Annotated in this window: 109 protein-coding genes and 1 pseudogene (2 of these 110 cut by a window edge); 57 read left to right on the top strand and 53 right to left on the bottom strand. The window is 71.0% G+C overall.

Going from position 1 to position 112,370, the window contains the following annotated elements:
• A protein-coding gene (locus J7E87_RS17510) for an alpha/beta hydrolase (RefSeq protein WP_215094935.1) crosses the window boundary here: on the top strand, positions 1-63 show its end. It extends 1,449 nt beyond the left edge of the window; the window shows 63 of its 1,512 coding nt (coding positions 1,450-1,512); the start codon falls outside the window, past its left edge; its stop codon occupies positions 61-63.
• On the opposite strand, the gene J7E87_RS17505 is transcribed toward J7E87_RS17510, so the two are convergent.
• Positions 60-269 carry a DUF397 domain-containing protein gene (locus tag J7E87_RS17505; protein ID WP_215094933.1) on the bottom strand — a complete coding sequence of 70 codons (210 nt, stop codon included), beginning with the start codon at positions 267-269 and terminating at the stop codon, positions 60-62. The two genes, J7E87_RS17510 and J7E87_RS17505, sit on opposite strands and share 4 nt — an antisense overlap.
• A complete protein-coding gene (locus J7E87_RS17500) occupies positions 250-1,092 on the bottom strand; it encodes a helix-turn-helix transcriptional regulator (RefSeq protein WP_215094931.1) in 843 nt (280 codons plus the stop codon). Before J7E87_RS17500 ends, J7E87_RS17505 begins: the two co-directional genes overlap by 20 nt.
• A gap of 113 nt (positions 1,093-1,205) precedes the next feature.
• On the opposite strand from J7E87_RS17500, the gene J7E87_RS17495 reads away from it, so the two are divergent.
• Together J7E87_RS17495 and J7E87_RS17490 are read left to right on the top strand one after the other, a co-directional pair.
• A complete protein-coding gene (locus J7E87_RS17495; protein WP_215094929.1) occupies positions 1,206-1,424 on the top strand; it encodes a hypothetical protein in 219 nt (72 codons plus the stop codon).
• Entirely contained in the window at positions 1,421-1,624 is a 204-nt protein-coding gene (locus tag J7E87_RS17490) for a hypothetical protein (RefSeq protein ID WP_215094927.1), read from the top strand. Before J7E87_RS17495 ends, J7E87_RS17490 begins: the two co-directional genes overlap by 4 nt.
• 89 nt (positions 1,625-1,713) lie before the next feature.
• Here J7E87_RS17490 and J7E87_RS17485 read toward each other — a convergent pair whose 3' ends face one another.
• Positions 1,714-2,049 (bottom strand): helix-turn-helix domain-containing protein, encoded by a 336-nt coding sequence (locus J7E87_RS17485; protein ID WP_215094925.1) that lies wholly within the window; start codon positions 2,047-2,049, stop codon positions 1,714-1,716.
• Positions 2,050-2,103: 54 nt separating this feature from the next.
• Between J7E87_RS17485 and J7E87_RS17480 the strand changes: the two genes are divergently transcribed.
• The 3 genes from J7E87_RS17480 to J7E87_RS17470 all read left to right on the top strand — a co-directional run bounded on the left by J7E87_RS17480 (position 2,104) and on the right by J7E87_RS17470 (position 4,625).
• Positions 2,104-2,322, top strand: a complete 219-nt coding sequence (locus J7E87_RS17480; RefSeq protein ID WP_215094923.1) for a hypothetical protein — start codon at positions 2,104-2,106, stop codon at positions 2,320-2,322.
• A 107-nt stretch (positions 2,323-2,429) separates the two neighbouring features.
• Positions 2,430-3,893 carry an ABC transporter permease gene (locus J7E87_RS17475; RefSeq protein ID WP_215094921.1) on the top strand — a complete coding sequence of 488 codons (1,464 nt, stop codon included), beginning with the start codon at positions 2,430-2,432 and terminating at the stop codon, positions 3,891-3,893.
• A 42-nt stretch (positions 3,894-3,935) separates the two neighbouring features.
• Positions 3,936-4,625: an ABC transporter ATP-binding protein gene (locus J7E87_RS17470; protein ID WP_215094919.1), complete on the top strand. Its 690-nt coding sequence runs from the start codon at positions 3,936-3,938 to the stop codon at positions 4,623-4,625.
• A 97-nt stretch (positions 4,626-4,722) separates the two neighbouring features.
• On the opposite strand, the gene J7E87_RS17465 is transcribed toward J7E87_RS17470, so the two are convergent.
• Genes J7E87_RS17465 through J7E87_RS17455 form a run of 3 tightly spaced genes read right to left on the bottom strand, consistent with a single transcriptional unit; the run spans position 4,723 to position 8,175 of the window.
• Complete coding sequence (locus J7E87_RS17465; protein ID WP_215094917.1) at positions 4,723-6,234, bottom strand: PTS transporter subunit EIIC; 1,512 nt, start codon at positions 6,232-6,234, stop codon at positions 4,723-4,725.
• Positions 6,235-6,276: 42 nt separating this feature from the next.
• Positions 6,277-7,215 (bottom strand): N-acetylmuramic acid 6-phosphate etherase, encoded by a 939-nt coding sequence (gene murQ / locus J7E87_RS17460; protein ID WP_215094915.1) that lies wholly within the window; start codon positions 7,213-7,215, stop codon positions 6,277-6,279.
• Positions 7,216-7,257: 42 nt separating this feature from the next.
• Complete coding sequence (locus J7E87_RS17455; RefSeq protein ID WP_215094913.1) at positions 7,258-8,175, bottom strand: MurR/RpiR family transcriptional regulator; 918 nt, start codon at positions 8,173-8,175, stop codon at positions 7,258-7,260.
• 80 nt (positions 8,176-8,255) lie between these two features.
• Between J7E87_RS17455 and J7E87_RS17450 the strand changes: the two genes are divergently transcribed.
• Entirely contained in the window at positions 8,256-8,612 is a 357-nt protein-coding gene (locus J7E87_RS17450; RefSeq protein ID WP_215094911.1) for a hypothetical protein, read from the top strand.
• Entirely contained in the window at positions 8,609-8,875 is a 267-nt protein-coding gene (locus tag J7E87_RS17445; RefSeq protein WP_215094909.1) for a DUF4031 domain-containing protein, read from the top strand. The genes J7E87_RS17450 and J7E87_RS17445 overlap by 4 nt, the downstream gene beginning before the upstream one ends.
• 23 nt (positions 8,876-8,898) lie before the next feature.
• Here J7E87_RS17445 and J7E87_RS17440 read toward each other — a convergent pair whose 3' ends face one another.
• On the bottom strand, positions 8,899-9,546 hold the full coding sequence (locus tag J7E87_RS17440; protein WP_215094907.1) for a hypothetical protein: 648 nt from the start codon (positions 9,544-9,546) through the stop codon (positions 8,899-8,901).
• A 141-nt stretch (positions 9,547-9,687) separates the two neighbouring features.
• Here J7E87_RS17440 and J7E87_RS17435 point away from each other — a divergent pair, with 141 nt between their 5' ends.
• Together J7E87_RS17435 and J7E87_RS17430 are read left to right on the top strand one after the other, a co-directional pair.
• Complete coding sequence (locus J7E87_RS17435; RefSeq protein WP_215094905.1) at positions 9,688-10,383, top strand: copper homeostasis protein CutC; 696 nt, start codon at positions 9,688-9,690, stop codon at positions 10,381-10,383.
• A gap of 314 nt (positions 10,384-10,697) precedes the next feature.
• Positions 10,698-11,435, top strand: a complete 738-nt coding sequence (locus J7E87_RS17430; protein ID WP_215094903.1) for a hypothetical protein — start codon at positions 10,698-10,700, stop codon at positions 11,433-11,435.
• A 158-nt stretch (positions 11,436-11,593) separates the two neighbouring features.
• Here J7E87_RS17430 and J7E87_RS17425 read toward each other — a convergent pair whose 3' ends face one another.
• The gene (locus J7E87_RS17425) at positions 11,594-13,684 is read right to left on the bottom strand and encodes a UvrD-helicase domain-containing protein (protein WP_308312962.1); all 2,091 of its coding nucleotides are present in this window, start codon (positions 13,682-13,684) and stop codon (positions 11,594-11,596) included.
• Positions 13,685-13,947: 263 nt separating this feature from the next.
• Here J7E87_RS17425 and J7E87_RS17420 point away from each other — a divergent pair, with 263 nt between their 5' ends.
• Genes J7E87_RS17420 through J7E87_RS17410 form a run of 3 tightly spaced genes read left to right on the top strand, consistent with a single transcriptional unit; the run spans position 13,948 to position 15,762 of the window.
• Positions 13,948-14,142 carry a hypothetical protein gene (locus tag J7E87_RS17420; protein WP_215094901.1) on the top strand — a complete coding sequence of 65 codons (195 nt, stop codon included), beginning with the start codon at positions 13,948-13,950 and terminating at the stop codon, positions 14,140-14,142.
• A gap of 36 nt (positions 14,143-14,178) precedes the next feature.
• Positions 14,179-15,378, top strand: coding sequence for a glycosyltransferase 87 family protein (locus J7E87_RS17415; protein ID WP_374195187.1), 1,200 nt, complete (start codon positions 14,179-14,181; stop codon positions 15,376-15,378).
• Positions 15,379-15,426: 48 nt separating this feature from the next.
• Positions 15,427-15,762: a hypothetical protein gene (locus J7E87_RS17410; protein WP_215094899.1), complete on the top strand. Its 336-nt coding sequence runs from the start codon at positions 15,427-15,429 to the stop codon at positions 15,760-15,762.
• A 45-nt stretch (positions 15,763-15,807) separates the two neighbouring features.
• Here the strand turns inward: J7E87_RS17410 and J7E87_RS17405 are convergent, their stop codons facing one another.
• On the bottom strand, positions 15,808-17,451 hold the full coding sequence (locus J7E87_RS17405; protein ID WP_215094897.1) for a DNA repair helicase XPB: 1,644 nt from the start codon (positions 17,449-17,451) through the stop codon (positions 15,808-15,810).
• Between the two features lie 165 nt (positions 17,452-17,616).
• Between J7E87_RS17405 and J7E87_RS17400 the strand changes: the two genes are divergently transcribed.
• Complete coding sequence (locus J7E87_RS17400) at positions 17,617-18,240, top strand: VanZ family protein (RefSeq protein WP_374195186.1); 624 nt, start codon at positions 17,617-17,619, stop codon at positions 18,238-18,240.
• Here J7E87_RS17400 and J7E87_RS17395 read toward each other — a convergent pair.
• Positions 18,203-20,914 carry a helicase C-terminal domain-containing protein gene (locus J7E87_RS17395; protein WP_251017576.1) on the bottom strand — a complete coding sequence of 904 codons (2,712 nt, stop codon included), beginning with the start codon at positions 20,912-20,914 and terminating at the stop codon, positions 18,203-18,205. The two genes, J7E87_RS17400 and J7E87_RS17395, sit on opposite strands and share 38 nt — an antisense overlap.
• 93 nt (positions 20,915-21,007) lie before the next feature.
• Here J7E87_RS17395 and J7E87_RS17390 point away from each other — a divergent pair, with 93 nt between their 5' ends.
• Positions 21,008-22,030: a hypothetical protein gene (locus J7E87_RS17390; RefSeq protein WP_215094892.1), complete on the top strand. Its 1,023-nt coding sequence runs from the start codon at positions 21,008-21,010 to the stop codon at positions 22,028-22,030.
• Between the two features lie 4 nt (positions 22,031-22,034).
• Here J7E87_RS17390 and J7E87_RS17385 read toward each other — a convergent pair whose 3' ends face one another.
• From J7E87_RS17385 to J7E87_RS17370, 4 genes are all read right to left on the bottom strand, one after another.
• Entirely contained in the window at positions 22,035-23,027 is a 993-nt protein-coding gene (locus J7E87_RS17385; RefSeq protein WP_215094890.1) for an ABC transporter substrate-binding protein, read from the bottom strand.
• Positions 23,024-23,884 (bottom strand): ABC transporter ATP-binding protein, encoded by an 861-nt coding sequence (locus J7E87_RS17380; RefSeq protein ID WP_215094888.1) that lies wholly within the window; start codon positions 23,882-23,884, stop codon positions 23,024-23,026. Before J7E87_RS17380 ends, J7E87_RS17385 begins: the two co-directional genes overlap by 4 nt.
• Positions 23,881-24,945: an iron chelate uptake ABC transporter family permease subunit gene (locus J7E87_RS17375; RefSeq protein WP_215094886.1), complete on the bottom strand. Its 1,065-nt coding sequence runs from the start codon at positions 24,943-24,945 to the stop codon at positions 23,881-23,883. Before J7E87_RS17375 ends, J7E87_RS17380 begins: the two co-directional genes overlap by 4 nt.
• A gap of 147 nt (positions 24,946-25,092) precedes the next feature.
• Entirely contained in the window at positions 25,093-26,100 is a 1,008-nt protein-coding gene (locus tag J7E87_RS17370) for an iron ABC transporter permease (RefSeq protein ID WP_215094884.1), read from the bottom strand.
• Between the two features lie 119 nt (positions 26,101-26,219).
• Between J7E87_RS17370 and J7E87_RS17365 the strand changes: the two genes are divergently transcribed.
• Positions 26,220-26,852, top strand: coding sequence for an HAD family hydrolase (locus tag J7E87_RS17365; protein ID WP_215094882.1), 633 nt, complete (start codon positions 26,220-26,222; stop codon positions 26,850-26,852).
• On the opposite strand, the gene J7E87_RS17360 is transcribed toward J7E87_RS17365, so the two are convergent.
• A complete protein-coding gene (locus J7E87_RS17360) occupies positions 26,831-27,067 on the bottom strand; it encodes a hypothetical protein (protein ID WP_215094880.1) in 237 nt (78 codons plus the stop codon). The genes J7E87_RS17365 and J7E87_RS17360 overlap by 22 nt on opposite strands.
• Before the next feature lie 180 nt (positions 27,068-27,247).
• Between J7E87_RS17360 and J7E87_RS35890 the strand changes: the two genes are divergently transcribed.
• Positions 27,248-27,631: a cold-shock protein gene (locus J7E87_RS35890; protein WP_215094878.1), complete on the top strand. Its 384-nt coding sequence runs from the start codon at positions 27,248-27,250 to the stop codon at positions 27,629-27,631.
• Between the two features lie 65 nt (positions 27,632-27,696).
• Here J7E87_RS35890 and J7E87_RS17350 read toward each other — a convergent pair whose 3' ends face one another.
• From J7E87_RS17350 to J7E87_RS17335, 4 genes are all read right to left on the bottom strand, one after another.
• On the bottom strand, positions 27,697-28,581 hold the full coding sequence (locus J7E87_RS17350) for a 1,4-dihydroxy-6-naphthoate synthase (RefSeq protein WP_215094876.1): 885 nt from the start codon (positions 28,579-28,581) through the stop codon (positions 27,697-27,699).
• Positions 28,574-29,266, bottom strand: a complete 693-nt coding sequence (locus J7E87_RS17345) for a futalosine hydrolase (protein WP_215094874.1) — start codon at positions 29,264-29,266, stop codon at positions 28,574-28,576. The genes J7E87_RS17350 and J7E87_RS17345 overlap by 8 nt, the downstream gene beginning before the upstream one ends.
• Positions 29,267-29,282: 16 nt before the next feature.
• The gene (locus J7E87_RS17340; RefSeq protein WP_215094872.1) at positions 29,283-29,762 is read right to left on the bottom strand and encodes a DUF2771 domain-containing protein; all 480 of its coding nucleotides are present in this window, start codon (positions 29,760-29,762) and stop codon (positions 29,283-29,285) included.
• 344 nt (positions 29,763-30,106) lie between these two features.
• On the bottom strand, positions 30,107-31,474 hold the full coding sequence (locus J7E87_RS17335; protein WP_251017575.1) for an MFS transporter: 1,368 nt from the start codon (positions 31,472-31,474) through the stop codon (positions 30,107-30,109).
• Between the two features lie 284 nt (positions 31,475-31,758).
• Between J7E87_RS17335 and J7E87_RS17330 the strand changes: the two genes are divergently transcribed.
• Both J7E87_RS17330 and J7E87_RS17325 read left to right on the top strand, forming a co-directional pair.
• Positions 31,759-32,697 carry a DUF3027 domain-containing protein gene (locus J7E87_RS17330; RefSeq protein WP_215094868.1) on the top strand — a complete coding sequence of 313 codons (939 nt, stop codon included), beginning with the start codon at positions 31,759-31,761 and terminating at the stop codon, positions 32,695-32,697.
• A 224-nt stretch (positions 32,698-32,921) separates the two neighbouring features.
• The gene (locus J7E87_RS17325) at positions 32,922-36,077 is read left to right on the top strand and encodes a sacsin N-terminal ATP-binding-like domain-containing protein (protein WP_215094866.1); all 3,156 of its coding nucleotides are present in this window, start codon (positions 32,922-32,924) and stop codon (positions 36,075-36,077) included.
• A 236-nt stretch (positions 36,078-36,313) separates the two neighbouring features.
• Here the strand turns inward: J7E87_RS17325 and J7E87_RS17320 are convergent, their stop codons facing one another.
• From J7E87_RS17320 to J7E87_RS17310, 3 genes and pseudogenes are all read right to left on the bottom strand, one after another.
• Positions 36,314-36,664 carry a hypothetical protein gene (locus J7E87_RS17320; RefSeq protein ID WP_251017601.1) on the bottom strand — a complete coding sequence of 117 codons (351 nt, stop codon included), beginning with the start codon at positions 36,662-36,664 and terminating at the stop codon, positions 36,314-36,316.
• Between the two features lie 43 nt (positions 36,665-36,707).
• Positions 36,708-36,818 (bottom strand): annotated as a pseudogene (locus J7E87_RS35110) (DUF433 domain-containing protein); the annotation flags it as partial.
• A gap of 469 nt (positions 36,819-37,287) precedes the next feature.
• Positions 37,288-38,097 carry a recombinase family protein gene (locus tag J7E87_RS17310; protein ID WP_308312961.1) on the bottom strand — a complete coding sequence of 270 codons (810 nt, stop codon included), beginning with the start codon at positions 38,095-38,097 and terminating at the stop codon, positions 37,288-37,290.
• A 368-nt stretch (positions 38,098-38,465) separates the two neighbouring features.
• Here J7E87_RS17310 and J7E87_RS17305 point away from each other — a divergent pair, with 368 nt between their 5' ends.
• The 3 genes from J7E87_RS17305 to J7E87_RS17295 are packed head-to-tail and all read left to right on the top strand — an operon-like array spanning position 38,466 to position 40,107.
• Entirely contained in the window at positions 38,466-39,041 is a 576-nt protein-coding gene (locus J7E87_RS17305; RefSeq protein WP_215094864.1) for a TetR/AcrR family transcriptional regulator, read from the top strand.
• A gap of 16 nt (positions 39,042-39,057) precedes the next feature.
• Positions 39,058-39,468, top strand: a complete 411-nt coding sequence (locus tag J7E87_RS17300; RefSeq protein WP_215094862.1) for a cupin domain-containing protein — start codon at positions 39,058-39,060, stop codon at positions 39,466-39,468.
• 24 nt (positions 39,469-39,492) lie between these two features.
• Positions 39,493-40,107: a DUF4865 family protein gene (locus J7E87_RS17295; RefSeq protein ID WP_215094860.1), complete on the top strand. Its 615-nt coding sequence runs from the start codon at positions 39,493-39,495 to the stop codon at positions 40,105-40,107.
• A 57-nt stretch (positions 40,108-40,164) separates the two neighbouring features.
• Here J7E87_RS17295 and J7E87_RS17290 read toward each other — a convergent pair whose 3' ends face one another.
• The 5 genes from J7E87_RS17290 to J7E87_RS17275 all read right to left on the bottom strand — a co-directional run bounded on the left by J7E87_RS17290 (position 40,165) and on the right by J7E87_RS17275 (position 43,138).
• The gene (locus tag J7E87_RS17290; RefSeq protein ID WP_215095220.1) at positions 40,165-40,620 is read right to left on the bottom strand and encodes a Tn3 family transposase; all 456 of its coding nucleotides are present in this window, start codon (positions 40,618-40,620) and stop codon (positions 40,165-40,167) included.
• A gap of 14 nt (positions 40,621-40,634) precedes the next feature.
• Entirely contained in the window at positions 40,635-40,790 is a 156-nt protein-coding gene (locus J7E87_RS17285; protein ID WP_215095218.1) for a hypothetical protein, read from the bottom strand.
• An 80-nt stretch (positions 40,791-40,870) separates the two neighbouring features.
• A complete protein-coding gene (locus J7E87_RS17280) occupies positions 40,871-41,857 on the bottom strand; it encodes a hypothetical protein (protein ID WP_251017573.1) in 987 nt (328 codons plus the stop codon).
• Between the two features lie 275 nt (positions 41,858-42,132).
• Positions 42,133-42,261: a DUF397 domain-containing protein gene (locus J7E87_RS35105; RefSeq protein ID WP_308312967.1), complete on the bottom strand. Its 129-nt coding sequence runs from the start codon at positions 42,259-42,261 to the stop codon at positions 42,133-42,135.
• Complete coding sequence (locus tag J7E87_RS17275; RefSeq protein ID WP_215095192.1) at positions 42,224-43,138, bottom strand: Scr1 family TA system antitoxin-like transcriptional regulator; 915 nt, start codon at positions 43,136-43,138, stop codon at positions 42,224-42,226. The genes J7E87_RS35105 and J7E87_RS17275 overlap by 38 nt, the downstream gene beginning before the upstream one ends.
• A 176-nt stretch (positions 43,139-43,314) precedes the next feature.
• Between J7E87_RS17275 and J7E87_RS17270 the strand changes: the two genes are divergently transcribed.
• The 4 genes from J7E87_RS17270 to J7E87_RS17255 all read left to right on the top strand — a co-directional run bounded on the left by J7E87_RS17270 (position 43,315) and on the right by J7E87_RS17255 (position 48,377).
• Positions 43,315-43,902 carry an ATP-binding protein gene (locus tag J7E87_RS17270; RefSeq protein WP_308312960.1) on the top strand — a complete coding sequence of 196 codons (588 nt, stop codon included), beginning with the start codon at positions 43,315-43,317 and terminating at the stop codon, positions 43,900-43,902.
• 306 nt (positions 43,903-44,208) lie between these two features.
• Positions 44,209-47,697, top strand: a complete 3,489-nt coding sequence (locus J7E87_RS17265) for an ATP-binding domain-containing protein (protein ID WP_215094858.1) — start codon at positions 44,209-44,211, stop codon at positions 47,695-47,697.
• Between the two features lie 153 nt (positions 47,698-47,850).
• Entirely contained in the window at positions 47,851-48,183 is a 333-nt protein-coding gene (locus J7E87_RS17260) for a hypothetical protein (protein ID WP_215094856.1), read from the top strand.
• Positions 48,180-48,377 (top strand): YcxB family protein, encoded by a 198-nt coding sequence (locus tag J7E87_RS17255; RefSeq protein WP_215094854.1) that lies wholly within the window; start codon positions 48,180-48,182, stop codon positions 48,375-48,377. The genes J7E87_RS17260 and J7E87_RS17255 overlap by 4 nt, the downstream gene beginning before the upstream one ends.
• Before the next feature lie 112 nt (positions 48,378-48,489).
• On the opposite strand, the gene J7E87_RS17250 is transcribed toward J7E87_RS17255, so the two are convergent.
• Positions 48,490-50,943, bottom strand: a complete 2,454-nt coding sequence (locus J7E87_RS17250) for an HAD-IC family P-type ATPase (protein ID WP_215094852.1) — start codon at positions 50,941-50,943, stop codon at positions 48,490-48,492.
• Between the two features lie 105 nt (positions 50,944-51,048).
• Positions 51,049-51,408 (bottom strand): DUF2530 domain-containing protein, encoded by a 360-nt coding sequence (locus tag J7E87_RS17245; protein ID WP_215094850.1) that lies wholly within the window; start codon positions 51,406-51,408, stop codon positions 51,049-51,051.
• Positions 51,409-51,581: 173 nt separating this feature from the next.
• Here J7E87_RS17245 and J7E87_RS17240 point away from each other — a divergent pair, with 173 nt between their 5' ends.
• Entirely contained in the window at positions 51,582-53,036 is a 1,455-nt protein-coding gene (locus J7E87_RS17240; protein WP_215094848.1) for an NCS2 family permease, read from the top strand.
• A 37-nt stretch (positions 53,037-53,073) separates the two neighbouring features.
• Here J7E87_RS17240 and J7E87_RS17235 read toward each other — a convergent pair whose 3' ends face one another.
• Positions 53,074-53,256 (bottom strand): ribbon-helix-helix protein, CopG family, encoded by a 183-nt coding sequence (locus J7E87_RS17235; protein WP_175257654.1) that lies wholly within the window; start codon positions 53,254-53,256, stop codon positions 53,074-53,076.
• Positions 53,257-53,396: 140 nt separating this feature from the next.
• Between J7E87_RS17235 and J7E87_RS17230 the strand changes: the two genes are divergently transcribed.
• The 3 genes from J7E87_RS17230 to thpR all read left to right on the top strand — a co-directional run bounded on the left by J7E87_RS17230 (position 53,397) and on the right by thpR (position 55,962).
• Complete coding sequence (locus tag J7E87_RS17230; protein ID WP_215094846.1) at positions 53,397-53,840, top strand: MarR family winged helix-turn-helix transcriptional regulator; 444 nt, start codon at positions 53,397-53,399, stop codon at positions 53,838-53,840.
• Between the two features lie 28 nt (positions 53,841-53,868).
• Complete coding sequence (locus J7E87_RS17225; protein ID WP_215094844.1) at positions 53,869-55,185, top strand: MFS transporter; 1,317 nt, start codon at positions 53,869-53,871, stop codon at positions 55,183-55,185.
• A 207-nt stretch (positions 55,186-55,392) separates the two neighbouring features.
• Positions 55,393-55,962, top strand: a complete 570-nt coding sequence (gene thpR, locus J7E87_RS17220) for an RNA 2',3'-cyclic phosphodiesterase (protein ID WP_215094842.1) — start codon at positions 55,393-55,395, stop codon at positions 55,960-55,962.
• Positions 55,963-56,116: 154 nt separating this feature from the next.
• Here the strand turns inward: thpR and J7E87_RS17215 are convergent, their stop codons facing one another.
• The 3 genes from J7E87_RS17215 to J7E87_RS17205 all read right to left on the bottom strand — a co-directional run bounded on the left by J7E87_RS17215 (position 56,117) and on the right by J7E87_RS17205 (position 58,354).
• A complete protein-coding gene (locus J7E87_RS17215; RefSeq protein ID WP_215094840.1) occupies positions 56,117-57,106 on the bottom strand; it encodes an aldo/keto reductase in 990 nt (329 codons plus the stop codon).
• Between the two features lie 50 nt (positions 57,107-57,156).
• The gene (locus J7E87_RS17210) at positions 57,157-57,747 is read right to left on the bottom strand and encodes a Uma2 family endonuclease (protein WP_215094838.1); all 591 of its coding nucleotides are present in this window, start codon (positions 57,745-57,747) and stop codon (positions 57,157-57,159) included.
• 91 nt (positions 57,748-57,838) lie between these two features.
• Positions 57,839-58,354 carry a MarR family winged helix-turn-helix transcriptional regulator gene (locus J7E87_RS17205; RefSeq protein WP_215094836.1) on the bottom strand — a complete coding sequence of 172 codons (516 nt, stop codon included), beginning with the start codon at positions 58,352-58,354 and terminating at the stop codon, positions 57,839-57,841.
• 24 nt (positions 58,355-58,378) lie between these two features.
• Between J7E87_RS17205 and J7E87_RS17200 the strand changes: the two genes are divergently transcribed.
• Complete coding sequence (locus J7E87_RS17200) at positions 58,379-58,891, top strand: carboxymuconolactone decarboxylase family protein (protein ID WP_251017572.1); 513 nt, start codon at positions 58,379-58,381, stop codon at positions 58,889-58,891.
• A 229-nt stretch (positions 58,892-59,120) separates the two neighbouring features.
• Positions 59,121-59,588 carry a hypothetical protein gene (locus J7E87_RS17195; RefSeq protein WP_215094834.1) on the top strand — a complete coding sequence of 156 codons (468 nt, stop codon included), beginning with the start codon at positions 59,121-59,123 and terminating at the stop codon, positions 59,586-59,588.
• A gap of 27 nt (positions 59,589-59,615) precedes the next feature.
• Here the strand turns inward: J7E87_RS17195 and J7E87_RS17190 are convergent, their stop codons facing one another.
• Positions 59,616-60,314, bottom strand: coding sequence for a GDSL-type esterase/lipase family protein (locus J7E87_RS17190; RefSeq protein ID WP_215094832.1), 699 nt, complete (start codon positions 60,312-60,314; stop codon positions 59,616-59,618).
• Positions 60,315-60,421: 107 nt separating this feature from the next.
• Here J7E87_RS17190 and J7E87_RS17185 point away from each other — a divergent pair, with 107 nt between their 5' ends.
• Positions 60,422-61,387: a WD40 repeat domain-containing protein gene (locus J7E87_RS17185; RefSeq protein ID WP_215094830.1), complete on the top strand. Its 966-nt coding sequence runs from the start codon at positions 60,422-60,424 to the stop codon at positions 61,385-61,387.
• 167 nt (positions 61,388-61,554) lie between these two features.
• Here J7E87_RS17185 and serC read toward each other — a convergent pair whose 3' ends face one another.
• Positions 61,555-62,673 carry a phosphoserine transaminase gene (gene serC, locus J7E87_RS17180; RefSeq protein WP_215094828.1) on the bottom strand — a complete coding sequence of 373 codons (1,119 nt, stop codon included), beginning with the start codon at positions 62,671-62,673 and terminating at the stop codon, positions 61,555-61,557.
• Between the two features lie 82 nt (positions 62,674-62,755).
• Positions 62,756-63,292, bottom strand: coding sequence for an ATP/GTP-binding protein (locus J7E87_RS17175; protein WP_374195189.1), 537 nt, complete (start codon positions 63,290-63,292; stop codon positions 62,756-62,758).
• 334 nt (positions 63,293-63,626) lie between these two features.
• Here J7E87_RS17175 and J7E87_RS17170 point away from each other — a divergent pair, with 334 nt between their 5' ends.
• Positions 63,627-66,476 (top strand): FAD-binding and (Fe-S)-binding domain-containing protein, encoded by a 2,850-nt coding sequence (locus J7E87_RS17170; RefSeq protein WP_215094823.1) that lies wholly within the window; start codon positions 63,627-63,629, stop codon positions 66,474-66,476.
• On the opposite strand, the gene J7E87_RS17165 is transcribed toward J7E87_RS17170, so the two are convergent.
• The 3 genes from J7E87_RS17165 to J7E87_RS17155 form a co-directional block, all read right to left on the bottom strand.
• Positions 66,463-66,897 (bottom strand): pyridoxamine 5'-phosphate oxidase family protein, encoded by a 435-nt coding sequence (locus tag J7E87_RS17165; RefSeq protein ID WP_215094821.1) that lies wholly within the window; start codon positions 66,895-66,897, stop codon positions 66,463-66,465. The genes J7E87_RS17170 and J7E87_RS17165 overlap by 14 nt on opposite strands.
• The gene (locus tag J7E87_RS17160; RefSeq protein WP_215094819.1) at positions 66,894-67,157 is read right to left on the bottom strand and encodes a hypothetical protein; all 264 of its coding nucleotides are present in this window, start codon (positions 67,155-67,157) and stop codon (positions 66,894-66,896) included. The genes J7E87_RS17165 and J7E87_RS17160 overlap by 4 nt, the downstream gene beginning before the upstream one ends.
• 137 nt (positions 67,158-67,294) lie before the next feature.
• A complete protein-coding gene (locus J7E87_RS17155; RefSeq protein ID WP_215094817.1) occupies positions 67,295-68,182 on the bottom strand; it encodes a LysR substrate-binding domain-containing protein in 888 nt (295 codons plus the stop codon).
• 98 nt (positions 68,183-68,280) lie between these two features.
• On the opposite strand from J7E87_RS17155, the gene J7E87_RS17150 reads away from it, so the two are divergent.
• The 12 genes from J7E87_RS17150 to J7E87_RS17095 all read left to right on the top strand — a co-directional run bounded on the left by J7E87_RS17150 (position 68,281) and on the right by J7E87_RS17095 (position 81,418).
• Complete coding sequence (locus J7E87_RS17150) at positions 68,281-69,210, top strand: DMT family transporter (protein ID WP_374195185.1); 930 nt, start codon at positions 68,281-68,283, stop codon at positions 69,208-69,210.
• 106 nt (positions 69,211-69,316) lie between these two features.
• Positions 69,317-70,111 carry a TIGR03084 family metal-binding protein gene (locus J7E87_RS17145; RefSeq protein ID WP_215094816.1) on the top strand — a complete coding sequence of 265 codons (795 nt, stop codon included), beginning with the start codon at positions 69,317-69,319 and terminating at the stop codon, positions 70,109-70,111.
• Positions 70,108-71,790, top strand: a complete 1,683-nt coding sequence (locus J7E87_RS17140) for an acyclic terpene utilization AtuA family protein (RefSeq protein ID WP_215094814.1) — start codon at positions 70,108-70,110, stop codon at positions 71,788-71,790. The genes J7E87_RS17145 and J7E87_RS17140 overlap by 4 nt, the downstream gene beginning before the upstream one ends.
• Entirely contained in the window at positions 71,787-73,385 is a 1,599-nt protein-coding gene (locus J7E87_RS17135) for an acyl-CoA carboxylase subunit beta (protein WP_215094812.1), read from the top strand. Before J7E87_RS17140 ends, J7E87_RS17135 begins: the two co-directional genes overlap by 4 nt.
• 10 nt (positions 73,386-73,395) lie before the next feature.
• The gene (locus J7E87_RS17130) at positions 73,396-75,396 is read left to right on the top strand and encodes a biotin carboxylase N-terminal domain-containing protein (RefSeq protein WP_215094810.1); all 2,001 of its coding nucleotides are present in this window, start codon (positions 73,396-73,398) and stop codon (positions 75,394-75,396) included.
• On the top strand, positions 75,393-76,523 hold the full coding sequence (locus tag J7E87_RS17125; protein ID WP_215094808.1) for an acyl-CoA dehydrogenase family protein: 1,131 nt from the start codon (positions 75,393-75,395) through the stop codon (positions 76,521-76,523). The genes J7E87_RS17130 and J7E87_RS17125 overlap by 4 nt, the downstream gene beginning before the upstream one ends.
• 40 nt (positions 76,524-76,563) lie before the next feature.
• Positions 76,564-78,156 carry a 4-coumarate--CoA ligase family protein gene (locus tag J7E87_RS17120; protein ID WP_215094806.1) on the top strand — a complete coding sequence of 531 codons (1,593 nt, stop codon included), beginning with the start codon at positions 76,564-76,566 and terminating at the stop codon, positions 78,154-78,156.
• Positions 78,153-78,899, top strand: coding sequence for an enoyl-CoA hydratase family protein (locus tag J7E87_RS17115; protein WP_308312959.1), 747 nt, complete (start codon positions 78,153-78,155; stop codon positions 78,897-78,899). Before J7E87_RS17120 ends, J7E87_RS17115 begins: the two co-directional genes overlap by 4 nt.
• Positions 78,887-79,465 carry a TetR/AcrR family transcriptional regulator gene (locus tag J7E87_RS17110; protein WP_215094804.1) on the top strand — a complete coding sequence of 193 codons (579 nt, stop codon included), beginning with the start codon at positions 78,887-78,889 and terminating at the stop codon, positions 79,463-79,465. Before J7E87_RS17115 ends, J7E87_RS17110 begins: the two co-directional genes overlap by 13 nt.
• Before the next feature lie 33 nt (positions 79,466-79,498).
• The gene (locus J7E87_RS17105; protein ID WP_215094802.1) at positions 79,499-79,750 is read left to right on the top strand and encodes a type II toxin-antitoxin system CcdA family antitoxin; all 252 of its coding nucleotides are present in this window, start codon (positions 79,499-79,501) and stop codon (positions 79,748-79,750) included.
• Positions 79,747-80,145, top strand: coding sequence for a PIN domain-containing protein (locus tag J7E87_RS17100; protein WP_215094800.1), 399 nt, complete (start codon positions 79,747-79,749; stop codon positions 80,143-80,145). The genes J7E87_RS17105 and J7E87_RS17100 overlap by 4 nt, the downstream gene beginning before the upstream one ends.
• A gap of 265 nt (positions 80,146-80,410) precedes the next feature.
• Entirely contained in the window at positions 80,411-81,418 is a 1,008-nt protein-coding gene (locus J7E87_RS17095; RefSeq protein WP_215094798.1) for an isopenicillin N synthase family oxygenase, read from the top strand.
• A gap of 72 nt (positions 81,419-81,490) precedes the next feature.
• Here the strand turns inward: J7E87_RS17095 and J7E87_RS17090 are convergent, their stop codons facing one another.
• Positions 81,491-82,591, bottom strand: a complete 1,101-nt coding sequence (locus tag J7E87_RS17090; protein ID WP_215094796.1) for a citrate synthase 2 — start codon at positions 82,589-82,591, stop codon at positions 81,491-81,493.
• Positions 82,592-83,114: 523 nt separating this feature from the next.
• Between J7E87_RS17090 and pdxH the strand changes: the two genes are divergently transcribed.
• Both pdxH and J7E87_RS17080 read left to right on the top strand, forming a co-directional pair.
• Positions 83,115-83,738, top strand: coding sequence for a pyridoxamine 5'-phosphate oxidase (pdxH, locus tag J7E87_RS17085; protein ID WP_251017592.1), 624 nt, complete (start codon positions 83,115-83,117; stop codon positions 83,736-83,738).
• A gap of 480 nt (positions 83,739-84,218) precedes the next feature.
• Positions 84,219-85,604 carry a PAS domain-containing protein gene (locus J7E87_RS17080; protein WP_215094792.1) on the top strand — a complete coding sequence of 462 codons (1,386 nt, stop codon included), beginning with the start codon at positions 84,219-84,221 and terminating at the stop codon, positions 85,602-85,604.
• Positions 85,605-86,120: 516 nt separating this feature from the next.
• Here J7E87_RS17080 and J7E87_RS17075 read toward each other — a convergent pair.
• The gene (locus J7E87_RS17075; protein WP_215094790.1) at positions 86,121-86,876 is read right to left on the bottom strand and encodes an SIS domain-containing protein; all 756 of its coding nucleotides are present in this window, start codon (positions 86,874-86,876) and stop codon (positions 86,121-86,123) included.
• A gap of 225 nt (positions 86,877-87,101) precedes the next feature.
• On the opposite strand from J7E87_RS17075, the gene J7E87_RS17070 reads away from it, so the two are divergent.
• Positions 87,102-87,794, top strand: coding sequence for a metal-dependent transcriptional regulator (locus J7E87_RS17070; protein WP_215094788.1), 693 nt, complete (start codon positions 87,102-87,104; stop codon positions 87,792-87,794).
• A gap of 631 nt (positions 87,795-88,425) precedes the next feature.
• Complete coding sequence (locus J7E87_RS17065; protein ID WP_215094786.1) at positions 88,426-89,295, top strand: alpha/beta fold hydrolase; 870 nt, start codon at positions 88,426-88,428, stop codon at positions 89,293-89,295.
• Between the two features lie 471 nt (positions 89,296-89,766).
• On the opposite strand, the gene J7E87_RS17060 is transcribed toward J7E87_RS17065, so the two are convergent.
• The 5 genes from J7E87_RS17060 to J7E87_RS17040 all read right to left on the bottom strand — a co-directional run bounded on the left by J7E87_RS17060 (position 89,767) and on the right by J7E87_RS17040 (position 94,830).
• The gene (locus tag J7E87_RS17060; RefSeq protein WP_215094784.1) at positions 89,767-90,231 is read right to left on the bottom strand and encodes a subtilase-type protease inhibitor; all 465 of its coding nucleotides are present in this window, start codon (positions 90,229-90,231) and stop codon (positions 89,767-89,769) included.
• A 556-nt stretch (positions 90,232-90,787) separates the two neighbouring features.
• Complete coding sequence (locus tag J7E87_RS17055) at positions 90,788-91,630, bottom strand: hypothetical protein (protein ID WP_215094782.1); 843 nt, start codon at positions 91,628-91,630, stop codon at positions 90,788-90,790.
• A gap of 63 nt (positions 91,631-91,693) precedes the next feature.
• Positions 91,694-93,295 carry a transporter gene (locus tag J7E87_RS17050; protein WP_308312958.1) on the bottom strand — a complete coding sequence of 534 codons (1,602 nt, stop codon included), beginning with the start codon at positions 93,293-93,295 and terminating at the stop codon, positions 91,694-91,696.
• Positions 93,292-94,113 carry an ABC transporter ATP-binding protein gene (locus tag J7E87_RS17045; protein WP_215094780.1) on the bottom strand — a complete coding sequence of 274 codons (822 nt, stop codon included), beginning with the start codon at positions 94,111-94,113 and terminating at the stop codon, positions 93,292-93,294. The genes J7E87_RS17050 and J7E87_RS17045 overlap by 4 nt, the downstream gene beginning before the upstream one ends.
• A 60-nt stretch (positions 94,114-94,173) precedes the next feature.
• Positions 94,174-94,830: a bifunctional DNA primase/polymerase gene (locus J7E87_RS17040; protein ID WP_215095179.1), complete on the bottom strand. Its 657-nt coding sequence runs from the start codon at positions 94,828-94,830 to the stop codon at positions 94,174-94,176.
• Positions 94,831-95,109: 279 nt separating this feature from the next.
• On the opposite strand from J7E87_RS17040, the gene J7E87_RS17035 reads away from it, so the two are divergent.
• Positions 95,110-96,492 (top strand): transcriptional regulator, encoded by a 1,383-nt coding sequence (locus tag J7E87_RS17035; RefSeq protein WP_215094778.1) that lies wholly within the window; start codon positions 95,110-95,112, stop codon positions 96,490-96,492.
• A gap of 255 nt (positions 96,493-96,747) precedes the next feature.
• Positions 96,748-98,547: a hypothetical protein gene (locus J7E87_RS17030; RefSeq protein WP_215094776.1), complete on the top strand. Its 1,800-nt coding sequence runs from the start codon at positions 96,748-96,750 to the stop codon at positions 98,545-98,547.
• 102 nt (positions 98,548-98,649) lie between these two features.
• Here the strand turns inward: J7E87_RS17030 and J7E87_RS17025 are convergent, their stop codons facing one another.
• Positions 98,650-100,032 (bottom strand): ABC transporter substrate-binding protein, encoded by a 1,383-nt coding sequence (locus J7E87_RS17025; protein ID WP_215094774.1) that lies wholly within the window; start codon positions 100,030-100,032, stop codon positions 98,650-98,652.
• 173 nt (positions 100,033-100,205) lie between these two features.
• Here J7E87_RS17025 and J7E87_RS17020 point away from each other — a divergent pair, with 173 nt between their 5' ends.
• Both J7E87_RS17020 and purU read left to right on the top strand, forming a co-directional pair.
• A complete protein-coding gene (locus tag J7E87_RS17020; RefSeq protein ID WP_215095177.1) occupies positions 100,206-100,652 on the top strand; it encodes a hypothetical protein in 447 nt (148 codons plus the stop codon).
• A 96-nt stretch (positions 100,653-100,748) separates the two neighbouring features.
• On the top strand, positions 100,749-101,600 hold the full coding sequence (gene purU, locus J7E87_RS17015) for a formyltetrahydrofolate deformylase (RefSeq protein WP_215094772.1): 852 nt from the start codon (positions 100,749-100,751) through the stop codon (positions 101,598-101,600).
• Between the two features lie 13 nt (positions 101,601-101,613).
• Here purU and J7E87_RS17010 read toward each other — a convergent pair whose 3' ends face one another.
• From J7E87_RS17010 to J7E87_RS17000, 3 genes are read right to left on the bottom strand one after another with little or no spacing between them, the layout of a single operon-like run.
• A complete protein-coding gene (locus J7E87_RS17010; protein WP_215094770.1) occupies positions 101,614-102,924 on the bottom strand; it encodes an extracellular solute-binding protein in 1,311 nt (436 codons plus the stop codon).
• Entirely contained in the window at positions 102,921-104,084 is a 1,164-nt protein-coding gene (locus tag J7E87_RS17005; protein WP_215094769.1) for a hypothetical protein, read from the bottom strand. The genes J7E87_RS17010 and J7E87_RS17005 overlap by 4 nt, the downstream gene beginning before the upstream one ends.
• Before the next feature lie 56 nt (positions 104,085-104,140).
• Complete coding sequence (locus tag J7E87_RS17000; protein WP_215094767.1) at positions 104,141-107,914, bottom strand: tetratricopeptide repeat protein; 3,774 nt, start codon at positions 107,912-107,914, stop codon at positions 104,141-104,143.
• A 36-nt stretch (positions 107,915-107,950) separates the two neighbouring features.
• On the opposite strand from J7E87_RS17000, the gene J7E87_RS16995 reads away from it, so the two are divergent.
• Positions 107,951-108,256, top strand: a complete 306-nt coding sequence (locus J7E87_RS16995) for a trypco2 family protein (protein ID WP_215094765.1) — start codon at positions 107,951-107,953, stop codon at positions 108,254-108,256.
• A 105-nt stretch (positions 108,257-108,361) separates the two neighbouring features.
• On the opposite strand, the gene J7E87_RS16990 is transcribed toward J7E87_RS16995, so the two are convergent.
• On the bottom strand, positions 108,362-109,633 hold the full coding sequence (locus J7E87_RS16990) for a maleylpyruvate isomerase N-terminal domain-containing protein (protein ID WP_215095175.1): 1,272 nt from the start codon (positions 109,631-109,633) through the stop codon (positions 108,362-108,364).
• A gap of 47 nt (positions 109,634-109,680) precedes the next feature.
• Complete coding sequence (locus J7E87_RS16985) at positions 109,681-110,262, bottom strand: sigma-70 family RNA polymerase sigma factor (protein ID WP_215094763.1); 582 nt, start codon at positions 110,260-110,262, stop codon at positions 109,681-109,683.
• Positions 110,263-110,496: 234 nt separating this feature from the next.
• Here J7E87_RS16985 and J7E87_RS16980 point away from each other — a divergent pair, with 234 nt between their 5' ends.
• Positions 110,497-110,871 carry an STAS domain-containing protein gene (locus J7E87_RS16980; RefSeq protein WP_215094761.1) on the top strand — a complete coding sequence of 125 codons (375 nt, stop codon included), beginning with the start codon at positions 110,497-110,499 and terminating at the stop codon, positions 110,869-110,871.
• A gap of 113 nt (positions 110,872-110,984) precedes the next feature.
• Positions 110,985-111,497 (top strand): EF-hand domain-containing protein, encoded by a 513-nt coding sequence (locus tag J7E87_RS16975; protein ID WP_215094759.1) that lies wholly within the window; start codon positions 110,985-110,987, stop codon positions 111,495-111,497.
• Positions 111,498-111,689: 192 nt separating this feature from the next.
• Here J7E87_RS16975 and J7E87_RS16970 read toward each other — a convergent pair whose 3' ends face one another.
• Positions 111,690-112,370 carry the final stretch of a class I adenylate-forming enzyme family protein gene (locus J7E87_RS16970; protein ID WP_215094757.1) on the bottom strand. Its footprint extends 831 nt past the window's final position, so only the last 681 of its 1,512 coding nucleotides appear in the window; the start codon falls outside the window, past its right edge; it ends in the stop codon at positions 111,690-111,692.

The raw sequence follows: 112,370 nt of genomic DNA, 5'->3' as shown, positions 1-112,370 counted from the left end.
GACGAGGCCGTGACCGACTTCCTGCTCACCGGCGAGCGCCCGGCCCGCGACACGTCCTGCTAGTCGCGCTTCAGGCCGGTGACGAAGGCGGACCAGACGGCGGCCCGGAACACGAGCTTCGGGCCGTCGGGGTTCTTGGAGTCGCGTACGGGCACGATGCCGGGGTGGATGTCGGTGACTTCAAGGCAGTCGCCGCCGCTTGCGCCGCTGTAGCTGGACTTGCGCCACATCGCCGTAGTGAGGTCGTGCTCAGGGCTGCTGATCTTCATGAGCGTAATCCTCCGCCACTGATGAGATCAGGGCCAAGGAAGTTTCTGGTGACAGTGCGCTGGCCCCGACCAGATCGTAAGCCAGTTCGTGGCGGGAGACTGTGGCCGGATCGTCCTGCAACTGGCCCGTTCCCAGACTCTGGACATAGGCGAGGGGAGGGGCGTCGGTGAAGGACATCAGCTTGAGCGAGCCTTCAAGTGCCATATGCGCCCCTGCCTCGAACGGCAGCACCTGAACAATGATCCGGTGCCTCCTGGCGAGCGCCGCCACATGCTCCAGCGCCTCCGTCATCACCCCCGCCCCGCCGACCTTCCTGCGTAACACCGCCTCATCCAGAACCGCCCACAACAAAGGCTTTGTTGGATCGCTCAGGAGGTGCGCGCGATCGAGACGGGCTTCGACCAGTTCATCGATGGCATCTTCTCTTGCCGTGGGCAGGCCTCCGCGGAACACCGCCCGCGCATACGCCTCCGTCTGCAACAGGCCCGGCACCAGCAGCGGCGCGTACTCCTTGATCGTCGTCGCGGCTGCCTCCGCCTCCGCCGCCTCGGCGAAGTGGTCGGGATAGCGCGACTTGTTGGACACCTCGCAGTTGCGGGCGAAGAAGCCGTTCGTACCGAGGATCTCGTCTATCTGGTGTGCGTACTCGGGCAGCATCCGGCGGGTGCCCGCCTCCATCTGGCCGATGTACGAGCCGCTGACGAACAGGGGCCGCCCCAACTCGTCCTGGGTGAGGTTCGCCTGATCGCGCGCGTGGCGCAGTTCCGCGCCCAGCAGGGCGCGAGGGGAGGTGGAGGGATCGAGGTCCTTGGGTCCGGGCAAGGCAACTCCCTGATTGACAGGACGGGTTGTTGGGCTGCCGCCACTGTTCAGGCTAGCCCGACCCGGACACGCTGGGTGAGGAAAGAGAACACTCAGTGTGGAGGTGCCTGGTCATGGTGGTGCGATCGGCGGAGCGGCTGCGGGCTGCCGAAGAGGTGGTGGCTCAACTCCGGGACGGGCTAGGCGTGGTGGCCGTGACGCTGCCGTCGTTGCGGGTCGACGTGGTGTCGCTCGCGAGCGAGGCGCCCTATCCGCTGGTGGACCTGGGGTGCTGCAACCTGGACACGGCGCTGCGGCTCGCGGCCGTGCTCCACGGACTGGACAGCGCGTGAGGCCCGGGACGTACGCCGTCGACGTACGCAGCGGACGGGTCGGGCAGGTCATGGGGCGCGAAGGCGGATACGTACAGCTGAGACCGCCGGGCGGGGGCAAGGAGTGGGACTGCCCAGCCGAGGACGTGCGGCCGGCTCCGCCGGGCGAAGTGCTGCGGGCAAAGGTGCGGGAGATCAACGCGGAGGGGCGATTGCCATGACGTGCGTCAGCTGCTGTTGATGGCTGGCGAGGGCGGACCTCGGCTGGGGTACAGCGTGGCCGATCCGGTGCGGTTTATGCGTAACGGCGTCACGCCGCCGGGTGGGCGGTGAAGGTGACCTCTTCGTGGTCGCTGTCGAGGGCGATGTTCAGCGAGGCGTCGAGCGCCTGAGCCAGGCGGCGCAGCAGGGGGAGCATAGGGATAGTGTCGGCGCCTTCGATGCGGGAGACTTTCGCCTGGGTGAGACCGGTGCGCTCGGCGACCTCGGCCTGGGACAGCCCGAGCTCTTTGCGGCGGTCGTACACGGCTTTGGCGAAGGCCATCGCCAGCCGGGCCTCCGCGCGCTCCGTCGTAACCTCCGGCGATTCGGCGTACCCCTCAGTGAGCGTCCGCTCGCGGGTCGGCCTCCAACGCGTGTGGCTCATTGTGTATCCCCTTTCTCGCAGCGGCTGTACGTGGTGTGGGCCGGTTTGTGCTCGATGTCGCACACCATACGGGCGCTCACCGCGGGCGACCTGAGCTGTCTCCCGCATCCTGGTCTTGCGGAAGACCGTCAGGAGCACGATGCGACCCTCTGGTGCGAACCAGTACGTGATCCTCGTGTCGTCTCCGTCCACCGCATGAACGACCTGCACGTCATCGAGCTGGAGCCTGAGGTGCGCATACCCGTCTTCGTCGCGGTGCGCCTCTTCGAGTGAAGTCGACCTGCCGGGTTGACCGCCTCACACTCGGGCCGCGTCGGGTTCTCATCCGGCTCTCACGGCGGCCTTAACCAGCCATCACATGGCGTGCCTACGTTCGCGCCATGTTCTTCACCTACCTCCGGCGCGAATTGCGCCGCCGCAGGAAAGCGGCGCTCGTCGTCGCCTCGGGGCTCGCCCTCGGGATTGCGCTGGTTATCGTCGTCAACTCGGTTTCGTCCGGGATGAATCGCGCCCAGGACAAGGTCCTGGAGTCGCTGTACGGGCTCGGCACCGACATGACCGTGACCAAGGCCGCCACGCCCCCCGGTGCGGGGGACACCTCGCGGCGGCCCCGATTCGAGTTCGACGCCAAGGACAGCGACGACGACTCCGAGCAGAGCAGCGACTTGGTGATGGTCGAGGGGTTCGAGACCCTCGCCTTCTCGACCGTCGCGCAGGTCGGCAAGCAGGACGGCGTCGCGGACGCGGTCGGCGGGCTGAGTGTGCGCGTGATGAAGGTCAACGGGCAGTTCAAGCAGGGGGAGATCGAGCCGGGGCAGAAGCCCGGGCAGGGCGGTCCCGGGGGCGGGACCGACGGGGGCGGTGCCGTGCGTGGCGGTGGGGCTGCCTTCGATGTCGACTCGTACACCGTGTACGGAACGGACGTCGCCCATCAAGGACTTGGGCCGCTGACCTCCTCGAAGATCACCTCGGGGCGCACCTTCAAGACGACCGAGACCAGCGCCAAGGTCGCCGTCGTCGACAGTGCCTACGCCAAGGAGAAGAGCCTCACCGTCGGCAAGACCCTCACCATCTCGGGCGCCAAGTACACCGTCGTCGGGGTCGCGACGGCCGACAGTGGGGACGCCGCCGCCAACGTCTATCTTCCGCTGGCCCAGGCGCAGACGCTCGCCGGCGCCAAGGACAAGGTCACCACCGTCTACGTCCAGGCAACCGATTCGCAGCGGATCGACGGCGTCAAGCAGGCCATTCAGAGGAACATCTCCGGCACTACCGTGACCACCTCCGCCGATCTCGCGGACACGGTCTCCGGTTCGCTGTCCACCGCCTCCGACCTCGCCGCGGGCGTTGGCAAGTGGCTTTCGTACGTGGTGCTCGCGGCCGCGTTCCTGGTTGCCGGGCTGCTTACGTCGGCCGCGGTGAGCCGGCGGGTACGGGAGTTCGGCACGCTCAAGGCGCTGGGGTGGCGCAGCGGCCGGGTGACCCGGCAGGTGGCCGGTGAGGCACTGGTCAACGGGCTGGTCGGCGGGGTGCTCGGGATCGGGATCGGGTTGGCCGGGGCGTGGGTCATCACCGCGTTCAGCCCCACGCTCACCGCCCAGTTGGGCGGGTCCGGTGGCGGTGCGGGTGGCGGCCGGGTGCTCGGCGCGGGCGGCGGCGAGGGCGGTCCCGCCCGGCAGGCCGCGTCCCGGGCGCTGGACATCGCGCTCACCGCGCCGGTCTCGCTGACCACCATCGGCCTGGCCGTGGCGCTCGCCGTGGCGGGCGGGCTCGTGGCGGGCGGCTTCGGTGGCTGGCGCGCGTCCCGGCTGCGGCCGGCCGACGCCCTGCGCCGTGTCGAGTAGTCGATAAGCCCGAACGCACCTACGCACAGGAGGAGTTGAACCATGTACCAGCTCAGTGGCGTCACCAAGCGCTACCGGCGCGGCAAGGACACCGTCCAGGCCCTCGACGGGGTGGACCTGACCATCGAGGACGGCGGGCGGCTGGTGATCCAGGGACCCACCGGTGGCGGCAAGTCCACACTGCTGCAGATGCTCGGCGGCCTGGACCGGCCGACGGAGGGCAGCGTGGTCCTCGACGGCACCGACCTCGCGACCCTGCCGGAGGCGAGGCTCACCCGGGTACGGGCCGAGGAGATCGGCTTCGTCTTCCAGAGCTTCAACCTCATCCCCACGCTCACCGCCCAGGAGAACGTGGAGACCGCGCTCGTACCGCTCGGCCTGAAGGCGGCCGAGCGCCGGGAGAGGGCCGCGGACGCGCTGGCCTCGGTCGGGCTCGGGGAGCGGCACGGCCATCTGCCCGGTGAGCTGTCCGGCGGACAGCAGCAGCGGGTGGCGATCGCGCGTGCGCTGGTGAAGCGGCCGGCGGTGCTGCTGGCCGACGAACCCACCGGCAATCTCGACGAGTCGATGCGTGACGAGATCATGGAGCTGCTGGAGGGTCTGTGGCAGGAGCACACTCTGACGTTTGTGATGGTCACGCACGATTCGGCGCTGGCGCGGCGGGCGCCGAGGTTGGCGGTGATCCGCAAGGGGCGGGTGACGATAACGGAGCGGGCGGCGGGGGCGGCGTAGGCGGAGGCGGTGCGGGGGGTTACGGCCTTCGGGCGTGTCCTCAATCTGGACGAAGTCCGGGGGAGATTGAGGCGCGGGGTCTCGGGCGGGGCCCCGGTTAGGGGGAGACCGGGGTCGGTTCCTTCGTCGGCGGGGTGGGGTCCTTCGCGGTCGCGGTCGCGTTGAGCTCCTCCAGCATCGGCTTCGTAAAGCCGAACCAGTACGTTGCGAGGAAGCCCGCTCCGTAACCGACCAGCAGACCGCCCGCATAGACAGCGATCGTCTCGCCCAAGCCCCTGTTCCCGTTGAGGAGCGGGAACAGGGCCCAGCCCGAAGGGCCGATGGCCGTCGAGCCGACCTTGTCGCCCAGCATGTTGAACAGGCCGACGAAGCCGCCGCCGAACGCCCCGCCGACGCAGGCCGTGACGAACGGGCGGCCCAGCGGGAGCGAGACGCCGTAGATCAGCGGCTCGCCCACACCCAGAAAACCGGCCGGGAGCGCGGACTTGATGGTGCTGCGGATCGAGGCGTTGTGCGGGAGCCGCAGATAGACCGCGGCCGCCGCGCCGACCTGGCCCGCGCCCGCCATCGCGAGGATCGGCAGCAGGACCGTGAATCCCTGCTGCTCGATCAGCGTGGTGTGGATCGGGATCAACGCCTGGTGCAGGCCGAGCATGACCAGCGGGAGGAAGAGGCCGCCGAGTACGAAGCCCGCGCCCGCGCCCCCGTTGGCCAGCAGCCAGTCGGCGAAGTCGCCGATCGCTGTGGAGACCGCACCGGCGACGAACATCAGGCCGAAGATGGTGACCAGGCCGGAGACGAGGACCGTGAGGGTGGGGGTGACAAGGACGTCCAATGACTGAGGCACCCTTCCCCAGCGCTTCGCCCGGGAGGTACCCCCACGGCACCACTTCTCCACGTACACCGCCAGCACCGCCGCGGCCAGCGCGCCGAGCACGCCGCCCTGGCCCGGGGAGAGCTTCTGGCCGAAGGCCTCGATGTTCGCGACTCCCGGGAAGACGATGATCGCGGCGACCGCGCCGCCCAGGATCGGCGTACCGCCGAACTCCTTCGCGGTGTTGTAGCCGACGAAGACGGCGATCAGCGACATGAAGCCGGACGCCATCGCGGTGAGCGCGGGGACCACGGTCGGCAGCATGCCGAGGTTGGTCAGCAGCCCGCCCAGACCGGCGATGATGCCGCAGCCGATGAGGGCCGGGATCAGCGGCACGAAGATGTTCGCGATACGGCGCAGGAAGAGTTTGAAGGGCGTTGAGTTCTTTGCCTTCCGGGCCGCCTTGATGGCGGCGCCGTGGGCCGCCAGTTCCTCGGCGGCCGCGGGCGAGGACCCGGGGGCGCTCCCGGCCGCCGCCACCAGCGCCTCGAACTCCGGGGTGACGCGGGCGACCGTGCCCGGACCCAGCACGATCTGGTACGTGTCGTCGTCGACCACGCCCATGACTGCCGGGAGGGCCTTGAGGGCCTCGTCCTGGACGAGGGATCGGTCGCGCAGTCCGAGGCGGAGGCGGGTCATGCAGTGGGCGACTGAGGAGATGTTCCCGGCGCCGCCCACCAGGGGCAGGATCGCGGCGGCGGTGGCGCTGTTCTTGTCTGCGGAGTCGGTTGCCATGGGTGGGGGGCGCCTTGCTGTGGGGGGAAGTTCAGGGGGAGTTCAATGCGTACGGGCCGATTGCAGCGCCGCGCGGAGGTGGCCGTGAGACTTGGTGAGGAGGTCGGCCGCCGTGGGGCCGTCGACCGAGCCGAGAATGGTCAGGATCGCGTTCTTCACCTCACCGCCGGTGGCGGCGAGAGCGGCTTCGATCTCCTCGTCCGACGCGCCGGTGGCGAGCGCGACGATCCGCCGCGAGCGGGCGCGCAGCTTCTCGTTGGAGGCGCGGACGTCGACCATCAGGTTTCCGTATGTCTTGCCGAGCCGGATCATCGTGATCGTCGAGATCATGTTGAGGACCAGCTTCTGCGCCGTACCGGCCTTCAACCGCGTTGATCCGGTGAGCAGTTCGGGTCCGACGACGACCTCGATGCCGTGGTCTGCGGCCGCGCCGAGCGCGCTGTCCGTGTTGCAGGACAGGCCGATGGTGAGCGCGCCCCGGGCGCGGGCGTGCTCGACCGCGCCGATGGCGTAGGGCGTGCGGCCCGACGCGGAGATCCCGACCACCGTGTCGTCCGCGGTCAGCTCCAGGGCGTCCAGGTCGGCGGCGGCCAGCTCCTTGCTGTCCTCCGCGCCCTCGACCGACTTGACCATGGCGGACGGGCCGCCCGCTATCAGGCCCACGACCTCGTCCGGATCGGTGTTGAAGGTGGGCGGGCACTCGCTCGCGTCCAGTACGCCGAGCCGCCCCGCCGTGCCCGCGCCGGCGTATATCAGCCGGCCGCCGCGGGACATCCGCTCGGCGGTGCCGTCGATCGCGGCGGCGATCCGCGGCAGCTGCGCGGCGACGGCGGCGGGGACGGTCTCGTCCTCGCCGTTCATGATCCGGGCGATCTCGAGGGTGGGGAACTGGTCGATCTCGGCGAGCTCGGGCCGGAACGCCTCGGTGGTGAGGGTGGCCAGCTGAGCGCGCAGCTCGGAAAGGTCATGGGTGGAGGTCATGAAAAGCGCTCTGCTTTCTCGGTCCGTGGGGGGTCGGGGCGCTTAGCGGGTGCGGGGGCTGTGCCGGTGGGCGAGGGCCTCGTACGAAGCGGCGAGGGCAGGGGCCGCCGTCTCGTACGTACGTTGCGCGATGCCTATGAACAGGCAGTCGACGACGAGGAGTTGGCTGGTGCGGGACGACATGGCGGCCGGGCGCAGCTCGCTCTCCCGTGCGGTGGAGGTGGTCAGCACATGGTCGGCGTACTGCGACACCGGGCCGCCCGGGCGGCCGGTGATCGCTATCGTCGTCGCGCCGCGGTCGAAGGCCACGCGCAGTGGCTCGATCACGTCGCCCGTCGAACCGGAGTGGGTGATGGCGATGGCCACGTCGCCGGAGCGGAGCTGCACCGCGTTGGTGACGGCGAGGTGGGGGTCGGCGTGGGCGTGTGCGATCAGGCCGATGCGCAGCAGCTTCTGGGCGAGGTCCATGCCGACGAGACAGGACGCGCCGACGCCGTAGATGTCGATGCGGCGGGCGGTCGAGGCGGCGGCGACGGCCGCGCCCAGCTGTATGGTGTCGAGCCCCGCGGCCGTGTCGGCCAGGGTCTGCTGCTCGTCGTACGCCAGCTTGGCGACCACGTCGGCGATGGGGTCGTCGACGGCGATGTCGGCGGTGACGGCCGGGGCCCGGCCGGACTGCTGGTGAGCGGCGAGCCCGGCGAGCGCGAGGCGCAGATCGCGGTAGCCGGGATAGCCGAGGAGTCGGGCGGTGCGGACCACGGTCGCCTCGCTGGTGCCGGTGAGCTCGGCCAGACCGGTGACCGTGAGGGCCGCGCAGCCGGCCGGATCGTCGGCGACGGCTTCGGCGACCCGCTGCATGGAGCGGGTCATGGACGGCGCGAGGGTGCGCACCTTGGCCGCGAGGGCGGCGGGGGCGGGCGGGGCGTCGCCGCTGAAAATTTCCTTCACTGGATTGGTCACCCTTGAAAGATATTTTCGCCCTTCGTTCATCGTCAACCCCCACAGGACCCAGCCCTGGCGCGTGGGGTGACAATTGCTCTATGGACGACGCGATTCCGCTGGAGCAGGCGCTGCACGCGGCGCGCGCCCTGGTCCTCGCCGATCTGGCCGCCCGCGATGTGGCGGACGCCGGGGTCGTGTCGCTGGTCGAGGAGGCGGTGGCGCACCGACGCTGGTGGGTCGAGCAGTGGCCGGAGGGCGTCGAGTACATCGCGGGCCTGGTCGCCCAGGACGTCCAGGACGCGCTGCTGGAGCGGTACGGCCGGTGGCCGCTGTGCCCGGTCTGCGACGCCGGCGACCCGCACGCCCTGGACGTCGAGCCGGAGCTGGGCCCGGACCCGCACTGGGTCTGTTCGAAGGCGGGCGTCGTGGTGGCCCGCGTCGGTGGCCTTTCGTGACTGTCTACATCGACCCGCCGACCTGGCCGGGCCATGGCCGGATGTGGTCGCACCTGGTCAGCGATGTCTCGTACGAGGAACTGCACGCGTTCGCGGCGTCGATCGGCTGCCCGCCGCGCGCCTTCGAGCGGGACCACTACGACGTGCCGTCACACCGGTACGCGGACGCGGTGGCGGCGGGTGCCGTGCAGGTGTCGAGCCGCGAGGTGGTCGAGCTGCTGACGAAGGCGGGGCTGCGCAGACGTAAAGGGGGGTCCGCCTAAGGCCCGTGCCGTCCCGCGTCCGGTCAGCCTGAGAGCAACTCCAGTTCCAGCGACATGTTCTGACGGGCGGCCGACTCCCACTCGCGCTCCCCGTACGGCGTGTGGAACAGCCGTGGCAGGTCGAGCAGTTGGCGCAGCACCGCCGCGCGGCCCTCGCGGAAGGCCGCGTCCGGGACGAAGTCGTACTCCGCCCGTACCGCCGCCGCGTACGCCGCATAACCCTCTGGGCCCGACGCCAGGATCGCCAGGTCCGCGTCGCAGAGGACCTGGCCGTTGGCGTCGTCCGGACCGGGTGCGTGGGTGGTCGTGAGGCGGACCAGGCGTGCGACTTCCGCGGTACGCGCGGGGGACAGGCCCGCCTCGGGGAGGGCGCGTTCGGCCAGGCGGGCGGAGCGTTCCTCGTTCTCGGAGCGGTCGGGTTGGTAGACCGCGTCGTGGAACCAGGCCGCGAGGCGGACCAGGTCCGGGGCGGTGGCGTACTCCCCCAGTACGTCGATGTGGGTCAGGACCGCCGCGAGGTGGTCGACCGTGTGGTAGCGGCGCTGCGGCTCCGACCAGCGGGCCAGCAGGTTCTCGGCGTACGGCAGCGGGTCCGGCCCGCTCGCGCCGTCACGGGCGGCGAGCAGCGCCTGGGACCAGCGGGAGCGCAGGTCCACGGAGTCGTCGGTCATGCGGCTGACTTTATGAGCTGCTCCGGGCGGAGGGCAGGGCGGGAGCGGTCGCACTGATGCCTTCGCGGTACATGCGTATTAGGCTGACTATTGGACTAGACCTGTAAGGCCGTAGTCGTCTTCCGGAAGGAATGGGGTCCCATGAGCAACCGTGCAGCCCTGGAGGTGATCGCTCTGGACGCGCAGGACGCGGTCGCGGCCGAGTCCGGAGGGGCGGACCGACTCGAGCTGGTCACCGACATGGCGGCGGACGGGCTGACACCGTCCAGGGAGACATTCGCCCGGATCCGGGAGGCCGTCGACATCCCGCTGCGCGTGATGCTGCGCCTGTCCGACGGGTTCGCGGCGGGGGACGCGGGCGACGTCGACGCGCTGGTGCGGGCGGCGGGGGAGCTGCGGGCGGAGGGTGCTGACGAATTCGTACTCGGCTTTCTGGACGAGGACGGGAACCCGGATCTGGTGACGGTGGAACGGGTCGTGGCGGCGCTCGGGGGATGCCGGTGGACGTTCCACCGGGCGATCGACCGGGCGGCGGACCGCGATGCGCTGCGCAAGGGGCTCGCGGACCTGCCGGGCCTGGACGCGTATCTGACCGCCGGTTCCGCACAGGGTGTGGACGACGGCCTGCCCACGTTGCTGGCCGAGGCCGCGCGGCGGGACGAGCCCGGCTACGGCCCGCGGATTCTGGTGGGTGGCGGACTCCGCCTCGACCACCTGCCGGTGCTCCGGGCCGCGGGCATCGACGGGTTCCACATCGGTGGGGCGGCCCGCCCGGACGGCTGGGACGGTCCGGTGGACCCGGCCGCGGTGGCGCAATGGCGCGAGGCGCTCGCCTGACGCGGCTGGTTGTCGGGCGGTCGGTCCGTCGCCCTGGCGACGACGATGGACGCCGGCCGCTCCTGGCTGCCGCGGCGCCCGGATCGCGAGTCCGCTCACGCTGACCCCCGACCCCCGTCCGGCTCAATCTTGGCGCGAGTACATCGGCCGACCAGGTGATATGTCGACATGAAAGATCAAGTCTCATCCCTCTCTGTCCGAATTGTCAGGATGTAGCGGATCGACCTCAACTGTCTCCGCCAAGGACTAAGGAGAGTTGCATGATTCCTGGTAACAGGAGCTCGCGCGCGTTTCTTCGTAAGAGGCGCGGGTTGGTGACGGGCAGCATGCTTGCGCTGCTGACCGCCACTCTGGGAGGGATCTCGTTCCCCGTCCACGCCGCCTCGCAGGCCACCGCCGAGTCCCACGTCGTTTCCTCGGCCGGCACGCTCGGGCCTCAGGGACTGGATGGGAGGGATGGAAGGAACGGCAAGGACGGCAAGGACGGCAAGAAGGGCAAGACCGGTGCGACGGGTGCCACCGGCGCGACCGGAGCCACCGGCGCGACGGGTGCCACCGGCGCGACCGGTGCGCCTGGAACGGGTGCGACCGGTGCGACGGGCGCCACGGGTGCGACCGGCGCCACGGGTGCGACCGGTGCCACCGGCGCGACGGGTGCCACCGGTGGTACCGGTAGCACCGGGCCGTGCAACAGCGTCGACTCCTGGATCTCGGGAAGTACGCAGTTCTTCGCAGTGGTCGAGGGCGGCGCGATCTTCGCCGGCATCAGGGGTCTCACGCCGTCGCCCGACGACACCGACTGGGACACCATCACCACACTCGGTGACCCGCCGGTCACGATCGTGGGTGCCTGTGATGCCACCATCGCCGACATGGGGAACACGGCATTTATCGAGGTCACCACAGTGACAGGGGACGTCTGGGAGACGACCTGTGACATCGACCGTGGAGACGAAGCCCTCGACCCGCCCGTTCCGCAGATCCCGGCGCTTGTCCCGGACCTCGACTGCGACGGCACCTGGACCTTGATCGACCCGCAGCCCACCCCCTGAGGCGCGAGATGAGCCGACGGCCGGGAAACCCTCTGCCGGAAGCCTGAAGTCGAGTGTCGTGCCCGGTACCGTCCAGGTGCCGGGCACGACCCTTGCGCGCCGCGCAACAGCACGCAGCGGGCGCATGCCCGGCCCCGCCGCCCGCGGAACGACTTGCCCTACCGGCCCAGTTGGGTGGGCAGCGGGGCGGCGTGCAGCAGAACCAGCCCTGATACGGCTCGGGTGAGGGCGACATAGAGCCGGCGCAGTCCAATCCGCTCGTCGGGCTCGCCGTCGACGACCGCGGCGGGCTCGTCCAGTACTACGTAGTCGTACTCCAGGCCCTTGGCGAGCGACGCCGGGACCAGGGTGAGGCGGGACTCGGCTGTCGTTTCCTCGCCGGGGGAGAGATACGAGAGGCCCGCCGACGTCAGGGCCTCGGCCAGCGACGGGATGCGGGCGTCCGCCGCGATCAGACCGATGGAGCCCTCGTTGGCCAGTGACTCGGCGCACGCGGCGACGACCGCCGCGTTCAGGTCCATGGCTTCGACCTCGCGGACCGACAGCGAGCCGGGCGACTCCCGCACCGACTTCACCTCAGCCAGGCCCGGTGACATGTGCGGCAGCAGCCGCGACGCATAGGCGATCACTTCGCGGGGGACCCGGAAGCCGGCTGTGAGTTCCTCGACCGCCGCGTCCGGCTTGCCCAGATGGGACAGGGCCTCCGCCCAGCTCGCCGTCGCCCATGGGGTCGTGCCCTGCGCCAGGTCGCCCAGGACGGTCGCCGAGCCGGTCGTGCAGCGGCGGCCCACCGCGCGGTACTGCATCGGGGACAGGTCCTGCGCCTCGTCCAGTACGACATGGCCCAGCGAGTGGGTGCGCTGCACCAGGTCGTTCGCCTCGTCGATCAACACCGCGTCCGCCAGGGACCACTTGGCCGAGCGGACACCGCGCGCCGGCTTCGTCCACAGGATCCTCTTCTGCTCGTCCGGGCTCAGGACGCCCTCGGCGTGCGTGGCGAGGAAGTCGGGGTCGGACAGCAGGCGGAGCACCAGCTTCGCCGGCTCCACCTGTGGCCACAGGGCCTTCACCGCCGCCTTCACCGCGGGATTGCGTGCCACCGCGTCCTGCACCCGGTCGTCGGGCGCCTCGCCCGCCTGTTCCATCCGGACCAGCACCGCGTGCGCGATACGTTGCGGAAGGGCGGCGCGGGCCGCGCCGTAGCGGATGTCCCGGTCGAGCAACTCCCGTACGATCTCTTCGAGTTCGTACGCCGGAATCCGCCAGCGCCGCGAGCCCCGCACCACCATCAGCGGCTCCGCCGGCATCGTCACATGCGAACGCACCGCCCGCCGCAGTACCTCCGCCATCCTCGCGTCGCCCTTGACGACCGCCGCAGCAGCCTCGTCCGTGCCCCGGATCTCCACCCGCGCCGCCACCAGGTCGTCGACCGTGGCCTGCTTCACCTCCAACTCGCCGAGCGCGGGCAGCACTTGCTCGATGTAGTGCAGGAAGGACTTGTTCGGGCCGATGACCAGCGTGCCCGTCCTGGCAAGCCGATCGCGGTGCGCGTACAGCAGATACGCCACCCGGTGCAGGCCCACCGCCGTCTTTCCGGTGCCGGGGCCGCCCTGCACGCACACCGTTCCGGCGAGGCCCGACCGTACGATCTCGTCCTGCTCCGGCTGGATGGTGGCGACGATGTCCCGCATCGGGCCCACGCGCGGGCGCTCGATCTCCGCCTGGAGCAGCTTGCTGGTCCGCGACCCCCCGGCCGAGCCGGAGAATGTCTCGTCGGCGGGGTCGGTCAGACGCTCGTCCTCGTACGCCGTGAGGTCGCCGCCCGTGTAGCCGAAGCGCCGGCGCAGACCGATGTCCAGCGGGTCTTTCCTGGACGCCCGGTAGAAGGGTTGTGAGACGGGCGCGCGCCAGTCGATGACCATCGGGTCGCCGTCCGCGTCATGGACGTGCCGTCGGCCGATGTAGAAGCGCCGGCCTTCCTGGGTGGAGTGCAGATAGTCCAGGCGGCCGAAGAAGAGCGGGGTGTGGGAGAGATCGGCCAGCGCCTTGATGCGGCCCTCGATCTGCGCCTGCAGGACGGCGGCGTTGACCCAGTTCGCCGTGACGTCGCGGATGTCCAGGGCCTGGACGTCCTCGCGCATCGCGCGGAGCGCGGCACGCGAGGCGGTGAGGTGGGCGCGCTCACGCGCGAGGGGATCCGCGAGTGCATCAGGGACGGGTGGGACGGGGTCTGGGGCGTGCGCGGGCACGGGTTGCCTCCGGCGGACGGTGCTGGATCACGAAATGGCGGACCGGCCGGTTTCCGTCCGGACGGCGGCGCTCCTCGAGGGAGGCGGGCAAGACCGGCGATTCTAGTCAGCGGGCCGGTCGCGGGCGAATGATTTTTTGGGGCGAGCCCACCGGCGCGTCCTCCCCGTAGGGGACGGCGTATGCCTGGAGTCGTACGCGGGCGGGCGCACGGTTCAGTCCGCAGATCGATGTGCTCAGCGGGCTCTGAATCCACAATGGAGATATGAGTACAGCAACCTTTACCCCAGGCCCCCACATACCCCACCCCCACCACGGAGCGACCGCCACCGGCGCCACCCCGCACCACTCGTACCTCCTCGGCAACGCACTGCGCGCGGTCAAGGTCTTCGCGAGCGCCGGGTTCAGCGTCGCGGTCCTCGGGGAGTACGCCGAGGAGGCAGGCGTCCGCCGTCGCTGACCCAGAATCCACCGACCCCCTAGTAGGGTCGCGGCCGTGAAGTACCGGAACGTGACCCCGCGTTTACTCACCGCAGTATCCGCCCTCGCTCTCGCCCTCTCGTTCACCGCGCTCGCCGCACTCTGCGTCGCCCAGCGCATCCCGATGGCCGACACCCTCGTGTACCGGGCCGAGGGGGCAGCCGTCGCGAACGGCACCGATCTCTACGGATTCACCGTCACCCAGTGGCAACTGCCCGCCACGTACCCGCCCTTCGCCGCCATCCTCTTCGTACCGACCACCTGGCTGCCCGTTCCGGCGCTCAAGGTGGTCTTCGTCGTCGGGAACCTGGTTCTGCTGGCCCTGCTGGTGCGGCTCTCCTGCCGGTTCGCCGGACTGCCCGCGCGCCCGCCCCTGGTGATCGCGGCCGTCGCCGCCGGTCTCTGGTTCGAACCGGTCTTCCAGACGCTCCTCTTCGGACAGATCAACCTCGCCCTCGTCTGCCTCGTCCTGTGGGACCTGTCCCGCGACGAGGAAGCCATCGGCAAGGGCTTCGCGCTCGGCGTCGCGGCCGGCGTCAAGCTCACGCCCGCCGTGTTCATCCTCTATCTGCTGATCACCGGGCGGGTACGGGCCGGGCTGACCGCCCTCGCCTCCTTCACCGCAACCGTGCTGCTCGGCGCCCTCGTACTCCCGCACGCCAGCGTCGACTTCTGGACCCGGCGCATCTTCGAGACCGCCCGGGTCGGCAAGGCGTGGATCGTCGACAACCAGTCGCTGCAAGGACTGTTCGCCCGGGTACTGCACACCCCCGAGCCGGGAGCGGTGTGGGCAGTGGCCGCCGCCCTCACCGCCGTCGCCGGGCTGTGGCTCGCCCGCCGCGCCGCGAGCGGGGCCCGGGGGGTCCTGGTCACCGCGCTGACCGCGCTGCTCGTCTCGCCGATCAGCTGGTCGCACCACTGGGTGTGGTGCGTACCGCTGCTGGCGGTGCTGATCGCGGAGGGCTGTCGCCGCACCGCGGCGGCCGTCGCCGCGGTCTTCCTGGCCCGCACCCTGTGGCTGGTACCGCACCAGGGCGCCGCGGACCTCCAACTCCCCTGGTGGCAGCAGGCGTTTGCGTCGCCGTATCCGCTGCTGGGGCTGGCGCTGCTGGCACTGGCCGTGCGGCACGAGCAGGCGCCGCCGGAGCCGGTCCTCATGCCGGGCCCGCGCGTTACGGCCGCGAAAGAGTTGAGTACGCGCACGGGCGCACTCTGAGTACGTCCACGCAGGCCCCGGCCCGGCCCGCCCCCTTGGATGGGGAGCATGACGACGACGCCGGTACCCGACGCGCAGATCCAGGACGACCCCTTCGCTCCCTCCAGCCGCTCCGTCCGCTACGGCGCCGGCATCGGGCTCGTCCTGCTCTTCTTCGCCTTCGCGCTCTGTCTCGTATTCGCCCTGACCGACGCGGTCGAGGGCGACGGCCGCGCCGGAGTGCTCTTCAACGCCGGCATGTGGTCGCTCGCCCTGTCCGGCCTCACCGGCCTCGGGGGCGTATTCGTCCCGCAAAGTCAGATGACCCGCGCGGCCCGGGCCCACACCGTGAAGCTGCAGTACGCGCTGGCGGTGCTGGGCCCGGTGCTGGTCGGGCTCGACTAGCCCTGACCAGCTGGGACGGCGCCGGCGCTACCGGCGCTGCCCGCGCTACTTCGGGCTCAGGAACTCGTCCGCGTCCACGATCCGGTACGCGTACCCCTGCTCCGCCAGGAACCGCTGGCGGTGCGCCGCGAAGTCCTGGTCGATCGTGTCGCGCGCCACCACCGAGTAGAAGTGGGCCTGATGGCCGTCCGCCTTCGGGCGGAGCACCCGGCCGAGCCGCTGGGCCTCCTCCTGCCGGGAGCCGAAGGTGCCCGACACCTGGATGGCGACCGTCGCCTCCGGCAGGTCGATCGAGAAGTTCGCGACCTTGGAGACGACCAGAACGGAGATCTCGCCCTGCCGGAACGCCTCGAAGAGCTTCTCGCGCTGGGCGTTGGACGTCTCGCCCTTGATGACCGGCGCGTTCAGATGCTCGCCCAGCTCGTCGAGCTGGTCGATGTACTGGCCGATGACCAGGATCTGCTGGCCCGCGAACCTCTGTACCAGCGCCTCCGTCACCTTCCGCTTGGTCTCGGTCGTCGCGCAGTAGCGGTACTTCTCCTCCGTCTCGGCCGTCGCGTACGCGAGCCGCTCCGCGTCGGTGAGGTTGACCCGCACCTCCACACAGTCCGCGGGCGCGATGTACCCCTGCGCCTCGATCTCCTTCCAGGGCGCGTCGAAACGCTTCGGCCCGATGAGCGAGAAGACGTCCGACTCGCGGCCGTCCTCCCGTACGAGCGTGGCGGTCAGCCCCAGCCTCCGGCGGGCCTGCAGATCAGCGGTGAACTTGAAGACCGGCGCGGGCAGCAGGTGCACCTCGTCGTAGACGACCAGACCCCAGTCCCTCGAGTCGAAGAGCTCCAGGTGGGCATAGATCCCCTTCCGCTTCGTCGTCAGCACCTGGTACGTCGCGATGGTGACCGGGCGGATCTCTTTCCTCGTACCGCTGTACTCGCCGATCTCGTCCTCGGTCAGTGACGTCCGCTTCACCAGCTCGTGCTTCCACTGGCGGGCCGAGACGGTGTTGGTGACCAGGATCAGCGTCGTGGCCTTCGCCTGCGCCATCGCACCGGCCCCGACGAGCGTCTTGCCGGCGCCGCAGGGCAGCACGACCACGCCGGAGCCGCCGTGCCAAAAGCCCTCGACGGCCTGCTTCTGATACGGGCGCAGGGCCCAGCCGGTCTCGTCGAGCTCGATGTGGTGCGCCTCGCCGTCGACGTACCCGGCGAGGTCCTCGGCGGGCCAGCCCAGCTTCAGCAGCGTCTGCTTGATCTGCCCGCGCTCGGAGGGGTGCACCGCGACGGTGTCGGGGTCGAGCCGGGCCCCGACAAGCGGCTGGACCTTCCTGGACCGGAGGATCTCCTCCAGGACGGGACGGTCGGTGGTGGTGAGCACGAGCCCGTGAGTGGGGTGCTTGCTCAGGGTCAGCCGGCCGTAGCGGGCCATCGTCTCGGCGACGTCGACGAGGAGGGCGTGCGGGACGGGGTAGCGGGAGTACGCCACGAGCGCGTCGACGACCTGCTCGGCGTCGTGCCCGGCGGCCCGGGCGTTCCACAGGCCGAGCGGGGTGACCCGGTAGGTGTGGATGTGCTCCGGGGCGCGCTCCAGCTCCGCGAAGGGCGCGATGGCGCGACGGCACGCGTCCGCCTGCTCGTGGTCGACTTCGAGGAGGAGAGTTTTGTCGCTCTGGACGATGAGAGGTCCGTTCACACCTGCGCCCTTTCTATTAGGCCAAATCTCCAGTCTGCCGCATCGAGCGGTCTCGCATGCCAACGTACGGGCCTGACGCGGGGCGGCGGGGGTACCTGCATATCCATGACAACGGGAGCACAGCCCCGTACGCCATGGGGCACAACAGCATTGCGCCTATCCGCCATGGCGGTGGCGTTCGTGGCACTGGTCGCCTTCTCGGCCGTACTGGCCCGGCTGACCCTGGCCCCTTCCCACGCCTCCGCCGACATCGCCACGGCCAACCTCAGTCCGGGCTCGTCGCTGCGGCAGTATGCCGAGGATTACACCTTCCTCGCGGCGTGCAAGCAGGTCGGCGGCAATCTTCTGCTCGGCGTGCCCTTCGGGGTGCTGCTGCCCGTCTTCGTACCGCGGCCGCTGCGGATGGTGCGAGTGATCGCGCTCACCGTGGTGGTGATGGCGCTGGTGGAGCTGGCGCAGGGTGCGGTGGTGGAGGGCCGTGCCTTCGACGTCGACGACGTGATCCTCAACACGACGGGTGCGCTGCTCGGCTATCTGCTGCTCGGGCGCAGGCTCGCGCACGCGACAGCGATCAAGCCTGTAAAGGCCGAGAAGCCCGCGAAGTCCGAGAAGGCCACCAGGCCCGCGAAGTCCGCGAAGGCCGCCAGGTCTGCGAAGGCTGCGAAGGCCACCAGGGCCACCAGGGCCACCAAATCCGCGAAGGCCACCAGGTCTGCGAAGTCTGGGAAGTCCGCGAAGCTCGCGAACTTCATCAAGCTGGGTCGTCCGCGAGTTCGGCGACGCCGGTGATGCGGTGCAGAGGGTACGTGCGGACTTCGTCCGCCGTGTGGTCGTACGCCGTGACGAAGCCGCCCTCCACCCGCACCGGCGCGATGACGCGCTGGCTGGCCGCGCCGTCCGCGTTGACGTAGCCGATCCAGACGGCGGCTCCGGTCATCGCCGCGGCCTGCACGGTGGCCAGGGTCTCGGCGGACGTGGTGCGGGGCAGTTCGCCGTTCTTCGCGGGTTCCGGGACGGGCTTGCGTACGACCGTGGCGGCGAGGTCGCCCGCGCGGATCGCCTTCACGGCCGCGCCGAGCAGCGTCCCGTCCGGGACCGGCGGACCGTCAGGGACCGGGACGGGCGCGGTACGGGGCGGGGTGCGGCGGGCATGGGCGCGGGTGATCAGGACGTCGCCCTCCGCGGACTCGGCGGCGGGCGCGTACCCCATGGTGCGCAGCCCCTCCAGCAGCGTCGCCGGGTCGGCCTGGGCGGCCAGGACGGTGGGGGCGAGGCGGCGCAGCCGCAGGCCCTGGGACCTTTTGTCGGCGAGGATCTCGCCGAGCAGCGCGTCGTCGTCGCAGCGCACGTAGGCGGACGCGGCGCCGATACGCAGATGGCCGTGGCGGCGGGCCACGTCGTCGATGAGATAGCTGAGCGGCTGCGGCACGGGGGTGCGGGAGTGCGTGGCCAGGAAGGTGTGCAGGTCGGATGCGGACTTCCCGGCGTCGAGCGCGCGGCGCACGGAGGCGGGCGTGAAGCGGTAGACGGTGGCGCCGCCCTTGGACTCGATGTCCGCGAGCACCGCGAGGGTCTCGGCGAGAGGCCGCTGAAGGGGGCCGGGGGCGACGGCGGTGAGGTCGGCCTGGAGGAGGACGTGGTCGACGGGCTCGGGGAGTAGCGGCGCGAGCGCGTGGGCGGAAGCGGCTTGGGCCTCGGGACCGCCCGGTTGCCCCGCGGCCGGGCGGGCCGCGCCCGGCCAGGGCGCTGCCGTGAGTCCGGCGGCGGCCGCGCCCAGTCCGGGCGCAGCCGGGCCTGAGGCTGGTTCCGTCGCGCTCGGCGCTGTGAGTCCGGCGGTTGCTTCGGTCGCGCTCGGCGCCGCGATGGGGCCCGCGGCGAGCCTCCCGTCCCCCGTCGCGCCATCCCCGTACGCCGCGCGCCCCAGCAGCGCACGCCCGTGCGTCGACAGTGCCCCGCGGCCGGTCACGCCCAGGACCTCCGCCTCGGTCAGGGTCCAGGCCGCGACGCGGGAACGCAGGTCCGTCGGGACGCCCCTCGCCGCGCTCCGGGCAACGTTCCTGTCCAGGTCCGGCGTGCCGGTGCCGCGCAGGGGCCGTTCCCAGCGCAGGCGGGCCAGGAGCGATTCCGGGTCCGGGGCCGTGCCCGCGGGGAGCGCGGCGAGCAGGTGGAGTACGCGACGGCGGACCTCGACCGCGGCTGAGCGGTCCAGGTCGGGGCCGAGGGCCGAGAGCGTACGGCCCTTTGTGTCCTGGCCGCCGATCAGGCCCGCCGTGCGCGTCGCGGTGAGCCAGGCCGCGGCGAGCCGAGCCCACCGCTCGGACGCCGGGAGCGTCAGCCAGTCGTCGTACGCCGGCGTCGGTGCATACCGTTCGTCCGCCTCGCCGTCCGCCGCCAACAGGCCTGCCGCATACGTCAGTTCGAGCCAGAACCCGGCCATCTGCTCGGTCGTGTCCAGCGCGGCCGCGGTGCGTTTGAGGTCACGTACCGAAAGGCCGCCCGAGCGCAGCACCGCCGGGCCGCCTTCGTGCCAGTCCTTCAGCAGATCCTCGACCGTCGAGAGCGCGGTGTAGGCCTGGCCCGCCGCCGCATTGTCCACAAGCTGTGGACGGCCCTCGGTCATCGACGCCTTCGCGGCCGGCCTGACCGCGGGCGGCACCGGCTCCGGCGTGCGGTGGGCGCGGCCGCCGCGCAGATGCAGCGCCGCCTCGCGCGGCAGCACGACCGTCCGGGGCGACGCGGGCAGCAGCAGCCCGCGGTCGCGCAGCCACTGCACGGGCGGCGTGGGGTTCGCCGTGACCTCGCCGTACGGGGGGCCCCAGACCAGCCGGTCGAGCACAGTCAGCGCCTCGGACGGCGCGGTGTCGAGCAGCGCCGCCATCCGCGAGCGGTCGTTGAACAGGGAGGCCAGCGCGGCGACTGCGGAGACCGGATCGTGGGTTGTGGGCAGTCCGGCCGCCGTGAGGATCTCCTGCAGCCGGCCCGGCGACATCCCGGCCGTGGCCTCGGCGACGGTCGGGCCGAGGCCGGTCGGGGACGGACGGGTCGGTGAGGGGGCGAGCAGTTCGCGCGCGGTGCGCACCAGCCGCAGCCGGTCGTCGCCGCCCCACACCAGCGCCTGCCCGCGCAGCACGGCGACCGCCCGCGGCAGGACAGCCTCGATGTCCGGGTCGCCCTCGTCGCCGGTCAGCAGTGCGAGGAGGGTCTCGTACGAGGCGGCGTCGGGGGCCACCGCCAGTGCCTCGGCGGTCTGCAGCGTGAACCGGTCGAGCCGCTCCAGCGCGCGTACGACGGAGGCACGCGTGCCGGCCCGCGTGGCGAGCTGCGTCAGATCGGTCGGCACGGGGGTCAGCAGGTCGGGGCGGGCGCGCAGCAGTGCGGCCAGATCTTCGTCACCGCGGGCGCGCAGCGCTTCGGCCAGCGTGCGCGGACTGCTCGGACTGCGTCCTTCGGGCATGGTCCCCATCCGCCCCACGGTAGTCCCTGGAGCGCTACCGTCGGGGACAGGGCGGGCCCGGAGAGAGCGGGCGGCCGGGCAGGAACGTCAGGGGAAACGCTGGTGGGGATCGAGAGCGATCAACTCGTCTACGACTATCTGAGCCGGGTCGGCGACCTGGCCCAGCGGCATCAGCTGCCGTCCAACACCCGGATGCGGCTGGTGTCGTCGCTGCGGAACGAGATCGACCGGCAGCGGGCGAAGTTCGGCTCGGACAGTCCCGCGGCGGTACGCCGGATTCTCGGGCGGATCGGTACGCCGGACGAGATCGTGGCGGCCGCGTCGCAGGACGGACCTCCGGAAGGATCACAGGCACTGGCGGCGCCACGGACCGCCGTGCCCGAGCAGCGCGTACGCCGCCGGATCCCGCGCCCGCGCAAGTCCGCTGCTGCCGGGCAGCCCGACGCCCCCCAAGCCGCGACCGGCGCGTCGCCCCCGCACCTGGCGGGGATGGACGAACTCGGCCCCTCCGGCAGCGAGCCCGACTGGTGGCGCATTCAGCCGGGGCCGTTCGGGGCGGGCGAGAGCGTGGCCGGGTTCGTCGGCGGCGTGGAGATCCCCGAAATACTCAAACCCCCGCCGTCCACGAAGGACTTGGCCACCGCCGAGTCGGAGGATCAAGACGACAAGTACGAGTACGAGTACGGGTACGAGGCCGAGGCCGACGACGCGGTGGAGGCGGACGCCGCACCGCGCCGGTGGCGTCCGCGGCTTCGCCGCCGTACCGAAGCGGCCGCAGCGAGGCCCGCCCTCGCCAACCCCTTCCTGCTGCTCGCCGCCGGGCTGCTGGTCGTCGGCGCCGTGCTCGGCTCCTGGCTCGCCCTCGTCGGCGGCTGGCTCCTCGCCTACGCCTCGCGCAGGCTGTCCCGCGCCGAGGCGAAGTGGGCGGTTCTCGGCCTCCCCGGGGCGGTCGTGGCGGGCGCGCTCGTCTGGCTGTGGGGCCGGGTCAACGGGCGCTGGGGCGAGCCGGTCCCCCAGGACGGGATGCGCGACGCGCTCGCGGGCACCTGGCCGTGGGTGGTGAAGGGGGCGGCCGTCGCCTCCGCGCTGTTCCTGGTGTGGCGGGCCCGGCGGCGTACTGGCTGAAGGCTCAGGCGTGTTGCGCCTTGAGCAGGTCCCCTCGCAGCTCATCGAGGATCTTGCCGGCCGCGGTGTAGCCGATGCCCTGGATCCACAGCTGGTCGTCGACCTGGAAGGCCCTGCCGTTCCTGACGGCCGGCAGGTTCTTCCACAGACCGCTGCCGAGGGTCTGCGTCTGCTTCGCCTTCTTCGGGTCTCCGTACGTGGAGTGGAAGACGACGTCCGCGGCCGCGAGGTCGATCTTCTCCGGGCTCACGTCGTACGAGAAGCCGTCCTTGGCCTTGTCGGTGATGGCGGGGCGGCCGAGGCCCACGTCGGCGAGGATCGTCGCGATGTAGTTCCGCTTGCCGTAGATGCGGATGTCAGCGCCCTCGACGAAGCGCACCACGTTGACTTTGGTGGCCGCGGCCTTCTCCCTGCCGCCGAGGGCGTCGGTGACCTTCTTCGTGTGGGCGTCGTACGCGGAGACGATCTTCGCGGCCTCGTCCTTCTTGCCGAGCGCGTCGGCGTGCACCTGGAAGTTCTCCTTCCAGGGGTGGCCGGTGCTCTCGGTCATGACGGTCGGGGCGATCGCCTTGAGCTTGTCGTACTTGTCGCCGTCGCGGACCTTGCTGGTGAGGATGAGATCCGGCTTGAGCGCGGCGACGGCCTCCAGATTCGGCTGGGTGATCGCGCCGACGTCCTTGACGCCCGCTACCTGTTCCTTGGACAGGTAGTTGAGGAAGCCGGACTCGACGTCGGCGTGCGCGGCGCCGACCGGCTTCACGCCCAGCGTGATCGCGGAGTCCAGCTCGGCGGTGTCGAGCACGACGACCCGCCGCGGCGCGTCGGGGACCTGGACGTCGCCCATGGCCGTTTTGACGGTGTGGGTTCCGCCGGCGCCCCGCGACTTGTCGTTGCTGTCGTCGCCGTCGTTCCCGGAGCCGCACGCGGTCAGGGCGAGCGCCCCCGCGAGGACGACGGAGCCGGCGGCGAGGGTGCGGCGGCGGAGGTTTCGCGTCATGGGTGGCGGAGCCTTTCAGAGGTGGTGGCAGGGGCGGGGACATCGGCGAGACGGGAGGGCGAGTAGGGCGCGCCCGGCACGACCAGCGGCGACCCCGTCACCGGGTCCGGGACCACCACCGAGTCGAGGCCGAAGACCTCGCGTACGAGATCGGCGGTGACTATGTCCTTCGGGTGGCCTTCCGCGACGATCCGGCCGGACTTCATGGCGACCAGGTGGTCGGCGTACCGCGCGGCCTGGTTGAGGTCGTGCAGCACGGCGACCACGGTGCGCCCGCGCGAGCCAATAGGAGTCGGATGGGCCAACTGCCGTACGAGGTCAAGCACTTCCACCTGGTGGGCGATGTCGAGATACGTCGTCGGCTCGTCCAGGAGCAGCAGATCCGTCTCCTGCGCGAGCGCCATCGCGATCCAGACGCGCTGCCGCTGGCCTCCGGACAGCTCGTCCACCGGCCGCTCGGCCAGCGACTGGACGTCCGTACGCTCCATGGCGTCGGTGACCGCGCGCTCGTCCTCCCGCGACCACTGCTGCCACCAGTGCTGGTGGGGCTGTCGGCCGCGGGAGACGAGGTCGGCGACGGTGATCGCCTCGGGGGCGACGGGGGACTGCGGCAGCAGCCCGATCGATTGCGCGATCCTCTTCGTGGGGATCTTCGCCAGCTCCTGGCCGTCCAGCAGCACGGCGCCGCCCCGGGGCTTCAGCAGTCGCCCGAGGGCGCGCAGGGTCGTCGACTTGCCGCAGGCGTTCGGGCCGACGATCACCGTCACCTGCCCGTCCGGGACGGCCAGTTCGAGCTCGTGCACGACCGTGCGGTCCTCGTAGGCGAGCGTCAGCTCGCGCGCGGTGAGCCTGCTCACGCCTTGCCTCCAGCGGTACGACTACGGACGATCAGCCAGATCAGATACGGGGCGCCGACGGCGGCCGTCAGCACGCCCACCGGCAGCTCGGTGGGCGCCAGGAGCTTTCGCGCGAGCAGATCGGCGAGTACGACGACGACCGCGCCCATCAGCGCGGAACCCAGCAGCGGGATCTGCGCGGTTCGTGTCGTCCGGCGGGCGATCTGCGGTGCGAGCAGCGCCACGAAGTCGACGGGTCCGGCCGCGCCGGTCGCCACGGACGCCAGGACGACCCCGAGGAGCACGAGCCCGAGCCGTACGCGCCCGAGCCGCACGCCGAGCGCGGTCGCCGTGTCGTCGTCCATGCTCACGGTCCGCTGTGCGCGGGCGGCCCACAGCATGGCGGGCACGAGCACGAGCAGCGTCCAGCCGAGAGGTGCCGCCTCCTCCCAGCCGCGGCCGTTGAGCGAGCCGGTCATCCAGATCTGGGCCTGCTGGGCGACGAGATAGTCGCCCTTGGTCATGAAGAGGGAGGTGACCGAACGGAGCGCGATCGCGAAGCCGATGCCGATGAGCACGAACCGGGTGGCGTGCAGCCCGCCGCGCCAGGCGAAGACGTACACGAGCGCGGCGGCGACGATGCCGCCGGCGACGGAGAGGTAGGGCAGCACCGTGTACGAGGTGACCCCGAAGGTCATCGCTCCGACCGTGACGGCGCTCGCGCCCTGGCTGATCCCGATGATGTCGGGGCTGGCGAGGGCGTTGCGCGCGACGGTCTGGATGAGCGCCCCCGCGACACCGAAGGCGGCGCCGACGAGGAGGCCGGTGACCAGGCGGGGCAGCCGCAGGGTGCCGACGACGAGCTCGTCGGGCGAGTCCTGCCCCGCGAGGACCTTCAGCACTTCCGCGGGCGCGACGAAGCTCTCGCCGACGCAGAGGTACGCGACGCAGACGGCGGCGAGTACGACGCCGAGGACCGCGGCGACGACGGCAGCCCGTCGATGGACGAGGAAGCTCCCGCGTCCGGCCCGCAGGAGTGAGTACCCCGCCGGGAGCCGCACGGGCACGGTGTCAGCGCTCATGCGGCCCTCCTGATGCGATGGCCGCAGCGACCGCCGCGCCGGGCAGTTCCCCGCCCGCCCCGTCCCCGTGACCATCGGGCTCCGCACCCTGGACCCCCGTACGGCCTTGGGCCGTGTAGGGCGCGGAGCCCCGAAACCCAGCCTCGCTCATGCCGGGACCGCCTTCCGCCGGACCAGGGTGACCAGGAACGGCACCCCGATCAGCGCCGTCATCACGCCCGCCGGGATCTCGCTCGGCGGGAAGATCACCCGGCCGATCACATCCGACACCAGGAGCATCACCGGGCCGATGAGCGCCGCCATCGGCAGCACCCAGCGGTGGTCGCCGCCCACGATCGCGCGGGCGATGTGCGGGACGGCCAGGCCGATGAAGGCGATCGGGCCCGCGGCCGCGACCCCCACACCGGTCAGCACTGTCGCCCCCACGCCGCCCACGATCCGTACCGTCGCGACCTTCTGGCCCAGCCCCTTCGCCATGTCCTCGCCCAGCGCAAGCGCGTCCAGGCCGCGCGCGACCGACAGCACCAGCACCATGCCCAACAGCAGGAAAGGCCATATCTGGCCGACCACCTCGGCGTCACGCCCGGCCACCGAGCCCACCTGCCAGAACCGGAACTCGTCCAGCGCCGCGGCCTTGGTCGTCAGCACCGCCATCGTCACCGACACCAGCAGCGCGTTGATCGCCGCGCCGCCCAGCGCCAGCTTCACGGGGGTCGCGCCGCCGCGGCCGCTCGACGCGATCGCGTACACCGCCACCGACGCGAAAGCCGCGCCGGTGAAGGCGAACCACACGTACCCCGTCAGCGTGTGGATCCCGGCGAAGGCGATGGCGAGCACCACCCCCACCGAAGCGCCCTGGCTGATGCCCAGGATCCCGGGATCGGCGATCGGATTGCGGGTGATGCCCTGCAGGACCGTGCCGGCGAGGGCCAGCGCCGCCCCGACCATCACGCCGATCAGCGTGCGCGGCACCCGCAACTGCCGTACGACTTCGGCGTCGCCGTGCCCGCCGTGCAGCAGGGCGTCGAGTACGGCGGAGGGCGCGATGGCGCGCGCCCCGACTGCGAGGCTGAGCAGGACCGCGAGCAGCAGGGCCATGACGGCTGCCGCCGTCCAGCCGATGCGGCGGACCGCGATCGCGCGTCTGGCTGACATGAAGACCAATCGGAAGAACAGGAAGGGCCGGACAATAAGGGCAAGTTGGACAAGGTGAGGTCGAGGTTGGTAAGGCTTGGCTAAGTCTAAACGTGGGGTCGTAGAGCTCGATGGGCACAATGGCCCCTATGGCTACGCACCCGCTCACCATCGGCTTCGACCTCGACATGACGCTCATCGACTCCCGCCCCGGCATCCACGCCGCCTACCGGGCGCTGGCCGCCGAGACCGGTGTCCGGATCGACGCCGACCTGGCCATCACCAGGCTCGGGCCGCCCCTGGAGGAGGAGTTGGCGCACTGGTTCCCGGACGAGCGGATCCAGGAGATGGGCGACCGGTACCGCGAGATCTATCCCGCCTACGCCATCGAGCCGACCCTCGCTCTGCCCGGCGCCCGCGAGGCGGTGGCCGCCGTACAGGAGCTCGGCGGCCGCGCGATCGTCGTCACCGCCAAGCACGAGCCGAACGCCAAGCTGCACCTCGCCCATCTCGGGATAGCCCCGGACGAGGTCATCGGCTGGCTGTGGGCGGAGGCCAAGGCGGAGGCGCTGCGTGAACACGGCGCGAGTGTGTACGTCGGCGACCACACCGGGGACGTACGGGGCGCGCACACGGCCGAGGCGCTCTCGGTCGCCGTGCCGACCGGGCCGTGCGACGCGGCGGAGCTGCGCGCGGCCGGCGCGGACGTGATCATCGACGACCTGACGGCGTTTCCCGCCTGGCTACGCGCCTACAGTGCGGATTTGGCCTGACGGCGCTGCGCCGCGATCGAGCGCAGTACCCCCGCCGCGGCGATCAGGAAACCGACGCCCATCAGCATGGACACCGCGTACGCGACCGTTGGGAACGGCTCGGTCCCCAGGAACAGTGGGGCCACGGTGACCAGAGTGGCCACGGCGCCGACGATGAAGACGATCGCGCCGACGCGCACCAGCCCGTCACCGGGCGCGGGAGGAGTAGCAGTCATTCGGCCAGGGTAGTTCCTTGCGCGTAGGAACCGTCCGGCGACGTCTTGTCACCAGCCCCTGGACCATTAGCCTTGGGGGTGGCGGGTCAGGCGACCCGCTGTAGTGCTATCCAGGACCGTTTTTCGGTGCCCCAGTTCCGGTGCCCCAGCGCCCCAACGAGTACGAGGACGAGGACAGACGTGCCTACCGGCAAGGTCAAGTGGTTCAACAGCGAGAAGGGCTTCGGCTTTCTCTCCCGCGACGACGGCGGCGACGTCTTCGTTCACTCGTCGGTGCTCCCGGAAGGGGTCGAGTCGCTAAAGCCGGGCCAGCGCGTCGAGTTCGGCGTAGTGGCGGGCCAGCGCGGCGACCAGGCGCTTTCGGTGACTGTTCTTGACCCGACGCCTTCGGTGGCGGCGGCCCAGCGGCGCAAGCCGGACGAACTGGCGTCCATCGTGCAGGACCTGACGACCCTGCTGGAGAACATCACCCCGATGCTGGAGCGCGGCCGTTACCCCGACAAGGTGCAGGGCGCGAAGATCGCGGGCCTGCTACGGGCGGTGGCGGACCAGCTGGACGTCTAGCTGCCGGCGGAAACTGAGCGCATCGCGGCCGAGGGGCGGTACGAGCCCCTCGGCCGCGGCGCGAGTCAGCCGAAGCTGAGCGCGTCCGGGCCGAGCGGGGGTACCAGTCCCTCGGCCGCGGCGCGGGTCAACAGTCCCCGGACCGCCGCGTACCCGTCGGCGCCAAGGTCCGCGGTGAACTCATTGACGTAGAGCCCGATGTGCTGGTCGGCCACGGCCGGGTCCATTTCCTGGGCGTGCTCGAGTACGTAGGGGCGGGAGGCCTCCGGGTCGTCCCACGCCATGCGCACCGACGTACGGGCGGATTCGGCCAGCAGCTTCAGCGTCTCGGCGCCCAGCGACCGCTTCGCGATGATCGCGCCGAGCGGGATCGGGAGCCCGGTCGTCGACTCCCAGTGCTCGCCCATGTCGGCGAGGCAGTGCAGCCCGTACCGCTGATAGGTGAACCGCGCCTCGTGGATGACGAGTCCGGCGTCGACCTTGCCGTCCCGCACCGCCGGCATGATCTCGTGGAACGGCATCACGACGACCTCGCCGACACCGCCCGGGACGGCCTCCGCGGCCCAGAGCCGGAACAGCAGATACGCCGTCGAGCGCTCGCTCGGCACGGCGACGGTCAGCCCCGTGAGTCCCCCAGAGCCTCCGGCGGCGAAGCCAGGGGGAGTACCACCGGTCGCCGGCTCCTTCGTCAGTACGAGCGGACCGCAGCCGCGGCCCAGCGCGCCGCCGCAGGGCAGCAGCGCGTACTCGTCGAGGACCCAGGGCAGTACGGCGTACGACACCTTCAGCACATCGAGCTCGCCGCGCTCCGCCATGCCGTTGGTGATGTCGATGTCCGCGAACGTCACATCCAGGGCGGGCGCGCCGGGCACCCGGCCGTGCGCCCACGCGTCGAAGACGAAGGTGTCGTTCGGGCAGGGCGAGTACGCGATCTGCAAGGCGTCACTCATGGGCCGGCTTCTCCTCGAGGACTGGGGCGAGCTGCTGGAAGGCGTACCGCAGCGAGTCCAGCGCCTGGCCGATGCGCCAGGCGGCGCGGTCGCGCGGGCCGACGGGGTTGGAGATCGCGCGGATCTCGACGACCGGCACGGCGTGCGCGGCGGCGGCCTCCGCCACCCCGAATCCTTCCATCGCCTCGGCGGCGGCGCGCGGATGACGCCGGGTCAGCTCGGCGGCGCGGGCGGCGGTGCCGGTGACGGTGGAGACGGTGAGGACGGGAGCGTGCACGGCGTCGAGGGTCTTGGCGATGCGGGCGGCGAGCTCGGCGGGAGGCAGGTGCGCGGAGCGGCCGAAGCCGAGTTCGTCGAGGGGGAGATAGCCGTCGGGCGTCTCGGCGCCGAGGTCGGCGGCGATGATCGCGTCGGCGACGACGAGGGCGCCGACGGGGGCGTGGGCCGGGAAGCCGCCGCCGATCCCGGCGGAGACGACGAGGTCGTACGCACCGGTGGCGAGGGCGGTTGCGGTGCCCGCGGCGGCGGCCGCGGGACCGACGCCGGCGGTGAGCACATCGACGCCGGCGTGGCGGGACAGCGGATACCCGCCGGGCAGCTGCCGGACATCAGGCCCGGGACCGGTGAGCCCCGCGGCGACGGAGTCGGCCTCCGCCGCCACTGCGGTCACCACCAGTACGCGCACGGCACGATCCTCCGGATCAGGAGGCCTTCTCGAACTGGAAGTGCCAGATGCCGATGACCTTCTTGCCCTTGGTCTCCATGATGCTGACCGTGGTCTTGCTGGTGGGCTCGCCGGTCTGCGAGGAGAAGAAGGCGTTGCCGGGGATGGTCCGGTACGAGTTCTTGTACGGCTCCTGCTCGACGGGCTGGCCACCGAAGAGCAGGGTCCAGCCGTTTTCCGCGATCTCCGGGTCGACGCCCATGCGGACCTTGTCGTCCATGGCGACCTTGACGGTCTTCGCGGGCTTCTGGGTCAGGCAGCGCTGGAGCAGCGATTCCTTGATCGGCTCGCCGTCGTTGTAGCAGGCCGCCTCGGTGTGGACCGACTCCGTCCCGACGGTCACGGTCGCGAGCGGGGTCGGCTTGTCGCAGGCGGAAAGGACGAGGAGCCCGGCGGAGACGGCACCGAGAGCGGCAGCGGCCCGGCGGCGCTTGCCCGAGAAGAACGCAACGGTCATGGCCCGAAGGCTATCGGGCGCGTCCACTCCTGCCACGCGGGGGTACGGCGCGCCGCGCACGAGGGGCCGTCGCCGCCCGCCCCACGGTGTCTCCCGGCGCAGGACCGCGGTGCGTCCGGCGGGCCGGGGTCGCGACGCGCGTCTCCGTGGCGCGCGGAACTTGCCGAGGTGCGGCCGGCCGGGTCCGGCCCGTCCGTCCACGGTGGCTCGAGGTAACCGGCCGAGGCCCCCGACCAACACCGCGCCGCCCGCGTCACGGTTGCCCGCGAAGCAGGCCGAGGCCGCCCGCAGGGATACGCGCCCGCGCTGCCTACGCCACCCCCGCAGGGATACGCCCGCGCTGCCTACGCCACCCGCGCTCGCGGTGTGCTGCTCCTTCGGGCCGCGTCCAGCAGGCCGCGGATCGTCGTCAGGAATCCCAGTGCCACGATCCCCGCCGCCACCGACATGCCGAGCGTGCCGTTCAGCGGCAGTGCGATGCCGATCGCGCCGCCCACCACCCAGGCCATCTGGAGCAGGGTCTCCGAGCGTGCGAACGCCGACGTGCGGACCTCTTCGGGGACGTCCCGCTGGATCAGCGCGTCCAGGGACAGCTTCGCCAGGGCCTGGCACAGGCCCGCCGTCGCGCCCAGGACCGCCACCATGCCCGCGCCGAAGAACGCCGCCGTCGTGATCGCCGCGGTCAGCACCACCGCCTGCACCGTCGCGATGATCACCTCCGGGCCGCGAGCCTTCAGCCACGCCCCCACCGCCGTGCCGAGCGCGTTGCCCACGCCCGCCGCGACACCCACTATCCCCAGCGAGACCGCCGCGCTCTGCCCCGGCAGCGGATGCTCCCTCAGCAGGAAGGCCAGGAAGAAGATCAGGAACCCGGACAGCGCCCGGAACGCCGCGTTCGCCTGCAGCCCGTGCAGTACGGACGGCCCGACCGTACGCAGACTGGGCTTCTTCTCCCCGTGCGTGAGCATGTGCGCCTTGCGCTCACCCTTCGCCGAGTCCACCTTGGGCGGCATCGTGAACGCCCAGTACCCGCCGAGGATGAACAGCGCGCACGCCCCGTACAGCGGCCACTGAGGCCCGACCTGCTGCAGCCCGATCCCGATCGGCGCCGCGACGCCCGTCGCCAGCAGCCCCGCCAGCGTCACCCGCGAGTTCGCCTTGACCAGCGAGAAGCCCGGCGGCAGCAGCCGTGGTACGACCGCGCTGCGCACCACTCCGTACGCCTTCGACGCCACGAGCACGCCCAGCGCCGCCGGATACAGCTCGAGCCCGCCCGTCGCCACCGCCCCCGACATGGTCAGCGCGAGCAGCGCGCGAGTGAGCATCGCGCCCGCCATCGCCGCGCGGCGGCCGTGCGGGATGCGGTCCAGAAGCGGGCCGATGACCGGGGCCAGCAGAGTGAAGGGCGCCATCGTGACGGCGAGGTAGAGCGCGACCCGGCCGCGTGCCTCGTCCGTCGGCACGGAAAAGAAAACCGTGGACGCGAGCGCGACGGTGATCATGACATCGCCCGCGCCGTTCACCGCGTGCAGTTCGATCAGCTTGCCCAGGCCGGACTCGCCCGCGCCGTGGGCATGGGTAGCCTTGCGGATGCCGCGCGCCGTGCCGGTGAACGGAAGATGCAGGGCACGGCCGACCGCCCGGCCTGCTCTTCCGAGCCGGCCGGGTTCTTCGGACGAACTCGCGGCTGCCACCCCGTCATAGTGCCCCAACCCCCGCCCAGCCGAACCGAGGTGCCGGGTTGTTCGCCCCTTGTTGGGGCGGGCAGGTGGGCGGGGAGCGGCAGAGGGGGTAGCGTGCGTAGCGCGCCACCGGCGGTTGTTCTCGGCCGCGCGCCTCGTCGGCATCCCGCAGAATGGATGACGATAGGTGTGCCCGAGACAGGTTGGTCTGGGCGCGGACGTCGATGCGGCCCCCCGGTCCGCTCCGCTCGCGGCCCGTCCCTCACGAATCGGCCGGCGCACCCGTGAGACGGCGTAGGAGAGAAGCGAGACCTGTGAGTGCTGCGACGCGAAGCCGTACCCCTGACCGCCTGTGCGCCGAGGCGGTAGACCTTGCCCGGTCGGCGGCCGAGGATGCCGCCGCCCCGGGAGTGGTCGGCGAGCATGTATCCCTTGTCTCGGAGGGTGACCGAGTCGTCACGCATTACTTCGAGGCCAAGGAACCCGGATACCGCGGCTGGCGCTGGGCGGTGACCGTCATGCGGGCCTCCCGCGCCAAGAACGTCACGCTGGCCGAAACCGTCCTGCTCCCCGGCCCCGATTCGCTGCTCGCGCCCGAGTGGGTGCCGTGGAGCGAGCGGCTGCGGCCCGGCGACATGGGCCCCGGTGATCTGCTGCCCACCGAGGCGGAGGATCTGCGGCTGGAGCCCGGCTTCACGGGCGAGGACGTGCCCCCGCCGAATTCCGTGGTCGCGGAGACCGTGCCGCCGTCCCACGACCTGGCCGAGCGCGTCGAGGCGGAGGACGCGGAACTCACCGAGCGCAGGCCCGTCGACGCCACCATCGCCAACGGCCGCGGTGCGATCGCGTCGCTCGCGGAGGAACTCGGCATGCGCCGGGCCCGCGTGCTGTCCCGGTACGGGCTGCACGCCGCCGCGGACCGCTGGGACGAGTCCTTCGGCGCGCAGACCCCCATGGCGCAGGCGGCCCCCGCGACCTGCGCGACCTGCGGTTTCCTCGTTCCGCTGGCGGGCTCCCTACGGCAGGCCTTCGGCATCTGCGCGAACGAGTTCTCACCGGCGGACGGGCACGTCGTGTCCCTGACGTACGGCTGCGGCGCGCACTCCGAGGCGGCCGTGATGCCGAAGACGCCGAAGGCGGCGCCGCATGTCTTCGACTCGATGGGCACGGACGAGTTCCTGCTGCGTCCGGCCCGCGACGACGGTTCGGTCGACTCGGAGCCGGACGGCACGGAGGATCTCGGCCACTCCTAGCTCTCTCTGTGGGCTCTGTGTCCTCGAACGCCGGACGGGCTTGGCCTCAAGCCCGTCCGGCGTTTCCAGGACGAGGCCGGGCCGCTTCCCGGTTCATCCGCGAGACGGGACCGGACAGTAACCACCGACGTCCCCCGGCCCACGTTCACCACGACCCGCCGCACCGGGGTACCTTCGGCCGCACAGGCACATACGCGGGTCAACCGGAAGAGCGGAGTCACAGCGTGGGCGTCAGGACGACCGAGTGGGCCGACCCGTTCGGGACGGCGCGGCTGCGGCGCGGGGTGCTCGACGCGTGGGGGGCCAGTCCCGCCCGCTTCCGGGAGGACGCCAACGCCGAGGAGGACCTGGCGCTCGGCGGCTACCGGGACCGCCTCGTCGTGGAGCTGGCGCAGAACGCCGCCGACGCGGCCGCGCGTGCGGGCGTGCGGGGCCGGCTCCGGCTGACCCTGCGGCCCGGCACCGCCACCGACCCTGCCGTCCTCGTCGCCGCGAACACCGGCGCCCCCCTGGACGCGACCGGCGTCGAGTCCCTGAGCACCCTGCGCGCCTCGGCCAAACGCGAGGACAACGAGTCCGCAGTCGGCCGCTTCGGCGTCGGCTTCGCGGCCGTACTCGCGGTGAGCGACGAGCCCGCCGTCATCGGCCGGCACGGCGGTGTGCGCTGGTCGCTCGCGGAGGCCCGGGAACTGACCCAGCAGGCAGCCCAGGCGAGCCCGGGGCTCGGCGACGAGCTGCGCCGACGCGACGGGCACGTACCGCTGCTGCGGCTGCCGCTGCCCGCCGAGGGCACGGCTCCCGAGGGGTACGACACCGTGGTCGTCCTGCCGCTGCGGGACGGCGCCGCCATCGACATGGTGGAGCGGCTGCTCGCCGGGATCGACGACGCGCTGCTGCTCACGCTGCCCGGACTCGCCGAGATCGTGATCGAAACCTCCTCCGGCGTACGGGAGTTGAGGCGCTCCGTGCACGGGGCGTACGTACACATCCAGGACAGCACCCAGGGCGACCGGCGCTGGCGGGTCGTCAGTCACGGCGGCTCCCTCGAGCCCGCGCTGCTCGCGGACCGGCCCGTCGAGGAGCGGCTGCGGCCGTACTGGAGCGTCACCTGGGCCGTGCCCGTGGACGACGAGGGCGCGCCCGCCCGGCCGCGCACCGCCCCGGTGGTGCACGCGCCGACGCCGACCGACGAACCCCTCGGTGTACCCGCGCTGTTGATCGCCTCGCTGCCGCTGGACCCCACCCGCCGGCATCCCGCACCCGGGCCGCTCACCGACTTCTTGGTGCGGCGTGCCGCGGACTCGTACGCCGAACTGCTCGGCGACTGGCAGCCGGTGAGCGTCGGCACCATCGACCTGGTGCCGGGACCGCTCGGCAAGGGCGAGCTGGACGGCGCGCTGCGGGCGGCGATCCTTCAGCTGCTGCCGCGCACGGCGTTCCTGGAGGCGGCCGCCCCGCGCGACAAGTCCCGCGAGGACACCGGTCTGCCCGAGCGCGAGAGCCCCGCCGGCCTGCGGCCGATCGAGGCGGAAGTCCTGGAGGGCGCGGGCGCGGAGACCGTACGCGTACTGGCCGAGGTGATGCAGAGTCTGCTGCCCGCGGGCCTTGAGCGCCGGGTCGAGCTGCGTACGCTCGGCGTCGCGCGGGTGCCGCTGACCGAGGCGATCGACCGGCTGGCGGGTCTTGAGCGCGAGCCCGGCTGGTGGCAGCGGCTGTACGACAGCCTCGCCGGTGTCGATCCGGACCGGCTGTCCGGGCTGCCCGTGCCGCTGGCCGACGGCCGCACGACGATCGGGCCGCGCCAGACGCTGCTGCCGCTGGCCGATACGCCACCGCACCTGGCCCGGCTGGGCCTGAAGGTCGTCCATCCCGAGGCCGCCCACCCGATCCTCGAGAAGCTGGGCGCGCTGCCCGCGACGCCGCGCGCCGTGCTGACGACGCCGCAGGTCCGGGTCGCCGTCGCGGGCTCGCTGGACGCGGGCGAGGTCTGGTACGACGGAGACGGGGACGGCCCGCCGGACGCGGAGGAGCTCGCCGAGACGGTGCTCGCCCTGGTACGGGACGCGGGCCTGGAGCCCGGCGACGAGCCGTGGCTGGGCGCGCTGGCGCTGCCGGACGAGGACGGGGAGCTCGCGCCCGCGGGTGAACTGGTGCTGCCCGGCAGCCCGTTCGCCTCCGTGATGCGCGAGGACGAACTGGCGCTGTGCGACGCCGAACTGGCCGAGCGGTGGGGCGAGCAGCCGCTCGCCGCGTGCGGTGTGCTGGCGAACTTCGCGCTCGTACGGGCCACGGACGTCGTCCTCGACCCGGACGAACTGGAGCCCCGCGACGGGGACTTCGCGGAGCCCGACGACGCGGGGCTGCTGGACGCGGTCGACGTCTGGTGCGAGGACGTGCTCGACCGGCTGCCGGACACTCCGGTGCCGCCGGTCGCCACGGAGCTCGTCGCGGTGCGTGACCTGGACCTGGTGGACGACGACTGCTGGCCCCGCGCGCTGGCCCTGCTGGCGCAGCCGCCGCTGCGGGACGCGGTGACCCAGTCCGTACGGATCCTGCTGCCGGACGGTACGACCGAGACTGTGCGCCCGTACACGGCGTGGTGGCTGCGGGACCATCCGGTCCTGAACGGCCGCCGCCCGGCGGGCCTGCGGGCGGCGGGCGGCGACCCGCTGCTGGCCGGGCTCTACGAGGCCGTGGACGCGACGGGCTTCGACGACGCGCAGGTGCTGCGGGCGTTGGGTGTACGCACCTCGGTCGCAGCGCTCCTCGACGAGCCGGGCGGCGCGGCGGAACTGCTCGGCCGCCTCGCGGACCCGGACCGCCCGGTGCGCCCGGCCCAACTCCACGCCCTGTACACCGCCCTGGCCGACCTCGACCCGGAACAGGTCACGCTCCCCGACGACCTGCGCGCGGTCGTGGACGGCGAGGTCCGCGTGGTCGACGCGGCGGACGCGGTGATCGCGGACGCGCCGGATCTGCTCCCGCTGACCGCGGGCCTGTCGCTGCTTCCGGTGAGCCCCTCGCGCGCGGCGGAACTGGCGGAACTGCTCCAGGTCCGCCGCCTGAGCGAGACGGTCGCGGCGGAGGTGACGACCGAGGGCGAGGAGCACGAGGTCCCCGAATCGGTCCACGTCCTCCTCGGCCCGGCCACGCCGGCGACGTACGTCGAACACGAGGAACTGATCGCGGGCGGCACGGAACTGGAGTGGCGCCGCACCCCGGAAGGCGTGATCCACGCGTCCACGGTGGAGGGCGTGGCGGCGGGCCTGGCGTGGTCGGCGGGCCAGTGGCCACGCCGCTTCGAGGTGGCGGCGCTACTGGAGGACCCGTCCCGCACGGAGGAACTGGCCACGGCACGCTGGTTCGACGAGACGCGGTAGCCGGACGCTGCGGCGCGGGTGCGGGGCGTTCTCCCGTGGCGCCCGGACGGCAGGTGGACGGTGGCCGTGAGATGTCGACCGTGGCTACAGCACGGATCCCGGGCTCTCGTCGCGGACATCCGCAATAACCTGGGCACCCGGCGCCAAGTAGTCGTCATCAGGCGGGCTGCCGTGGGCCGGCTCGTCTGTTGAGGTCGGCGATCAGTCCGGCACGGGTGAGTTGAGCGGCGGTGCCGTCAGCGCGGCAGCCCGCCGTCACGGCCACGTGCGCTCAAGGCGGTCATGCCGTACGGCATAGGCGGCGGGACCGCCCTTCTCAATGGCCCGGTACATCGCGTTGCGGTGTGCGTCGAGCCGTTCGACCATCTCGATGCTGCGCAACTGTTGGTTGTCGAGGTAGAAGAGCACCGCCGCACGGTCTGATACGTGCTGGATCTCCAGGTCCCGTGTCTTGATCCGGCCTCCTTCGACAGTGGGACCCAGGACTGGTCGAGGCCGTGAGCGATCCATTCCTCGTCGGGGATGTCCTGTGCGTCTGCCGGGAAGACGTCGACGATGCAATGAACCGCCCAGCCGCGTGCCCTCAACTCCTCCGCGACGCGCCGCCCGAGGTTGCGGTCGAGGAAGAACTCAGGCGGCAAGTCGCACCACTGCGTGGCACAGCAAGTCAACCTGCTCAGGGGCCATGTCGAACTCGTAGGCGATGTCCTCGACGGTCTCTCCGGCTTCCCAGAGGTCCGTGACGGACTTGACCGGGACGCGGTGGCCGCGATGACAGGCAGACCGCGGCCGAACCTCGGGTCAATCACTACCGGAACGGAATCCGGGTACTGCCTCAGCCGCAGACTCGAAGGGAAATCGTCGTCAGCCTCCCAGGTCAGGTAGCGGAGGTACTTGGACACCACCCCGTGGATAGGGGCCTGTCCGTCCCGGGCTCTGCGCAGATCTCCGAAACCGTGCTCGCCGAAGATGTCCACGCCGTCGGTGGCGATCCGCTTCGAGACGAGGCCGTAAGGCGTGTCGAAGGCGTCCCGCACCGTGGCTGCCGCTTCCCTGATCTCGCTCATCCGCAGACCGAGGGAGCGCAGCGAGCGCAGGACATGGGCTTCGGCCACGGCGATGAACAGCACCGAGGGCTGGCCTTTACGCACGGGCTCCACGGCCGTGTTCTCGTATAGCTGGCCGCCACCCGTCATGTAGCGCTGAGTAGCTACGCGGGCCTGCGGTCGCGCTGCTGGAGGGCGGCGAAGTCGGCGTGCGCCGTCTCGATGGCCTCCGGGTACGCCTGGGTCTTCTCGTGCTCGGCCAGCGCCCGGTAGATGCTGGAGAGGCTGGGGCTCTGTCCTTTGCGGCGGCCGGTGGGGATGAGCAGGTCGGGCTGGATGTCCTCGACGGTCTCGCCGTTCGCGCGGCGGCGGAGCACGGTGTGCAGCATGTCGTCGGTGATGACCGGGGGCCGGCCGCCGTGGTTGCCCTTGCGGGCCGCGGTGTCGAGTCCTTCGAGGGTGGCCTCGCGGATGTTCTCGCGTTCGGTCTCGGCCATCGCGGCGAAGAACCCGAACAGCAAGCGTCCTGGACCGCTGGGGTCGTACATCCCCTGGAGGGGTCCGGCGAGCATCTCCAGCACCAGGCCGTGGGCGGTGAGGTGATCGGCCAGGGCTGTCAGCTCTGCGGCATCGCGCCCCAGGCGTTTCATCTCGTACACCGTGAAGATGACCCGGCAGTGCGGGGCGTGGGCCTTGATCTCCCGGGCGGCAGTGAGTGCGGCCTCGAACTGCGGGCGGACCCGGACCCGGGTGCTGATCTTCTCGGCGAAGATCTTGTCGCGGGGAATGCGTTTGGCCGCGAGCGCGTCGAGCTGTGTCTGGAGTTCCTGGGTGAGGGTCGAGCATCGGGCGTATCCGATGCGGATGTCGGCGCTCGGGGTGTCGGGGTCGACGGGCGCGGGCGCCGGGGTGCCGGGCCGCCACGGCTGGCCGGGCCCGCGGTCGGCGGGGGTGGGCATGCGCAGGAGTTTCACGAGCCGGGGCACCTTGGTGAAGCGGCCGGTGTGATAAGGTCCCGGCGACCGCGCCGGAGCGCGAGCGGCAGGGTGAGCCTGGCGACGCGTTACAGCGTGGGCAGGGGTGGCGCTCGACGTCGTCCGCTTCGGACGTGGGTGCGGTTTGAGGGTCCGTCATGACCCCGGATGCTGTCACAAACATTTCTCAGAACGTGCCTGGTTCCACTTTTTGAGTGAGAACGAGTTGTGACAGTAAATCCGCGATCCGGACCGCTCCCGCCGATCATTTTCGATCTTGCTCCGGGAAAGGGTCGTTTGTGAAGTCCACGACTGACTGAGGACCAAGCTCCACCGTAGCTGTACCTACTAGTATGTACAATCGTTGCATGAGTACTGCGGAACGTCTCATCGAAAGCACCCGGGAACTGCTGTGGGAGCGCGGCTACGCCGCTACCAGCCCCAAGGCCATCCAGCAGCGGGCCGGAGCCGGACAAGGCAGTATGTACCACCACTTCGCGGGCAAGCCTGATCTGGCACTCGCCGCGATCAGCCGTACCGCTGAGGAAATGCGCGCCAAGGCTGAAGCGCAGTTCTCCGCTCCTGGTACCGCCGCGGAACGGATCACCGCGTATCTGCTCCGCGAGCGGGAGGTCCTCAAGGGCTGCCCGATCGGAGGTCTCACCCAGGATCCGGACCTCATGGCCGACCCGGCCCTGCGGGCACCCGTTGAGGAGACCCTTGCCTGGCTGCGCGGACGTCTCGCCGAGGTCGTGGCCGAGGGACGTGGAGGCGGCGAGCTGGACGCCGCGCTGGACCCGCAGGCCACCGCAGCGACGATCGTCGCGGTTCTGCAGGGCGGCTATGTGCTGGCCCGCGCCGCCGACTCCGTGGCCCCGTTCGACCAAGCGATCACGGGGGTGCTGGGGCTGCTGGCCGCGCATACCTCGATCGCCGACAAGTAGAGGGAGTTTCGCCCTTATGCATGTTTCTCGCCTTCCACCGGTCAGTGCCGCCGCACCGCCTCAGTGGGTCGTCGGAGCCGCCTGGGTCGAGGAGATCGCCGTACCTGAAGGTCCTTCGCGCGTGCGGGTCGACAGCGTCCACTTCGCCCCCGGAGCCCGGACCGTGTGGCACCGCCACCCCCTGGGGCAGTTGCTGCACGTCATCCAGGGAGCCGGACTCGTCCAACGTCGCGGCGGAGCGCTGGAAACCATCCGCGTCGGCGACAGCGTGCGCATCGCCCCGGGCGAGTGGCACTGGCACGGGGCCGCTCCCACCACCTTCATGACCCACCTGGCCATCCAGGAGGTTGCCGGGGACGGCACCGAAGCCGAACGCGGCGCAACCGTGACCGACACCGAATACCTCGCCGGACCGCCGACCGTCTGACCATCAAGAAAGGCAGCACCTTTCATGTACGCCAAGCAGTACGAGATCACCCTGCCCGCCGACTACGACATGGAGATCATCCGCAAGCGGGTGGCCGCCGGCGGCCACGTCCTCGACGACCGCGCCGGACTGGGCCTGAAGGCGTACGTCATCCGCGAGCGCGGCATCGACGGCTCGCCGGTCAATCAGTACGCGCCCTTCTACCTGTGGAACGACACCAGCGCGATGGCCCACTTCCTCGTCGGCAAGGGTGGATTCCAGAACATTGTCCGCGACTTCGGGCGCCCTGCCGCACGCCACTGGGCCGGCATCGCCTGCCATGCCGGCCCCGCCCGTACGGCATTCCCCTGGGCAGCCTCGCGTCGCCTCACCTCGATCCCTGCCGACTCTGATCCCGACGCGACCGGCCTCGGCCTGGCAACGCTGATCGAACGGGAGGTCGAGGAGCTTCCCGGGATCGCCCGCCGCGAAGACGTACACACCGTCGCCCTGGCCTTTGACCCCGGGTCCTGGCAGCTGATGCGGTTCGTCCTGTGGGAGGACGCTGTGGCACCGGACGAGGCAGCCACCGAATGCTACGAGGTACTGCACCTGTCCGCTCCCGGCATGGCCCGCCTCCCGGAAGGACAAGCCTGGTAAGGCTTGACGCCCGCAGAGCGGTGACGGTGTGACATCGGTGCGGCCTTCGGGCCGATGTCACACCGTCACTGCTGCGGCCTCGCCCTGCGAACCGCGCGGACCGGGCACCGTCATGGCGGCCAGGTCCAGGTCCAGGCGGCTGTTCATGTCCAGCTCGAACCGGCCGTACGGATTCACATGGGTCCAGAACAGCGGGGAGAGCGCCCGGCGGTCCGCGTCGGTGAGCTTGTCCGCCCACTTCGGATCGGCCAGGACCTCCTGCATCAGCAGCGTGTTGACGTGCACCAGCGCGGACTGGAGCAGGTGCAGCGCGAGCATACTGACCTCCTGGGATTCCTTGTCCGCACCGGCCAGGTCGCCGTCCTTGCCGTAGAAGAGGTCCTTGTTCGCAGAGTTCCAGTTCTCCACCACCTGCAACCCCTCGTGAATCTCCTGGCGCATCCCAACGTCGGCGAGGTAGTCGCAGACGAATGAAGTAGGCCGTGTTCTCGTATAGCTGCCGCCACCCGTCATGTAGCGCTGAGTAGCTACGCGGGCCTGCGGTCGCGCTGCTCCACCTGGTGCACGAGAGGGGCTCCGGCGGCCCTGCCCTTCAGCCAGGAGGTGAGAGTCGACGACGGAATCTCAAGGTAGGAGGACGTTTCCGTAGGCGTGAGGAGCCCGTCCGTGAACCTGTCGACCATGATCCACCTCCCGTTGCTGTCAGGTTCCGCATCGTCACACAACCAGGCTCCCACGGAGGAAGCGGCGACACACGCCTCGCTCAGCACGCCGCCGGCAGGCGATCGGCGCGGGTGATCGCCGGGTCCGGCGTGGGCACATCGTCCGGCGGGCAGTCACGGCAGCGACCGGGTTCGGCGGCGCGGAAGGCGCGTTCGCAGCCGCCGTCGCAGGTCTGCCAGGGCAGGACGGGAGGTGTGTCGGGTGCGGCGGCCTGGGCGGGTGCGGCGACGGGCAGGTCGCGGAGTCGGAAGGCCAGGATGCGGGCCGGTCGCGCGCTCAATCGGGCCGGGAGTCCGGTGGTGAGCAGGTCGGTGATCTCCTCGGGTCCGGCGCCTTGGGCGAGCCACTGGGCGACGGCCGGGGCGAGCTGGGCGACCTCCCGTCGGGACAGGATCAGCCGGCGGTCGCGGATGCGCAGCGAGGCGAGGATGACAACGGCCTTCGGGTCGGGCTCCGTCAGCGGGGGAAGAAGCGCGGCTTCGGGGTCGGGTGACGGTGGGATGGGCGGTGCGCCCGCGGCTTCGGGTGACGGTGGGGGGACCGGACCTCGTGCGGGCGCGGTCGCCTCGGGCTTCGCGTCCGATGCGGCATCGGGTCGGGGCCCCGGCGCGGGTGGCTGCTCCCGCGTGGGCCTCCGGGGCCGTGGCGGCACCGGAGGCGTCGGCGTGGGGTCGCCCTGTCCCGGCACGTCGTAGAAGTACGTTCTCGTACGAAGCACGCCGCCGGGACCGCGCTCTCGCCGCCGCTCCAGATAGCCGTCGGCCTCCAGCTCCCTGAGCGCCCGGGAGATGAGGATCTCGCCCTCGGTGAAGTGCTCGCACAGCGCGTCGATGCGGACGGGTGCGCCGTCCGGCAGCGAGAGGATGTAGGCCGCGACGCCGACCGTGACCGCGCTTCCGCGCCGCTGCGCAAGGGCGTTGGCGATCACGGTGAAGTCGGCGGTGAGGCGGGTGCGGACGTGGATCACGCCGGAGGTCGGTGCTCCGGTGGGGGCGCGCAGGGGCGCGTTAGACTGCGGTTCAGCCATCGGGAAGTGGATCTCTTCCTGATCGGTGAGGCCCTCGATCAGGATTGCCGTCCTGGCCGGGGGCCGTCATATGTCTGGGGTTGTTGCGGCGAACGTAACCGCCCGCTTCCCGCCCCCGCAAGCCGGTCACCCTTCCGGGTGACGAGGGGGAGGGGAGGGAGGGCAGGTGGTTCTTTACTCCAGGTTCTTTGGGGGAGTTCGTGGCTCGCCGGACCCCCGCGCGCGAGGTTCCGGCGGCTCGGGAAGGCCGCTTCGCGAGCCGGTTCCCGGCCCACTCAGTCCCGGTGGCCGGGCTTCAACTGGCCTATGAATGAAGCCCAGCAGGCTGCCGAGAGGAACAGCGCGGGACCGTGCGGGGCCTTGCTGTCACGGACGTGCACGACGCCGGGGAATCCGTCCGCCACCTCCACGCAGTCGCCCCCCTCCTGATTGCTGTAGCTGCTCTTGCGCCAGGCGGCGCCGTTCAGATCGGGACGGGACATTCGCGCCACGGTGGTTGCCCTCCATCACGGATCGGATCATGCCGAGCGACATGAGCGGGGGCAGCGCTGCCGCCCGAAGCCGATCGTAGGACACCGTGAAGCGCCTGACCTCGGCTGGATCCTCGACGAGTTGGCCGTAGTGCGCGCCCTCCGTGTAGGCGACCTCGGAGCCATCCGGCTGCGTCAGAACGGTCAGGGAGCCACCCAACGCGTCGTGCTCGCCCTGGTCGAAGGGGAGCACCTGCACGGTGATGTGGGGCTCGGTAGTCGCTTCCAGCAGCCGGGCCAACTGGCCGTGCATGGTGTCCCGCCCGCCGACCGGACGACGCAGTACGGCCTCGTCCAGGACCACCCACAGGTCCGGGCGGTCGGGCGAACCGAGCCGTTCCTGTCGCGCGAGCCGGGCGGCAACGCGCTCCTCCAACTGCTCCTCGCCGGTGAGCGAGCGGCCGACGCTCAGGACGGCCCGCGCGTAGTCCTCGGTCTGCAACAGGCCCGGCACTACGTGCGCCGCGTACTGCCCGATGGACACGGCTTTCGCCGAGTGCGCCATGAACGCCCGCGACCAGTCGGGGAATGCCTCCCGGTAGACATAGGGCCACAGGTCGACCAGCAGGTTGTCCGCAGCCAGGGCCGCGTCGAGCGCCCGAGCCAGATCCAGCGTCGGTTTCGCCCCCGACGAGCGCTCGATCTGCGTGATCCGGGTGCTCACCACATGCGTCTTCGCGCCCAGTTCGGCCTGCGTCAGCCCGGCGGCCGTACGGAGTCTGCGGACACGTGAGCCGAAGAGCGCGGCCATCGACTCCTCGGGCTGAATTCCTTTGGCCATGGGCTCACTTCCGTTCCTTACAGCTTGTGACGTAAGGCCTCGTCACCTTCCGAGCGTAGGGGCGCCGGTCGATGCTTGAGTACGGAACGTCACGATCCGTACACGCTGTGGGTCGTGCGAAATCGACGGACTGGGATGGACGGCACGTGCTGAAGACCATGGCCATGCCGGGCGACGGCCCGGAGCGCGAGACGGAAGAAGCAGCGGTACTGCCGCTCGGCGGGGAAACGTGCGACCCAGGGGAGAAAAACGGGTCCGCGCCCGAGGAGTTCGCCGCGCAGTTCACCTCGACAGCCCGAGGCGCGCAGCTCGCCCGGCGGCTCGTAGTGCGGCGTCTGGAGGAGTGGGGGCATCCGCCCGCCTCGGACGTCGCCTGCACCGTCGCGCTGTTGGTCGCGGAACTCACCACCAACTCGGTACGCCACGGGCGAGTGCCAGGGCGCGATTTCCAGCTTCGCGTGGGCTGGGATGTGCCGCGCCGTCTGATCCGTATCGAGGTGTCGGACGCGTCATCGGACCGGCCCCCCACCCATGCGCCTGTGCCGTCCAGCGACGATGAGTCGGGGCGCGGCCTGCTTCTCGTGGACGTGCTGGCCGCCCGCTGGGGTGTGGCCCCGCGTGTTCCCATCGGCAAGGTCGTCTGGGCGGAAGTCGCGACGGAGCCCTGGGGGCCTTCGGGCGAATTCAACCTCGTTCTGTCCAAGTCAGCTCCCGACAGCCCTGGTCATCGGTGACCGGGGCGCCGCCTTTGCCTCCGCGCCGCACTGGGAACTGCGGTCTCCGACGCGCCGCTCGCTGCGACGTCCGCAATCGGGGCCATGCCCACGCGAGCGAAGCTCCGCTGCCTGGGCTGCCGCTACCGCCACTACGAGATCGGCCCTACCGCAAGCCAGTTGGAGCTCTGGCAGGCGGAAGTAAAGCTCATGTCGCCCGATTGGGCAATTGATCACTCTTTGCCCACTGAATTCTGCTAATCCTATGACCGGGGTTCCTGGCGCCAGCCCGTAGCAGCGCCGGTGCGCTGTCTGGAGGGGATACACGTGAGCACGACATCACGGGAAGCGGTCGTCGCCGGCGAGCAGAAGGCCGTGGACCGAGCCTACGACTGTTACGAGGCCCGCCTCGCGGAGATGGCCGAACATCCGCCCGCCTCTGCGGCGGCCAGTGGCAAGGACTCCATCGCCGCCCGCAAGGAAGCCGAGGCCAGGGCCGAGGAGTACGGCGGCCTGGATGGGGAGGCCCTGGTCGTCAGCAGGGTGGATGTGCAGGAACCGGGCGAGATGAAGCCCGAGACCTTCTATGTCGGGCGGCGGAGCGTGTTCGACGTCGAGACCCGTGACCAGATGGTGGTTCTCTGGACGAACCCGTTGGCCAGGAAGTGGTACAACGCGCTGCCGGAAGCGCCCGGGGAGGTGCTCCTGCGGCGGCAGTTACGCTGCGTGCAGCGCACGGTCGAGGACTACCTGGACGAGATCGCCCCGGCTTCAGTGCCCGGTGATCAGGGCGCGGCAGCGCCCGACACCTGCGATGACACAGTGGTTCTGCCGAGTATCGCCGACGACGACGTTCCGGAGACCGCCCCCGCCGAGGACCCCGCGCCCTCTCGAGTGCCGTCACCTCGGGGAATCGTTCGCAGGCGTAGGAAGAAGCCGCAACAGGTGGACGAGTTCCTGCTGCGGGAACTCCACCGGTCCCGCAGCGGACGGATGCGGGACATCGTCGAGACGATCCGACGGGACCAGATGGCGCTGGTCACCGGCTCACCCGCGGACGTGCTCGTGATCCAGGGTGGTCCGGGCACCGGAAAGTCCGCGGTGGGCCTGCACCGCGTGACCTGGCTGGTGAACAACGACCACTTCCGCGCGCAGGACATCTTGGTCGTGGGACCGCATCAGACCTTCCTGGAGTACGTGGGGAGGGTGCTGCCCACCCTCGGCACCCGCAATGTCAACGCGGTTCAGCTCTCCCGCCTCTGGCAGGGAGACATCCGCGGCACGGACTCCCCCAAGGCGCGGCTCGTCAAGTCCGACGACCGGATGGCTACCGTCCTGCGACGGCGAGTCGAGAGCGAGTGCAGACCGGAAGCGCTGGATGCCCTCACCACCGCCCCCGCGCACGACAAGGACGAGGCGGACTTCACCGTCCCCATCGGCAGCACAACGCTGCGCCTGCCTCGTTCGGAGGTGCTCGGCCTTCTCCGCGAGGCGCGCGAGGGAACTGGGGCCTACCGCGCACGCCGGGACCGCTTCCGGACACTGGTGGTCGACCGTCTGCTGAGCGCACTGGTCGAGCTGGCGCCGCGGCGTGGCCGGGATACGACGGTGCGTCGGGATCTCGAGCGCAACCGTCAGGTCACGGCGCTTGTCGACCGGACGTGGCCGGCGCTGAGTCCCGAGGAAGCTCTGCGGAGTCTGCTCAACTCGCCCGACAAGCTGCGGGAGTGCGCGTCGCAGATCCTCGGCGACAGTGAACAGGCCGCGTTGCAGAGGCCGAAGGCCGAAAGCGCGGCGGAGGACGCCTGGACGCTCGACGATCTGGTGTGTCTGGAGGAGCTGCGCTTCCTCATCGCCGGTGAGACCCCGCAGCGGTACCGGCACATCGTCGTCGATGAGGCTCAGGACCTGACACCGATGCAGGCGAGGTCGTTGCGGAGGCGTTGCCCGACCGGCTCGATGACCGTACTCGGCGATTTGGCGCAGGCCACCGGTCCACACACGTACGCTGACTGGGACCGGTTGGGCGGGCTCCTTTCCGGCGAGGGCGACTGGCGTGTGGCGGAGCTGAACACCAGTTACCGAGTACCCGCTCAGATCATGGAGTTCGTGGCTCCCCTGGCCCGGGCGGTTGCCCCTTCGCTTCCGTACCCGGTCGCTGTGCGCCGGGCCGACGGGGAAGCGGTACGGCAGGTTCCGACGACGCCGTGGGAGCTGCTGGACGACACCGTGACCCGCGCGACCCGCCTCGTCGGTACCCACGACGGCCGCTCCCCGAGGTCGGTCGCCGTCATCGTGCCCGACGACTCCCACTGGCGGGAAGAGGTCCGCCGGGGGGTCGACCAGGCGGACGGCATGACGCCGGAGAGGCGTCAGAACGTGTCCGTACTGGCCACGACCCAGGCCAAAGGCATGGAGTTCGACCACGTTCTGGTTCTGGACCCGACCGCCATCGCCGACCGCGGACCCGCCGGTCTGCGCCAGCTGTACGTGGCCCTGACCCGCAGCACGCAGAGCCTGACCGTCCTTCACACGTCACCGCTGCCGAAGGCCCTCATCTCAGGCAGCGATGATGCGGTTGACGCCCCGTCCGTTCCCGAGGTGGCCGGTGAATCCCCCGGGACGGGAAGCGGCGGCACATCCGGCGCGGGCGACCTGGCGGTCGGCGACAGCGTCCGGGTCCGGGTACTCGGCCCCGGCCCCGGCTCCCACTGGAGGGTCCAGGCCCTCTTTCCCGACACGGAGCGCACCCTCCTCCTCGTCCTTCGCCACGGCTCCCCGGCTCCCGCCGTCGGATCCGAGCTGGACGGTTGGGTGATCCGTAACGAAGCACGGGTAAGCATGGTCTCGACCAGCGACTTCGGCCGCAAGCCCATCTCGGCCGGCATGGCAGCGCGCTACGAGGCGGCGCTCGATGTTCTGGGCGACATGGCTCGCGGGGACACGGTCCCGGCCGATGCCACAGCTCGGCTGTCGGAGCTGAAGGGTATGGCGAACCGCTGCCTGCGCCGGGACCAGGCCGACTGGCTGAGTGTCTGGCGGCTGCTCGGATCCCCTGACGCGGTCCGATTGGGTGCCCTGCGGGACCTTGCTCAGCGGACACGCGACGCGGTCTCTTCGGAGGATCCCGTTCTGAGGACGACACTCCTGACCGATTTCGCGCGAAGCGGCTGGGCGGATCCTTTGTCCGAAGCCCGCGAAAACCTGCGGCGCCGCCCCGGCACCGCGCCTGAACCCGAACTCGACAACCGGCCCGAACACGGCAACCGGCCCGAACACGGCAGCTCACCGAACGAAGAACCCCAGGAGGAGCACGAGTTGAACCACACCGACACCTTGCAGGACGACGAAGTGGCAGCCGGCCCACGTCCGATTGCGAGCCAGGCCCTTCAGCACGAGCTGGCGGTCGCAGCGGAGTCCGACCGGAAGTGCAACACGCATGAAGCAGTGCGGTACGAGTTGAAGGCGGCCCTGCTGAGGGCGGGACTGCGGCCGTCCGATTCGTCCGTCGTCGACGTCAGCCGGGTAGGCCAGGACGGTCACTTCCTCTATGAAGTCCTCGGCTCCGGATGTTCGACGTACGCGGACCTCCGTGCCGGAGCAGCACGTTTGCTGGAGGTGAACCACACTCTGCCGCGGTCCGCCGACCGCCTGTACCTGGTGCTCTCCGAGTCGCCCGCTGAGGAGTGGGCAGCGGAGACCGTGCGAGCGGTGTTCGGTGTACACGTCCTGTGGCGGACGCTGGATGGCTGGGACGGTGACGAGAAAGAGACCGGGCTCGGTGCCCGCGTCGATCTGGCGGCGCATGTTTCCTGAGGCGGCGCTGCTGGAGGACCCGTCCCGCACGGAGGAACTGGCGCGGGACCGCTGGTTCGACGCGACGCCGTAGCCCCCGGGTGCCTGGGTGCCCGGCTGTCGGAGGGCGCCGCTACGATCGCGGCTCGACAGCGGACAACCTGGGGAGTGGGCGTGCAGGAAACGAGCGCAGTGGAGTTGGCCTACCTGCCGACGACCGCGGACTCGGTGGGGGCGCTCCGCGCGCGGATGCGGGCCACTCCGGCCGGGCGGCTGCAGAACGGGGTGCTCCTGGCCGGCGCGGTCGTTGTGCTGGGCGCTCTTGTGCTGAACTTCGCGGCGCCGGGGGAGCCCAGTCTCAGGTCGACGGTGGTCTGCCTCGCGGCGCTGGCCGTGCTCGTCGGTCTGTACGGGCTGATTCCCACCCTCCAGGGGCGGCAGGTGCACCGGATGCTCGCCCCGCAGGGGAAGTTCCAGGCCTCGTGGACGACGGCGGGGTGCGGGTGACCTCGCGTGACAGCGAGACGACGTACCGGTGGCCGATGCTCACCCGGTACGCGGAGACGGACGAACTGTTCGTCCTGCTGACGCCCGACAAGTACGGCGTCGGCCTGGTCGTCCTCCCCAAGCGCGGCGCCGCGGAACCGGCCGACGCCGACCGGTTGCGGGCCGTCCTCGACCGGAACGCCACCCGGATCTGACCCGAGGGAATCCGCCCTGAAGGAAAGGGCCCGCAACGATACCGGTGCGGGCCCTTTCCCGTATCTCGGCGCATGCCGCCGAGGAGGTGCTGCACTGCTGGCAAGAGCCCTCCTACGCGGCGAACCGCCGGTCCACCACCCGCCACGCCACCTCCAGCAGCACCGCCCCCGTCGCCGCGATCCCCACCGCGCCCCACGGCATCGTCGTCCCCACCAGCTTCAGCGCGAAGAAGTGCTGCAGCCACGGCACCATCAGCACGATCAGGAAGCAGGCCCCCATCGCCGCCACCAGGCACACCCGCCACCACGTGTACGGGCGGGCGATGATCGCCAGGACCCACATCGAGACCAGGAACAGCGTCAGCGTCGCCGCGCTCGTCTCCGCGTCCAGTGCGCCCGGGCCGCTGTAGTGCGAGCGGGCCAGCAGATACGTGGCGAAGGTGGCCGCCGCCGCGATCACGCCCGCGGGGATCGCGTACCGCATCACCCTGCGTACGAAGTGCGGCTTCGCGCGCTCCTTGTTCGGGGCCAGCGCCAGGAAGAACGCCGGTACGCCGATGGTCAGCGTCGACAACAGCGTCAAGTGCCTTGGCAGGAAGGGGTATTCGACCTGGCTGCACACAACCAGGATCGCCAGCAGCACGGAGTACACCGTCTTGGTCAAAAAGAGCGTGGCGACCCGGGTGATGTTGCCGATGACCCGGCGCCCCTCCGCCACCACCGAAGGCAGCGTGGCGAAGCTGTTGTTGAGCAGCACGATCTGGGCCACCGCGCGCGTCGCCTCCGAGCCGGAGCCCATCGAGACGCCGATGTCCGCGTCCTTCAGTGCCAGGACGTCGTTGACGCCGTCGCCCGTCATCGCGACGGTGTGGCCGTGGGACTGCAGCGCGCCCACCATGTCGCGCTTCTGCTGCGGGGTGACCCGGCCGAAGACCGAGTTGGCGTCCAGGGCAGTGGCCATCCCTGCCCGCTCCGTGGGGAGTCGGCGCGCGTCCACGGTGTTCCGCGCGCCGGCCAGACCCAGCTTTCCGGCCACCGCGCTCACCGACACCGCGTTGTCGCCCGAGATGACCTTCGCCGCGACGTTCTGGTCGTCGAAGTAACGCAGCGTGTCGGAGGCGTCGGGCCGCAGCCGCTGCTCCAGCACCACCAGCGCGGTCGGCTCGGCCCCAGCCGTGACGGCCGGCGCGTCCAGCTCGCCCGCGGCCCGGGCGAGCAGCAGCACCCGTAGGCCCTGCTCGTTGAGCTGGTCGATCTCGGCCAGCGCCGGATCACCCGTCGGCAGCAGCACATCGGGCGCGCCCAGCAGCCACGTGGAGCTCTCGCCGTTGCCCTCGCTGAAGCTCGCACCGCTGTACTTGCGCGCCGAGGAGAAGGGCATCGACTCCGTGCAGCGCCAGTCCTTGCTGTCGGGATACGCGTCGATGATCGCCTGGAGGGACGCGTTGGGCCGGGGGTCGGACTCGCCGAGCGCCCCCAGGACTTTGTGGATGTACGTCTCGTCCGAGCCGCTCAGCTGCCGCAGCTCGGCGACGTCCATGCCCGCTTCCGTCAGCGTGCCCGTCTTGTCGAGGCAGACGACGTCCACCCGCGCGAGCCCCTCGATCGCGGGCAGTTCCTGCACCAGGCACTGCTTGCGGCCGAGCCGGATGACGCCGATCGCGAAGGCGACCGAGGTCAGCAGCACAAGCCCCTCGGGGATCATCGGCACGATGCCGCCGACGGTCCTGGCCACCGAGTCCTTGAAGTTGGTGTTCTTGACGACCAGCTGGCTGATGATGAGCCCGATCGAGGTCGGGATCATCATCCAGGTCACGTACTTGAGGATCGTCGAGATGCCGCTGCGCAGTTCGGAGTGGACGAGCGTGAACCGGGACGCCTCCTCCGCGAGCTGAGCCGCGTATGCCTCGCGCCCCACCTTCGTCGCCTTGAACGCCCCGCTGCCCGCGACCACGAAGCTCCCCGACATCACCTGGTCGCCCGGCTGCTTGACGACCGGGTCGGCCTCACCCGTCAGCAGCGACTCGTCGATCTCCAGGCTGTCCGCCTCCGCCACCTTGCCGTCCACGACGACCTTGTCGCCGGGCCCGAGTTCGACGAGATCGCCGAGGACGATCTCGGAGGTGGAGATTTCCGCGGCCATGCCGTCGCGTCGCACCGTCGGTCTGGCCTCGCCGATGAGCGCGAGCCCGTCCAGCGTCTTCTTGGCGCGCAGCTCCTGGATGATGCCGATGCCGGTGTTGGCGATGATCACAAAGCCGAAGAGGCTGTCCTGGATGGGCGCGACGAAGAGCATGATCACCCACAGCACGCCGATGATGGCGTTGAAGCGGGTGAACACATTGGCGCGGATGATGTCGACGGTGGAGCGCGAGGAGCGGACCGGTACGTCGTTGACCTCGCCCCGCGCGACCCGCTCGGCGACCTCCGCCGTCGTCAGCCCGCGCGGCGCGATCGCTGACAGGGGGAGCTTCATCGGGTGTACGGGGTCGAGCTCGGCTCCCGCGTCGATGAGGGGTCGGCGCGGCTCCGGGCCGTTCGTGTCGATCCTCGCCCGCTGCGTCATGGTTTCGACGGTACGGCCGGAAGGACCGGTTCACCCGCCGAGTGCGCCGAAGTCAGACCCCGGTCGGACGCGAATCGTCCCCTGGCACTACAAGCGCCGTACGGGTCACTTGCCTTCGTCGGTCGCGGCGCCCCCGCCGTTGTCCCCCGCTGCCCCGCCGTTGTCCGCTGTCGCGCCGCTGTCAGCTGCCGCGCCGCCGTCCGCTGCCGGGGTCGCCTCGGCGGCCGCCGTGCGCTTGATCGCAGCCTCCCGCCCCCGCACGTACCAGATGCCGATCAGCCCGAGACCGGCGCCGGCCAGGCATGTCCACACCCACCACATCAGGTCGCGGTCTTCGAACCAGCTGTAGAAAGGGATCTGCGCGACGAAGAGGACGAACCAGAGGATCGTGCCGCCGACGACGGTGGCGACGACGGGCCCCTCCAGGGGCTCGGGTGCCTCGTGCTTGGGGGTCCACTTCGCCATGCGCACAGTGTAGGCGGCGCCCGACCAGCCGTTCGGGTGGCTGGGTCACCCAGGAGGTCTACGCGCGGAGATAGCGGTCTTCGCTTTATGTGTTCATACTGAAACGGTTTGCCGTTGGCCTGAATTATTCGTGCAAACATCCAAGTCCACCCCCTGTACGACTGAGGTTCCGCATGTCTCCCATGGCCACCGTCTCGGTCGAAGGCCCGCAGCCGCCGGCTTCCGGTCAGCAGCCGCAGAACCACCTGGACCGCTTCTTCAAGATCTCGGAGCGCGGCTCCACGGTCGCCCGCGAGGTGCGCGGCGGATTCGCCACCTTCTTTGCGATGGCCTACATCATCGTGCTGAACCCGATCATCCTCGGCAGCGCGAAGGACATGTACGGGCACCAGCTGGACACCGGCCAGCTGGTCACCGCCACCGTGCTCACCGCGGCCTTCTCCACGCTGCTCATGGGCGTCATCGGCAATGTCCCGATCGCTCTTGCCGCCGGACTCGGCGTGAACACCGTCGTGGCTCTCCAGCTCGCGCCCCGGATGTCCTGGCCGGACGCGATGGGCATGGTCGTACTCGCGGGCTTCATCGTGATGCTGCTGGTCGCCACCGGTCTGCGCGAGCGCGTGATGAACGCCGTGCCGCGCAGCCTGCGCAAGGGCATCGCGATCGGCATCGGCCTCTTCATCATGCTGATCGGCCTGGTGGACTCGGGCTTCGTCTCCCGTATCCCGGACATCGCCAAGACCACCGTCCCGCTTCAGCTGGGCATGGGCGGCCACCTGGACGGCTGGCCGGTCCTCGTCTTCGTCCTCGGTACGCTGCTCACGCTCGCGCTGATCATCCGTAAGGTGCCGGGCGCGATCCTCATCTCGATCGTCGCGATGACGATCGTCGCCATGGTCATCGACGCGGTGGCGACGGTCCCGTCCTGGGGCCTGACCACGCCGCAGTGGCCGGGCAACCCGGTCGCGTCGCCGGACTTCGGGCTGGTGGGCGAGGTCAGCCTGTTCGGCGGCTTCGGGAAGGTCGGCTATCTGACGGGCGTGCTGTTCGTCTTCACCGTGCTGCTGTCGTGCTTCTTCGACGCGATGGGCACGATCCTCGGCGTCGGCGACGAGGCCAAGCTGATGGACAAGGACGGCAACCTCCCCGGCATCAACAAGGTGCTGTTCGTCGACGGCATCGCGGTGGCCGCGGGCGGCTCGACCTCGTCGTCAGCCGCGACATGCTTCGTCGAGTCCACTGCGGGCGTCGGTGAGGGGGCCCGTACCGGTCTGGCGTCCGTCGTCACCGGTGCGCTCTTCTCGGCGGCGCTGTTCCTCACGCCGATCGCCACCATGGTCCCGTCCCAGGCGGCGACGCCCGCGCTGGTGGCGGTGGGCTTCCTGATCCTGGCGGGGTCGGTACGGGACATCGACTGGAACGACTTCACCGTCGCCGTCCCGGCGTTCCTGGCGATGGTGATGATGCCGTTCACGTACTCCATCACCAACGGCATCGGCATCGGCTTCATCGCCTTCAGCGTGCTGCGGCTGGCGGCCGGCAGGGGCCGCGAGGTGCCCGTCGCCATGTATGTGGTGTCCGCGGTCTTCGTCTTCTACTACGCGATGCCGGCACTGGGTCTCGCGTAAGGCGCTTCACGCGGCGCGGCGCTGCACGCGCGGCGCCTCACGTAAGCCCGTAGAACTTCTCCGTCTCGTCGACCGCCGCCTTGAAGCGTTCGTCGAAATCATCGCGAATGAGCGTCCGGACCACATAGTCCTGGACGCTCATTCCGCGTCTGGCGGCGTGGTGCCTGAGACGGTCGAGCAGCTCACCGTCTATCCGGAGGCTGAGCACTGTCGATCCCATGTCAGTCAGGGTTGCCGGATCACTGTGGCCGGTGCGTCACTTTCCGGATCTCTCTCACTCATATGGGTGACACAGTCATCTTTCGGCCGACGCGCATACCGGCTGGTCTTTAGAGAGGGTAATGAGTTACGCTAATGAACATGCCCGACCTGTCCCCCGGCAGCGACGCTGACGTCGCCGCCGTGAACGCTCTCCGCTCGGCCGTGATGCGGCTGGGCCGACGCCTGAAGCATCAGCGCGTCGACGAATCGCTGAGCCCCACCGAGATGTCGGTGCTCGGCACCCTCGCCCGTTGCGGCTCCGCCACCCCGGGCGAGCTGGCCCGCAAGGAGCATGTCCAACCGCCGTCCATGACCCGGATAGTGGCGTTGCTCGAGGCCAAGGGGCTGGTACGGCAGGAGCCGCACCCCGACGACCGCCGGCAGAAAGTGGTCAGCCAGACCGAGGAGGCGGAAGCCATGCTCGAGGAGAGCCGCCGCAAGCGGAACGCCTGGCTGGCCACGCTCGCCGAAGGACTGGACGAGGACGAGTGGGCGAAGCTGCGCGCAGCCGCCCCCGTGCTGGAAAAGCTCGCACACCTGTAACCGAGCACCTTTGAGGAGGCGAACGCTTTTGAGTACGGGACCCGGAGCAGACTCCGCACCCGCACCAGCCCCTACAACCATGTTCAGCTCGCTGAAGATCCGTAACTACCGGCTCTTCGCCACCGGGCAAGTGGTCTCCAACACCGGCACCTGGATGCAGCGCATCGCCCAGGACTGGCTGGTGCTGACGCTGACCGGATCCGCGTCCGCCGTCGGCATCACCATCGCGCTGCAGTTCCTGCCCATGCTTCTGTTCGGCCTGTACGGCGGCGTGCTCGCGGACCGGCTTCCCAAGCGGCCGTTGCTGCTGGCCACCCAGGTCGCGATGGGGCTCACCGGCCTGGCGCTCGCCGTTCTCACCCTCAGCGGCCATGTCCAGGTGTGGCACGTCTACCTCACGGCCTTCCTGCTCGGTCTCGTCACCGTCGTCGACAACCCGGCGCGCCAGTCGTTCGTCGTGGAGATGGTCGGCCCGGAGCAACTGGGCAACGCGGTGAGCCTCAACTCCGCCAACTTCCAGTCCGCGCGGCTGGTCGGCCCGGCCGTCGCCGGTGTGCTGATCACGGCCGTGGGCAGCGGTTACGCCTTCCTGCTGAACGGTCTGTCCTTCGTCGCGCCCATCGCGGGCCTGCTGCTGATGCGCAACAGCGAGCTGCACAAGGTCAAGCGCGCACCCCGCGCCAAGGGACAGCTGCGGGAAGGGCTGCAGTACGTCGCGGGCCGGCCCGAGCTGATCTGGCCGATCGTCCTCGTCGGCTTCATCGGCACCTTCGGCTTCAACTTCCCGATCTGGCTGTCGGCCTTCGTCAACAACGTCTACCACTCGGGCGCGAGTACGTACGGCCTGCTCAACACGCTGCTGGCGGTCGGTTCCCTGTCGGGCGCGCTGCTCGCCGCCCGGCGCGGCACCTCGCGACTGCGGGTGCTGGTGGGCGCGGCGGTGATGTTCGGCGTCCTGGAGATCGTGACGGCGTTCGCGCCGAGGTTCTGGATCTTCGCGTTGCTGATGGTGCCGATCGGGATGTTCGGCCTGACGGTCAACGTCACGGCCAACTCCAGCATTCAGATGGCGACGGAACCGGCCATGCGGGGCCGTGTGATGAGCCTGTTCATGATGGTCTTCGTGGGCGGTACGCCAGTGGGCGCGCCCCTCGTCGGCTGGATCACCGACACGTACGGACCGCGGATCGGCCTCGCGGCGGGCGGCACGGTGGCGCTGGTCGCGGCGATCGGAGTCGGCGTGATGCTCGCCCGTGTGGGCGGGCTGCGCCTCAAAATAGATCTGCGGCGGGGACGCACGCATGTGGAGTTCGTCTCGAAGGAAGAGCTGGCGACGGCGGCGTGAGCGGCGCCGCCCGTCGCGGGCGGGCGCGCGGTCCGTACGGCCGCCTCGGGCGACCGCGGTGCCCCTGCCCCGGGCGACCGGGGTGCGACCGCCCGTGCCGTCGTCTGTACGGGGCGGGCCCCGCGATCGGTACGGCTCGGGCCCGAGGCCCTCAGGACATCGGCTTCACCCGTCCCGTACCGCCCCCGTTTGGGTCAGACTCGGGGGATGAGACTCTTCGCTGCCGTACTGCCGCCGGCCTCGGCCGTAGGTGAACTCGCCCGCGCCGTCGACCGGTTGAGGAACCTGCCCGGCGCGGACAGCCTGCGCTGGACCGGCCGGGACGGCTGGCACTTCACACTCGCCTTCATGGGCGAGGTCGACGACGTCCTGCTCCCCGAGCTGCACGAGCGGCTCGGGCGGGCCGCCCACCGGACCGCGGCCTTCCCGCTGCGCCTCCATCGCGGCGGACGGTTCGGCCGACGTGCGCTGTGGGCGGGCGCGGCGGGCGGCCTGGAGGAGATGCGCCTGCTCGCGGAACGCGCGGACGCGGCGGCCCGGCGGGCCGGGGTCGGCATGGAGGAGCACCGCCGCTACCACCCGCATCTCACGATCGCCCGCAGCCGCGACGATGCGGATCTGCGCCCGTACGTCGAGGAGCTCGACACCTTCGAGGGCACGCCCTGGGAGGTGACCGAGGTCGCGCTCGTACGCAGCAATCTGCCGGTGAGCGGGGTGCTGGGCGAGCAGCCGCGGTACGAGACGGTCGGGTCCTGGCCACTCGAACGGGCGAGTTAACCTCGTAGCGTGAATCCAAAGACCAGAAACCAGATCATGGCCGGCGTGCTCGTGCTGATGTTCGTGATCGTCGCCGTGGCGGCCGTGGTCGGCCAGTAACCCTGACCGACCACCGGCCGCCGCAGCGCTTCGGAGCCCTGGCCGGGCCCCGGCCCTACCAGGCGAAGGCCTCCGGGGACGGCCCCGGCCCCGGGAAGATCTCGTCCAGCGCGGACAGCACCTCGTCGCTCAGCTCCAGCTCGACGGCGCGCAGCGCCGAGGCGAGCTGGTCCGCCGTGCGCGGTCCGACGATGGGCCCGGTGATCCCCGGCCGGGTGAGCAGCCAGGCCAGCGCGACCTCGCCCGGCTCCAGGCCGTGCTTCTCGAGCAGGTCCTCGTACGCCTGGATCTGCGCACGGGTCCCGGCATTGGCGAGCGCATCCGCGGCCCGGCCGGAGGCACGCCGTCCGCCCCGGGTCTCCTTCTTGATGACTCCCCCGAGCAGCCCGCCCTGCAGCGGCGACCACGGGATCACGCCGAGGCCGTACTCCTGCGCGGCCGGGATGACCTCCATCTCGGCGCGGCGTTCGGCGAGGTTGTACAGGCACTGCTCGCTGACCAGGCCGAACGAGCCGAGGCGGCGGGCGGTCTCATTGGCCTGCGCGATCTTCCAGCCGGCGAAGTTGCTGGAGCCCGCGTAAAGGATCTTGCCCTGCTGGATGAGGACGTCGATCGCCTGCCAGATCTCCTCGACGGGCGTGTCCCGGTCGATGTGGTGGAACTGGTAGAGGTCGATGTAGTCGGTCCGCAGCCGCTTGAGGCTGGCGTCGACGGCACGGCGGATGTTCAGTGCTGACAGCTTGTCGTGGTTGGGCCAGGCGTCGCCCTCGGCGGCCATGTTGGCGTAGACCTTGGTGGCGAGGACGACCTTGTCGCGACGTTCGCCGCCCTTGGCGAACCAGCTGCCGACGATCTCCTCGGTGCGGCCCTTGTTCTCCCCCCAGCCGTAGACATTGGCGGTGTCGAAGAAGTTGATCCCCGCGCCGAGCGCGGTGTCCATGATGGTGTGACTGTCGGCCTCATCGGTGAGAGGCCCGAAGTTCATCGTCCCGAGGACGAGTCGGCTGACCTTGAGTCCGGTGCGTCCGAGCTGCGTGTACTTCATAACAACCAAGCCAACGCCTTCGAGCGCGCTCGAGGCAAGGGCGGGCGGGGTCAGTCGCGGGGAAATTCACCGGTGGTGAGGGTGAGGCCGAGGGGCGTGCTGGTGAGGTCGAGCGGCTGCCCGAAGGCGACCTTCGTCTCGGTCGTGTAGTCCCCGTCCTTTGGCTGGGTGTGGAGGAGGCACTTGCCGGTGTACGGGTCGACGATCAAGAAGACGGGGACTTCGGCGACGGCGTAGGCGATCTTCTTCGGGCCGTAGTCGTTGAGTGCGGTGCCCTTGGAAATCACCTCGGCGATGAACTCCACGTCCTCGAAGCGCCAGCGGCCCCGGCTGTCCTGCACCGCTCCGTCGCGGAGCTTGGTCACGTCCGGGCAGAAGCCGTTCTCCGGGCCGGGGAAATCGATGCGCACGTCCGACAGCACCTCGACATCCATGCCGAACTTGTCTTCCAGCGCTCTGACGATCCTGCGGATGATCTGCCAATGGACGGTCCGCTGTGGCGACATGAAGACGCTTCCCCCGACGATCTCAACCTTCATTCCCTCGGGGACGGGCATCTGCTCAAGCCTCTCGAACCACTCGTCCAAGCGCTCGGCGTTGTCGTCGGCCATGTCGATCCTGTCGGTGTCCACGACGGTCATCGTGGCGCTCCTCCCCGCTGCCGCTCGATCGCATGCAGCCGCGCAGTACAACGATACGCACGGTGACATGACACGCCGTGGCGAGAACTGGTCACGCGCCGCCGAACCAGCCCGCCGCGTCGAGCCGGAAGGCGCCGACAGGGACGACCGTACGCAGGGACTCCTCGATCTCGCGTACGCGCCCCGCGCCGAGCGCGGCCGCCCACTCGGCGCGCAGTTCGTCGAAGATCGCGGCCGAGCGGGCGAGGACGTCCATGCCGCGCCCGGTCAGCCGGATCAGCTTCCGGCGCGCGTCGGCCGGGTCGTCGGCGCGCTCGGCGTAGCCCAGGGCGACGAGGCGGTCGACCGTCTTGCCGGCGGCCTGTTTGGAGACCCCGAGCCGCCGCCCGATCTCGCTGGCGGTCGCGCCGTGCGCGCCGATGGCCTGCATGGCGAAGCCGTGTGCGGGCCGTACGTCCGGGTGGCTCTGCGCGGCCAGCTCCGCGTGGAGCCGGTCGATGAGGGAGCGGAACCCGGCGAAGAGCAGCAGGGGCAGCTCGTAACCCGGTGTGTCGGCAGGGGTGTTGCGCATTTCGACAACCTGGTTTACCTTTTTATCGTCAACCATGTTGTCGATTATAGGAGCTGCCGTATGTTCGCCGAACACACCCTGGATACGGCGCCCGCCGCCTCGCGCCGTGCCATGGAGTCGACGATGAAGCGCCTGGGGCATCTGCCGCCGGCCGTCGCCAGACTCGCCTCTTCACCCCACCTGCTGGACGGCTTTCTGAAGCTCAGCGCGATGTTCGAGCAGACGACTCTGGACCCGGTCGCCCGCGAGGTGGTCGTGATGACTGTCGCGGCGCGGAACGAGTGCCATGTGTGCGTGGCGATGCACACCGGCAAGCTGCGCGCGCTGGGCGCGGAGGAAGGGCTGATCGCCGCGCTGTGCGAGCAGCAGCCGTTGGCCGACGAACGCCTCGAAGCTGTACGGCAGTTCACGCTGGAGGTGGTGCGTACGGCGGGGGGTGTGGGTGAGGAGGAGCTGGGGGCGTTTCTGGCGTACGGCTACACCGAGCAGAACGCGCTGGAGGTGGTGATGGGCATCGGGACGTACACGATGTCGACGCTGGCGAACCGGCTGACACGCGCTCCGCTCCGGTAGCGGCCGAATTTGGTCGGTGCATGCCAAAATTGATGGCGAACGTCCTTGCCTTCTCGGGGCGCCCGTGCCCCAATGCAACTGTCACTGACTGCCCATCAGACCCAGAGCGGTCGGCGCGGGGATCGAGCCCCTGGGGCAGCCCCACTCTCCCCACCCCACGGATCCCGTGAGCCCGTTCAGCGGCAGTCGGCGACGCCAGCCCGCAAACCCCCACATGAAGGCGGCACCCATGAGGCACGGCAGACTCGGAATCGGCGCATTACTGGGCATCGGCGTGATGGCGGCAGGTTCGCTCGCCATGGCGCCCACCGCGAACGCGGTGACGCCGGAGACGGCCACCATCTCCTTCGACTGCGGTTCGTTCGGCTCGGGGACGGCGACGCTCACGGCCACCCAGGACGGCACGGCCGCGACCATCAGCGTGTCCACATCGGCCATCACGGCTCCCATCCCCATCTCGGCGAACTCGGTCAAATCGACCCTCACTCTGACCAAGAACGGCTCCGACACCGCGACCTTCACCGGTAACGCCAACCCGGCGATCCCGGCCGGGGGCGCGGTCTCCACCGGGCTGCTCGACGGAACGGTCGCCGCGGGCGACAGCCTGGAGGCGAAGTCGCTGGTGGTCGTGGTCTTCGGCATCACCGCCACCTGCAACGCGACGTCCCCGCAGAACCCGGGCCCGTTCGTGTTCTGACAGCCGGACGAGCGACCCGGGGCGGCGTCACACGTGCTCGCGTGGCGCCGCCCCGTACCGCCCGCCAAGCCCCCACGCCTGGTGCATCGCCCCCGCGAACGCCGCCGCCAGTTTGTGTTCGCCCGACGGGCCCGGGTGCGTCCCGTCGTATGTGTCCCTGTCGATCGCGTACGACTCCGGGCGCGACGCCAGCAGCAGAGGCGAGGACGGCTCGTCCAAGTCCGCCACCGACTTCGCCAGCAGTTCGTTGAAGCGGTCGCACTCCGCCGCGAAGGGGGCGTCCGACCGGGCCCGTATGTTCGGGATGACGGGCAGCAGGACGATGCGTACACCCGGGTTGGCCGCGCGGGCTTCGGCCATGAACGTGCGGGCGTTCAGGGCGGTCTGGGTGCTGTCCGTGTAGAACCCGAGGTCTATCAGGCCGAGCGAGACCAGCAGGATGTCGGCCTTTTCCGCGGCGACCGTCTCCCGGATCACCGGGGCCATGTGCAGCCAGCCCTCGCCCCAGCCCGCGAGGTGCCTGCGGGCGTCGGCGGGGAAGGCGGGATCACCGTACGCGGAGGACACCGGCGTGTTCGCCGGCGTGTCGTACAGCTCGGTGCGCGGGCCGACGATCTCGTACGGGCCGTCGAAGGACGCGGCCAGGTGCTGCCACATGCGGTAGCGCCAGGTGAAGTCGCCGGCGCGTCCGATGGTCATGGAGTCGCCGACGAACATAAAACGCATGGGCGCAATCATGGCCGATCATGCCGCGCACCTGCGATGTGAGGCTGGACACGGCCCGTCTGTCCGTCAGGACTGATCATGGCGGCGCGAGGTGGCAGGCTGGGGGCATGCGTTCGCTTCCGTACGTCACCGTTGCCGCTGCCGCCGTCGTGCTGCTAGCCGCGGGCCCCGTCGCCGCCGACGACTCCGGATTCACGATCCAGGACCCGCGGATAACGGAGTCCAGCGGGCTCGCCGCCAGCCGCGTGCACCCCGGGATCTACTGGACGCACAACGACCAGGACGAGCCGCGCGTCTTCGCCGTCGACTCCAAGACCGGCGAGACCGTCGCGACGATCACCCTGAGCGGGGTCGGGAAGCCCCGGGACATGGAGGCCATCTCGGTCGGCACGGACGGGAACGTCTATGTCGGGGACATCGGCGACAACCTCAACGGCGGCTGGGACCACGTCTGGATCTACCGCTTCGCGGAGCCGAAGGCGCTCAAGGACATGACCGTCCCCGCGACGCAGTACACCGTGAGGTACGCGGACGGCGCGCGGAACGCCGAGGCGATGATGGTCCACCCAAAGACCGGCCGGGTGTACATCGCGTCGAAGAACGAGGAAGGCGGCGGGCTGTACGAAGGGCCCGCGACCCTCAGCCCCACCCGGACCAATGTCTTCCGGCGGATGGGTGAGGTGCCGTGGGTGACGGACGGGGCCTTCTCGCCGGACGGGAAGGAGCTGGTGCTGCGCTCGTACTTCAGCGCCCGCGGGTACGAATGGAAGGACGGCAGACTCGGGGCCGACCACGGGGTGAGCGCGCCGATTCAGGGGCAGGCCGAGTCCGTGACGTACACCGCTGACGGCACGGCGCTGATGTTCGGGACGGAGGGGGAGCAGAGCGAGGTGAAGCGGGTACCGCTCGGCAAGGAATCCGTCTCGGACGGGGGCAGCAGGACGCCGTCCCAGGGCGGGAGTTCGGCCGCCGAGGACAGCGGCGAGACCAGCAGCTTCATGTATGGGCTGATCGTCCTGGTCGGCGCCGGCGCGCTCGTCCTCGGGGTGAAGCGGCTGCTGCGCCGCGGCTGAGGCGCCATTCGGCGCGTCGCATGCGCCGGCCGGCGACCTCAGCCGCCGCGGCCCGAGTGCGCAGTGGTCGAAGTCCGCGCCGAACGCGCCCCCGTACGCGGGGAGGGGCCCGGCAGCGTCATGCCGCCGGCCCCCTCACTCGTAGACGTGGACGAAACCCGTAACCCTCAGAGCTTCTCGATCACGTAGTCGATGCACGCCGTCAGCGCCTGCACGTCCGCCGGATCGATCGCCGGGAACATCGCCACTCGCAGCTGGTTGCGCCCCAGCTTGCGGTACGGCTCCGTGTCGACGATGCCGTTCGCGCGCAGCGCCTTGGCCACTGCCGTCGCGTCGATCTCGTCCGCGAAGTCGATCGTGCCGATGACCTGCGAGCGCTTCGCCGGGTCCACCACGAACGGCGTCGCGTACTTGGACGCCTCGGCCCATCCGTACAGGTTCCGCGACGATGTCGCTGTGCGGCCGACCGACCAGTCCAGGCCGCCCTGGGTGTTCAACCAGGTCAGCTGCTCGTTCAGGAGGAAGAGCGTGGCCAGCGCCGGGGTGTTGTACGTCTGGTTCTTCAGGGAGTTGTCGATCGCGGTCGGCAGCGAGAAGAACTCCGGTACGTGGCGGCCCGAGCCGTGGATACGCGCGGCGCGCTCCAGCGCGGCCGGCGAGAAGACGCCGATCCACAGGCCGCCGTCCGAGGCGAAGGACTTCTGCGGGGCGAAGTAGTAGACGTCCGTCTCGGTGATGTCGACCGGCAGGCCGCCGGCGCCCGACGTCGCGTCGACGAGGACCAGCGCGCCCTCGTCCGCGCCCGCGACCCGCTTGATGGGGGCCGCGACGCCCGTGGAGGTCTCGTTGTGGGTGAAGGCGTAGACGTCGATGCCCGCCTCAGCCTCGGGGTCCGGGTGCGTGCCCGGGTCGGAGGCGATGACCGTCGGCTCGGCCAGCCACGGCGCGAGCTTCGACGCCTTCGCGAACTTGGACGAGAACTCGCCGAAGGACAGGTGCTGGGACTTGTTCTCGATCAGGCCGTGCGTCGCGATGTCCCAGAAGGCGGTGGAGCCGCCGTTGCCCAGGATCACTTCGTAGCCCTCGGGGAGCTGGAAGAGGTCGCGTACGCCGTCACGCACCGCGCCGACCAGGTTCTTGACCGGGGCCTGGCGGTGGGACGTGCCGAGGAGGGATGTGCCGGTCGCGGCCAGGGCGTCCAGCGCCTCCGTACGCACCTTGGAGGGGCCCGCGCCGAAACGGCCGTCGGCGGGCTTGATGTCAGCGGGAATCTGGATCTCAGCCACGTTCCGGAGCGTATCCGGTCAGAGGACGCGGCGGGGATACGGTCCGGCGGATGAGACGGGCCCTCGGGGCCTGACCTGCGTGTCAGCCCTCCTTGTGGCCCTCCTCGCCGGACGAGAGCGCTTGCAGATGCTCGACCAGCGCGATCAGTACGAACTTGCTGGAGGAGTGATCGCGGGCGTCGAACTCCACCAGCGGCACCTCCGGCCCCAGCGCCAGCGCATCACGGATCTGCTCCTCGCTGTGCAGCGGGCCGCCGAAGTCGTTGACGGCGACGATGAAGGGCATGCCGTGGTGTTCCAGGCGGTCGAGCGCGTACCAGGCGTCGGGCAGCGAGCGGGTGTCGACGAGGACAACGGCGCCGAGGGTGCCCGCGAAGAGGCGGTCCCACAGGAACCAGAAACGTTCCTGGCCGGGGGCGCCGAAGAGGTACAGGACGCCGCGCTCGTCGAGCGTGATCCGGCCGAAGTCCAGGGCGACGGTGCTCGAGCTCTTGGCGTGGACGCGGCTGGTTTCGTCGGGCGCGCCGTCCGCGCGGCCGGTTTCGTCGAGCGTGTCGCCCGCGCGGCTCACTGCCTCCTCCGTGTGCAGCGGGCGGATCTCACTGACAGAGCGGACCATCGTGGTCTTGCCGACTCCGAAGCCGCCCACGACGACGATCTTCAGGGCTTTGACGGTCGTCCCGGGGAGCGAGGGGTGGGGCTGCGCCGGGGGGACCGCCCGCGTGAAGCGGGTCATGGTTTGTGAAGGGTGCCGGTCATCGAGTGTTGCCTTCCGGGATGGCGAGGGCGTAACTGGAGCCGCTTGTTCCTGACCAAGTGGTCGTCACTATAGGAGAGTTGGAGATCGCATTGGGAAGTTCTTCCGGACTGTCCGGCGGGCGCCGCGGTCCGGCCGGTGAAAGCGTCACGTCTCCTGCCGGTGGGACGTGAGTGACAGGGGCATCCTGAGACACATGGCTGAACAGCGACAGGCGGGGCGAGGCGGGCCGGGCCGGCGCGAGACGGGCGAGCTGGCGCGGGAGCTCGCGAAGGCGGTTCGCGGCGACGTGGACTTCACCACGGCCGCCCGGGCCCTGATGACCATGGACGCGTCCAACTACCGGCGCGTCCCGGTCGGCGTGGTGGCGCCACGCGACGCCGAGGACGTGGCAGCCGCGCTGGAGGTGTGCAGGCGGCACGGGGCGCCGGTGGTGCCGCGCGGCGGCGGTACGTCGATCGCCGGGCAGGCCACCGGCGTCGGTGTGGTGCTGGACTTCACCCGCCATATGAACGCGCTGGTGGAGGTGGACACGGCTGCCCGTACGGCGGTGGTGCAGCCCGGCCTCGTACTGGACACGCTGCGCGATGCCGTACGGCCCGCAGGGCTGACGTTCGGGCCCGATCCCTCCACGCACAACCGCTGCACGCTCGGCGGGATGATCGGCAACAACTCCTGCGGCGCGCACTCGGTGGCGTGGGGGACGACCGCCGACAACCTCCGCGGTCTGTCGGTCATGACGTACGGGGGAGCCGAACTCCGCCTGGGCCAGGGCTGGGAGGGCGCACCCGGGGGCCTGCGCGAGCTGGTGGACCGGAATCTGGCGCTGCTGCGGACCGGGTACCCGGACGGGCTGCCGCGCCGTATCTCCGGATACGCGCTGGATGCCCTGCTGCCCGAGAGGGGCGTCGATCTGGCGCGGGCGTTCTGCGGCAGCGAGGGCACGCTGGGGGTGGTGACGGAGGCGTCCGTACGGCTCGTCGACGCGCCACGCGCGCGGGCGCTCGCCGTGCTCGGTTACGCGGACGAGAGCGCGGCGGCCGAGGCCGCGCCCGGTCTGCTGGCGCACAGGCCGCTGACCGTCGAGGGCATGGCCGAGGATCTGGTGCGCGGCGAGCGGGGGCTGCCGCGCGGCGGAGCCTGGCTGTTCGTGGAGACGGGCGGCGACACGGCCGCCGAGGCGCGGGCCGCGGCGGCCGGCATCGTCCGGGCGGCGGACGCGCTGGACGGCACGGTGGTGGACGACGTGGCGGGCATGCGGGCGCTGTGGCGGGTGCGGGAGGACGCGGCGGGGACGGCGACGCGGACCTCCGAAGGAGGCGAGGCCTGGCCGGGGTGGGAGGACTGCGCGGTTCCGCCGGCCCGGCTGGGGGCGTATCTGCGGGACTTCCGGGCGCTGCTCGCCGAGCACGGTCTGAGCGGGACGCCGTACGGACACTTCGGGGACGGCTGCATTCACGTCCGTATCGATTTCGACCTGATCAGCGAGGAGGGCGTGGCCCGGTTCCGGACCTTCTCCGTCGATGTCGCGGAACTCGTCGTCGCGCACGGCGGCTCGCTGTCGGGCGAGCACGGCGACGGGCAGGCGCGCGCGGAACTGCTGCCGAAGATGTACGGAGACGAACTGGTCGCCCTCTTCGGCCGGTTCAAGGACGTGTGGGACCCGGCGGGCGCCATGAACCCGGGGATGCTCGCCCGCCCCGACCGGCTCGACTCCAATCTCCGCTTCTCCGTCCTGCCGAGGGAGCCGGTGGACGTGGAATTCGGCTATCCGCACGACGGCGGGGACTTCGCGGTGGCGGTACGCAGGTGTGTCGGCGTCGCCAAATGCCGTACGACTGACGCTGGTTCGGGCGGCGGTGTGATGTGCCCGTCGTTCCGGGCGACGGGCGAGGAGCAGCACTCCACGCGCGGGCGGGCCCGGCTGCTGCACGAGATGCTGGCGGGCGAGGTCGTACGGGACGGCTGGCGCTCGACGGAGGTGCGCGACGCGCTCGACCTGTGCCTGTCCTGCAAGGGCTGCCGCAGCGACTGCCCGGTGGGCGTCGACATGGCCACGTACAAGGCGGAGTTCCTGCACCACCACTACGCGGGCCGGGTACGGCCCGCCTCGCACTACGCGATGGGCCGGCTGCCGGTCTGGCTGCGGGCGGCGGCGCCGTTCGCCCGCGTGGTCAACGCGGCAGGTCGGGTGGGCCCGTTGGCGGCGCTCGCGAAGCGTCTGGGAGGCATCGCCCCCGAGCGTTCCCTTCCCACGCTCGCACCGGTGACCTTCCGGCGCTGGCTGCGGGAGCACATGGGCGAGCGGACGGAGGTCCTGGCGAGGAACCGCACTGCGGTGCTGTGGCCGGACACCTTCACCGACCATCTGTCCCCGTCCGTCGGCCGGGCGGCCGTGAAGGTCATGGAGGTGGCGGGCATCGGCATCGTGCTGCCGCCGGGCCGGGTCTGCTGCGGCCTGACGTACGTCTCGACGGGCCAGCTCGACCGCGCGCGTGCCGTGATGCGCCGGACGCTGGACACGATGGAGCCGCTGCTGGACCTGGGCGTCCCGGTGGTGGTCCTCGAGCCGAGCTGCGCGGCGGCCCTGAAGACGGACCTGCCGGAACTGCTGGGCGACGACCCGCGGGCGGCGCGCTTGGCGGCATCGGTCCGGACCTTCGCCCAAGCACTGGAGGAGTGCGCCCCGGACTGGTCCCCGCCGCGCCTGGACCGGGCGGTGGCCGGCCAGACGCACTGCCACCAGCATGCGGTGCTGGGGGACGCGGCGGAGCGCCGTCTGCGTGAACGGGCTGGACTGGTAGGGGAGTTGAGCGGCGGCTGCTGCGGCCTGGCGGGGAACTTCGGCTTCGAGAAGGGCCACTACGGGGTGTCGGTGGCGTGCGCGGAGGACCAGCTGCTTCCGGCGGTGCGGGCGGCGGGGGAGGGGGTGGAGATCCTGGCGGACGGCTTCTCGTGCCGTACGCAGCTGGAACAGCTGGAGGGGCGGAGGGCGAGGCATCTGGCGGAGGTGCTGGCGGAGGGACTGGGAGTCACTCCGTCGTGAGCTCTGCGACGGTGAGCTCTTCGATCAGCGGAGGGTCCTGGGTGAAGTCGCTGTACCGCACCCAGGTCGGACGCACCCGCACATGGGTGATGCCGGGCCAGGTGAGCCGGTCGCGGCCGTCCGGATACGCGGCGAAGTAGCACTGCTGAATGCGCTCGAGCTCCGGGCCGGCCGGGAAGTCCGCGACGCCCTCGATCTGCGCGGTGACCGCGTCGTCCCAGCCGACCACGAGCGAGATGCGGGGGTCGGCGTGCAGGTTGAGGCACTTGCGCGTCGTCTCGACGGTGTCGAAGATGATCTCGAGCTCGTCACTGACCGCGAATCCGACGACGGCGGCCTGGGGTGCGCCGTCCGGCGCCACGGACGCCTGGACGGCGAGCTTGTACCTGCGAAGGAACCAGATGAGCTCGTCGCGCTTCATGGGCCCTCTCTACCACGGGCGGGACGGCGCAGTGGGCAGCCCGGATCGGGCGCGGTGCGGTTCGGTGAGCAGGTCACCAGGGCCAGGGACATGAACGTCGGGCGTTCGAGGTAGAAGCCGAGCGATACGTCGCCGCCGCAGCTGAGTGTCCCGGCCGTGGAGTCGACCAGCGCGGCCAGGCGCGCGCGGTCCCGGTCCGTGTCGGAGCCGAAGCGCGGCGCGCACTCGGCCAGTCGCTCGATTCGGGCAGTCGTCGTCACAGTTCGGTCCGTTTAGCTTGCCGGTGAGCCTGGTCAGTTGCTCTCGTGGCATGGTGGCCCCTCTGCTTCGGCCCTGGCGGGACCGCCTGAGATCGACGCTACGGAGCGTGTTTCCCCACGTCCATGCCGACTTGGGATTATTCCCGTTCCGGCATAGATGATCTCGAAGAGGCAGCTGTCGCCACCTCCCGGGCCAGCGCCGCCAGTTGAGGAATCGCCGGATGCGCCGCCGACTCGCGCCACGCCAGCACTACCGCTACCGGTGGCGCGTCCGACAGTGGGCGGTAGGAGACCCCTGGGTGCGGGTGCATCTCCGCCGTGGAGGCCACCGACGCGCCCGCGCCCCGGCCCGCCGCGATCGCCGTCAGCCAGTCGTCCGTGTTCGCCACTGTGAGCACCCTCGTGGGGCGGGACTCCGCAGGCCACAGGTCCAGCGTCGTCAGGCCCGAGACCGTGTTCAGGATCACCGGTCCCGTCGTCAGGTCCGCGAGTGTCAGGGAGGCACGCGCCGCCAGGGGGCCGTCCGACGTCACCGCCGCCACCCGGGGTTCGGTGAAGAGGAGCTCGGTGATCAGGCCGGGGGTGTCCACCGGGCCGCGCAGGACCGCCGCGTCGACCTCGCCGCGGGCGAGGCCTGCCGTGCGGTCGTCGATGCGGAGGAGTTCGAGCGGGGTGTCCGGGTGCTCCCGGTGCCAGCGGCGCAGCAGCGGGGTGGTGTACGGGCCGAGGGCGGACCAGGCGTGGCCGAGCCGCAGCGGCCAGTGGCGCAGCCGGGTCGCGTCGAGGGCCTCGTCGAAGGCGGCGACCGCTGTCGCCGCCTTGTCGCGGAAGACCAGGCCCTCCGCGGTGAGGGCGAGATGATGGGTGGAGCGGTCCACCAGCCGGGTGCCGAGGTGTTTTTCCAGCGCGGCCAGCGACCGGGAGACCGCGGGCTGGGTGAGGTGCAGCCGGGCCGCCGCCCTGGTCACGCTGGACTCCTCCGCGATGGCCAGGAAGCAGCGGAGGTGGCGTAGCTCGATGCTCATGCACGTGGAGCATAACGGCAGCCCAGTACGCATTTCACGCAGCGCTCCAAGGCCCGTAGCGTAGGGGCGTCGGCCGAAAAGCATCAGGGAGGTTTCCGGTGGACGAGCCTCGCCGCACCGTCGTGGCCAATGAGCCGGAAGCCGCCGTCGCGCTGGAGGGCGCCACCCGTGCACCGGGTTCCCGCGGCAGCCTCGGGCCCGTCGCGCTCGTCGTGGCCGGTGCGCTCTCCGTACAGTTCGGCGCGGCCATCGCCGTGCTGCTCATGCCGCGCGCCGGAGCCCTCGGCGTCGTCACCCTCCGGCTCGTCCTCGCCGCGCTCGTCCTGCTCGTCGTCTGCCGGCCGAGCCTTCGCGGGCACTCGCGCGCCGACTGGGGCACCGTCGTCGCCTTCGGCGCCGCCATGGCCGCGATGAACGTTCTCTTCTACCAGGCCGTCGACCGCATCCCGCTCGGCGCGGCGGTCACCTTCGAGGTCCTCGGGCCGCTCGCGCTCTCGGTGATCGTCTCGCGGCGGCCGGTCAACCTCGTCTGGGCGGGCCTCGCCCTCGCGGGCGTGGTCCTGCTCAGCGGCGGCGGCTTCGACCGGCTCGACCCCGTGGGCGCGCTCTTCGCGCTCTCCGCGGGTGCGATGTGGGCCACGTACATCGTCTTCAGCGCCCGCACCGGGCGGCGGTTCCCGCAGGCCGACGGACTTGCGCTGGCCATGGCCGTCGGGGCCGTGCTGAGCCTGCCGCTCGGCATCGCCGAGGCCGGGTCGAAGCTGATCGTGCCGTCCACGCTCGGGCTCGGTCTCGCCGTCGCGGTGATGTCGTCCGTCCTCCCGTACACCCTGGAGCTGCTCGCGCTGCGCCGGCTGCCCGCCCCGACCTTCGCGGTGCTGATGAGCCTGGAGCCGGCGATCGCTGCGACGGCCGGGTTCCTCGTACTGCATCAAGCCCTCTCCGCGCTGGACGCCTTGGCGATCGCGCTGGTCATCGCGGCGAGCATGGGTGCGGTACGGACCCAGATGGCCGGAAAGACCGCCTGAAGGGCTGCCTCGAAGGCGTAGAAGTCAAAGCAAGCATGCTTGCTTGTTTTGCTGGGCGCTGCCATGCTCCGGGACACACAACGTCGTGTCCTCAAGGGAGCGCACCGTGGCCGACCCGGCAGTCGTACTCGACGACTTGCGTAGCGAAAGTGACGAACTCGACCGGCTGGTCGGCGAGTTGGACGACGAAGGGTGGGCGCGCGCGACGCCCGCGCCCGGCTGGACCGTCGCCCATCAGATCGCCCACCTCGCCTGGACGGACACCGCCGCGCTGCTCGCGGTCACCGATCCCGGGGCCTTCGCCGCCGAGGTCGACAAAGCCATCGCCGCGCCTGACTCCTTCGTCGACGAGGGCACGGAGGCCGGTGCCGCACTGCCGCCCGCCGAGCTGCTGGCCCACTGGCGCGACGGCCGCGAGCGACTGCAGCAGGCACTGAGAGAGACCCCGCCCGGCGCGCGTTTCCCCTGGTACGGGCCGCCGATGAGCGCCACATCGATGGCGACCGCGCGGCTGATGGAGACCTGGGCGCACGGCCAGGACGTCGCGGACGCGCTCGGAGCCGTACGCGAACCGACCGCGCGCCTGCGGCACATCGCGCACATCGGGGTGCGGGCGCGCGACTTCGCCTACCAGGTTCACGGGCTGACGCCGCCCGCCGAGCCGTTCCGGGTGGAGCTCACCGCACCGGGCGGGGAGCTGTGGACGTACGGCCCCGAGGACGCCGGGCAGCGCGTGACCGGGCCCGCCCTCGACTTCTGTCTGCTGGTGACGCGGCGGGCGCACCGCGCCGACCTCGCCGTACGGGCCGAGGGCCCAGACGCAGACCGGTGGCTGGACATCGCGCAGGCCTTCGCCGGTCCCCCGGGATCCGGCCGCGCGCCGAAGGGGGACCGCTCGTGACCGAGCCGCTGCGCGTCGGGAACGCCTCCGGCTTCTACGGCGACCGCTTCGACGCCGTACGCGAGATGCTCACCCGCGGCCCCCTCGATGTCCTGACCGGGGACTACCTCGCCGAGCTGACCATGCTCATCCTCGGCCGGGACCGGCTCAAGGACCCCCGCCTCGGCTACGCCAAGACCTTTCTGCGGCAGCTGGAGGAGTGCCTCGGGCTCGCCCACGAGCGCGGCGTGAAGATCGTCGCCAACGCGGGCGGGCTCAACCCGGCGGGCCTCGCCGAAGCCGTGCGGGAGCTCGCGGACCGCGTCGGCGTGCCCGTCGAGGTCGCCCATGTCGAGGGCGACGACCTCGCCGCCCGCTTCCCGGACGCCCTCACCGCCAACGCCTACCTGGGCGGCGCCGGCATCGCCGAGTGCCTGCGGGCCGGCGCCGATGTCGTCGTCACCGGCCGGGTCACGGACGCGGCCCTGCTGACCGGCCCCGCGGTCGCGCACTTCGGGTGGGGAGCCGAGGACTACGACGCGCTCGCCGGGGCGGTCGTGGCGGGACATGTGCTGGAGTGCGGCACCCAGGCCACCGGCGGCAACTACGCCTTCTTCAGCGGACACGACGTACGCCGCCCCGGCTTCCCCCTCGCCGAGATCCACGCCGACGGGACGTCCGTCATCACCAAGCACGACGGCACCGGCGGCGTGGTCGACATCGGCACGATCACCGCGCAGCTGCTGTACGAGACCGGGGGCGCGCGGTACGCGGGACCCGACGTCACCGCGCGCCTGGACACCGTACGGCTGGCGCAGGACGGCCACGACCGGGTGCGGATCTCCGGCGTACGCGGCGAAGCCCCGCCGCCCACCCTGAAAGTCGGCCTCAACCGAATCGGCGGCTGGCGCAACGAGGTCGTGTTCGTGCTGACCGGACTCGACATCGAGGCCAAGGCCCGCCTGGTGCGTGACCAGTTGGAGGACACCCTCGGCAAGCACCGCCCGGCCGACGTGCGGTGGGAGCTGGCACGCACCGAGCGGCCCGACGGCGACACCGAGGAGCGGGCGAGCGCGTATCTGCGCCTCGTCGTGCGCGACAGAGACCCGGACAAGGTCGGGCGTGCGGTGAGCGGCGCGGCGATCGAGCTGGCGCTCGGCAGCTATCCGGGCTTCCATGTGACGGCCCCGCCGGGGAAGGGCGCGCCGTACGGGGTCTTCGATGCCGAGTACGTCGACGCCGCCGAGGTTCCCCATACGGCCGTGCTGCCCGACGGGCGGAAGTTCGCGGTGCCGGCTGCCGTACGTACGCAGGAAGTCGAACCGGTCGACATCGGGTCCGAGCTGCCGGACGCGCTGCCGGACGGGCCCCGTCGCGCCGCGCCCCTCGGTCTGGTCGCCGGCGCCCGCAGCGGTGACAAGGGCGGCGACGCCAACGTCGGGGTGTGGGCGCGTTCCGACGACGCCTGGCGCTGGCTCGCGCACGAGCTGACCGTGGACCGTCTGCGCGCGCTGCTCCCGGAGACTGCCGGGCTGAGAGTCCAGCGCCATGTCCTGCCGAACCTGCGCGCCCTGAACTTCGTCGTCGAAGGCATCCTCGGCGAAGGCGTCGCCGCGCAGGCCAGGTTCGACCCGCAGGCCAAGGCGCTCGGCGAGTGGCTCCGTTCGCGCTACGTCGACATCCCGGAGGTTCTGCTGTGACCGTGTTCGCCTCGGCCGTCGACCCCGCCGGTCCCGAATTCGCCGCTCGCCGCGACACCATGCTCGGCAAGCTCGCCGAGCTGGACGCCGAGCACGCCAAGGCGCTCGCGGGCGGCGGCGAGAAGTACGTCGCCCGGCACCGGGGGCGCAAAAAGCTCCTCGCTCGCGAGCGAATCGAGCTGCTCCTCGACCCGGACACGCCCTTCCTGGAACTGTCCCCGCTCGCCGCGTGGGGCAGCGACTATCCGGTCGGCGCTTCGATGGTCACCGGCATCGGGGTGGTGGAGGGCGTCGAGTGCCTGATCACGGCCAACGACCCGACCGTGCGGGGCGGGGCGTCCAACCCCTGGACGCTGAAGAAGGCCCTGCGCGCGAATGAGATCGCGTACGCCAACCGGCTGCCCTGTATCTCCCTCGTCGAGTCCGGCGGCGCGGATCTGCCGTCCCAGAAGGAGATCTTCATCCCCGGCGGTGCGCTCTTCCGGGACCTCACCCGGCTGTCGGCGGCCGGTATTCCGACGATCGCGGTGGTCTTCGGGAACTCGACGGCGGGCGGGGCGTACGTACCCGGGATGTCCGACCACACCATCATGATCAAGGAGCGGTCGAAGGTCTTCCTCGGCGGACCGCCGCTGGTGAAGATGGCGACGGGGGAGGAGAGCGACGACGAGTCGCTCGGCGGCGCGGAGATGCACGCGCGTACGTCGGGGCTCGCCGACTACTTCGCTCTCGACGAGGCGGATGCGCTGCGGCAGGCGCGGCGGGTGGTCGCCCGCCTCAACTGGCGCAAGGCGCACGCCGATCCATCGCCCGGCGAGCCCCCCAAGTACGACGAGGAGGAACTCCTCGGAATCGTGCCCGAGGATCTGCGCACGCCCTTCGACCCGCGCGAGGTCGTGGCGCGGATCGTCGACGGTTCGGACTTCGACGAGTTCAAGCCGCTGTACGGGCCGAGCCTGGTGACCGGGTGGGCGCGGCTGCAGGGCTATCCGGTGGGGGTGCTGGCCAACGCACAGGGCGTGCTGTTCAGCGAGGAGTCCCAGAAGGCCGCGCAGTTCATCCAGCTCGCCAACCAGCGCGATGTGCCGCTGCTCTTCCTGCACAACACCACCGGCTACATGGTCGGCAAGGAGTACGAGCAGGGCGGCATCATCAAGCACGGCGCGATGATGATCAACGCGGTGTCGAATTCGAAGGTCCCGCATCTGTCGGTGCTGATGGGGGCTTCGTACGGGGCGGGGCACTACGGCATGTGCGGTCGGGCGTACGACCCGCGGTTCCTCTTCGCCTGGCCGAGCGCCAAGTCCGCGGTGATGGGACCGCAGCAGCTGGCGGGCGTGCTGTCGATCGTCGCGCGCGCGTCTGCGGCGGCGAAGGGGCAGCCGTACGACGACGAGGCGGACGCGGGGCTGCGCGCCATGGTCGAGCAGCAGATCGAGTCCGAATCCCTGCCGATGTTCCTCTCGGGGCGGCTGTACGACGACGGGGTCATCGACCCGCGCGATACGCGGACGGTGCTGGGGCTGTGCCTGTCCGCGATCCACACGGCACCGGTCGAGGGCGCGCGCGGCGGCTTCGGCGTCTTCCGGATGTGAGGGCTTGACGATGATCACTTCTGTCCTTGTCGCGAACCGGGGCGAGATCGCGTGCCGGGTCTTTCGAACCTGCCGTGAGCTGGGCGTCTCGACGGTCGCGGTGTACTCCGACGCGGACGCCTCCGCGCTGCACGTCCGGGAGGCGGACGCGGCAGTGCGGCTGCCGGGGGCGGCGCCGGCGGACACGTATCTGCGCGGCGACCTGATCGTGAAGGCAGCGCTCGCGGCGGGCGCGGACGCGGTGCATCCGGGGTACGGCTTCCTGTCCGAGAACGCGGAGTTCGCGCGCGGGGTGATGGACGCGGGGCTGGTGTGGATCGGCCCTCCGCCTTCCGCCATCGAGGCGATGGCGTCCAAGACACGGGCGAAGCAACTGATGGGCGGCGCGCCGCTGGACCCCTCGACGGTGACGGACGCGGACCTGCCGCTGCTGGTGAAGGCGGCGGCGGGGGGTGGCGGGCGTGGCATGCGAGTCGTACGCGAACTGGCGTCCCTGGCAGCCGAGTTGGAGGCGGCAGGGTCCGAAGCGGCGTCGGCCTTCGGCGACGGTGAGGTGTTCCTGGAGCCGTACATCGAGCGAGGCCGCCATGTGGAGGTGCAGGTGCTGGCGGACGCGTACGGCACGGTGTGGGCGCTGGGCACCCGCGACTGCTCGCTCCAGCGCCGCCACCAGAAGGTGATCGAGGAGTCCCCGGCACCGGGCCTGCCCGACGCGCTGGTCGCGACGCTGCAAGATTCGGCGGTGACCGCGGCGCGGGCGGTGGGCTACCGGGGCGCGGGAACGGTGGAGTTCCTGATCTCCCCGGAGGGCCGGGCCCACTTCCTGGAGATGAACACCCGTCTCCAGGTGGAACACCCGGTCACGGAGGCGGTGTTCGGCATCGACCTGGTGGCGCAGCAACTGCGCGTGGCGGAGGGCGAGGCGCTGCCGCCGGGCCCGCCGCCGGGGCGGGGGCATGCGGTGGAGGCGAGGCTGTACGCGGAGGATCCGTCGAAGGGGTGGCGGCCGCAGACGGGGATGCTGCATGCGCTCGAGGTGCCGGGGTGCTTGCCCACCCACCCGCCCATGAGTGCGGGGGGCGGAACCCCCCACGCCCCCGATGGCGCGGCGCTGCGCGCGGGCGGGGAGGCCGTTCACGGCGTCCCCTGGGTGCGCGTCGACACTGGTTACGCAGCGGGCGACTCCATCGGCGTGCACTACGACCCCATGATCGCCAAGGTCATCGCCTGGGCTCCCACCCGGGACCAAGCTGTCCGGCGGCTCGCCCACGCGTTGCGGCGGGCCCGTGTGCACGGGCCGGTCACCAATCGGGCGTTGCTCGTACGGTCCCTGGAGCACCCCGAGTTCACCGGCGCTCAGCTCGACACCGGGTTCTACGAGCGGAACCTGGACGCGCTCACCGCGCCCGGCGACGGGGAGCGGTACGCGGCCATCGCGGCCGCGCTCGCCGACGCCGCCGCACGCCGTGGCGCGTGGCGGAACCTCCACTCACAGCCGCAGGTCAAGGCCTACGGCGCGCACGAAGTCCGCTACCGCCTCACCCGGGACGGCTTCCCTCTCGTCGACGACCCGGGCGTGCGCGTCGTCCACGTCACCCCCCACCGCGTCCGGCTCGAGATCGACGGCGTCGTGCGGCCCTTCGACGTCACCGGCCACGGCGACGGGTTCGTCCACGTCGACGGCCCCGCCGGCGCGTACGCCCTGCCCGTTCGGCCGCGGTTCACCGAACCCCGGGAGAGGACGCGGCCCGGGTCGTTGCTCGCGCCCATGCCCGGGACCGTCGTACGGGTCGGGGAAGGGCTGGCCGAAGGGGTCCGGGTGACCCAGGGGCAGCCGCTCGTATGGCTGGAGGCCATGAAGATGGAGCACCGCATCCTCTCGCCCTCCTCCGGCACCCTCACCGCGCTCCACGCCGTGCCCGGCCGTCAGGTCGAGGTCGGCACTCTGCTCGCCGTCGTACAGAACGCAGACGTACACAACGCAGACGTACAGGAGGAACGGGAAGCATGAGCACCGTAGAGACCCAGGAACTCACCGCACTGCGCGCCGCCGTATCCGCGCTCGGGCAGCGGCACGGGCGTGGATACGTACGCGAAGAGCTGTGGGCCGACGCCGCCAAGCTCGGCTATCTCGGGGTGAACCTTCCCGAGGAGCACGGCGGCGGAGGCGGCGGCATGCAGGAACTGTCCATCGTGCTGGAGGAGTTGGGGGCGGCCGGCTGCCCCCTCCTCATGATGATCGTCTCGCCCGCCATCTGCGGCACCGTCATCGCCCGCTTCGGCACCGAGGCGCAGAAGCAGCAATGGCTGCCCGGTCTCGCCGACGGCAGCCTCACCATGGCCTTCGGCATCACCGAGCCGGACGCCGGGTCGAACTCCCACAGGATCACCACGACCGCCTGCCGGACCGACGACGGCTGGGTACTCAACGGGCGCAAGGTCTTCGTCTCCGGCGTCGACATCGCCGACGCCACCCTCATCGTCGGACGGACGGAGGATGCCAGGTCCGGCAAGCTCAAGCCCTGCCTCTTCATCGTCCCCCGTGACGCGGAGGGTTTCCGGCGCTCGCAGATCGACATGGAACTGGCGGCCCAGGAGAAGCAGTTCGAGCTCGTCATTGACGACGTCCGCCTCCCCGAGGACGCCCTCGTCGGGGAAGAGGACGCCGGCCTCCTCCAGCTCTTCGCCGGGCTCAACCCCGAACGCATCATGACCGCCGCCTTCGCCATCGGCATGGGGCGCTATGCCCTCGCGCGGGCGATCGAGTACGCCAAGACCCGCCAGGTCTGGAAAGACCCCATCGGCGCCCACCAGGCCATCGCCCACCCCCTCGCCCAGGCCCACATCGAGCTCGAACTCGCCCGCCTCATGATGCAGAAGGCCGCCGCCCTCTACGACGCGGGCGACGACATCGGCGCGGGCGAGGCCGCCAACATGGCCAAGTACGCCGCCGGCGAGGCCTGCGTCCGGGCCGTCGACCAGGCCGTCCACACCCTCGGCGGCAACGGACTCACCCGCGAGTACGGCCTCGCCCAGCTCGTCACCGCCTCCCGCGTCGCCAGGATCGCCCCGGTCAGCCGCGAGATGATCCTCAATTACGTATCCCACCAGTCCCTGGGTCTCCCCAAGTCGTACTGACACAGGCGATTCTGGCCGTCCACACAGCGAGGGGGCCGTCATGGTGTTTCAGAGTGTGTTTCGCAGCGAGTACGCGGATGTCCCGGCCGTCACCGAGCCGATCCACGACGCGGTGCTCGGCCGCGCCGCCGAGTTCGGCGACACGAACGCCCTGGTCGACGGCGTGAACGGCACCACCGTCACATACGCGCAGCTCGACCTGTTCCACCGGCGGATCGCCGCCTCGCTCGCAGCCGCGGGACTGCGCAAGGGCGACGTCCTCGCCCTGCACAGCCCCAACACCGTGGCGTACCCCGCCGTCTTCTACGGCGCCACCCGCGCCGGCGCCACCGTCACCACCGTCCATCCGCTCGCCACCGCGGAGGAGTTCGCGAAGCAGCTCCGCGACTCCTCCGCCCGCTGGATCGTCACCGTCTCACCGCTGCTCGAATTCGCCCGCAGGGCCGCCGAGCTGGTCGCGGGCATCGAGGAGATCTTCGTCTGCGACCGCGCCGACGGGCATGTGAGCATCCTCGACATGCTCGGCCGGGACGCACCCGAGCCGGACGTCGCCATCGACCCGTCCAAGGACATAGCGGCCCTGCCCTACTCCTCCGGCACCACCGGCGTCCCCAAGGGCGTGATGCTCACGCACCGCTCCATCGCCACCAACCTCGCCCAGCTCCGCCCGCTGATACCGATGGGCCCGGGCGACCGCATCCTGGCGGTGCTGCCGTTCTTCCACATATACGGCCTCACCGCCCTGATGAACGCTCCGCTGCGGCACGGCGCCACCGTCGTCGTGCTGCCCCGCTTCGAGCTCGACACCTTCCTCGCGGCGATCGAGAAGCACCGCATCAACTGCCTGTACGTCGCGCCGCCGATCGTCCTCGCCCTGGCCAAGCACCCGGCCGTCGCGCGGTACGACCTGTCCTCGCTGGAGCACATCATCTGCTCGGCCGCCCCGCTGGACGCCGAACTGGCCGCGGCCTGCTCCCAGCGGCTCGGGCTCCCGCCCATAGGCCAGGCGTACGGCATGACCGAACTCTCGCCCGGCACCCATGTCGTGCCGCTGGGCGCCCAGAACCCGCCGCCGGGCACCGTCGGCAAGCTCATCGCCTCGACCGAGATGCGGCTCGTCTCCCTCGACGACCCCGGCAAGGACGTCGGCGTCGGCGAGGTCGGCGAGATCGCGATCCGCGGCCCGCAGGTGATGAAGGGCTACCTCGGCCGGCCCGACGCGACCGCCGACATGATCGACGCCGACGGCTGGGTGCACACCGGCGATGTCGGGCGCGTCGACGCCGACGGCTGGCTGTTCGTGGTCGACCGGGTCAAGGAGCTGATCAAGTACAAGGGTTTCCAGGTCGCCCCTGCCGAGCTGGAGGCGTTGCTGCTCACGCACGAAGGCATCGCGGACGCGGCGGTGATCGGCGTGTACGACGCGGACGGGAACGAGATACCGAAGGCGTACGTCGTACGGCAGCCGGCCGCCGAGGACCTCACCGAGGACGACGTCATAGCCTTTGCCGCGGGGCGCGTGGCGCCGTACAAGAAGATCCGGCGCGTCGAATTCATCGGCGGGGTGCCGCGTGCCGCCTCGGGGAAGATCCTCAGGCGTGAACTGAGGGACCGGGACAGGGAGACCACGTGACGAAACGCCCGACGCTGCTGGCCACCGCGCACGAGCGCGGCATCACCACTTTGACGCTGGACTCGCCGGCGAACCGCAACGCCCTGTCGGCGCGGCTCGTCGGCGAGCTCGGCGAGGCGCTGGCGGCCTGCGCCAAGGACGAGTCCGTACGGGCCGTCGTCCTCACCCACACCGGGTCCACGTTCAGCGCGGGCGCGGATCTGAAGGCCCCGCCCAATCCGTACACCTTCGTCGGCCTGCTGCGGCAGATCGTCACGCTCCCCAAACCGGTGGTGGCCCGCGTGAGCGGACATGTACGGGCCGGTGGCCTCGGCCTGCTCGGCGCCTGCGACATCGCGGCCGCGTCCACGGGGGCCGACTTCGCGTTCACGGAGGTACGCATCGGGGTCGCGCCGGCCGTCATCTCGCTGCCCCTGCTGCCGCGGATGGACCCCCGCGCGGCCGAGCGCTACTACCTCACCGGGGAGCGCTTCGACGCGGCGGAGGCGGTACGGGCCGGGCTGCTCACGCTCGCCGCGGACGATGTGGACGAGGCGCTCGCCCCGGTGCTCGCCGGGCTGCGGGGGGCGTCGCCGCAGGGGCTGGCGGCGGCGAAGGAGCTGCTCGCGGCCCGGGTCATCGAGGCATTCGACCGGGACGCCGAGGACCTGGTGCAGCGCTCGGCGTCGCTCTTCGCGTCCGCGGAGGCGCGCGAGGGGATGACGGCCTTCGTCGAACGGCGGGACCCCGCGTGGGTGTTGTGACCGCTCCGAAGCAGGACCGCAGCCGGGCGACCCGGCAGCGGCTGCTGGCAGCCGCAGTGGCCTGCCTCGCCGAGCAAGGCTGGGCGGGCTCCACCGTCTCGGCGGTCGCCGAGCGGGCCGGAGTCTCGCGGGGTGCGGCGCAGCACCACTTCCCGACCAGGGAGGACCTGTTCACGGCGGCCGTGGAGTACGTCGCGGAGGAGCGCTCACAGGCGCTGCGCGCGCTCCCGACGCAGGACCGCACGGCGGTCGTGGCGGCGCTGGTGGACCTCTACACGGGGCCGCTGTTCCGGGCGGCGCTGCAGCTGTGGGTGGCCGCGTCCAACGAGGAGCAACTGCGGTCGCGGGTGACGGAGCTGGAGGCGAGGGTGGGCCGCGACACCCACCGGATCGCGGTCCAGCTGCTGAACGCGGACGAGTCACGGCCAGGCGTACGGGAGACGGTCCAGGGACTGCTGGACATGGCCCGCGGCCTGGGCCTGGCCAACCTCCTCACGGACGACGCCGCGCGCCGGGACAGGGTGGTGGCCCAATGGGCAGGGCTGCTGGACGAGGCGCTGGGCTGACCAGAAGCTGCATACCTGCAGTATGCTTGCCGCATGGCCGAGACGACGCGTATCACGGTGACCCTCCCCACCGCTGACGTGGAGGAGCTGAAGAAGCTGACGGACAACGTGTCCGCCTACGTGGCCGAAGCAGTGGCCCGCCGGATAAGGCACCAGCTGCGCGATGCGGAGTTCCGGCGCTACGAGGAGGAGCGCGGCGCCTTTACCGAGGAGGAGCTGGCGGAAGCGCGCGCCAGGATTGCCGAGGCGCTTGGTCCCGACAGCACGGCGGAGAGGGCAGCTTGAGTCTCCCCGAGACCCTTGTCCTGGACTCCGAGGGGTTGTCTGCCTGGATTGCACAGGACCGAAAAATCATGGCGATCCTCAGAGCAATCGATAAGGGCGGCACCGAGTTCGTCGTCTGCGCCAACACCATCGTCGAGGTGATGCACGCCCGCGTGAACCTGCCTCGGCTTCAGTGGGCTCTGTCGCAGGTGCAGGTGGAGCCCGTCACCGAGGAGTCCGCGAAGGCGGCGGTCCGGCTGCTCAAGGACACCGGACTGCACGGACACAAGTACGCCATTGACGCCACCGTCGCGGAGATGGCGTTGCGCCAGCCCGGGCCGGTGGTGATGCTGACGTCCGACCTCGATGACATGGCCAGGCTGTGCGGCGGACGAGTCCGGCTCGTGGGTGTCTGAACTGCCGCCCGAGCCGCCTGTGACCCGGGCCATCCGTATCCCGCGCGCCCCGCAGTACTCTGGGCGCATGCTTCTGCTCGTACGCCGCCGTCACGTGGACTTCGTCCGCGTCACGAGCATGGGCTGTCGGCCTTCCGCCTGACCCAGCCCCCCTCTCCATCCCACCCGGTCCCCCGGTCCCGCCCCACCCCGGCGGCAGCCGGCGGTACGCGTACCCGGTCATCATCGGGCGCGGCGACCGGGGCTCACCACAGCGGACGTACACATGTCGTACTTGCAGCTCCCCGTCATCGACCTCGCCGCAGCCGACAGCGGCCCCCAGGCCCGCGCGCTGCTGCATGCGCAGCTCCACAGCGCCGCCCATGACGTCGGCTTCTTCCAGCTCACCGGCCACGGCGTCAGCGAGGCCGAGACCGCCGCCCTCACCGGTGCCATGCGGGCTTTCTTCGCGCTTCCCGAGGCCGACCGGCTCGCCGTGTCCAACCTCAACTCGCCCCACTTCCGCGGCTACACCCGCACCGGCGACGAACGCACCGGTGGCAGCCGCGACTGGCGCGACCAGCTCGACATCGGCGCCGAGCGCCCCGCCCACGTGCCCGCGCCGGACGAGCCCGGCTACTGGTGGCTGGAGGGCCCCAATCAGTGGCCCGCCGCCCTGCCCGCCCTGCGTACCGCCGCACTCGGCTGGATCGACCGGCTCAGCGGTGTCGCGGACAAGCTGCTGCACGAGCTGCTCGCCGCCATCGGCGCGCCACGGGACTTCTACGACGAGATCTTCGCCGACCGCCCCCATCTGCACCTCAAGCTGGTCCGCTACCCGGGCAGCGCCGGCGACGGCAGTGACCAGGGCGTCGGCGCCCACAAGGACTACGGCTTCCTCACCCTGCTCCACCAGGACGAGATAGGCGGCCTCCAGGTCCAGCGCGCCGACGGGCTCTTCCACGAGGTGCCGCCGATTCCCGGAGCCTTCGTCGTCAACCTCGGCGAGCTCCTCGAAGTCGCCACCAACGGCTATCTGCTGGCCACCAACCACCGTGTGGTCAGCCCGCCCGGGGCCACCGAGCGCTACTCCATGCCGTTCTTCTACAACCCGCGGCTCGACGCCCGGATAGCACCGCTGCCCTTCCCGCACGCGGCGGGCGCCCCCGGTGTCACCACCGACCCGGCCAACCCGCTCTTCGCCGAGTACGGCCGCAACGAGCTCAAGGGCTGGCTGCGGGCCCACCCCCAGGTCGCCGCCCGCCACCACCGGGACCTGCTCATCGCCGCGTGACACGCGTACGGCGCCGCACCCTCGCCCGGATCCGCCCGAGCAGGGGTATGGCGCCGTAACGGATGGAACGGCTCAGTCGGCGATGTCCTCGTAGCCCACGATCTCGCGCGGGTTGCGCGTACCGGGACCGATGTATCGCGCGGACGGCCGCACCAGCCGGCCCGTCCGCTTCTGCTCCAGGATGTGCGCCGACCAGCCCGCCGTACGGGCGCAGGTGAACATCGAGGTGAACATGTGCGCCGGGACCTCGGCGAAGTCCAGCATGATCGCTGCCCAGAACTCCACGTTCGTCGCCAGCACCCGGTCCGGGCGACGGTTGTGCAGCTCCTCGAGCGCGGCCTTCTCCAGCGCCTCCGCGACCTCGAAGCGCGGCGCGTCCAGCTCCTTGGCCGTACGCCGAAGGACGCGCGCCCGCGGGTCCTCGGCGCGGTAGACCCGGTGCCCGAAGCCCATCAGCCGCTCGCCGTTGTCGAGGGCCCGCTTGACGTACGCCGTCGCGTCCCCGGTCCGCTCGATCTCCTCGATCATGCCGAGGACGCGGGAGGGCGCCCCGCCGTGCAGCGGCCCCGACATCGCGCCGACCGCGCCGGACAGCGCGGCGGCGACATCCGCGCCGGTGGACGCGATGACGCGCGCGGTGAACGTGGAGGCGTTCATGCCGTGCTCGGCGGCCGAGGTCCAGTACGCGTCGACGGCCTTGACGTGCCGCGGGTCAGGCTCCCCGCGCCAGCGGATCATGAATCGCTCGACGACGGACTGCGCCTTGTCGATCTCCTTCTGCGGGACCATCGGCAACCCCTGGCCGCGCGCACTCTGCGCCACGTACGAAAGCGCCATGACGGCCGCCCGCGCAAGATCGTCGCGGGCTTCCGCCTCGTCGATGTCCAGCAACGGTTTCAGACCCCACACCGGCGCGAGCATCGCCAGCGCGGACTGCACATCGACGCGGATGTCGCCGGAGTGCACGGGAATCGGGAAGGGCTCGGCGGCCGGCAGGCCGGGATTGAAGGCGCCGTCGACCAGCAGCCCCCATACGTTCCCGAAGGAGACGTGCCCCACCAGATCCTCGATGTCGACGCCTCGGTAACGGAGCGACCCGCCTTCCTTGTCGGGTTCGGCGATCTCCGTTTCGAACGCGACGACTCCTTCGAGTCCAGGTACGAAGTCGGACATCAGGCGGCTCCTCGAGATGTGTGCGACAGGCGTGGGTCGGCCTGGGGGTCGGCGTGGGTCTGTGCGGGTCGGTGTCGGGCGGTCGGTGCGGATCGGCCACCCCGGTGATGCCCCGTGCGGCTGGTGGTCACCCGACCGCCGGGAGGCAGGCACGATATCCCCTGCTGTAGGGAGGGCACAGAGCCCCGACCCAAGATTTTGGCCGGTCCGGCTGATGCGGGGAAGCGTGACATCCGGCACACTGCCCCATTTCGGGCCGGCAGGATTAACGGCACTCCGTGCCGGGCAAACTCGGCCTCTGCGGCAGGATGGCCCCGTGACCGACCACGATCTCGCCGCGCTGGGACGCGTCGTCCCGGACCCCGCCGCCGTCCCCGACCCGGCTGCCCCCGCCGGCCCCGTCCCGGATCCCGCCGCCTCCGGAGCCGCTGTCCCGGACCTCGAAGCCGGCGCGGAAGCCGCTGTTCCGGACCCGGAAGCTGCCATCCCGGATCCTGAAGCCGCCTCGCACGACCCTGCCGTCATGCGGGAGCAGTACCGCTCCACCCCCCTCCTGGAGACGGATCTGGCCGCCGACCCCATGGACCAGTTCGCCCGCTGGTTCAGGGACGCCGCGTCCGGCGGTCTGCACGAGCCGAACGCCATGATCGTCTCCACCGCCACTCCCGAAGGACGCCCGTCCTCGCGCACCGTGCTGCTGAAGCAGTTCGACGCGCGCGGCTTCGTCTTCTACACCAACTACGACTCCCGCAAGGGCCGCGAGCTCGCCGCCAATCCGTACATCTCGCTGCTCTTCCCCTGGCATCCGCTGGCCCGCCAGGTCATCGTGACGGGCGTCGCGTCCCGTATCGGACGGGACGAGACCGCCGCGTACTTCCGCAGCCGTCCGCATGGGTCGCAGCTCGGCGCATGGGCGAGCGAGCAGTCGGCGGTGATCGCTTCGCGCGACGAACTGCTGTGCAGATACGAGGAGTTGGCGACCCGCTACCCGGAGGGGGAGCAGGTCCCCGCGCCGCCGGAGTGGGGCGGCTACCGGATCGATCCGCAGACGATGGAGTTCTGGCAGGGCCACGAGAACCGGCTGCACGACCGGCTCCGGTATGTCCGTACGGAGTCGGGCTGGCTGGTCGAGCGCCTCTCACCCTGAGAGCTGCCGTCCCGCTTCGGCCGTAGCGCCTGCCAGGCGGGAAACGCCTGGCGGGGAAACGCCTGGCGGGGAAACGCCTGGTGGGGAAACGCCCGGTGGGACCTCTGGCCGGGGAGGTCCGGGCTCGCAAACGCAGAAACCCGCGGGCTCTGGTTCCTCCGGAGAGGAGCCGGCCGGATGTGCCGGCGAGCCCGCGGGTCGGTGACTGCTTGGAATTTCGGCCGACGGTCAGTCGGCTGCACACAGAGTGCGACGACGGGCCGTCAGCCCGCAGTCACCTCACGCATCCGAAATGACTTCACTTCCGGATCACCTCCTTTCACCGTGTGGCCCACACCTTAGGAACCGGCAGACCGAGGATCAACCGGATTATTCGCGGGTACAAAGATTTTGCGGAAACTTATGTGTCCTGCGTCACGTTCCAGTTGAATGATCTGACGTGCATCAGCGTGCGCGGAGGCGTCCTGCAGGGGGTCCGGGATGAGTGCTTCCAGGAGTGAGACCACCAATGCGCTCGGGCCTGACGAGCCCGCGCCCGGGGGCAAGGGTGCGGTGGGGCCCGTGACGGTTCCGGGGTCGGAGCTGCTTGCCGCGTTGCTGGACGGGATGGACGCCGCGCTCTGTGCGTTCGACGCCGACGGCAGGATCACGCACTGGAACCGCGAGGCCGAGCGGATTCTCGGGTGGTCGTCCGAGGAGGCCGTGGGGCGGCGCGGGTTCGCCGGGTGGGCGGTGCGGACCGCCGACGCCGAGGATGTGCAGGGGCGGCTGATGGCCGCGATGGACGCGCCGGGGCGTCAGGTCCACGAGTTCGCCCTGCTGCGCAAGGACGGCGGGCGGGTTCTCGTACGGACCCAGTCGGCGCGGGTGCTCGGCGCGGACGGCGAGCCGGCGGGGGTGTACTGCGCCTTCAGCGAGGTGCATGCCCAGATCGACCTCGAGCGGTCGATCGCGCTCAGCGAGGCGCTGTTCGAGGACGCGTCCTGGGGTGTTGTCCTGGTCGACGTGGACCTGCGGCCGACCGTCGTCAACAGCTATGCGTCGCGCGCGCTCGGCGCGGGGCGTACGTCTCCGCTGGGGCGGCCGCTCGGTGAGCTGGTCGTCCAGGGCGTCGAGGAACTGGAGGGCGCGCTCCACCATGTGCTGGCGGAGGGTGCGCCGCGGGGGCTCGTGGAGTTGTGGGTGACGCTGAGCACGGCCGAGGGAGAGCGGCGGCGATGCTGGCGCAGCGGGTTCCTGCGGCTGGCCTCACCGCTGGCGGAGGAGCCGGTGCCGCTCGGGGTGGGGTGGCTGTTCCACGACGTGACCGAGTCGAAGCTGGCCGAACAGGAGGCGGACCGGCTGCGCTTCCGGTCGAGCCAGCTGCACCGGGCGGGGCGGGCCGCCGCGGAGTGCGAGGACTCGATGGAGGCGGCGGCGGCGTATCTGGACTTCGCGCTGGCGGGCTTCGCGGACCATGCGCTGATCGACCTGGCGGAACCGGACGGCATACGCCTGATCCGCGCGGCGTCGACACCGTCGGGCGCGCCGGGGCCGTGCGTCCCGGTGGCGGGCGGCGGCATCCCGGCGCGCTACCCATCGGGCCACCCGGCGCTCCAGGCCGCCGACCGCAACGGCTCGGTGCGCGCGAGCGCGCCCAAGAATGCGCCGGCCGGCGACTGGGCGGCGGAGCGTCAGTGGCCCCGGGACGCGGTGCACGCGCTGTGCACGGTGCTGCGGAGCAGGGGCCGGACGCTGGGCGTGGTGACATTCCTGCGCGGAGCAAGCCGCCCACCGTTCGAACGCCCGGACGCGATATACGCGGAGAGCATGGCGGTTCTGACGGCGTCGGCGCTTGACCTGGCGGCGGTGACGCGGAGGGAGTGAGGGCCTGCGGGGCGGGTCGCTGCCGCGTGGGGGGGTGCGGGTTGTTGGTTGCCCGGTGGCGTGGGGTGCGGGCGGTCCGCGGTGCGGGCCTGGGGTTGCCCGGTGGCGTGGGGTGCGGGTTCCGGGGCCCCTCCGGGCTTGACTCCTCGGGGTCGGCGGCGAAACGGGGTTCGTGTTGATCACTGGGTTCGGCCGCCGATCCCCTGCGGGGACGGCCCTGCACGGCCCCTCCCCGGGGGCATGCCTTGGACCCGGTCACCCCGAGTCCTGAGGTGCGGGGGTTCCGGGCCCCTCCGGGCTTGACTCCTCGCGGTCGGCGGCGAAACGGGGTTCGTATTGGTCACTGGGTCCGGCCGCCGATCCCCTGCGGGGACGACCCTGCACGGCCCCTCCCCGAAGCGATGCCACAGACCCGGTCACCCCGAGGCGTGGGTGGTGGTGCAGTGGGAGGGGTCCGCCCCCTCCCACGCGGCGGAGCCGCAAATCGATACAGCCGGGCAGGGGCGGGGTGGGGAACTAGTGGTGGAAGAAGATCCGGTCCCCGTACTCACTCATCACACGCCCATTCCACTCGTGCCCCCCATCCACATTCCCCGACCTCAGCAGGGGCGGCTCGATTCCCCGCTCCACCAACCGCTCCGCCGCCGCCGCCACCGTCGCCTGCATCAGCGCGCTCGTCACGACCGTCGACGCCGGCGCGAACGGCGCCTCGATCCCCTCGTGCGTCAGCTCAGCGTCCCCCACCGCGATCTTCGAATCGAGCACGATGTCGCAGTGGTCCTTGAGGAACGTGCCGGACACATGCCGGGACTTCGTCTCCTGGGCGTACGCCACCGACGTCACGCCGATGACCTTGAGCCCGAGCGCCCGCGCGTTCATCGCCATCTCCACCGGCAGCGCGTTCCGCCCCGACAGCGAGATGATCACCAGTACGTCGCCGGACCTGGCCGGGCTGGAGTCGAGGACCGCCCCCGCGAGCCCGTTCACCCGCTCCAGCGCGGAGCCGAGCGTGGCCGGCCTGACGTCGACGCCCACGACGCCGGGGACGGCTAGCAGGTTCATCAGGGCGAGGCCGCCGGCCCGGTAGACGACGTCCTGCGCGGCGAGCGATGAGTGCCCGGCGCCGAAGGCGAAGAGCCGCCCGCCCGCCGCGACGGCGTCGGCGATCGTGGCCCCGGCGGCCGCGATGTTCGCCGACTCCTCGTCCCGTACGCGCTGCAGCAGACCGATCGCGGCGTCGAAGAACTGACCGGCCAGCTTGCTCTCGCTCATCGCCGAGCCCTTCTGGAGGATGGATGGATGCGTACGCGGGCAACGCGGGGAACGACAACCTGGCACTCGGCGGGAATACCCGTGTCGCGGATCACGTTGCGGTCTGGACCATTGCCCTGTCAATACAGGCTCTCCGACAGGCTTTCCCCGGCACGGCACGCTTGTCAGTGGGATGCGTCAGAATTGAGTCGGGGCCGCAGCGCACGATCTCATCGAGGGGCACGTATGTCCGGACTGATCGACACGACGGAGATGTATCTCCGCACCATCCTCGAGCTGGAAGAGGAAGGTGTGGTGCCCATGCGGGCCCGAATCGCCGAGCGACTCGACCAGAGCGGCCCGACGGTCAGCCAGACCGTGGCCCGTATGGAACGGGACGGCTTGGTGACGGTCGCAGGCGACCGCCACCTGGAGCTGACCGACGAGGGCCGGCGGCTGGCGACGCGCGTGATGCGCAAGCACCGCCTCGCCGAGTGTCTGCTCGTCGACGTGATCGGCCTGGAGTGGGAGCAGGTCCACGCGGAGGCATGTCGCTGGGAGCATGTGATGAGCGAGGCGGTGGAGCGGCGCGTGCTGGAACTGCTGCGCCACCCCACGGAGTCGCCGTACGGCAACCCGATCCCGGGCCTGGAAGAGCTGGGCGAGAAGGCGGAGGCCGACCCGTTCCTGGACGACGGCATGGTGTCGCTGGCGGACCTGGATCCGGGCGTGGACGGCAAGACCGTGGTCGTAAGGCGTATCGGAGAGCCGATCCAGACGGACGCCCAGCTGATGTACACACTGCGGCGGGCGGGCGTGCAGCCCGGCTCGGTGGTGAGCGTGACGGAGTCGGCGGGCGGGGTGCTGGTGGGCAGCAGCGGCGAGGCGGCGGAGTTGCAGGCGGATGTGGCGTCTCATGTCTTCGTGGCCAAGCAGTAGCCGGGTAACCGCCACCTCGCTTTCTGTCAGCCGGTAGTCGATTTCTGTCCGGAATGGCAGCGCCCGGGCGAATCGCGTGCCACGCTGTGGCTGAGGTATGACCCGACGGCCGGGGAGGGAACAGGGTGATGCGCCCGTCGTACGCTCCGCGCGCAGCGAACCGCGCCCAGCGCATTCCGTACGCCCAGCGTGCTCCCTACGCCCAATGGGTCCCGCGCGCCTGGTGTGCCCTGCATGCCCTTCACGCCCGGCGGGTCCCGTACGCCCGGCGGGCCGCCTCGCATGCCGAGCAAGCTCCGTATGCCCAGGGCATGCACGGCGCCCCGTGCACACAGGAGGGCCCCGGCGCCCAACGGCGCCGGGGCCTGTCCTCCCCTGTGCTGACCCGGAGCCCCGAGCTCCCAGGGTCAATCCCCACGGACCGTCTTCCCCGAGCGGCCCGCCTCCCGCTGAAAATCTCCCCCCGGCCACGGTTGTCAATCCTTGGACGTGGTCACTCGAACGAGGGGTGTTCCGCGCCAGAAGCGCATTTTCGAATAAAGGTTCGATAGTCTGGCGGTACTCGACACGAGCTCGACAGGGGCTCGGCGCGGTCTCGATCACCGGGGGAGAGAAGGGGGTGCCAGGCCACATGGTGCGGCGCATCGACGTAACCGGAGCCGACGGCGTACGCCTGGCTGCCTGGGAGTTCGCAGATCCACCCAAGGGGCCGGGCGAAGCTGTACACGCCCCCGCGCCCGGGGTCTTATTGCTTCATGGACTGATGGGCCGTGCCTCGCACTGGGCGTCCACAGCCCGCTGGCTGGCGGAGCGTCACCGGGCGGTCGCCCTTGACCAGCGCGGTCACGGCCGCAGCGACAAGCCGGCCGAGGGTCCGTTCACCCGCGAGGCGTACGTAGCCGACGCCGAGGCCGCGATCGAGCAGCTGGGCCTCGCCCCGGTGACCCTGATCGGCCACTCGATGGGCGCGCTCACCGCATGGCAACTGGCCGCCAAGCGCCCGGACCTGGTCCAGGCCCTGATCATCTGCGATATGCGCGCCTCGGCTCTGGGGGCGGCCTCGCAGCGCGAGTGGGAGGACTGGTTCCGCTCCTGGCCGGTCCCGTTTGCGACGCTGGCCGATGTTCGGAAGTGGTTCGGCGAGGACGATCCGTGGGTCGAGCGCCCCAGCCCATCCCGTGGCGAATTCTTCGCAGAAGCAATGGCTGAACGGGCCGACGGCTGGCGCCCGGTGTTCTCCCGTCGCCAGATGCTGACCTCCCGCCAGACGTGGGTTCACGACCCCCACTGGGAGGAACTGGCCCAAGTCCAGTGCCCGACCCTAGTGGTGCGAGGCCTGGACGGGGAGTTGGGCCGCGCCGAGGCTCAGGAGATGGTCAGGGTCCTGCCGCGGGGCGAGTACGCGGAGGTGGCGGACGCGGGCCATCTGGTGCACTACGACCAGCCGGAGGGGTGGCGAACAGCGATCGAGCCATTTCTGGACGGCGTGCTGACACCCTGACTTCGGCGCCGAATAGGCGCTTGAGCTGATCGCGCGGGGCACCAGCGGCCCTCGGACCACCCCGGCAGCCCCGTCGTTTTGAGCCGGCCGCGGTGAGGTCGGCGGAGAACCGCGGCTCGCGCCGCGGCGCATCGCGCATGTCGCCTGTGCCGGGGGTGGGTTCGTGCTCGGAGCGGGGGAGTGATCGCCTTCAGCCGCGGCGGCAACGGCTGGGCGATCAGCGAGGACGGCAACCCGGCCGACCGGCTATTGCCCGGACCTCGACTCCTGGCCGGCTGTCGCCGGGGCGCTGGATCGGGTGGGGCTCGGTCGTCCTGACGGTTTCACGAACGAGGTCGCCTTCCGGCTTTGCGCTGGATGCGGGGAGGCCAACGTCGTGTGGGAGGGCGACTTCGTGTGCGTCTTCTGCGGGGGTGCGCTACCGGCCTCGTGGAACGTTGAGTTATGCGTCAGGCGTGATGCAGGGCGGGCTCAGAAGGCGAAGACCGCGCCCTGGGCCAGGCGGCCTTCCATCTCGCACTCGTTGCCGAACGTGGCCGACCATGCGACCCGCTTGCCCTGCCACACGCCCTGGGCGGTGACCACGACGGGGGCCCACTGGCGGGTGCAGGTCTTCGTCGACGACGTATCGGCAAGCGCGGCGAACTCGCCGTCGACGATCCGCAGTTCCATACACGCGGCCGCGGGCATGGGGTGGGTGCCGTCGGGGCGGGGAGCGCAGTTCAGGGTTACGGCGCGGTCGACAGTGGCGGTCGCGGCGTCTTCGCCCTTGCCGATGGTGAGTACGAGGGCGGAGGGGGAGTACAGGCTCTTCGCCTGGGCGGGCTGGGTGGCTTGCGTGGGCTGGGCCTGCGCGGCGCCCGCGGCGGCGGTGCCGGTCAGCAGGAGGGCGGCGGCCGTGGCGGTCGCGGCGACTGTGTTGAGGATGTAACGCATGTGTGAAACTCCTTCACTCGGGGGGTGATTGCGGTCGGGAGTCTTGCGTATGCGGACAGTGAGTGCACATTGATCACCACTTTCCGGCCGCGCACGTTGCAGTGATGTCTACCGAATGGTCGTTCGGGCAGCTCGGAGCGGGTGTGGGGAGGGGTCCAGCATGTGGACGATCACCGGTTGTGCAATAGAAAACTATCGTCTGAGCTGCATGAATGCCCGGACGGTAGTGCGTTCGGGTGAGCAGCTTCGACTGGAAAGCATCGCTCGACGAGGGGTGTGGGCGGCGCGGTGCGATACGTCTGTGAGAACGGAACGTATACGCGTGCTAATCAATGGAAGTCGCCTCGATGGCTGCCCTGAGGGCGCGGAGTTGTGTGGAGGCGGTGATGAGTGCTGCGGAGGGGGCGTCGCTCTCGCGGACGCGGATGCCGACGAGGCTTGCGCGGGCCGCCAACTGGAAACGCACCCGCATGCCGTCGTACGCGGGCGATCACGACTACTGGCCAGGGCATGAGGACGTATGGTCCGTCAGCATGCCCTGACCTGACGCAGGCCGTCAGTTGATGGGCTTACGCGTCTCCTCGCGGACCTTCAGCGTCGCCTCCGCGACCGCCTTGAGGTCGACTTCCTCCGGGGTCTGCTTCGCGATCCGGGCGTTGGTCAGGGCGACCGCCGCGTTCGTGTTGTCGTCGGCCCAGGCGCACATCGGGAGGGTGGTCGTTCCGCCGCCGGTCTGCTCCGTCGTCAGCACCTGGCAGGAGATGGTCACTTCCGATCCGGCCGGAGTGAAGTCCTTGGCGGGTACGGCGATGGTTGACCCGTCCGACTCCCCGGCGCCCTTCAGGATCTTGGTGCGGGCCTCGTCCGGGTCCTTGATGCGGCCGTACCCGCCCGAGATGACCAGGGCCCCGGTCTCCGACTGGGAGGTGTACTGCGCCACGACGGCCTTGGCATCGCGCATGTTGGCCTCGCTCGTGCCGGCCAGCCCGTCCTGGCCCTTGTCGGACAGGTCCCCGGTCAGCTTGTACTTTCCGTCGAGCAGCGACTGGGGCAGCGTCAGTTGGTACTCCGCCGCAGGGAAGCTCCCACTGCTGCTGCTGCCTCCGCCTCCGCCACCGACGACGTTGTTCCCGAACCAGGACAATGCGAATACACCCGCTATGCACGCCAGCGTGATGAGCGCGATCTTCGGACCCTGGTTCTTCTGCGGCGGCGGGGGCGGCGGCGCGCCCCACCCGTACGCAGGGCCGCCCTGGCCGCCCCGACCTGGGTACGGCTGCTGGTACTGGGGCTGAGGCGCGTATCCCTGCTGCGGGTACTGCGGGTACTGCGGGTACTGCGGGTGCTGCTGTTGCGGATACTGCGGCTGCGTATACGGGTTCGGGGGCGGCGTCGACATGGCGATCACGCTACTTCACGGCCGCGGCCGGGGGTTGCGGCGCAGTCACCCCCGCCACCAGCCCTACCCCTTGCTGACCGCCGCCAGAATCTCCGGCAGCCTTTCCGCCGTCTGCGGCGCCGCCACCCGTACCCCCGCCCATCCGATCAGCACGCCGTACGCAGCGCCCACCGGCAGCAGCAGCCACAGCGCCGACTGGGAGTTGGAGGCATGCAGCCAGATCGTCAGGACGATCACGGGGGCGCACAGCGCCGCCGCCGACACCATCCCGCCGAAGATCGAGATCCAGGCGAGCCCACCCTGCCCCGGGGCGACGTTCTTGTACGCGCTGTCCTGCGGGATCGAGTACGGGAATCGGGCCGACGCCACTGCCCCCGTCGCCAGCATCGCGCCCAACAGCGCGAAGGAGAGGCCGAGCACCTCCGGCAGAGCTTTCCAGTCGCCGAGCACGGCCGCGGTGAGGGAGCAGACCAGGGCCGTGTACGGGAGCGTGATCACCAGCAACGCCAGGGCACGGGCGCGCAGTTCCGTGTACGCGTCCTTCGTGGACGAGATCGTCAGCGCCACCATCCAGAACGCGGAGGTGTCCTGGCCGAACTGGTTGTACATCTGGATGCCGAGCATCCCCGCCGCGAAGCAGGCGAAGTAGACCGAGCCCGTGCCCTGCAGCGCGTTGAACAGCGGCACGATCAGGCCGATCGCCAGCGCTGTCACCCACGCCGCCTTCGTCTTCGGGTCGCGCCACACATAGCGCAGGCTCCGCCGCATCACCGTGCCCGTACGCCCCTCGGGCAGCAGCTGGTGGAAGCGGGACGACAGAGAGGACTCCTTGCGGGTCGGCTCCGACGCCGCGGCCAGGGTCGAGCCGTCCGGGGTCGTCATCAGCTTCGTCAGACTGCGCTGCCAGGACCACAGCAGAGCGAACAGGGCCACGGCCGACAGGGCCAACTGCCCTGCCGCGACCCCGTACGAGCCCTCGCTCGCCGAGTCCACCGCGCCGATCGCGGACGCCGGCGGCAGCCACCGTACGATCCCCGCCACCGGGTCCAGCGCCGAGAGGCCGCCCGCGTCCCCGATCCTCTGTGCGCCGAAGTTGACCACCTGGATGCCCACCGCGATCACCAGACCGCTGAGCACCGCCAGGTCGCGGCCCTTGCGCGAGGTCAGCAGGCGGATGTTCGCCGCCGCGACCGCCCGCGCCAGTGCCACGCACACCAGCAGGGTGAGCGCGACGGCGAGGACGGAGACCAGAGCCCCGGCCGTCCCGTGCGCCAGCGCGATCGCCGAGCCCACCGCCAGGCACAGCGTGAACAGCGGGCCGATGCCCACGAGGGATGCGGCGAGCAGCGCCCGTACAAGAGGCTCGGGCCGCAGCGGCAGCATCACCAGACGGGTCGGATCCAGCGTCTCGTCACCGCTGGGGAAGAACAGCGGCATCACCGCCCAGCCGAGTGCCAGCACCGCCGTCAGCAACACCACCACCGACGCCGCGTGATCGTTGCCGCGCAGCGCGATCAGACCGATGAGCTGGAGCGCCGCGAAGAGCAGCGCAACGACGACGGACGAGATGTATGCGGCTCTGCGGCCGGACGACTGCCGCAGTCCGTTGCGCAGCAGCGACAGCTTGAGCGTGATGAAAATAGGGGCCAGGGAAGCGGTGTTCACCGTGCTCCACCGCCGCCGAGCCAGTCCAGCGAATGACCGGCATCCCGGCCGTTGGCCCCCACCAGCTCCAGGAACGCGCTCTGCAGCGACGGCGCGTCGCCCCGTACGTCCGCCAGCGGGCCCTGCGCGCGGATGCGGCCCGCGGCCATCACCGCCACCCAGTCGCACAACGACTCCACCAGTTCCATCACATGGCTGGAGAAGACGACCGTCGCGCCCGATGCGGTGTACCGCTCGAGGACGCCGCGGATCGTCTGCGCCGACACCGGGTCGACTCCCTCGAACGGCTCGTCCAGGAACAGCACTTCGGGGTTGTGCAGCAGAGCGGCCGCAAGGCCGATCTTCTTCCGCATACCCGTCGAGTAGTCGACGACCAGCTTGTGCTGCGCGCCCGCCAGGTCCAGTACGTCCAGAAGCTGCGCGGCGCGCATGTCGACCTCGGCGCCCGGCAGGCCCCGCAGCCGCCCGCTGTATGCGAGCAGTTCGCGGCCGGAGAGGCGCTCGAAGAGGCGCAGACCCTCAGGCAGCACGCCTATCCGGGACTTCACCTCGACCGGGTCGCGCCACACATCCTGGCCCGACACCTCCACCCGCCCCTGATCCGGGCGGAGCAGGCCCGTCACCATCGACAACGTCGTCGTCTTGCCCGCGCCGTTCGGCCCGACCAGGCCGATGAACTTGCCGGCGGGGAGGGTCAGATCGATGCCGGCGACCGCTATCTGATCGCCGAACCGCTTCCACAGCCCCTCGACGCGAACGGCGGGCGGCGCTGTGCGCGCTCCGCCCGCCTCTGTGGCTCCAATTGCCTGGTCCGGCATGGTGCCCCCTGCCTTTCGGTGTCCCCGTGTCTGTACGGGTCCACCTTATGTAGGCACGCCCTATCTACGGCGTGCTCGTTCGGCTGCCGCCTCCCGCCCGCATGCGTATGCCAGCGGGCTGATCAACTCGTCCGCGTCCGGCAGCCACCGGTTGGCGGTGGTGGGGCGGCGTGCCCACTGCACCGCGCCGTTTCCGCCGATGCGGGTCGGCGGGGCCGCGACGTAGTGGCCCTGGCCGCGCGCGATCAGATCGATGGAGCTCGGCGCCCAGCCCAGGGTGCGGATCAGATCGGGGACCTTGAGGGCGGCTCCCGGCAGTACGAAGAAGAGCATCCGCCGATCGGGGGTGCAGGTGACCGGACCGAGAGGGAGGTTCATCCGCTCCATCCGCGCCAACGCCAGGAAGCCCGCGGACTCGGGGACGTCGATGGCGTCGAAGGTACGGCCGGTCGGCAGCAGGATCGACGCCTTCGGCTGCTTCGACCAGAGCCTGCGGGCCGCGGTCGCGCTCCCGGTCGCCTGGTTCGCCCAGTCCGGCCTGGCCGGGTGGGCGCCGGGCGAGGCGCACGCGATGTCGCCGCACGAGCAGCGTTCTTGGCCGTCCACCGCCTCCAGCCAGGTGCCGGGGAACACGTCCCAGTGCCGCTCCTCCGCGTACCGCACGGCATGGTCCAGCTGCTGCTCACCTCGCTGCTGGGGGATCTGGGCGGCTTCCATGAGTCCGGTCGTCTCTTCCACGACACACTCAACTACCGCCGTCACCTTGGGTTACGGGGCGTCTCGTGGCGGGGCTCGAAGCATCGATCCTGCACGCGGGGCGCACGGGTGCACGGGTGGGGGCGCGCATGGGGCCGGACGGCGGCGGGCGGGTAGCCACTCGCAGGGGGTCACGCCGATTCCCGGGAAAAACCGACGAACTCGCTCCAAGTCTGCATTCTCCGTATATCAGCCGGGCAGTGATCACTTCATGGATCACCGCGGCCTCAGGGGGTAGTCATGGCAGCCAGGCCTCTCGTCGCCCGACAACCGAACGAACGGTTGCAGGCGCTCATCCAGGAAGCCGGGTGTTCCAACGCCGGCCTCGCCCGTCGAGTCAACATGGTCGGCGCGGAACGGGGGTTGGACCTGCGCTACGACAAGACATCGGTGGCGCGCTGGCTGCGCGGGCAGCAGCCGCGCGGCCGGGCGCCGGGAATCATCGCGGAGGCGCTCGGCCGCAAACTCGGCCGTACGGTCACGATCGACGAAATCGGCATGGCGAACGGCAAGAACCTGGCGTCGGGCGTCGGCCTGCAGTTCTCGCCGACCGTGCTCGGCGCGATCGAGCAGGTCTGCGAGCTGTGGCGCAGCGATGTGGGCCGACGCGACTTCCTTTCCGGGTCGGCGGTCGCCGCGTCCGCGCTGGTCGAGCCGAGCCGCGACTGGCTGATCACCGGCGCGGACACGCAGGTGGCGCGTACGGCAGGGGCGCGGGTCGGCGTCTCGGACGTCGAAGCCGTACGGGCGATGACGACGGCCCTGACCGAGCTGGACCACCGCTTCGGCAGCGGGCACGTCCGTCCGGTCGTCGTCCACTACCTGAACAGCGTGGTGTCGGGCCTCCTTTCGGGTTCGTACCGCGAATCGGTCGGCCGCGAACTGTTCGCGGCGGTCGCCCGGCTGACGGAACTCGCCGGGTATATGGCGGTCGACACCGGTCAGCCCGGGCTCGCCCAGCGCTACTACATCCAGGCGCTGCGGCTGGCCCAGGCGGCGGGCGACCGCGGTTACGGCGGGTATGTGCTGGCGGCCTCCATGAGCCACCTCGCGGCGCAGCTGGGGAACCCCCGGGAGATCGCCCAGCTGGCGCGCGCCGCCCAGGAAGGAGCGCGGGGACAGGTCACCCCGCGTGCCGAGGCGATGTTCTTAGCGGCGGAGGCGCGCGGGCACGCCCTGCTCGGAGACTCCCGCACCTGCAACGAGGTGGCCGGCAAGGCGGTCGCCGCGCTGGAGCGGGCCGAGCCGTCGGCGGGGGACGACCCGGTGTGGATCGCCCACTTCGACCACGCTTATCTGGCGGACGAGCTGGCGCACTGCTACCGGGACCTCGGTCAGGCGGAGGCGGCGGCGCACCACGCGTCGCACGCGCTGGACGGCCACCCGGAGTCGAGGGCCAGGCGCCGGGCGATCGGTCTCGTCCTGCTGGCCACCGCCCAGGTCCAGCAGCGCGAGGTGGAACAGGCCTGCCACACGGGCACGCGCGCGGTGGAACTGCTGGGGACGCTGCGCTCGAGCCGGGGCGCGGAGTATCTGGAAGACCTTCAGCAGCGGCTCGAGCCGTACGGGGAGGAGTCGGCGGTGCGGGAATTCGGGGCGCGGCTGGAGCTCCAGGCGGCATAGAGGGCGGCTCGGGGGCTGCGGCCGGGAGGCTTCGGCCCCGAACCTCTTTCGTCGCTCATCTTCTTGTACGCGGTCCTCGTACGCGGACCACCAGCCCGAACCGGCCCGGACCATTGACGCGGACCATTTGACGCGGACCAGTAAACAGCGTCGCAGGGGGGCTTCTTGTTACTGCTACCACACGTGTGTGCGGAGCCCCTGACGTACCCGGTAGCGTGGGCCGACGATTCCATAGGTCCACACGTAGGAGTCCCGGTGACGCAAAGCGGACAGGGTGACGAGCAGCAGCAGCCTGCTGCGCGGCCCGCGCACGAAGGCGTCGTGCTGCCCGCCGACGGAAGCGAGCCCTGGATTCCAGGCGTCTCCGACGCCCAGGTGGCTCCGGCGGGCGGGCAGCCGTGGGGTGAGCCGTGGGGACCGGAGCAGCAGCCGGGCCGGCCCGGGCCGCCGGCTGACGGTGGGCCGGTCGCGCAGCGCGGCTGGGGTGAGGCCCCGCAGGCTGGGTACGGCGGCCAGCCGCTGCCGCCGCAGGGCGGGTACGGCGCGCTGCCGCCGGCTCCGGGCGGGTACGGCGCGCTGCCGCCGGCGCAGTCGGGATATGACGCGCAGTCGGGGTACGGGCAGCAGCAGGGACAGGCGCCGCAGGACGCCTATGACGCGCCGCAGGGCGGGTACGGCTCTCAGCCGCTTCCCCCGCAAGGGCGGGGGAACCACGCCGCCTACGACGGGCAGTCGCAGGGACAGGTCCCGCAGGACGCCTATGACGCGCCGCGGCAGGGACAGGCGCCGCAGGGCGGGTACGGCTCGCAGCCGCTTCCCCCGCAAGGGCGGGCGTCCCACGCCGCCTACGACGGGCACTCGCAGGGACAGGCCCCGCAGGACGCCTATGGCGGGCAGTCGCAGGGACAGGCGTCTCAGAGCGGGTACGGCTCGCAGCCGCTGCCTCAGGCCCTGCCCCCTCAGGCCCTGCCCCCGCAGGCCGTCCCCATGGGGGACTCCGACGCCACGCAGTACATCCCTCCCGTCGCGCCCGGAGCGATGCCGCCCGAGACTCCCGCCGAGTCGACGCAGTTCCTCGGGGCCGTTCCCGCGCAGGCGTCCGTCCCGGGGCCCGACGCCGACGCCACGCAGTACATCGCGCCCGTGCCGCCCGCGCCCGCCGCCGCGCCCTTCGGGATCCGGCCGGGGGCTCCCGAAGACCGGCAGCCGCCCGCGGAGTTCGACAGCCTCTTCCGTACGGACGCGCCCGCCGCCCAAGCCCCGGGCGCCACGCAGCAGTTGCCCCAGTTCGAGGCCCCGCACGCGGGCGGCCGGCCGCCGCGTCAGCAGCAGTATCAGCAACAGCAGTATCAGCAACAGCAGTACCAGCAACAGCAGTACCAGCAGCCGCAGGCGCCGCAGGGGCCCGAGCGCGAGTCCCGGCGGCGTAAGTCCTCGCATGTGCCCGTCATCGCGGCCGTCGTCGTCGGCTGTGCCGTCCTCGGGCTCGGCGTCAGCGCCGTCATGTTCGGCGGGGACGAGAAGAGCGACCCCGGCGCCGGCAAGAACGTGGCCGCCACCTCCGACGCCCCCAGCAGCGACCCCAAGGCCGCCGACGACCCCGCCAAGTCGCAGGCCGAGGCGCTCGACAAGCTTCTCGCCGACAGCAACAACAGCCGCGCCGCGGTCATCCGCTCGGTGGAGAACATCAAGCGGTGCCAGAACCTGGACCAGGCGGCCACTGATCTGAGCGGGGCAGCGCAGCAGCGTCGCGGTCTGGTGACCCGCCTGGGTGGGCTCACCGTGGACAAGCTGCCCAGCCACGCCCAGCTGACCGCGTCGCTCACCAAGGCCTGGCAGGCGTCCGCATCGGCGGACGACCATTACGCGGCCTGGGCCCAGCAGGTCAAGGGCAAGAAGGGCTGCAAGGACGGCCGGGCGCGCAGTACGGGACAGACCGCCCAGGCCGAGCGCGCCAGCGGCGATGCGACCAAGGCGAAGAAGGAAGCCTCCGGGCTGTGGAACTCCATCGCCGGAAAGTACGGCCTCACCGAGCGGCGCAGCGAGCAGCTTTAGGGGGCCCCGGCTGGTACCCGTGCCCGGAAGCCGGAAGCCGGAAGCCGGAAGCCGGAAGCGCGGGGTCGGCCGGACGCGATCCCGGGCGCCGGAAGCGCGGCGTCAGCCGGACGCGATCCCGGAGGACGCCAGCGTCTTGCTGACGTCCACGAAGCCCTGCTTCTGGGCCACCAGCCGCCCGTCGCGCACCACTTGGAACGTCACGCTGCGGTTCACGATCCGCGGGAAGCCGGGCGTGCCGAGCATGTCCTCGTACTCCCAGCGCAGGGCGGGAGTCAGCCCGCCGGTGGGCACCCGTACCCCGCTGTCCAGGGCGTGCGCGATCTTCCCCGCCGTGATGACGTCCGAGTCGATCGACTGGATGACTGTCCGCAGCACGGTGTACGCGATCCAGGTGGTCTGCACGCCCGCGTCGGCCGGGTCGATGCGGTTGTCGCCGAACGCGTGGGCGCGGATCACCCGCTCCATCTCGCCCCAGCGCTCGTCGCCGGCGTCCGGGTACCAGCCTGTGACGTAGGCGCCCTCGAACGGGCCTTTTCGGCCGCCGGTGCGGTCGATAAGGGGCTGGCCGACGGAGCCCATGACCGAGGAGACCCGGATCTTCCGGCCGTCCTCCGGCAGCCGCCGGAAGGAGTCGAAGAAGGTCTCGGTACGGTCGCCGAGCGCGGCGGTGACGCATCCCGGGCGGTCGTCCGACCCGGACCCCGAACCGGAACCCGAACCAGACCCGGAACCCGAGCTGGATCCAAACGCTGCCCCGGAGCCCGACCCGGTCCCCGCCTTCCTGCGGGCCTGCTCGGCCTGCGCCGTGTAGTCCGTCGCGTCCTCCGCCGCCACGATGTCCGCGGACTTGCGCCGACTGCCCTCCGCGAGGCCGGCGTTGAGCAGCACCGGCAGTTCGTCGCCCGCGAGGGTGTTGGGCCGCACCAGCGAGACCCGGTCACAGGTGTCCGCGAGCTGCCTGCCGTTGCCGGCCAGGAGCGCTGCCTGGCCGCCGTTGACGGGGTAGGAGAGGTAGCTGGTGAACTCCTCCTCGGTTATCCCGTAGCCGCCGATGAAGGGGATGCCCGCGGCTTCCAGCGGCGCCATGAAGGCGTCGCCGTGCTGGCTGTACGAGCCGACGACCGCGGCCACGCCCTCCTTGACCGCCCGCCGGGCGCACGCGGCGGCGCCGGTCGAGGTGTTCTGCTCGTTGCAGGAGATGATGCGCAGCTCGTGCCCGTCGAGGCCGCCGTTCGCCTTGGCCCAGCGGGCGTACGCCTTCGCCATCGCCGGCATGCCGGGCATGTTCGTCGCCCGGGATTCCTCGGGGGCGAAGGTCATCACCTTGACGGGTTCCCTGGAGCCCCCCGGGCCCCCAGGGAAGACGCCACAGCCGGTGACCAGCGACGCACCGGCCGCGACGGCCGCCGTCGCCATACATGCGGCACGAAGTCGAGCGGTCCTTGAGGGGCGGGGGGAGGAGGAACGTCGCCAACCGGTCATGCACAGTCACATTTCCGCTTCCGGGGTAACGGAGTAGTGTCCATTGTTCAACAAAGGGTGACGGCAAGGTGAATTCCGGGGGGACGTCCGGCCGCGCGATTGGGGAACGTACGATCGACGGCGTGCAGCAAGGTTCGGACACCTCTTCCCGGCGCGGCCGTCGCTCCTCCACCATGGGCGGCATGCCGCTAAATGACATGCCCTGGTGGCGCTGGCGCTGCAATGTGCGCTCGGCGCTGCACATGCTTTCCGACCCGGTCTTCCACCAGGAGTGCTGGCTGGCCGGTCGCGAGGAGTACGGCGACGTCACCGACGCCGTGTACCGCCTGGTCGAGGACACCTGGCTGGACAACTGGTCCGCCGAGAAGTACGTCGGGACGATCTTCCGCGACTCGGGCGAGGCCGCCCTCGTCGATGTAGCCGTCCTGCGCGTCCTGCGGATCATGCACCAGGTCGGCGCGGACGCTCCTGTGTCCGCCTATCTGGAACACCATGGCTGGCCGGAAGCGGTACGGGCCGCCCGCGAGGCGCACGTACGCCTTGCGGTGAGCGACGGCGAGGATCCGGACGCGGCGCCGCGCTCGCTCGATGTGCTGCGCATCATGACGCGGTCCGCCTGAGGATCCGGCCCCGACGGCCGCCTGAGGATCCGGCCCCGACGGTCCGCCTGACGGACCGGGACCCGCCGGGACCGGCGGATATGGCACCCTACGGAGATGACCGACCAGTACGTCCTGACGCTCTCCTGCCCGGATAAACAGGGCATTGTGCACGCCGTGTCGAGCTATCTCTTCATCACCGGCTGCAACATCGAGGACAGTCAGCAGTTCGGGGACCGGGACACGGGACTGTTCTTCATGCGGGTCCACTTCTCGGCCGAGACGCCGGTGACCGTGGACAAGCTGCGGGCAAGCTTCGCCGCCGTCGGGGACGCTTTCCAGATGGACTGGCAGATCCATCTCGCCGACGAGCGGATGCGGATCGTGCTGATGGTCAGCAAGTTCGGTCACTGCCTCAACGACCTGCTCTTCCGCTCCAGGACCGGCGCGCTGCCGGTCGAGATCGCGGCGGTCGTCTCCAATCACACGGACTTCGCCGAGCTGGTCGCCTCGTACGACGTCCCCTTCCACCACATTGCGGTCACCAAGGACAACAAGGACGACGCCGAGGCGCAGCTGCTGGAGCTGGTGCGCGGCGAGAACATCGAGCTGGTGGTGCTCGCCCGCTATATGCAGGTGCTCTCGGACGATCTGTGCAAGCAGCTGAGCGGCCGGATCATCAACATCCACCACTCCTTCCTACCGAGCTTCAAGGGCGCGAAGCCGTACCACCAGGCGCACGCGCGCGGCGTGAAGCTGATCGGCGCGACCGCGCACTATGTGACGGCCGACCTCGACGAGGGCCCGATCATCGAGCAGGAGGTCGAGCGGGTCGGCCACGGGGTCACCCCCGAGCAGCTGGTGGCGATCGGCCGCGATGTGGAGTGCCAGGCGCTGGCGCGCGCGGTGAAGTGGCACGCGGAGCACCGGATCCTGCTCAACGGCCGCCGTACGGTTGTGTTCGCGTAACCGCGCGCATTCCTCACGGGCTGCCGGACGGCTTCGGCACGTCCTCGCAGAGATCGTCCAGTACGAACGCCCCCTCCGACTCCTGCAGGTTCCGTTCCGCCTCCAGCCCTTCGAGCAGCCGGTCGAGCAGCCTCGCGTCCCGCGGGTTGCCCAGGAACTCCAGTACAGCGCGGTAGAAGGCGTCCCGCAGTGTCGGAGGCATGGCGTCCGAGGCGTCCAGACATATCTTGTCGGCCTTGTCGAACAGGTCCTGGACGGCGCGGGTGTTCTCCGACGGCGGTACGGTGCCGAACGCGCCGCCGGGGAAGTACGGCCGCTCCCCGGGCCGCGCCGCCTTCGCCCAGTCCTCGCGGGCCTGGCGGGAGGTCAGCCGGTCGAGCAGGTCCCAGGCGGCGGCGCTGGGCTTGAAGACCGCGGCCATGTCGCCGGAGACCTCGAAGACATTGTCCGAGCTCTGCCCGTCGCTCTGCCCGCGGGCCCGCCCAGCGGTCTTCTCCGCGCGGAGGAAGGCGGCTGTGGATGTGGGCCGCACGTCGTCGCCGTAGTGGCGGCGGATGAAAGAACCCTGGTGCTCATGGGTACAGCGGCCGCTGTTCAGCAGCCCGTACCGGCCGTCGTCGAGCTGCTCGAAGGACGATGTGAGCGCCTCCGCGCCGATGTCCCCGCCGTTCGCGGCGAGCAGCTCGCCCCACTCCTCCCAGACCGCCCTGGTCTGCGGCCAGGGGGTCGCGCCGGTCGCCCACCTCTCGTACGCGTCCGGTCCCCGCCGTTGCAGCAGCAGGTCCTCCACCCAGTCCGTGCCGGGCCAGCCGGAGGTGGCGCCGGAGCCCATGCCCAGGCACCAGTCCGGCTTCTTCCCGGTGCTCTTCGCGCGGCTGAAGACGAGCGACTTCAGGTCGACCCGCACCGGCGCCCAGTAGGCGTTCGTACGGGTCTCGCCGTGCTCGTTCCTGACCGTCACCGCGGGCGCCCACGGGGGGACCGCGGCCCCGGCCACCTGCTGCGGGAGCGGCTGTGCGTCTCCGGCCCTGGCGTACTCGGCGAGTTCGCCCGGGCTGCTCAGGATCGCCAGGTCCGGCGGCGCGCCCGCCTGGAGCTGGGCCACCAGCGTTTCGCGCAGGGAGCGGGTGCCCTTGTAGACGTAACTGCGTCCGGTCCGCTCGCCGATGCGCCGCAGCACCGCGACGAACGGCTTCTCCTCGCCGTCGGTCCACGGGCCGAGGACGACCAGGGTGCGCTCCTCGGCCGCGTCCGAGCAGCCGCCCGCCGTCACCGCTGACGCGGCGAGCAGACAGCAGGCCAGCAGTGCCCTCAAGCGCTTCATGCGTCTGTGTACTTCCGTCGGGGGCGGACGGCCGGATAGGGCCGGCCGTAGAGGAAGAGCGTGACGCCGCAGGCGAGCGCGCCCACGCCGGCGGCGGGAACGACGATGCCCGCGGTCAGCGACCAGCCCTCGGGGTGCGCCTCGCGCATCACGGCGGCCGCATCCCGAGCGATGGACTCGATGCTGCGGGGTGCCTCGCGGTCCGCGCCCAGCTTCTCCAGGTCGCCGACGGTCGTACGCACCCGTTCCTGCGCGGCGTGCTCCTCGGCGCCCCCGAAGGCCAGCAGCACGGGTGTGAGCAGCACCGGCACCGCGGCGACCGTCAGTTGCACGCTGATCAGCCGCAGCCGGTCCCGCAGGAAGACCGAGGTGCCGACGAGGACGAAGGCGAAGAGCGCGGCGGACAATGCGGCGGCGGCCGCCGCGGCGAGGGTGAGTGGGCTCCAGGCCGCCAAGTCATGGTTCTCCTCGTGCAGTTGGCGCTCCAGCTCCGCGATCCGGTCGAGGATGGAGACGGGCTCCTGGCGGGTGGTCCGGGCGACGGTGTGGTGCTTGCCGCTCAGCATGTCGTCGGCGTATTCGACCCCGGCTTTGCGCAGCACATCGCTCTTACCGTTCCGGTCGGCCCAGGCGATCTTGTCGCCGTACGCGACCACCAGGCCCGAGACGACCCGCAGTTCCTGCTCCTGGCCCTTGTGCAGGGCCCTGGACTGTGCGACCCGGTTGAGGCTCTGCGAGGCCTCGGTGAGCAGGGAGCGGTAGGTCTCGCCGAGCTCGACGGCTTCGGCCTGCTCAGGGGTTCTGAGGCGGGACTCGGCCTGTCCCTGGGCCAGTTCGAGGGAGATCCGGGCCTGTGCCAGATCCACGAGTGCGGGCGCGCAACGATCCCGCAGCCGCTCCGTACGGTCGTGTACATCGCCGTAGGCGGCCGCGGAGAGGGCGAGGGCGACCAGGGCGAGCGCGGGCAGCACCAGCATCCGGCGGCGCAGGAACGCGGCGGTGGGGCGGTTGCCCTCGGGGGTGCGGCCCGCGGCGCGCAGCCACAGGGCGGGGAAGAACCCGCGCAGGGCGGTCGGGACGCGGGCGGCGGCCGGGCGCAGCCGCGTGCGGGCGGGGCGGAGCCGGCTGAGGTGCGGGCGGAGCAGCTTGCGGCCGGTCATGCGCCCTCCAGTGGATCGCGGTGCCGTGCCGGGGCGGAGTCGAGGCTTCAGGCCGTTCATGCGTCATCGCCCGGCTCGCGCAGGCGCAGGCGCGGGCGGCGCGGCAGCCACGCGGTCAGCGGTCGCGGCGCCCGGTCGCGGTCCTGGTTACGGTCCCGGTAGTGCTTCAGGCCCAGCGGCCGGGTCCGGTACGCGCTGTCGAGCAGCGCCTCCGCGAGAGCCGCGTCCTCCGCGCGGTCGGTACGCGGCACCTGCTTGGCCAGCCTGCGGTAGCTGGCGGAAAGCTGCTCGCGCAGCTCCCGTTCGGTGGCCGGGACGGACATCCCTGGCGGCAGCGAGGCGCGCAGATCGGCCAGCGGGTCGGTCTTCGCCCGCGCGGCGCCGACCAGTTCGAGGAGCAGTTCGAGGAGCTCTGTCGTGAGCCGTTCGTACGCCTGCCGGTCGGTGAGCCCCTCATGGCTGACCAGCCGGCGCAGCGCGGCGTACGCCCGCACCGCCGACGCCACCGTCGGCGCGCTCCCGTTCGCGGGCGGGCTGGCGTGGATGCGGACCATCGCCGTACGCGCCGCGGTGCGGTGCCGGGAGTCCGGGGGCACACCGTCCAGGAACGCCAGGGCCAGATCGGGGCTGCGCCGGGCGAGATGGATGCGGGCGAGTCCGAAGGCGGCGCTGCCGAGCGCGTGGTTGCGCCGCCACACCGCGTCGTAGAACCGCATGGCCTGCTGCTCGCGTTCCTCGCGGGCCGTGGCCCCGGGGGCGGCGTCGTCCGCGCCGGAGCGCCCTTCGTCCGCCAGCCTTTCGTGGCAGTAGCCGAGGGCGAGCTTGGGCGCGTACTCGCCGGGAATGGCGTAGTACACCTCGTCGAAGCAGTTCAGGGCCCGGCTCGGGCGGCCGTGGGCGAGTTCGGCGAGCCCTTGGTGCCAGTCGAGCCGCCAGTCGTAGTCCGCGCGCTCGCCGAGCAGCGCGCGGGCCCGGTCGAGTTCCATCGCGGCAGCGACCAGTTGCTGGTCCCTGCCCCGGCTGCCTCCGTCGGCAGCCGCTGGGGGTGCCCCCTGAGGTGCCCCAAGACGCGCCTGGTCGCGGGCGAGCTCCAGATGGAGCCGGCAGCGCAGCAGATGCAGCTCGGGGGAGGCCAGCCACTCGTCGCTGAGCTGCAGCAGACCTGCCGGGTCGGCGTACGAAGTGCGCTGCAGCTCCTTCCAGTTGGGGTCCCGCCGGTCCGGCTTGGGCACCGGCAGGGCCACCGCCACCTCGGCCGGGTCGGGCACCCCCGCGCCGAGGAGGTAGCCGCCGGCGCCGCCCGTCCGCCAGCGGCCCAGCGGCGGGGCCTTGCCGAGCTGACCGTCCAGGGCGGTGGCGGCCCGGTCGAAGAGCGGGGACGGCTCGAAGGTCTCCTCGCCGAGCCGCAGGGAGCGCAGTTCGCGCAGTACACCGCGCAGTTGGAGGGCCATCTCCTGGGCGGACGCGTAACGCCGCTTGGGATCGCGGGCCATGGCGCGCGCCAGCGCACGCTCCAGGGACTCGGTGCCGAGGTCGGCGGGCGGTGCGGGCGCCTTGGCGAGCAGCGCGCCGAGGACCGCGCCGACGCTGTAGAGGTCGCCCGCGGTCGTCATCTCGCCCGCGGGACCGGTCTCCGGGGGCCGGTGGCTGACCGGTCCTTGCGTGCCGGGCTTGCGGACGCCCGCGACGTCTATGAGTTTGATGCCGTTGCCGCAGTGCAGGACGTTGGTGAGGGACAGATCGCCGTAGACCAGGCCCTCCTGGTCGTGCAGATAGCTGAGCGCGTCCAGGATGAGCAGCCCGTACACGACGATGAACTCACGCACCCGGGGCCCGGAGAACGGCGGACGGTGCTGGGCTATCCGGGCCGCGACCCACTCCAGCGGCGCCCCGTCGGCGAACTCCATCACTATGAACTCCGCCGAAGTCGACGGATGACGCGCGTAGTTGACCACCCGGATGACGGACGGATGATTGAGACTCACCAGCCGAAGCCGCTCCTGATGCGCCTGGAGAACGGCTGCGGGGTTTCCCGGGTCGAGGATCCCCTTGAGGGCCACCGGACGGTTGTCGAGCAGCAGATCGCGGGCGAGATACACCTGCCCGTGGCTGCCCTGGCCGATCGGGCCCACGACCTCGTACTGCTGGTGCAGCCGGTCGCCGCCGGCCAGATGGGGCCCGGCCGGTGCCGTGACGAGCGCGTCCGGGTCGCGCACGGCGACGACCGGCAGATCGGTGAGCCCGTCGCCGGGCGGGTCCACGACGAACTCGTGCGGGCCCAGCGGCCCGGCCAGGGCCAGCTCGGCCGCCTCGGCATCCAGCAGCGCAGTCTCGATGTCGACGGCGAGCCGGAACAGCTCGTGCGGCAGGGCGGGCGTGTCGTACAACAAGCCGCCGCGGGACAGCCGTTGCAGCTGCTCACGAAGTCGTGGGGACCGGTCGTCGGGGCGGCGCGGTGCCGGCCGGCCCGCCGTGGCCGGATACCCGGGCAGCTGCCGTAATCGCTGTTCGGTCTCGGCGAGCTTGGTGACACGCGCCGCGAGCCGGTCCGCGCGCCGGTCGGCCCATTCGGGCTCCAGGAGCTCGGCGCGTACCCGGGCGAGCAGCGGCGAGCGGGGGTCGCTGAAGACGAGCAGCAGCCGGCTGTCGCCGCGGGCGAGCAGCGCGCGCAGCAGCGCCACGATCTCCGCGTCCGGCGACGCGGACCGGTCGATGGCGAGGAAGGCGCCGGTGAGCGGAGGACTCGCCTCGGTGATCTGGCCGAGCAGCTCGGCGTGGGGTGTACGGGACGGGGGCGGGTCGTCCAGGCCGATCCGGTCGGCCGCGTGGACGGTGAGCTCCTCGGCGGTGCGGTTGGTGGCGTCGACGGCGATGTCGATGCTCCCCACCTGTGGCTCGCCCGCCGAACTCGCGGACGCGGACGGCGGGCTCTGCTCCCGGTCGGCGAGGGTGAGGGCGGAGCGGACGGTGTGCAGCAGCGCGTGCTCCCCCTCACCGGCGAAGGCCAGCTCGACGGCGTCGGTGTCCGCGGCGCCGTCCAGCCAGCGGGTCAGCCTGCGATGCAGGCCCGGGACCCGGCCGGAGGCGGTCCTGTCGGGGGCGACCGCGACGTCGCGGGAGACGGCAGGGGGTCCGGTGACCGTCAGCCCCAGTCGTTCCAGCGGCAGATACCTCAGCACTGTCTCAGTCGGGATCATGTACGCGTGCTCACGGCGCACGGGTGCCTGCGGAGTTCCGAACTGGTGGGCCACAATGCCGATGAGCCGGCGTGAGCGGCTGTGGACGACCCCGCTGCCGCTGTAGCCGTGCCGGACGACGTACGCGGAGCCCTCGGTGTCGAGCTGTTCCCATTCGGGCTTGGGAGCGGGCCCGCCGCGCCCCATCAGCCGGGCGTCGAGATGCTCGCCGCCCGGAAGGTCCTCCGGGTAGCCGGTGAAGTGCACCGGCTCATTGCGCGCCGGGATCTGGCGGTGCAGCACGGCATGTGGCACGGACGGCTCGTGGTCCAGCTTGAGCAGGGCGAGGTCGCCGCTGAAGTGCGGGGTGGGCAGCACCAGATACTCCCGCAGCAGCCGGGCGCGCAGCGGGCCCGGCCGGTCGCCCGACAGGGCGGCGCCGGGCCCGTCCACGTACACGGTGTCGAAGGGGGTTCGGGTGCCGTCCTGGCCGGGGCGCGAGAGCACCGTATGGGCGCAGGTGAGCACCAGACCCCCGGGGAGCAGCACCCCGGCGCCCAGGGGGCGGCCCGCCCGGTCTTGCGTACGCAGCAGACTGACCCGCCAACTCTCCTCATGCGAAACGGAGTTGGACGCACGCAACGGCTCCCTCATAATGCTCAACGATAACTACAGGAGACGGGGGACGCGATGGCTGTGCGTGACGATGCTGCGGTGGCCGGGCTCGCCGAGGTGATCGGACAGGTCCGGGACGAGCTGGAGCGGGCGCAGCGGGCCGGTGAGGGGCGCGATCTCAAGTTCAGCGTGGAGAGGGTGAATCTGGAGTTCGCGGTGCAGGTGCGGCGCGAGGGCAGCGGGCGGGCCGAGTTGCGGATCGGGGTGGTCACGGCGGGCGCCGGCGGGACGGCGGCGCGGGACACGACGCACACGATTCAGATCGAGCTGAAGCCGCAGGGGCGCGACGGGGACCCGAACGTGCGAGTGGGCGGGGAGTGAGCGATGGGTGACCGGGGCCGTCCGGTTGCCGGTCGGTCCCCGATCGCCGGACAGGCTCTTTCAAGCCTGTCCGGCGATCGGGGACAGCTCGGCGATCGAGGACAGCTACAGCCTGCTCAGTGACGCCGCCGCGAACAGCACGTCCCGGATCGCCTCGCGGTCCCCGTCCTGGCCCGCCGCGGCCTCCTCCGGTGAGATGTGGCCCGCCACCAGGCGGCAGAACTCCACGCCCTCCAGCGCCACTTGGGCCACCGCCCGGTCCGCGGAGCCGACGGCAGCCGGGGAGTCCAGCGCGATGTACCAGTTCCCGCCGCCCGAGCCCTCGACCTCCAGATGCAGCGAACGGCCCGGCGCACCCGCCGCGACCAGTTGTCTCGCGGGTCCGGCGAGGCCCGCGCGTCTGCGGTCGGCGAGCGCCGCGGGCAGCAGCCGCGCCGCCAGGTCGATCATCCGGTGCAGATGGGAGCCGCTCGGCGGCTCGTACGGATAGTCCACCGCGTCCGCGATGTCGCCCGCGTGGATCCAGCACTCGAAGGCGCGGTCCAGCAGGGAGTCCCGCAGTGGCAGGGCGAAGTCTCCGTAGGAGACGGACAGTTCGGCTACGCCACGGCCCGCGAAGGACACCGTGCGGACGAGGGTGTGGCTCTGGTCGCGCCACGGCTCGCGGATGGTCCGGGTGGGCGGCTCCTCGGCCCCGCGCCAGAACGCCTGGGTGCGCTCGGTCGGAATTGCCGGCGCCGCCGGCCCGAGCGGATCGTCCAGACCGAGGGCGCCGGCGACCAGACCGTCGACGGTCATCAGATGCCCGATCACCCCGGCCACGGTGGTCCGGCGGCTCACCTGCCGTTCGCCCTCGAACCACTTGAGGCGCACGGGCGCATGCCACTCCGACTCGCCGATGTCCCGCAGCAGGGCGTCGAGCCGCGCGGTCTCCGCGTCGTACGGATTCGCCCAGGTGGGCACCGGGATACGGGCGGGCCTGCGCCCCAGGCAGTTCTCCAGGACCCGGAAGCGCAGCAGCGGGTCGAGGTCCAGGTCCCGGTCGGTGTGCAGCAGCGCGACGGCGTCACGCAGCCGCAGGGCCTCTTCCGCGCAGGGCGCGCAGTCGCCGAGGTGCTCCTCGACGGCCGCGGTCTCCTCGGTGGAGCAGGCGGACAGCGCCCATGCGCCGAGCAGGGACTTCAGCACGCTGTGGGACGGGCGTTCGACCCTGCCCGGTCCGCCGCTCGATCCGCCACCCGGTCCGCCGAGTGTCCCGCCGCCTGTCCTGGGCGGCAATTCGGGCTCTGGGGCGGCCGGTCCGAACAGCGGGCGCGCGGGGGCGTCCAGATCGTCCGCCGCCGACCGCGGGCCCGGTATACGCGGCGCGCCCCGCATCTCGTCGCGGCCGTCGTCGTCGCCATGGCCGCCGCCCAGCGGGCCGTTCACAAGGAGCGTCCGTATCCGGGCGGGGACGAGCCCTCCAGCGGGCGGGTGTTGGCGGTGGACAGCAGTTGCAGCCCGAGCCGCAGCCGACGCCTGGCCTCGTCCTCGGTGACCCCGAGGTCGGCCGCGGTCTGGCGGTAGTCCCTGCGCTGGAAGTACGCCAGTTCCAGCGCGGCCCGCAGCGGCGCCGGCATGGAGGTGACGATGTAGTCGGCGCGGGCCGCGACCGCCGCCCTGCGCACCTTCTGCTCCAGCTCCTCCGTCGTGCCCTCGCCGCTGTCCGCGAGCGCGGCGGCTTCGGTCTGCCGCAGCCGGGACACCGCCTGGCTGTTGGTGACCCTCGCCACCCAGGAACGCATCGAGCCCTGCTTGGGGTCGTACGCGTCGGGGTGCTCCCAGATGTAGCCGAAGACCTCGCGGGTGACCTGGTCGGCGGCCTGGTCGTCGTCGAGCACCCGGTGGGCGAGCATGTGCACGAGCGACGCGAACCTGTCGTACAGCTCCCCGAGCGCGGCGGCCTCGCCGCGCGAGAGCCGCTGCTGCATCTTGCGGTCCCAGCGCGGTGCTGTGTCCTTAGCCATACGGCCCCCAAGCCTTGCCCCTGTTGCCTCTCGCCTCTTCGAATGTAGTGCGCGCGGCCGCGGGCGCACGACCCTTTGCGGCAAGAGCGCCCCTCGATGCGGACCGGAATGATAGGAGCCTGACGGGTCCCGGTCAGCCCGGCCCGCACCGTTGTGTTTCGCTGTGTTTCGCGCGAGAGCGGCTGGGCAGCTGCGACAGGAAGCGCGGATTCCGGTACGAGGAGAGGTCGGGTCGTGATGCTCGAGGTCGATGAGACCCGGCAGGGCGCATGGACGGTGCTGCACGTCTGCGGCGAGCTCGATCTCGTCTCCTCGCCGGTGATCCGCCAGCATGTCCATGACGCGGTCGCAGTCGGCCGCCGGGATCTGGTGCTCGACCTCTCCGAGGTGCTCTTCTGCGACTCCAGCGGTGTCGGCGTACTGATCGCCGCCCGCCGCCTGCTGCGCTCCTGCCAGGGCAGACTCCGGCTGATCCTGCCCGCCCGCGGCGCCGAGGAAGGATCGCACGTCAACCGGGTGCTGGCGGCCCTCGGGGTGCGCCGCCTCTTCGAGGTGTACGCGGACGTCGTGTCGGCCATCGACGAGGGGGCCGAACCGCTCTCCGCCTGAACGTAGTCACCGGGTGACTGTCTGTCCGTCACCGGGGCGCCGCCCGGATGTCGCCGTCACGTAATTGGCTGGGTATGTGCACGCGTCAGCTTCCGGGGCCGTACCCTCGCGGCATGGACAGCGCAGAGTATGAGCGCAAGATCGCTTCTCGCTTCGCCGCCTTCGACCAGGACGGCAACGGCTACATCGACCGTGAGGACTTCAGCGGGGCCGCAGCGGCCCTGCTGGCGGAGTTCGGCACGACCGCACGCTCCGACAAGGGCCAGTACCTGTACAGCGGCGCGGAGGCGTTCTGGCAGGGCATGGCTGGGATCGCGGATGTGGACGGCGACCAGCGGGTCACCCGCCAGGAGTTCATCACGGGTGCGGCGAAGAGGCTGCGCGACAACCCCCAGCGGTTCGCGGAGATCGCCCGGCCCTTCCTCCACGCAGTGATCGCCATCGCGGACGAGGACGGCAGCGGGGTGACCCCCTCGGCCGCGGAGCGCGTGCTGCGGGTGCTGGGAGTGCAGCCTGGCGTCGCCAAGCAAGTGGCGGCGGCGCTGGACGCGGACGGGGACGGCCGGATCAGCGAGGAGGAGATCCTCTCCGCGTTCGCCGCGTACTACGTCACGCCCGAGCCGTAGGCCTGACCGGGGCTCCGGCCCGGACCCTCCCCCTACGCCCTGGCGGGCGTGGTGGGACCCCCACCCCCTCAATCGCCGACGGGCCTTGAATTTCCCGCCGGTCGGCCTGAATTCTCAGGCCGACCGGCGAAAATCAAGCCCGTTGGCGGCCCCCCGGACGAAGTCTGGGGGAGATTGAGGACAAGGCGTACCTCAGGCGTACCGCTCCCTCAGCTTGTACTTCAGTACCTTCCGCAGCGTCTCGTTCCGCGGCAACCCATCCGTGATCTCCAGCTGCTCCGGCAGCTTGTGCACCGAAAGCCCCCGCCCCCGCAGATACGCCGTGACCGCGCCGAGGCTCAACTCCTCAGCGCCGTCCCGCTGTTCCACCACCGCGCACACCCGCTCGCCGCGCTCCGGGTCCGGCAGTCCGATCACCGCCACGTCCGCGATCGCCGGGTGTTCGTGCAGCAGGTCCTCGATCTCCTTCGCGGAGATGTTCTCGCCCTTGCGGATGATGACGTCCTTGAGCCGGCCGGTGAGGACCAGATGTCCGGACTCGGTGAGGTGCCCCAGGTCGCCGGTGATGAAGAAACCCTCGCCGTCGAAGGCCGCGGCGCTCTGCACCGGATCCAGATACCCCCGGCAGACCGCCTCGCCGCGCAGTCGCACCTCGCCGTCGACGATCCGTATCTCCATGCCCGCCGGCGGTCGCCCCTCCGTCGTGGCGAGGTTGTGCGCGGTGTCGTCGGGCGCGCCCATGGTGATCATGGGGACTTCGGTCATGCCGTAGCCGTGGGTGAGCCCGCAGCCCATCTCGCGTACGACGGCGTGGTAGATCTCCGGCGGCTTGGGGGCCCCGCCCCCGGCCAGCAGCCGCAGCGTGGGGATCAG

It is taken from the genome of Streptomyces sp. ISL-1, assembly GCF_018614585.1.
GTDB lineage: Bacteria > Actinomycetota > Actinomycetes > Streptomycetales > Streptomycetaceae > Streptomyces > Streptomyces maoxianensis.
This window is presented reverse-complemented; position numbering and strand designations above follow the sequence as displayed.

Coding starts and splice junctions, on each gene's coding strand:
- J7E87_RS17385 (WP_215094890.1), bottom strand. CDS start 23,027: ATGACGCGAAACCTCCGCCGCCGCACCCTCGCCGCCGGCTCCGTCGTC.
- J7E87_RS17105 (WP_215094802.1), top strand. CDS start 79,499: ATGGCCGAGACGACGCGTATCACGGTGACCCTCCCCACCGCTGACGTG.
- J7E87_RS17485 (WP_215094925.1), bottom strand. CDS start 2,049: ATGAGCCACACGCGTTGGAGGCCGACCCGCGAGCGGACGCTCACTGAG.
- J7E87_RS17000 (WP_215094767.1), bottom strand. CDS start 107,914: ATGAGGGAGCCGTTGCGTGCGTCCAACTCCGTTTCGCATGAGGAGAGT.
- J7E87_RS17215 (WP_215094840.1), bottom strand. CDS start 57,106: ATGAAGTACACGCAGCTCGGACGCACCGGACTCAAGGTCAGCCGACTC.
- J7E87_RS17035 (WP_215094778.1), top strand. CDS start 95,110: ATGGCAGCCAGGCCTCTCGTCGCCCGACAACCGAACGAACGGTTGCAG.
- J7E87_RS17020 (WP_215095177.1), top strand. CDS start 100,206: ATGGGCGGCATGCCGCTAAATGACATGCCCTGGTGGCGCTGGCGCTGC.
- J7E87_RS17400 (WP_374195186.1), top strand. CDS start 17,617: ATGGCGGTGGCGTTCGTGGCACTGGTCGCCTTCTCGGCCGTACTGGCC.
- J7E87_RS17070 (WP_215094788.1), top strand. CDS start 87,102: ATGTCCGGACTGATCGACACGACGGAGATGTATCTCCGCACCATCCTC.
- J7E87_RS17440 (WP_215094907.1), bottom strand. CDS start 9,546: ATGACCGACGACTCCGTGGACCTGCGCTCCCGCTGGTCCCAGGCGCTG.
- J7E87_RS17370 (WP_215094884.1), bottom strand. CDS start 26,100: ATGTCAGCCAGACGCGCGATCGCGGTCCGCCGCATCGGCTGGACGGCG.
- J7E87_RS17280 (WP_251017573.1), bottom strand. CDS start 41,857: ATGGCTGAACCGCAGTCTAACGCGCCCCTGCGCGCCCCCACCGGAGCA.
- J7E87_RS17420 (WP_215094901.1), top strand. CDS start 13,948: ATGAGTACAGCAACCTTTACCCCAGGCCCCCACATACCCCACCCCCAC.
- J7E87_RS17340 (WP_215094872.1), bottom strand. CDS start 29,762: ATGACCGTTGCGTTCTTCTCGGGCAAGCGCCGCCGGGCCGCTGCCGCT.
- J7E87_RS17240 (WP_215094848.1), top strand. CDS start 51,582: ATGTCTCCCATGGCCACCGTCTCGGTCGAAGGCCCGCAGCCGCCGGCT.
- J7E87_RS17095 (WP_215094798.1), top strand. CDS start 80,411: ATGTCGTACTTGCAGCTCCCCGTCATCGACCTCGCCGCAGCCGACAGC.
- J7E87_RS17005 (WP_215094769.1), bottom strand. CDS start 104,084: ATGACCGGCCGCAAGCTGCTCCGCCCGCACCTCAGCCGGCTCCGCCCC.
- J7E87_RS17410 (WP_215094899.1), top strand. CDS start 15,427: ATGACGACGACGCCGGTACCCGACGCGCAGATCCAGGACGACCCCTTC.
- J7E87_RS17210 (WP_215094838.1), bottom strand. CDS start 57,747: ATGACCGTCGTGGACACCGACAGGATCGACATGGCCGACGACAACGCC.
- J7E87_RS17250 (WP_215094852.1), bottom strand. CDS start 50,943: ATGACGCAGCGGGCGAGGATCGACACGAACGGCCCGGAGCCGCGCCGA.
- pdxH (WP_251017592.1), top strand. CDS start 83,115: ATGCGGGAGCAGTACCGCTCCACCCCCCTCCTGGAGACGGATCTGGCC.
- thpR (WP_215094842.1), top strand. CDS start 55,393: ATGAGACTCTTCGCTGCCGTACTGCCGCCGGCCTCGGCCGTAGGTGAA.
- J7E87_RS17470 (WP_215094919.1), top strand. CDS start 3,936: ATGTACCAGCTCAGTGGCGTCACCAAGCGCTACCGGCGCGGCAAGGAC.
- murQ (WP_215094915.1), bottom strand. CDS start 7,215: ATGACCTCCACCCATGACCTTTCCGAGCTGCGCGCTCAGCTGGCCACC.
- J7E87_RS17285 (WP_215095218.1), bottom strand. CDS start 40,790: ATGGTCGACAGGTTCACGGACGGGCTCCTCACGCCTACGGAAACGTCC.
- J7E87_RS17125 (WP_215094808.1), top strand. CDS start 75,393: ATGAGCACCGTAGAGACCCAGGAACTCACCGCACTGCGCGCCGCCGTA.
- J7E87_RS17395 (WP_251017576.1), bottom strand. CDS start 20,914: ATGGGGACCATGCCCGAAGGACGCAGTCCGAGCAGTCCGCGCACGCTG.
- J7E87_RS17475 (WP_215094921.1), top strand. CDS start 2,430: ATGTTCTTCACCTACCTCCGGCGCGAATTGCGCCGCCGCAGGAAAGCG.
- J7E87_RS17060 (WP_215094784.1), bottom strand. CDS start 90,231: ATGCGTTACATCCTCAACACAGTCGCCGCGACCGCCACGGCCGCCGCC.
- J7E87_RS17055 (WP_215094782.1), bottom strand. CDS start 91,630: ATGTCGACGCCGCCCCCGAACCCGTATACGCAGCCGCAGTATCCGCAA.
- J7E87_RS17465 (WP_215094917.1), bottom strand. CDS start 6,234: ATGGCAACCGACTCCGCAGACAAGAACAGCGCCACCGCCGCCGCGATC.
- J7E87_RS16985 (WP_215094763.1), bottom strand. CDS start 110,262: ATGGCTAAGGACACAGCACCGCGCTGGGACCGCAAGATGCAGCAGCGG.
- J7E87_RS17435 (WP_215094905.1), top strand. CDS start 9,688: ATGAGCAACCGTGCAGCCCTGGAGGTGATCGCTCTGGACGCGCAGGAC.
- J7E87_RS17300 (WP_215094862.1), top strand. CDS start 39,058: ATGCATGTTTCTCGCCTTCCACCGGTCAGTGCCGCCGCACCGCCTCAG.
- J7E87_RS17190 (WP_215094832.1), bottom strand. CDS start 60,314: ATGCGTTTTATGTTCGTCGGCGACTCCATGACCATCGGACGCGCCGGC.
- J7E87_RS16990 (WP_215095175.1), bottom strand. CDS start 109,633: ATGCGGGGCGCGCCGCGTATACCGGGCCCGCGGTCGGCGGCGGACGAT.
- J7E87_RS17275 (WP_215095192.1), bottom strand. CDS start 43,138: ATGGCCGCGCTCTTCGGCTCACGTGTCCGCAGACTCCGTACGGCCGCC.
- J7E87_RS17235 (WP_175257654.1), bottom strand. CDS start 53,256: ATGGGATCGACAGTGCTCAGCCTCCGGATAGACGGTGAGCTGCTCGAC.
- J7E87_RS17375 (WP_215094886.1), bottom strand. CDS start 24,945: ATGAGCGCTGACACCGTGCCCGTGCGGCTCCCGGCGGGGTACTCACTC.
- J7E87_RS17120 (WP_215094806.1), top strand. CDS start 76,564: ATGGTGTTTCAGAGTGTGTTTCGCAGCGAGTACGCGGATGTCCCGGCC.
- J7E87_RS16975 (WP_215094759.1), top strand. CDS start 110,985: ATGGACAGCGCAGAGTATGAGCGCAAGATCGCTTCTCGCTTCGCCGCC.
- J7E87_RS17290 (WP_215095220.1), bottom strand. CDS start 40,620: ATGACGGGTGGCGGCAGCTATACGAGAACACGGCCTACTTCATTCGTC.
- J7E87_RS17010 (WP_215094770.1), bottom strand. CDS start 102,924: ATGAAGCGCTTGAGGGCACTGCTGGCCTGCTGTCTGCTCGCCGCGTCA.
- J7E87_RS17245 (WP_215094850.1), bottom strand. CDS start 51,408: ATGGCGAAGTGGACCCCCAAGCACGAGGCACCCGAGCCCCTGGAGGGG.
- J7E87_RS17205 (WP_215094836.1), bottom strand. CDS start 58,354: ATGGTTGACGATAAAAAGGTAAACCAGGTTGTCGAAATGCGCAACACC.
- J7E87_RS17065 (WP_215094786.1), top strand. CDS start 88,426: ATGGTGCGGCGCATCGACGTAACCGGAGCCGACGGCGTACGCCTGGCT.
- J7E87_RS17230 (WP_215094846.1), top strand. CDS start 53,397: ATGCCCGACCTGTCCCCCGGCAGCGACGCTGACGTCGCCGCCGTGAAC.
- J7E87_RS17195 (WP_215094834.1), top strand. CDS start 59,121: ATGAGGCACGGCAGACTCGGAATCGGCGCATTACTGGGCATCGGCGTG.
- J7E87_RS17495 (WP_215094929.1), top strand. CDS start 1,206: ATGGTGGTGCGATCGGCGGAGCGGCTGCGGGCTGCCGAAGAGGTGGTG.
- J7E87_RS17080 (WP_215094792.1), top strand. CDS start 84,219: ATGAGTGCTTCCAGGAGTGAGACCACCAATGCGCTCGGGCCTGACGAG.
- J7E87_RS17090 (WP_215094796.1), bottom strand. CDS start 82,591: ATGTCCGACTTCGTACCTGGACTCGAAGGAGTCGTCGCGTTCGAAACG.
- J7E87_RS17165 (WP_215094821.1), bottom strand. CDS start 66,897: ATGAAGCGCGACGAGCTCATCTGGTTCCTTCGCAGGTACAAGCTCGCC.
- J7E87_RS17130 (WP_215094810.1), top strand. CDS start 73,396: ATGATCACTTCTGTCCTTGTCGCGAACCGGGGCGAGATCGCGTGCCGG.
- J7E87_RS17480 (WP_215094923.1), top strand. CDS start 2,104: ATGTCGCACACCATACGGGCGCTCACCGCGGGCGACCTGAGCTGTCTC.
- J7E87_RS17200 (WP_251017572.1), top strand. CDS start 58,379: ATGTTCGCCGAACACACCCTGGATACGGCGCCCGCCGCCTCGCGCCGT.
- J7E87_RS17360 (WP_215094880.1), bottom strand. CDS start 27,067: ATGACTGCTACTCCTCCCGCGCCCGGTGACGGGCTGGTGCGCGTCGGC.
- purU (WP_215094772.1), top strand. CDS start 100,749: ATGACCGACCAGTACGTCCTGACGCTCTCCTGCCCGGATAAACAGGGC.
- J7E87_RS17045 (WP_215094780.1), bottom strand. CDS start 94,113: ATGCCGGACCAGGCAATTGGAGCCACAGAGGCGGGCGGAGCGCGCACA.
- J7E87_RS17170 (WP_215094823.1), top strand. CDS start 63,627: ATGGCTGAACAGCGACAGGCGGGGCGAGGCGGGCCGGGCCGGCGCGAG.
- J7E87_RS17365 (WP_215094882.1), top strand. CDS start 26,220: ATGGCCCCTATGGCTACGCACCCGCTCACCATCGGCTTCGACCTCGAC.
- J7E87_RS17040 (WP_215095179.1), bottom strand. CDS start 94,830: ATGGAAGCCGCCCAGATCCCCCAGCAGCGAGGTGAGCAGCAGCTGGAC.
- J7E87_RS16995 (WP_215094765.1), top strand. CDS start 107,951: ATGGCTGTGCGTGACGATGCTGCGGTGGCCGGGCTCGCCGAGGTGATC.
- J7E87_RS17185 (WP_215094830.1), top strand. CDS start 60,422: ATGCGTTCGCTTCCGTACGTCACCGTTGCCGCTGCCGCCGTCGTGCTG.
- J7E87_RS17175 (WP_374195189.1), bottom strand. CDS start 63,292: ATGGTCCGCTCTGTCAGTGAGATCCGCCCGCTGCACACGGAGGAGGCA.
- J7E87_RS17155 (WP_215094817.1), bottom strand. CDS start 68,182: ATGAGCATCGAGCTACGCCACCTCCGCTGCTTCCTGGCCATCGCGGAG.
- J7E87_RS17350 (WP_215094876.1), bottom strand. CDS start 28,581: ATGAGTGACGCCTTGCAGATCGCGTACTCGCCCTGCCCGAACGACACC.
- J7E87_RS17450 (WP_215094911.1), top strand. CDS start 8,256: ATGGACGACGCGATTCCGCTGGAGCAGGCGCTGCACGCGGCGCGCGCC.
- J7E87_RS17075 (WP_215094790.1), bottom strand. CDS start 86,876: ATGAGCGAGAGCAAGCTGGCCGGTCAGTTCTTCGACGCCGCGATCGGT.
- J7E87_RS17305 (WP_215094864.1), top strand. CDS start 38,466: ATGAGTACTGCGGAACGTCTCATCGAAAGCACCCGGGAACTGCTGTGG.
- J7E87_RS17025 (WP_215094774.1), bottom strand. CDS start 100,032: ATGACCGGTTGGCGACGTTCCTCCTCCCCCCGCCCCTCAAGGACCGCT.
- J7E87_RS17505 (WP_215094933.1), bottom strand. CDS start 269: ATGAAGATCAGCAGCCCTGAGCACGACCTCACTACGGCGATGTGGCGC.
- J7E87_RS17295 (WP_215094860.1), top strand. CDS start 39,493: ATGTACGCCAAGCAGTACGAGATCACCCTGCCCGCCGACTACGACATG.